This is a genomic window from Sulfitobacter sp. M05 (assembly GCF_029285175.1).
Taxonomy (GTDB): domain Bacteria; phylum Pseudomonadota; class Alphaproteobacteria; order Rhodobacterales; family Rhodobacteraceae; genus Sulfitobacter.
In genome coordinates this window covers 1478801-1591987 of record NZ_JABEDH010000001.1, presented here as the reverse complement: position 1 = coordinate 1591987, position 113187 = coordinate 1478801, and the positions used below count along the sequence as shown (strand labels likewise).

The 113187-nt window shown below is 58.5% G+C and carries 116 protein-coding genes and 1 other RNA gene (2 of these 117 only partly in view); 62 read left to right on the top strand and 55 right to left on the bottom strand.

Annotation, left to right across the window (positions count from 1 at the left end; genetic code table 11):
- The 3 genes from HKX44_RS07875 to HKX44_RS07865 form a co-directional block, all read right to left on the bottom strand.
- Positions 1-227: the 5' portion of an ABC transporter permease gene (locus HKX44_RS07875; RefSeq protein WP_276150718.1), read on the bottom strand. It extends 730 nt beyond the left edge of the window; only the first 227 of its 957 coding nucleotides appear in the window; its start codon is at positions 225-227; its stop codon lies off the left edge, out of view.
- A gap of 13 nt (positions 228-240) precedes the next feature.
- A complete protein-coding gene (locus tag HKX44_RS07870) occupies positions 241-1836 on the bottom strand; it encodes an ABC transporter substrate-binding protein (RefSeq protein WP_276150717.1) in 1596 nt (531 codons plus the stop codon).
- A gap of 120 nt (positions 1837-1956) precedes the next feature.
- A complete protein-coding gene (locus HKX44_RS07865) occupies positions 1957-3951 on the bottom strand; it encodes a CocE/NonD family hydrolase (protein ID WP_276150716.1) in 1995 nt (664 codons plus the stop codon).
- Positions 3952-4264: 313 nt separating this feature from the next.
- On the opposite strand from HKX44_RS07865, the gene HKX44_RS07860 reads away from it, so the two are divergent.
- The 4 genes from HKX44_RS07860 to HKX44_RS07845 all read left to right on the top strand — a co-directional run bounded on the left by HKX44_RS07860 (position 4265) and on the right by HKX44_RS07845 (position 12275).
- Positions 4265-7459 carry an Ig-like domain-containing protein gene (locus HKX44_RS07860; RefSeq protein WP_276150715.1) on the top strand — a complete coding sequence of 1065 codons (3195 nt, stop codon included), beginning with the start codon at positions 4265-4267 and terminating at the stop codon, positions 7457-7459.
- Between the two features lie 99 nt (positions 7460-7558).
- On the top strand, positions 7559-8863 hold the full coding sequence (locus HKX44_RS07855) for a TolC family protein (protein WP_276150714.1): 1305 nt from the start codon (positions 7559-7561) through the stop codon (positions 8861-8863).
- Positions 8860-11088 (top strand): ATP-binding cassette domain-containing protein, encoded by a 2229-nt coding sequence (locus HKX44_RS07850; RefSeq protein ID WP_276150713.1) that lies wholly within the window; start codon positions 8860-8862, stop codon positions 11086-11088. Before HKX44_RS07855 ends, HKX44_RS07850 begins: the two co-directional genes overlap by 4 nt.
- On the top strand, positions 11085-12275 hold the full coding sequence (locus tag HKX44_RS07845; protein ID WP_276150712.1) for an HlyD family type I secretion periplasmic adaptor subunit: 1191 nt from the start codon (positions 11085-11087) through the stop codon (positions 12273-12275). Before HKX44_RS07850 ends, HKX44_RS07845 begins: the two co-directional genes overlap by 4 nt.
- A gap of 240 nt (positions 12276-12515) precedes the next feature.
- Here the strand turns inward: HKX44_RS07845 and dtd are convergent, their stop codons facing one another.
- From dtd to HKX44_RS07795, 10 genes are all read right to left on the bottom strand, one after another.
- A complete protein-coding gene (dtd, locus tag HKX44_RS07840; RefSeq protein ID WP_276150711.1) occupies positions 12516-12959 on the bottom strand; it encodes a D-aminoacyl-tRNA deacylase in 444 nt (147 codons plus the stop codon).
- A gap of 100 nt (positions 12960-13059) precedes the next feature.
- Complete coding sequence (locus HKX44_RS07835; RefSeq protein ID WP_276150710.1) at positions 13060-13734, bottom strand: nitroreductase; 675 nt, start codon at positions 13732-13734, stop codon at positions 13060-13062.
- A complete protein-coding gene (locus HKX44_RS07830) occupies positions 13731-14840 on the bottom strand; it encodes a TFIIB-type zinc finger domain-containing protein (RefSeq protein WP_276150709.1) in 1110 nt (369 codons plus the stop codon). Before HKX44_RS07830 ends, HKX44_RS07835 begins: the two co-directional genes overlap by 4 nt.
- Before the next feature lie 180 nt (positions 14841-15020).
- On the bottom strand, positions 15021-16148 hold the full coding sequence (locus HKX44_RS07825) for an SPFH domain-containing protein (RefSeq protein ID WP_276150708.1): 1128 nt from the start codon (positions 16146-16148) through the stop codon (positions 15021-15023).
- 50 nt (positions 16149-16198) lie between these two features.
- Positions 16199-17134 carry a DUF2927 domain-containing protein gene (locus HKX44_RS07820; RefSeq protein WP_276150707.1) on the bottom strand — a complete coding sequence of 312 codons (936 nt, stop codon included), beginning with the start codon at positions 17132-17134 and terminating at the stop codon, positions 16199-16201.
- 27 nt (positions 17135-17161) lie between these two features.
- Positions 17162-18358: a toxic anion resistance protein gene (locus tag HKX44_RS07815; protein WP_276150706.1), complete on the bottom strand. Its 1197-nt coding sequence runs from the start codon at positions 18356-18358 to the stop codon at positions 17162-17164.
- A 31-nt stretch (positions 18359-18389) separates the two neighbouring features.
- On the bottom strand, positions 18390-19277 hold the full coding sequence (locus tag HKX44_RS07810; protein WP_276150705.1) for a 5-bromo-4-chloroindolyl phosphate hydrolysis family protein: 888 nt from the start codon (positions 19275-19277) through the stop codon (positions 18390-18392).
- Between the two features lie 3 nt (positions 19278-19280).
- Positions 19281-19511 carry a hypothetical protein gene (locus tag HKX44_RS07805; protein ID WP_276150704.1) on the bottom strand — a complete coding sequence of 77 codons (231 nt, stop codon included), beginning with the start codon at positions 19509-19511 and terminating at the stop codon, positions 19281-19283.
- Between the two features lie 43 nt (positions 19512-19554).
- A complete protein-coding gene (locus HKX44_RS07800; RefSeq protein WP_276150703.1) occupies positions 19555-20373 on the bottom strand; it encodes a TerC family protein in 819 nt (272 codons plus the stop codon).
- 137 nt (positions 20374-20510) lie between these two features.
- Positions 20511-21353 carry a pseudouridine synthase gene (locus HKX44_RS07795; protein WP_276150702.1) on the bottom strand — a complete coding sequence of 281 codons (843 nt, stop codon included), beginning with the start codon at positions 21351-21353 and terminating at the stop codon, positions 20511-20513.
- Positions 21354-21415: 62 nt separating this feature from the next.
- Between HKX44_RS07795 and HKX44_RS07790 the strand changes: the two genes are divergently transcribed.
- Positions 21416-21871 (top strand): nucleoside deaminase, encoded by a 456-nt coding sequence (locus HKX44_RS07790; RefSeq protein WP_276150701.1) that lies wholly within the window; start codon positions 21416-21418, stop codon positions 21869-21871.
- On the opposite strand, the gene HKX44_RS07785 is transcribed toward HKX44_RS07790, so the two are convergent.
- Positions 21868-22563 (bottom strand): metal-dependent hydrolase, encoded by a 696-nt coding sequence (locus HKX44_RS07785; protein ID WP_276150700.1) that lies wholly within the window; start codon positions 22561-22563, stop codon positions 21868-21870. The two genes, HKX44_RS07790 and HKX44_RS07785, sit on opposite strands and share 4 nt — an antisense overlap.
- A 123-nt stretch (positions 22564-22686) precedes the next feature.
- On the opposite strand from HKX44_RS07785, the gene gatC reads away from it, so the two are divergent.
- The 7 genes from gatC (at position 22687) to HKX44_RS07750 (ending at position 27367) form a co-directional block, all read left to right on the top strand.
- The gene (gatC, locus tag HKX44_RS07780) at positions 22687-22974 is read left to right on the top strand and encodes an Asp-tRNA(Asn)/Glu-tRNA(Gln) amidotransferase subunit GatC (protein WP_276150699.1); all 288 of its coding nucleotides are present in this window, start codon (positions 22687-22689) and stop codon (positions 22972-22974) included.
- The gene (gene gatA / locus HKX44_RS07775) at positions 22974-24461 is read left to right on the top strand and encodes an Asp-tRNA(Asn)/Glu-tRNA(Gln) amidotransferase subunit GatA (protein ID WP_276150698.1); all 1488 of its coding nucleotides are present in this window, start codon (positions 22974-22976) and stop codon (positions 24459-24461) included. Before gatC ends, gatA begins: the two co-directional genes overlap by 1 nt.
- Positions 24462-24502: 41 nt before the next feature.
- Positions 24503-25219 (top strand): hypothetical protein, encoded by a 717-nt coding sequence (locus HKX44_RS07770; RefSeq protein WP_276150697.1) that lies wholly within the window; start codon positions 24503-24505, stop codon positions 25217-25219.
- Between the two features lie 3 nt (positions 25220-25222).
- A complete protein-coding gene (locus HKX44_RS07765; protein WP_276150696.1) occupies positions 25223-25879 on the top strand; it encodes an N-acetylmuramoyl-L-alanine amidase in 657 nt (218 codons plus the stop codon).
- An 88-nt stretch (positions 25880-25967) separates the two neighbouring features.
- Positions 25968-26385: RNase P RNA component class A (gene rnpB / locus HKX44_RS07760), an RNA gene on the top strand.
- 192 nt (positions 26386-26577) lie between these two features.
- A complete protein-coding gene (rpmG, locus tag HKX44_RS07755; protein WP_013961079.1) occupies positions 26578-26745 on the top strand; it encodes a 50S ribosomal protein L33 in 168 nt (55 codons plus the stop codon).
- Between the two features lie 67 nt (positions 26746-26812).
- A complete protein-coding gene (locus HKX44_RS07750) occupies positions 26813-27367 on the top strand; it encodes an AAA family ATPase (protein ID WP_276153702.1) in 555 nt (184 codons plus the stop codon).
- Between the two features lie 112 nt (positions 27368-27479).
- On the opposite strand, the gene HKX44_RS07745 is transcribed toward HKX44_RS07750, so the two are convergent.
- The 3 genes from HKX44_RS07745 to HKX44_RS07735 form a co-directional block, all read right to left on the bottom strand.
- Positions 27480-27788 carry a DUF1272 domain-containing protein gene (locus HKX44_RS07745; RefSeq protein WP_276150694.1) on the bottom strand — a complete coding sequence of 103 codons (309 nt, stop codon included), beginning with the start codon at positions 27786-27788 and terminating at the stop codon, positions 27480-27482.
- 87 nt (positions 27789-27875) lie between these two features.
- Positions 27876-28652 carry a Bax inhibitor-1/YccA family protein gene (locus tag HKX44_RS07740; protein WP_276150693.1) on the bottom strand — a complete coding sequence of 259 codons (777 nt, stop codon included), beginning with the start codon at positions 28650-28652 and terminating at the stop codon, positions 27876-27878.
- 126 nt (positions 28653-28778) lie between these two features.
- Positions 28779-28997 (bottom strand): hypothetical protein, encoded by a 219-nt coding sequence (locus HKX44_RS07735; RefSeq protein ID WP_276150692.1) that lies wholly within the window; start codon positions 28995-28997, stop codon positions 28779-28781.
- Positions 28998-29119: 122 nt separating this feature from the next.
- On the opposite strand from HKX44_RS07735, the gene HKX44_RS07730 reads away from it, so the two are divergent.
- The 4 genes from HKX44_RS07730 to HKX44_RS07715 all read left to right on the top strand — a co-directional run bounded on the left by HKX44_RS07730 (position 29120) and on the right by HKX44_RS07715 (position 33074).
- Complete coding sequence (locus HKX44_RS07730; RefSeq protein ID WP_276150691.1) at positions 29120-29995, top strand: LysR family transcriptional regulator; 876 nt, start codon at positions 29120-29122, stop codon at positions 29993-29995.
- A gap of 428 nt (positions 29996-30423) precedes the next feature.
- Positions 30424-30798: a helix-turn-helix transcriptional regulator gene (locus HKX44_RS07725; RefSeq protein ID WP_276150690.1), complete on the top strand. Its 375-nt coding sequence runs from the start codon at positions 30424-30426 to the stop codon at positions 30796-30798.
- Positions 30799-30824: 26 nt separating this feature from the next.
- On the top strand, positions 30825-31625 hold the full coding sequence (gene hisN / locus HKX44_RS07720) for a histidinol-phosphatase (RefSeq protein WP_276150689.1): 801 nt from the start codon (positions 30825-30827) through the stop codon (positions 31623-31625).
- Positions 31626-31733: 108 nt separating this feature from the next.
- Positions 31734-33074: an 8-oxoguanine deaminase gene (locus tag HKX44_RS07715; RefSeq protein WP_276150688.1), complete on the top strand. Its 1341-nt coding sequence runs from the start codon at positions 31734-31736 to the stop codon at positions 33072-33074.
- Between the two features lie 12 nt (positions 33075-33086).
- On the opposite strand, the gene guaD is transcribed toward HKX44_RS07715, so the two are convergent.
- Positions 33087-34382, bottom strand: a complete 1296-nt coding sequence (gene guaD / locus HKX44_RS07710) for a guanine deaminase (RefSeq protein WP_276150687.1) — start codon at positions 34380-34382, stop codon at positions 33087-33089.
- Between the two features lie 113 nt (positions 34383-34495).
- Here guaD and mgtE point away from each other — a divergent pair, with 113 nt between their 5' ends.
- Together mgtE and HKX44_RS07700 are read left to right on the top strand one after the other, a co-directional pair.
- Positions 34496-35896, top strand: coding sequence for a magnesium transporter (gene mgtE, locus HKX44_RS07705; RefSeq protein ID WP_276150686.1), 1401 nt, complete (start codon positions 34496-34498; stop codon positions 35894-35896).
- A complete protein-coding gene (locus HKX44_RS07700; protein ID WP_276150685.1) occupies positions 35893-36453 on the top strand; it encodes a 5-formyltetrahydrofolate cyclo-ligase in 561 nt (186 codons plus the stop codon). Before mgtE ends, HKX44_RS07700 begins: the two co-directional genes overlap by 4 nt.
- Before the next feature lie 46 nt (positions 36454-36499).
- Here HKX44_RS07700 and HKX44_RS07695 read toward each other — a convergent pair whose 3' ends face one another.
- Together HKX44_RS07695 and HKX44_RS07690 are read right to left on the bottom strand one after the other, a co-directional pair.
- Entirely contained in the window at positions 36500-37030 is a 531-nt protein-coding gene (locus HKX44_RS07695; protein ID WP_276150684.1) for a DUF1775 domain-containing protein, read from the bottom strand.
- 98 nt (positions 37031-37128) lie between these two features.
- Positions 37129-37476, bottom strand: coding sequence for a hypothetical protein (locus tag HKX44_RS07690; RefSeq protein ID WP_276153200.1), 348 nt, complete (start codon positions 37474-37476; stop codon positions 37129-37131).
- 120 nt (positions 37477-37596) lie between these two features.
- On the opposite strand from HKX44_RS07690, the gene HKX44_RS07685 reads away from it, so the two are divergent.
- The 3 genes from HKX44_RS07685 to HKX44_RS07675 are packed head-to-tail and all read left to right on the top strand — an operon-like array spanning position 37597 to position 41138.
- Positions 37597-38409 (top strand): TIGR00282 family metallophosphoesterase, encoded by an 813-nt coding sequence (locus HKX44_RS07685; protein WP_276150682.1) that lies wholly within the window; start codon positions 37597-37599, stop codon positions 38407-38409.
- A gap of 7 nt (positions 38410-38416) precedes the next feature.
- A complete protein-coding gene (locus tag HKX44_RS07680; RefSeq protein ID WP_276150681.1) occupies positions 38417-39334 on the top strand; it encodes a DMT family transporter in 918 nt (305 codons plus the stop codon).
- A 31-nt stretch (positions 39335-39365) separates the two neighbouring features.
- Entirely contained in the window at positions 39366-41138 is a 1773-nt protein-coding gene (locus HKX44_RS07675) for an SLC13 family permease (RefSeq protein WP_276150680.1), read from the top strand.
- Between the two features lie 7 nt (positions 41139-41145).
- Here the strand turns inward: HKX44_RS07675 and HKX44_RS07670 are convergent, their stop codons facing one another.
- Both HKX44_RS07670 and HKX44_RS07665 read right to left on the bottom strand, forming a co-directional pair.
- Positions 41146-41577: a potassium channel family protein gene (locus HKX44_RS07670; protein ID WP_276150679.1), complete on the bottom strand. Its 432-nt coding sequence runs from the start codon at positions 41575-41577 to the stop codon at positions 41146-41148.
- 1 nt (position 41578) lies between these two features.
- Positions 41579-43351, bottom strand: coding sequence for an SLC13 family permease (locus tag HKX44_RS07665; protein WP_276150678.1), 1773 nt, complete (start codon positions 43349-43351; stop codon positions 41579-41581).
- A 115-nt stretch (positions 43352-43466) separates the two neighbouring features.
- On the opposite strand from HKX44_RS07665, the gene HKX44_RS07660 reads away from it, so the two are divergent.
- Positions 43467-44222, top strand: a complete 756-nt coding sequence (locus HKX44_RS07660) for a YebC/PmpR family DNA-binding transcriptional regulator (RefSeq protein ID WP_276150677.1) — start codon at positions 43467-43469, stop codon at positions 44220-44222.
- Positions 44223-44452: 230 nt separating this feature from the next.
- Here the strand turns inward: HKX44_RS07660 and HKX44_RS07655 are convergent, their stop codons facing one another.
- Together HKX44_RS07655 and HKX44_RS07650 are read right to left on the bottom strand one after the other, a co-directional pair.
- Complete coding sequence (locus tag HKX44_RS07655; protein ID WP_276150676.1) at positions 44453-44695, bottom strand: hypothetical protein; 243 nt, start codon at positions 44693-44695, stop codon at positions 44453-44455.
- Between the two features lie 97 nt (positions 44696-44792).
- On the bottom strand, positions 44793-45683 hold the full coding sequence (locus HKX44_RS07650) for a LysR family transcriptional regulator ArgP (RefSeq protein ID WP_276150675.1): 891 nt from the start codon (positions 45681-45683) through the stop codon (positions 44793-44795).
- A gap of 100 nt (positions 45684-45783) precedes the next feature.
- Here HKX44_RS07650 and HKX44_RS07645 point away from each other — a divergent pair, with 100 nt between their 5' ends.
- The 7 genes from HKX44_RS07645 to HKX44_RS07615 all read left to right on the top strand — a co-directional run bounded on the left by HKX44_RS07645 (position 45784) and on the right by HKX44_RS07615 (position 53648).
- Complete coding sequence (locus HKX44_RS07645) at positions 45784-46383, top strand: LysE/ArgO family amino acid transporter (RefSeq protein ID WP_276150674.1); 600 nt, start codon at positions 45784-45786, stop codon at positions 46381-46383.
- 37 nt (positions 46384-46420) lie between these two features.
- Positions 46421-47323: a DMT family transporter gene (locus tag HKX44_RS07640; protein ID WP_276150673.1), complete on the top strand. Its 903-nt coding sequence runs from the start codon at positions 46421-46423 to the stop codon at positions 47321-47323.
- A 76-nt stretch (positions 47324-47399) separates the two neighbouring features.
- Positions 47400-47975 (top strand): transcriptional regulator BetI, encoded by a 576-nt coding sequence (betI, locus tag HKX44_RS07635; RefSeq protein ID WP_276150672.1) that lies wholly within the window; start codon positions 47400-47402, stop codon positions 47973-47975.
- Positions 47972-49480: a choline-sulfatase gene (gene betC / locus HKX44_RS07630; RefSeq protein ID WP_276150671.1), complete on the top strand. Its 1509-nt coding sequence runs from the start codon at positions 47972-47974 to the stop codon at positions 49478-49480. The genes betI and betC overlap by 4 nt, the downstream gene beginning before the upstream one ends.
- 53 nt (positions 49481-49533) lie before the next feature.
- Positions 49534-50991, top strand: coding sequence for a betaine-aldehyde dehydrogenase (gene betB / locus HKX44_RS07625; protein ID WP_276150670.1), 1458 nt, complete (start codon positions 49534-49536; stop codon positions 50989-50991).
- A gap of 259 nt (positions 50992-51250) precedes the next feature.
- Positions 51251-52909: a choline dehydrogenase gene (gene betA, locus HKX44_RS07620; protein ID WP_276150669.1), complete on the top strand. Its 1659-nt coding sequence runs from the start codon at positions 51251-51253 to the stop codon at positions 52907-52909.
- Between the two features lie 88 nt (positions 52910-52997).
- The gene (locus tag HKX44_RS07615) at positions 52998-53648 is read left to right on the top strand and encodes a thermonuclease family protein (protein WP_276150668.1); all 651 of its coding nucleotides are present in this window, start codon (positions 52998-53000) and stop codon (positions 53646-53648) included.
- Between the two features lies 1 nt (position 53649).
- On the opposite strand, the gene HKX44_RS07610 is transcribed toward HKX44_RS07615, so the two are convergent.
- Positions 53650-55050 (bottom strand): helix-turn-helix transcriptional regulator, encoded by a 1401-nt coding sequence (locus tag HKX44_RS07610; protein WP_276150667.1) that lies wholly within the window; start codon positions 55048-55050, stop codon positions 53650-53652.
- A 49-nt stretch (positions 55051-55099) separates the two neighbouring features.
- Entirely contained in the window at positions 55100-56311 is a 1212-nt protein-coding gene (locus tag HKX44_RS07605; protein WP_276153701.1) for a multidrug effflux MFS transporter, read from the bottom strand.
- Between the two features lie 192 nt (positions 56312-56503).
- Here HKX44_RS07605 and HKX44_RS07600 point away from each other — a divergent pair, with 192 nt between their 5' ends.
- The 9 genes from HKX44_RS07600 (at position 56504) to HKX44_RS07560 (ending at position 63764) form a co-directional block, all read left to right on the top strand.
- Positions 56504-58036: an acyl-CoA carboxylase subunit beta gene (locus HKX44_RS07600; protein WP_276150665.1), complete on the top strand. Its 1533-nt coding sequence runs from the start codon at positions 56504-56506 to the stop codon at positions 58034-58036.
- 10 nt (positions 58037-58046) lie between these two features.
- The gene (locus HKX44_RS07595; protein ID WP_276150664.1) at positions 58047-58928 is read left to right on the top strand and encodes a hypothetical protein; all 882 of its coding nucleotides are present in this window, start codon (positions 58047-58049) and stop codon (positions 58926-58928) included.
- Positions 58925-59323, top strand: a complete 399-nt coding sequence (locus tag HKX44_RS07590; RefSeq protein ID WP_276150663.1) for a cupin domain-containing protein — start codon at positions 58925-58927, stop codon at positions 59321-59323. The genes HKX44_RS07595 and HKX44_RS07590 overlap by 4 nt, the downstream gene beginning before the upstream one ends.
- Complete coding sequence (locus HKX44_RS07585) at positions 59320-59700, top strand: DUF6497 family protein (protein WP_276150662.1); 381 nt, start codon at positions 59320-59322, stop codon at positions 59698-59700. Before HKX44_RS07590 ends, HKX44_RS07585 begins: the two co-directional genes overlap by 4 nt.
- Positions 59701-59914: 214 nt before the next feature.
- Positions 59915-60061 (top strand): hypothetical protein, encoded by a 147-nt coding sequence (locus HKX44_RS07580; RefSeq protein WP_169737475.1) that lies wholly within the window; start codon positions 59915-59917, stop codon positions 60059-60061.
- 99 nt (positions 60062-60160) lie between these two features.
- Complete coding sequence (locus HKX44_RS07575) at positions 60161-60508, top strand: hypothetical protein (RefSeq protein ID WP_276150838.1); 348 nt, start codon at positions 60161-60163, stop codon at positions 60506-60508.
- A gap of 340 nt (positions 60509-60848) precedes the next feature.
- Positions 60849-61064 (top strand): hypothetical protein, encoded by a 216-nt coding sequence (locus tag HKX44_RS07570; protein ID WP_276150661.1) that lies wholly within the window; start codon positions 60849-60851, stop codon positions 61062-61064.
- A gap of 108 nt (positions 61065-61172) precedes the next feature.
- The gene (locus HKX44_RS07565; protein WP_276150660.1) at positions 61173-63218 is read left to right on the top strand and encodes an acetyl/propionyl/methylcrotonyl-CoA carboxylase subunit alpha; all 2046 of its coding nucleotides are present in this window, start codon (positions 61173-61175) and stop codon (positions 63216-63218) included.
- Positions 63219-63764, top strand: a complete 546-nt coding sequence (locus HKX44_RS07560) for a hypothetical protein (protein WP_276150659.1) — start codon at positions 63219-63221, stop codon at positions 63762-63764.
- Between the two features lie 21 nt (positions 63765-63785).
- Here HKX44_RS07560 and HKX44_RS07555 read toward each other — a convergent pair whose 3' ends face one another.
- Positions 63786-64229 (bottom strand): DUF4174 domain-containing protein, encoded by a 444-nt coding sequence (locus HKX44_RS07555; RefSeq protein WP_276150658.1) that lies wholly within the window; start codon positions 64227-64229, stop codon positions 63786-63788.
- A gap of 99 nt (positions 64230-64328) precedes the next feature.
- Here HKX44_RS07555 and HKX44_RS07550 point away from each other — a divergent pair, with 99 nt between their 5' ends.
- From HKX44_RS07550 to HKX44_RS07520, 7 genes are all read left to right on the top strand, one after another.
- The gene (locus HKX44_RS07550; RefSeq protein WP_276150657.1) at positions 64329-65336 is read left to right on the top strand and encodes a hypothetical protein; all 1008 of its coding nucleotides are present in this window, start codon (positions 64329-64331) and stop codon (positions 65334-65336) included.
- Positions 65302-67437, top strand: coding sequence for a methylmalonyl-CoA mutase (gene scpA / locus HKX44_RS07545; RefSeq protein WP_276150656.1), 2136 nt, complete (start codon positions 65302-65304; stop codon positions 67435-67437). The genes HKX44_RS07550 and scpA overlap by 35 nt, the downstream gene beginning before the upstream one ends.
- Positions 67438-67480: 43 nt before the next feature.
- Positions 67481-68092, top strand: a complete 612-nt coding sequence (locus HKX44_RS07540) for a VOC family protein (protein ID WP_276150837.1) — start codon at positions 67481-67483, stop codon at positions 68090-68092.
- 247 nt (positions 68093-68339) lie between these two features.
- Positions 68340-69020, top strand: a complete 681-nt coding sequence (locus HKX44_RS07535) for a molecular chaperone DjiA (RefSeq protein WP_276150655.1) — start codon at positions 68340-68342, stop codon at positions 69018-69020.
- Positions 69020-70051, top strand: a complete 1032-nt coding sequence (locus HKX44_RS07530; RefSeq protein ID WP_276150836.1) for an endonuclease/exonuclease/phosphatase family protein — start codon at positions 69020-69022, stop codon at positions 70049-70051. Before HKX44_RS07535 ends, HKX44_RS07530 begins: the two co-directional genes overlap by 1 nt.
- 29 nt (positions 70052-70080) lie before the next feature.
- Positions 70081-70449 carry a hypothetical protein gene (locus tag HKX44_RS07525; RefSeq protein ID WP_276150654.1) on the top strand — a complete coding sequence of 123 codons (369 nt, stop codon included), beginning with the start codon at positions 70081-70083 and terminating at the stop codon, positions 70447-70449.
- Positions 70449-70841 carry a VOC family protein gene (locus HKX44_RS07520; RefSeq protein WP_276150653.1) on the top strand — a complete coding sequence of 131 codons (393 nt, stop codon included), beginning with the start codon at positions 70449-70451 and terminating at the stop codon, positions 70839-70841. The genes HKX44_RS07525 and HKX44_RS07520 overlap by 1 nt, the downstream gene beginning before the upstream one ends.
- Here HKX44_RS07520 and HKX44_RS07515 read toward each other — a convergent pair.
- The 4 genes from HKX44_RS07515 to HKX44_RS07500 form a co-directional block, all read right to left on the bottom strand.
- Positions 70826-72421 carry a Ppx/GppA family phosphatase gene (locus HKX44_RS07515; protein ID WP_276150652.1) on the bottom strand — a complete coding sequence of 532 codons (1596 nt, stop codon included), beginning with the start codon at positions 72419-72421 and terminating at the stop codon, positions 70826-70828. The two genes, HKX44_RS07520 and HKX44_RS07515, sit on opposite strands and share 16 nt — an antisense overlap.
- Positions 72422-72518: 97 nt before the next feature.
- Positions 72519-74693, bottom strand: a complete 2175-nt coding sequence (locus HKX44_RS07510; protein ID WP_276150651.1) for an RNA degradosome polyphosphate kinase — start codon at positions 74691-74693, stop codon at positions 72519-72521.
- 55 nt (positions 74694-74748) lie between these two features.
- Positions 74749-75429, bottom strand: coding sequence for a chromosomal replication initiator DnaA (locus tag HKX44_RS07505; protein WP_276150650.1), 681 nt, complete (start codon positions 75427-75429; stop codon positions 74749-74751).
- Position 75430: 1 nt separating this feature from the next.
- Positions 75431-76513 carry an AI-2E family transporter gene (locus tag HKX44_RS07500; protein WP_276150835.1) on the bottom strand — a complete coding sequence of 361 codons (1083 nt, stop codon included), beginning with the start codon at positions 76511-76513 and terminating at the stop codon, positions 75431-75433.
- 188 nt (positions 76514-76701) lie between these two features.
- Between HKX44_RS07500 and pepT the strand changes: the two genes are divergently transcribed.
- The 8 genes from pepT (at position 76702) to HKX44_RS07460 (ending at position 85377) form a co-directional block, all read left to right on the top strand.
- Positions 76702-77940 carry a peptidase T gene (pepT, locus tag HKX44_RS07495; protein ID WP_276150649.1) on the top strand — a complete coding sequence of 413 codons (1239 nt, stop codon included), beginning with the start codon at positions 76702-76704 and terminating at the stop codon, positions 77938-77940.
- A 174-nt stretch (positions 77941-78114) separates the two neighbouring features.
- Positions 78115-79455: a proline--tRNA ligase gene (gene proS, locus HKX44_RS07490; protein WP_276150648.1), complete on the top strand. Its 1341-nt coding sequence runs from the start codon at positions 78115-78117 to the stop codon at positions 79453-79455.
- A 31-nt stretch (positions 79456-79486) separates the two neighbouring features.
- The gene (locus HKX44_RS07485) at positions 79487-79984 is read left to right on the top strand and encodes a DUF2937 family protein (RefSeq protein ID WP_276150647.1); all 498 of its coding nucleotides are present in this window, start codon (positions 79487-79489) and stop codon (positions 79982-79984) included.
- A gap of 52 nt (positions 79985-80036) precedes the next feature.
- On the top strand, positions 80037-81320 hold the full coding sequence (locus tag HKX44_RS07480) for a lipoprotein-releasing ABC transporter permease subunit (RefSeq protein ID WP_276150646.1): 1284 nt from the start codon (positions 80037-80039) through the stop codon (positions 81318-81320).
- Positions 81313-81996 (top strand): ABC transporter ATP-binding protein, encoded by a 684-nt coding sequence (locus tag HKX44_RS07475; RefSeq protein WP_276150645.1) that lies wholly within the window; start codon positions 81313-81315, stop codon positions 81994-81996. The genes HKX44_RS07480 and HKX44_RS07475 overlap by 8 nt, the downstream gene beginning before the upstream one ends.
- A 74-nt stretch (positions 81997-82070) precedes the next feature.
- Positions 82071-83060, top strand: coding sequence for an Ldh family oxidoreductase (locus HKX44_RS07470; RefSeq protein ID WP_276150644.1), 990 nt, complete (start codon positions 82071-82073; stop codon positions 83058-83060).
- 306 nt (positions 83061-83366) lie between these two features.
- On the top strand, positions 83367-84557 hold the full coding sequence (locus tag HKX44_RS07465; RefSeq protein WP_276150643.1) for a cytochrome P450: 1191 nt from the start codon (positions 83367-83369) through the stop codon (positions 84555-84557).
- 499 nt (positions 84558-85056) lie between these two features.
- Positions 85057-85377 (top strand): ArsC/Spx/MgsR family protein, encoded by a 321-nt coding sequence (locus HKX44_RS07460; RefSeq protein WP_276150642.1) that lies wholly within the window; start codon positions 85057-85059, stop codon positions 85375-85377.
- Between the two features lie 28 nt (positions 85378-85405).
- Here HKX44_RS07460 and HKX44_RS07455 read toward each other — a convergent pair whose 3' ends face one another.
- The 5 genes from HKX44_RS07455 to thrS form a co-directional block, all read right to left on the bottom strand.
- On the bottom strand, positions 85406-85948 hold the full coding sequence (locus HKX44_RS07455; RefSeq protein ID WP_276150641.1) for a DoxX family protein: 543 nt from the start codon (positions 85946-85948) through the stop codon (positions 85406-85408).
- On the bottom strand, positions 85945-86703 hold the full coding sequence (locus HKX44_RS07450; RefSeq protein ID WP_276150640.1) for a DNA-binding domain-containing protein: 759 nt from the start codon (positions 86701-86703) through the stop codon (positions 85945-85947). Before HKX44_RS07450 ends, HKX44_RS07455 begins: the two co-directional genes overlap by 4 nt.
- Positions 86700-87548 (bottom strand): DUF692 domain-containing protein, encoded by an 849-nt coding sequence (locus tag HKX44_RS07445; protein ID WP_276150639.1) that lies wholly within the window; start codon positions 87546-87548, stop codon positions 86700-86702. The genes HKX44_RS07450 and HKX44_RS07445 overlap by 4 nt, the downstream gene beginning before the upstream one ends.
- Positions 87549-87610: 62 nt before the next feature.
- Positions 87611-87913: a DUF2282 domain-containing protein gene (locus HKX44_RS07440; protein WP_276150638.1), complete on the bottom strand. Its 303-nt coding sequence runs from the start codon at positions 87911-87913 to the stop codon at positions 87611-87613.
- Between the two features lie 226 nt (positions 87914-88139).
- On the bottom strand, positions 88140-90089 hold the full coding sequence (gene thrS / locus HKX44_RS07435; RefSeq protein WP_276150637.1) for a threonine--tRNA ligase: 1950 nt from the start codon (positions 90087-90089) through the stop codon (positions 88140-88142).
- Between the two features lie 190 nt (positions 90090-90279).
- Here thrS and HKX44_RS07430 point away from each other — a divergent pair, with 190 nt between their 5' ends.
- On the top strand, positions 90280-90525 hold the full coding sequence (locus HKX44_RS07430; protein ID WP_276150636.1) for a hypothetical protein: 246 nt from the start codon (positions 90280-90282) through the stop codon (positions 90523-90525).
- Here HKX44_RS07430 and HKX44_RS07425 read toward each other — a convergent pair.
- Together HKX44_RS07425 and HKX44_RS07420 are read right to left on the bottom strand one after the other, a co-directional pair.
- Positions 90522-90947, bottom strand: coding sequence for an MAPEG family protein (locus HKX44_RS07425; RefSeq protein WP_276150635.1), 426 nt, complete (start codon positions 90945-90947; stop codon positions 90522-90524). The two genes, HKX44_RS07430 and HKX44_RS07425, sit on opposite strands and share 4 nt — an antisense overlap.
- A gap of 11 nt (positions 90948-90958) precedes the next feature.
- On the bottom strand, positions 90959-91705 hold the full coding sequence (locus HKX44_RS07420; protein ID WP_276150634.1) for a metalloregulator ArsR/SmtB family transcription factor: 747 nt from the start codon (positions 91703-91705) through the stop codon (positions 90959-90961).
- 114 nt (positions 91706-91819) lie between these two features.
- Between HKX44_RS07420 and HKX44_RS07415 the strand changes: the two genes are divergently transcribed.
- From HKX44_RS07415 to HKX44_RS07400, 4 genes are all read left to right on the top strand, one after another.
- On the top strand, positions 91820-92572 hold the full coding sequence (locus tag HKX44_RS07415; RefSeq protein ID WP_276150633.1) for an alpha/beta hydrolase: 753 nt from the start codon (positions 91820-91822) through the stop codon (positions 92570-92572).
- 25 nt (positions 92573-92597) lie between these two features.
- Positions 92598-93026, top strand: coding sequence for a VOC family protein (locus HKX44_RS07410; RefSeq protein WP_276150632.1), 429 nt, complete (start codon positions 92598-92600; stop codon positions 93024-93026).
- A gap of 17 nt (positions 93027-93043) precedes the next feature.
- Positions 93044-93691 (top strand): hypothetical protein, encoded by a 648-nt coding sequence (locus HKX44_RS07405; protein WP_276150834.1) that lies wholly within the window; start codon positions 93044-93046, stop codon positions 93689-93691.
- 61 nt (positions 93692-93752) lie between these two features.
- Positions 93753-94466 (top strand): alpha/beta hydrolase, encoded by a 714-nt coding sequence (locus HKX44_RS07400; protein ID WP_276150833.1) that lies wholly within the window; start codon positions 93753-93755, stop codon positions 94464-94466.
- Positions 94467-94597: 131 nt separating this feature from the next.
- Here the strand turns inward: HKX44_RS07400 and HKX44_RS07395 are convergent, their stop codons facing one another.
- A complete protein-coding gene (locus tag HKX44_RS07395; protein ID WP_276150631.1) occupies positions 94598-95167 on the bottom strand; it encodes a DUF6151 family protein in 570 nt (189 codons plus the stop codon).
- A 9-nt stretch (positions 95168-95176) separates the two neighbouring features.
- A complete protein-coding gene (phaZ, locus tag HKX44_RS07390; RefSeq protein ID WP_276150630.1) occupies positions 95177-96469 on the bottom strand; it encodes a polyhydroxyalkanoate depolymerase in 1293 nt (430 codons plus the stop codon).
- Positions 96470-96573: 104 nt separating this feature from the next.
- On the opposite strand from phaZ, the gene phaC reads away from it, so the two are divergent.
- Together phaC and HKX44_RS07380 are read left to right on the top strand one after the other, a co-directional pair.
- Positions 96574-98379, top strand: a complete 1806-nt coding sequence (phaC, locus tag HKX44_RS07385) for a class I poly(R)-hydroxyalkanoic acid synthase (protein WP_276150629.1) — start codon at positions 96574-96576, stop codon at positions 98377-98379.
- Positions 98380-98531: 152 nt separating this feature from the next.
- Positions 98532-98975 carry a phasin family protein gene (locus tag HKX44_RS07380; RefSeq protein WP_276150832.1) on the top strand — a complete coding sequence of 148 codons (444 nt, stop codon included), beginning with the start codon at positions 98532-98534 and terminating at the stop codon, positions 98973-98975.
- Between the two features lie 100 nt (positions 98976-99075).
- Here HKX44_RS07380 and HKX44_RS07375 read toward each other — a convergent pair whose 3' ends face one another.
- Positions 99076-99972 carry a LysR family transcriptional regulator gene (locus tag HKX44_RS07375; protein WP_276150628.1) on the bottom strand — a complete coding sequence of 299 codons (897 nt, stop codon included), beginning with the start codon at positions 99970-99972 and terminating at the stop codon, positions 99076-99078.
- 101 nt (positions 99973-100073) lie between these two features.
- Between HKX44_RS07375 and HKX44_RS07370 the strand changes: the two genes are divergently transcribed.
- On the top strand, positions 100074-100985 hold the full coding sequence (locus HKX44_RS07370; protein ID WP_276150627.1) for an NAD(P)H-binding protein: 912 nt from the start codon (positions 100074-100076) through the stop codon (positions 100983-100985).
- A gap of 84 nt (positions 100986-101069) precedes the next feature.
- A complete protein-coding gene (gene phaR, locus HKX44_RS07365; RefSeq protein WP_276150626.1) occupies positions 101070-101654 on the top strand; it encodes a polyhydroxyalkanoate synthesis repressor PhaR in 585 nt (194 codons plus the stop codon).
- A gap of 108 nt (positions 101655-101762) precedes the next feature.
- Here phaR and HKX44_RS07360 read toward each other — a convergent pair whose 3' ends face one another.
- The 14 genes from HKX44_RS07360 to HKX44_RS07295 form a co-directional block, all read right to left on the bottom strand.
- Positions 101763-103067: an FAD-binding oxidoreductase gene (locus tag HKX44_RS07360; RefSeq protein ID WP_276150625.1), complete on the bottom strand. Its 1305-nt coding sequence runs from the start codon at positions 103065-103067 to the stop codon at positions 101763-101765.
- Positions 103068-103071: 4 nt separating this feature from the next.
- Complete coding sequence (locus tag HKX44_RS07355; RefSeq protein WP_276150624.1) at positions 103072-104430, bottom strand: glutamine synthetase family protein; 1359 nt, start codon at positions 104428-104430, stop codon at positions 103072-103074.
- On the bottom strand, positions 104430-105107 hold the full coding sequence (locus tag HKX44_RS07350; protein ID WP_276150623.1) for a type 1 glutamine amidotransferase: 678 nt from the start codon (positions 105105-105107) through the stop codon (positions 104430-104432). The genes HKX44_RS07355 and HKX44_RS07350 overlap by 1 nt, the downstream gene beginning before the upstream one ends.
- A gap of 9 nt (positions 105108-105116) precedes the next feature.
- The gene (locus HKX44_RS07345; RefSeq protein WP_276150622.1) at positions 105117-106451 is read right to left on the bottom strand and encodes a glutamine synthetase family protein; all 1335 of its coding nucleotides are present in this window, start codon (positions 106449-106451) and stop codon (positions 105117-105119) included.
- Positions 106452-106555: 104 nt separating this feature from the next.
- Entirely contained in the window at positions 106556-107362 is an 807-nt protein-coding gene (locus tag HKX44_RS07340; RefSeq protein WP_276150621.1) for an ABC transporter permease subunit, read from the bottom strand.
- A gap of 85 nt (positions 107363-107447) precedes the next feature.
- Positions 107448-108329 (bottom strand): ABC transporter permease subunit, encoded by an 882-nt coding sequence (locus tag HKX44_RS07335; protein WP_276150620.1) that lies wholly within the window; start codon positions 108327-108329, stop codon positions 107448-107450.
- 94 nt (positions 108330-108423) lie between these two features.
- Positions 108424-109161, bottom strand: a complete 738-nt coding sequence (locus HKX44_RS07330; RefSeq protein WP_276150619.1) for a transporter substrate-binding domain-containing protein — start codon at positions 109159-109161, stop codon at positions 108424-108426.
- A 29-nt stretch (positions 109162-109190) separates the two neighbouring features.
- A complete protein-coding gene (locus HKX44_RS07325) occupies positions 109191-109967 on the bottom strand; it encodes an amino acid ABC transporter ATP-binding protein (RefSeq protein WP_276150618.1) in 777 nt (258 codons plus the stop codon).
- A 103-nt stretch (positions 109968-110070) separates the two neighbouring features.
- Positions 110071-110511, bottom strand: coding sequence for a TerB family tellurite resistance protein (locus tag HKX44_RS07320; protein ID WP_276150617.1), 441 nt, complete (start codon positions 110509-110511; stop codon positions 110071-110073).
- A gap of 37 nt (positions 110512-110548) precedes the next feature.
- A complete protein-coding gene (locus tag HKX44_RS07315; protein WP_276150616.1) occupies positions 110549-110986 on the bottom strand; it encodes a TerB family tellurite resistance protein in 438 nt (145 codons plus the stop codon).
- A gap of 11 nt (positions 110987-110997) precedes the next feature.
- Positions 110998-111648: a hypothetical protein gene (locus HKX44_RS07310; RefSeq protein ID WP_276150615.1), complete on the bottom strand. Its 651-nt coding sequence runs from the start codon at positions 111646-111648 to the stop codon at positions 110998-111000.
- A gap of 326 nt (positions 111649-111974) precedes the next feature.
- Entirely contained in the window at positions 111975-112268 is a 294-nt protein-coding gene (locus HKX44_RS07305) for a DUF1330 domain-containing protein (RefSeq protein WP_276150614.1), read from the bottom strand.
- A gap of 12 nt (positions 112269-112280) precedes the next feature.
- On the bottom strand, positions 112281-113057 hold the full coding sequence (gene rlmJ / locus HKX44_RS07300) for a 23S rRNA (adenine(2030)-N(6))-methyltransferase RlmJ (protein ID WP_276150613.1): 777 nt from the start codon (positions 113055-113057) through the stop codon (positions 112281-112283).
- 69 nt (positions 113058-113126) lie between these two features.
- Positions 113127-113187, bottom strand: the end of a protein-coding gene (locus HKX44_RS07295) for a CTP synthase (protein WP_276150612.1). Its footprint extends 1586 nt past the window's final position; only the last 61 of its 1647 coding nucleotides appear in the window; its start codon lies off the right edge, out of view; it ends in the stop codon at positions 113127-113129.

Here is a 113187-nt window from a genome sequence, read left to right as displayed (position 1 = left end):
AAAAAGCCTCCGAGCCATTGGAAGTAGCGCGCGACAGGCGGGTCGTTCAGGCCCAGTTCGGCACGCATGTTGGCGAGGCTTTCGGGGGTTGCAGACTGGCCAAGGATTTGCTGGGCCACGTCGCCGGGCAGCAACATTGTGCCGCCGAAAATAAGGATGGATGCTGCGAAGAGGAGCATCAAGCCCAGCGCAACGCGCTGAGCTATCAGTTTCAAAATGGGGTGCATGATCAGGCCGCCCTTAAGCGTCCTTCAACCAGCATTTGAAATGCGACATGTTGTTCATCACCGGGCCGTTTGGATCGTTGACCCAGCCACCGATGTTGTTGGACACACCGTTCACAAAGTCGTTGAACATTGGCAGGATCAGACCACCTTCTTCGTTCAACATGCGGCCCATCTTGGAATAGAGTTCCTTGCGCTTGGCGTTGTCCAGCTCGGCCTTGGCCGCGTTGAGCATCGCGTCGAACTCTGGACGTTTCCAGCGGGTGTCGTTCCAGTCTGCGGTCGACAGATAGGCGGTCGAATACATCTGGTCCTGTACCGGACGGCCACCCCAGTAAGAGGCGCAGAAGGGCTGTACGTTCCAGACCTCGGACCAGTAACCGTCGTTTGGCTCGCGTTTGATTTCCAGCGGGATACCTGCCGCTTGGGCTGATTGCTGGAACAGGGCAGCGGCATCCACAGCACCGGGGAAGGCACCGTCGGCAACACGCAGAACAATCGGCGAGCCATCGTGGCCGGATTTCGCGTAATGCTCTTTGGCCTTTTCGATGGAATGCTCGCGCTGTGGGATGGTTTCGTCAAACAGCGGGTAGGCGGCGTTGATCGGCATGTCGTTGCCTTTGGTGCCATAGCCGCGCAGGATTTTGTCGACCATTTCGTCGCGGTTGATCGCGTATTTCAGCGCCAGCATCACATCGTTGTTGTCGAAAGGTGCGGTGTCCTTGTGTGCGATGAACACATAGTGGCCACGGCCAGCAACGGATTCAACGCGCAGGTTTGGCGCACGGTCGAGCAGGGCGGCAACCTTTGGGTCAACGCGGTTGATGATGTGGACCTGACCGGATTGCAGCGCGGCAGTACGGGCGGTGGCATCGTTCAGCACCAGCTGTTCGATTTCATCGGCAAAACCACGGTTGTCCGCATCCCAGTAATCATCGCGACGTTTGAAGGCATGGCGCACACCGGGTTCGTCGATTTCAAGGGTGTAAGCACCGGTGCCGATTGCGGCACCCGGATCATCCATGCCGCCGTTTGGCTGGATCATCAGGTGATAGTCGGCCATCAGGAACGGAAGGTCAGCGTTTGGTGTTTCGAGATTGACGATGAAGTTGTCGCCGTCGACCTTCATCTCGGAGATGCCTTTCATGATCCCCAGCGCGCCGGACTTGGAGTCCTCATTCGAGTGGCGCTGCATGGTTTTCAGGACGTCGTCCGGCGTCATGTCTTTGCCGTTCGAGAACGGGATGCCTTTGCGGATCTTGAAGACCCACTGCTTGGCATCGGCAGATGCTTCAACGCTTTCGGCCATGCGGTTTTCGATTTCGCCGTTGGCGTCGACTTCGACCAGCAATTCCCCCCACGAGCGGATGTTGTTCAATGGCGCTTCGGAAGCAACCAGTGCCGGGTCTTGGGTGTTTGTGGATTCACCGCCTGATGAACCGATTTTCATCATGCCGCCACGTTTGGGCGTGTCTGCGGCAGCGCTGCTGGCCAACATGGTGTTGGCAACCGCAGCGGTGACGCCAAGAGCGGCAGCGCGGCCAACAAATTCGCGGCGTGTCATCAGGCCCGAGGCAACCTTGCCCGTCAGATGCTTTAGTTCGTTATTCATAAGATATCTCCCGTGAGGTGTCTGCGCTTGGGCGCAAGTTTTTGTTGATTGATGAATCAACGTTAATCATTTCCGTTCATGTCGCAAGCGTTATTACGGTCGTCGGTTGTTGGGTTTCGGTTAAAGGTGTTCCCTATCAATGCTTTCTGAGACGTCGCGACTGTAGATGCAAGTGTCGTTTTCGAATGCTTCCACGCGGGCTGTCAGGTAAAATTTGCCGGCGTCGCAGGTCATTTCGCAGTGGGTTTCGGTGCGCAAATTGATGTCATCACGGGTCAGGCAGTCGGTCCAGTGGCAGCGCCCTGTGGCGGATAGCGGGTCGTCGGGATGGATAGACCAGTGTTCCCGCGCCACGGAACTCGTGATCAACCCGTGGTCTGAATCACGCGTGGCACCGAAATCATCCTCGATGATCAGGCTGACAATTCCCGTTACCGTATCGGTTTCCTGTCGGCGCACGTGGCTGTCGGCGCGTAGGGTTTCGACCTGCCAAGGCTCTGCCGCGGTAGGTGGTTCAAAGAGATGTTCATCGCCGCCACTGGTCGGGCGTTGCGGCAGGGTGATCTGGCCTGCGGTCAGCCGCAGCGAGGTTGCGGCAGGCGAGGGCCAGAGCAGGGGCCAATAGGCATCCGATATCGACAGGCGCAGGCTGTGGCCTTTGGGGATGCGGTAGGCGATGTGATCCAGTGCAAGGGTCACCTGTTGCGCGGTGCCTGCGGGCATCGGTTTGGGATCAGAGGCGCTGTTGCGGTGCGACAGGTTTAAAACGCCATAGGTGATGCGTGTCGCGGCCCCGTCGGGGTGGATGTGGTTCAGGCGCACGGCAATCTGTGCTTGGGGGTGATCGCTGGTTAGGGTCAGGGTGACCTGCGGTGCCCCGACGATATCCATGTCCTGGGTCAAGGGGGTGCTGTCAAAACACGTCGAAAGTGCATCATCGCCGCGTTGGTCGCCCGGGGTTTCCGGCCCCAGCCATATGGCGCAATATTCGCCGGCCTCGGCACCGCAATGGGCGTGGGAGGCGATGGTGCGTTCTAGCGGGGCGGCGGTGTCGGCAAGGGTCGCGCCGTTGAGGTGCAACGTCTTGCTGGGCAGGTGTGATGTCGCCCCGGTTGCTTCTGCGATCCAGCGCCCGGGGCGGGTTGCATAGGCCCGCGCGGGGCGCACACCGTCCATCAGATAGGCGCGGTAGTCGGGATCATCCTCAACGCCGGTATCTTTGTCCTTGAGCCAGCGGTCCCACCAGCGCAGTGCCTCTTGCAGGAAACCGATGCGCGGTTCGGGGACGGCGAAATGCGGGTATTTATGCACCCATGGCCCGACGATGCCCTTGGCCCCGGGCAGGGCCTCGACCAGCTGTGGAACAGCGTTTTTATAGGCATCGCCCCAGCCGCCAACGGCCAGCACCTTGGCCTTGATGGCGGGGTAGTTGTCGATCACGGAGCCATGGCGCCAATAGGCATCGCGGCTTTGGTGGCGCAGCCAGACCGCCGGCAAAAAGGGTTCCGCCTCTAGCCGGTCAAGCCACATCTCGCGCCAGTCGGAACGCAGGGCGGGATCAGGTGCGCGTGAGGAGTAGGACCACATGGTCGCCCCCCAGCCGAGGTTTTCGTTCAGCAGGCAGCCGCCTTTGTAGTGGATGTCATCGGCAAAGCGGTCGACGGTGGAACACAGGGTGATCACCGCCTTGAGGGGCGGCGGCGCAAGGGCCGCAACCTGAAGCCCGTTGAATCCGCCCCAGCTGATCCCCATCATCCCGACACGGCCATTGCACCACGGCTGTGCGGCCACCCAGTTGATGATCTCTACCGCGTCGGCCTGTTCCTGTGGGGCGTATTCATCTTCCATTAACCCGTGACTGTCGCCATTGCCGCGCATGTCGACGCGCAGGCAGGCATAGCCGCGTTCGGCAAACCAAGGGTGTGTGAGGGCGTCACGCGCGCAGGTGCCGTCGCGTTTGCGATAGGGCAGGTATTCAAGGATCACCGGGACCGGATCGTCACCGGCGTCTTTGGGCATCCAGACGCGGGCCGAAAGGCGGCATCCATCAGAAAGGGTGATCCCAAAGTCGGGATTTTCGGTGATTTCGCGCAGGGCGTTAGGGGCTGTTTTCATGTGGCGAGCGTTGGTGTTAACAGATTTTTTGTCAACTGTTGCTTTGCTGCACTGAAGGGGCTCGTGCAGGCAGAATTACTGGCTTTGGGGCGCATGGGGGTGCCGATTGCGGGGGTGTTTTTACCTAAGTATCCTCCCGCATAGCGAGCATTCTCGAATCGGTTCAAAAAAGCGTCTGGTCAAAATGGCCTTTTCAAGGTAATTATTTGTCCAAGAATAACAGCAGGCACGGGGCGCTTGAACGGCCCGGTCTGGAACATAAAAACGATAAGCTCCGCATAGAACGGGTGCTTTGAGGTAGAGTGGTGAAGCTATGAAGGCGATTGATTTCGTCGTCCGCGATAGTGCGGGCGGTTTGCAGCGTGGTACGGTTCCGGATGGTGCGCAGGCCCACGCAATTCAGGCTGGCGCAGGTCAGGAAATTTCTCTTAATCTGAGACAGGTCGATCTGGCATCACAAGTGCGTGAGGGCAGCGATCTGGTGATCACGCTGACCGACGGGCGTCAGATTACGATCGACAATTATTTCAACGGTTCCGGCACGCCGAACCGCTTGTTTATCTCGGCTGATGGCTACCTGAACGAGGTGGCCTTTGTGGATACGGGTGCAGGCGAGCTTTATGCGCAGTTTGGCCCGACCGAGCAGTGGGGCAAGTGGTCTCCTTCGGATGATCTGATCTATCTGGGGCGCACCGAGCTGGCAGCAGCCGGTTATGCCGATAATGAAGTGTCTATGTTCCCCGCGCCCCTGCTTGGGGCCGGTTTGCTGGGCGGCGGTTCCGGCGTTGCGGCGGCGGCTGTTGTTGGCGGCGCGGCGGTTGTCGGTGCTGGTGGCGGCGGTAAAGGCGGCGATGGCGGCGGTGGTAGCACCGGCGGTGGCGGCGGAGACCGTGATCTGGTTCAGGACCCTTATGTCAATGACCCTGACAGCGTTGGCCAGATCGGTGGCGATGGCGCCGAGCAGCAGATCGTCATCACAGGTGGCGGTGCGCCGGGCGACAAGGTTATCGTGAAGCTGGGCGATGTTCAGGTTGAAACTGTCATCGACACAGAAGGTCACTTTACCTGTAGTTTTGTCCCGCCGAATTTCCCACCGGATGGCACGTATGAGGCTGTCGTGACTGTTGTCACCGAGGGTGGCGAAGTGGTTCTGGACGGTCCGGGATATGTGATCGATTTGACGCCGCCGTTGGTGGATGTCTCGACCGGTACGGATTCAGTTGGTGATTTCTTTAACGCGGTCAGCTTTGCGGGCGGGGTGACCCTGTCCGGTACAGGTGAGCCGGGTGCCTCCATTCTGGTGACCATTGCCGGAATCGAGCAGACAACCACTGTTTCCGAAGGCGGCACATGGTCTGTCAACTGGGCGTCAGGCACGCTTGAGGGGGGGGAATACTCCACCGGGGTTACAATTGTCAGCGCAGATGCATTTGGCAATACAACAACCATTACCGACACTGTTGTCATCGACACAGTGTCCAATGTCACCATCGACACGGCAAATGTTGAAACAGACGGCATTGTGAACGCGGTAGAGCAGCAGGACGGTGTAACCCTGACCGGTACCGCACAGGCGGGATCAACCGTGGTTGTCAACTTTGGCACCGGATCGCACAGCGCGACAGTGGACGCCAATGGCAACTGGTCTGCGGATTTCGCCATGAGCGAAGTGCCAACCGGCGAATTGCAGGCGACAGTTACAGCGGTTGCAACCGATGCTTTGGGCAACTCAAGCACGGCCACAGGTCTGGTGGACATTGATACGCTGGTGCGTGACTTTGCCTTTACAGGTTCCACAGGTGGCACGGATGGCGTCATCAACAATGAAGAAGCGGCACAGGGCCTTGTCATGACAGGGACTACCGAGCCGGGGTCTTCGGTGATGGTGACCTTTGGCGGCAGTACGCAGGCGGCGACGGTTGCTGCGGATGGCAGCTGGACCGTGAACTTTGCATCCAATGTCATTCCGACAGGAGAACAGACCGCAGTGATGACTGCGGTGGCAACAGACATTGCCGGCAACGTCGACACCATCACCCGCAACGTCGAAATCGACCGTGACGGCGGTATTCTGACCATCAGCCCGGCACCGGTTGAAGGCGATGACATCATCAACCAGCTGGAAGCTTCTGATGGTGTGGTCCTGACCGGTACGTCCAACCCGAACGCGGTTGTCACTGTGACCATGGGTGGCGTGGCCAAGACCGTGAACGCCGATGCGGCGGGCAACTGGACGGCGCATTACTCTAACGCAGATGTGACGCCGGGCGTTTATACAGCCCAGATCACAGCGACCACGACGGATTCTGCCGGCAACACGCTGAATGCATCTGACAGTGTCGAGGTCGATACGCGGGTGGATAACCTTGGGGTGCAGGCCAATATCATCGAAGGCGACGGCACGATTAACGGTGCCGAGCGTGTAAACGGTGGCGGTGTGCAGGTTACTGGGACCACAGAAGTGGGGTCAACTGCGGTTGTGGTCACGCTGAACGGTGTGGCGGTCAATGCGCTTGTTGCACCGAACGGCACATGGACGGCAAACTATGCCGCCAGCCAGGTTGCCGAGGGCACCTATACGGCGACTGTTTCAGTGCAGGCGACGGACCGAGCGGGCAACACGGCCACGGTATCCAATGTTGTGAATGTAGACACCGAAGTTGTGCCGTTGAGCATCGACGGCGGGGTTGGCGGCGCTGACAACACAGTCAACATTGCCGAAGCGGCCACAGGCATTGATCTGGGTGGTGAAGTCGAGATCGGCAGCACCGTATCGGTCAACTTTGATGGCACGCCTTACGCGGCTGTTGTGGATTCAGCGGGCAACTGGAGTTTGACCATCCCGCCCTCCGCGATCCGCGACGGCAGCTATAACGCAAACATCGTGGTCACGGCCACGGATGCGGTTGGCAACGTCGACACGATCAACGACACGCTGGCGATTGATACATCGGCCCCTTCCGGTCCGGCAATCGAAAGTCTGAACGAAGGCCGGGTTGGCTTCCGTGGGATGTCGACTGATCTGACCGATGATGAACTGTCGGTGTATCAGGTGCAGGACAATGGCAGTGTGACCGAGGTGGCCTCGCAGAGCGGCGCCAGCATGACCCGTCCCGAAACCAACATCGAGTTCAACTCGGATGTGCCGGACGGCTCGCATCTGGTCATCACAGCGACTGATGATGCGCAGAACACCACTGGCACCTATGTGGTTCTAGACGACGGCGCGCCGAATTCAACGATTGCGATCAACAACCCGGCGCTTGGCACCTACAACATCGAAACAGTGGACATGACCTTTGCCGAAGAGGGCAATCTGACCATTGATGAAGCTGCCTTGCTTGCGCTGTCCAGCAATTCCAACCAGCTGATGATCTTGGGTGGTGCGGATGACACGGTTACGATGCTGGGCGCGACACGCGGGACCAGCAGCGGTGGTCAGACCACCTATTCACTGGGTACCGAGGGCACGATCATCGTTGACGACCAAATCGACGTGATCACCTAAACAAGCAGAAACGGAGAGGCGCGGGCGTCAAATGACCCGCGCCCCCGGTTAATATCGGCCGCAAGGCCGAGGCTTTGAGGGCATGATATGGGGCAAGGTGTGAACAGGGCAGTCGGCGTGTGCGCGGTTGCGTTTACCCTGACAGGATGCCTGTCAGACGCAGGCAGTGAGGCGGGTGACTTTGTGGCGCGGCTGCGGTCCCCTGATGCCAGCTCTGTTGCCCGGCCCAGCCATGCGGAAAAAGTAAATTCCGAAAGCGCGATCATTCAGGGATTGTCGGCCCGCCGTTCGGCTCTGCCCTCCGGCAGCAGCTATGAACAGGTTGCCACGTCGGTATTGGCGGCAAGTTCACGGGCCGCGGAATCCGATTTGCGCGCGGCGCGCTTGCGTTCCGAGGCGGCCTCGAAGAACTGGTTGCCCAAAATCGGACCGGACATCAGCCTGACCTCACTGGGGTCGTTGGTGGCAAATCTGGTGGTGGATCAGGTGCTGTTTGACAATGGCCGTCGCAAGGGGGAACGCGAGTTTGCCATTGCCGACGTTGAGGTTGCAGCGGTGAACCTGGCGAAAGATACAAACGACCGGGTACATACAGCACTTGCGCTTTATGTGGCGGCGGCGGAGGGGCGTGAAAAGGCGGCCCTGTCGGATGCCTCGCTGCGCGATATGGGGCGGTTCGAATATATCATGTCGGAACGTGTTAAGGGCGGGGTGTCGGACAGATCGGATTTGAACATCCTGCGTCAGAAGCTGTCGGAGATCCGTGCCGACCGCGCGGCCAATATCGAAGCTGCCAATACAGCGATTGCCGAATTGAACGCCATGTCCATCGACCCCTTAAGCGGGCTGCGCGGTGCGCCGTCCTTGCGGGTGTCTGCCGAGGCGGCACAGCCTCTGGACGTGGTGCTGGCCGAGGCCGAGAAGACCCGGGCCATCGCGGCGGCAAAGATTGACCGTGCGAACCAGTTGCCCGGTTTGTCCGCGGGCGGAACAATCGGCGAGAATTCCGATATCGGGTTGCGGGTCAGCTCGGATACCTTGCTGGGCTTTGGCACTGGCGCAACCCTGCGGGCCATCGAAGAGGCCAAGGAAGCGGCGGGGCGGCAGGTGGCGCAAGCCAATGAAGATGCCAACCGCAAGCTGCGCAAGCTGGAAGGGCAGATTGCCGCCAAGTCACGGCAGGCGGATGAGGCTGCCGGTCTGACCGCGCAGGCACAGCGCAATCTGGAGGTGTTTCAGGAACAATATGACGCCGGTCAGCGGCAGGTCATGGATGTTGTGAGTGTTTACGAGACCTTTGTGCGCCAGCAGCAGACAGAGGTGACGTTAAAGTATGAGGCTGCGCAGTTGCAGCTCGATCTGGCGCGCCTGTTGGGCGTGCTGGCTGATGGGGACGAGATTTGACCGAGAAGCGCGCGTTCACCCTTAAGATCAGCAATGGAAATCAGGGACGTCTGGCGGCGGCCAATGGGGACGGGCGTCCTGCTGATGTCTCGAAACCCTCTAGTTTTGAAGAACGTATTAACGTGCGTGCCCAGCTGGCCGTAACCTATGCGGGTTTGCTGGGGGTTGAGGCCGTCCGGCGCGATTTGTTCGAAGCCATTGGGGGGGCCACCCGTGAGGGGGCCAAGGACAAGGACGAGGCATCGGCCATTGCCCACGGGTTGCGCACGCTGGGATTGTTGGCGCAGGTGACCAAGGAAGGCCCTTTGACGGCGGATCTCTGGCCGGCGCTGGCCTATATGACATCCGGTCAGGTCTTGTTGGTGATGGGGCAGTCGCGTGGCGATCTGATCATTTTCGACACCAGCTGCCCTGACAACCGGGCATTTGTGCCGGTCAGCGATTTCAAGCCATTTTTTGCCGGCTTGCTGGTGCGGGCCGAAACCCCGCTGGCCAAGGTAGCCGAAACCCACAAGACCGAAAGTGCCGCGCCGCATTGGTTCTGGGGGCAGTTTGGCCGGTTCAAGCGCCAGATGGCCGAGGTTGCAATGGGGTCGTTTGTGGCGAACCTTTTGGCGGTGGCCGTGGCGCTGTTTTCCTTGCAGGTTTATGACCGGGTTATTCCGCACCAGTCCGAAGCCACCCTGTGGGTGCTGGCAATTGGTGCCGGGCTGGCCCTGTTGATGGAAGCCTTTATCAAGATTGCGCGGGCGCGTCTGATGGATGGGGCAGGGCGGCAGATCGAGATTTCCGTGCTTCAGGTTCTGATGGACCGGATTTTGGGGATGAAATCGGATGCCAAGGGGCAGGCCCCCAATCAGGTGTTTTCGGCGATGCGTGAATTCGGATCGGTGCGCGAGTTCTTTACCGCCTCGACCATTGGCACGATTGCGGATGTGCCGTTCATCTTTGTGTTTTTGTTTCTGGTGGCCAGCATTGCGGGGAATGTTGTTTGGGTACTGATACTTGGCGGTATCCTTATGGTGATCCCGGGGTTCTTTTTGCAGCGCAAGATGATCCGCCTGACCCAGGAAACCCAAGGGGCTTCTGCGAAATCCTCGCGCTTGTTGCATGAAACGATTTTTGAGCTTGATACGATCAAGACCCAGCGTGGTGAGGATCGTGTTGCGCGTCTGTGGCAAGAGCTGAACACGGTGCAGGCAGTGAAATCTTCAGAGCAGCGCAAGCTGGCTTCGACCCTGACATTCTGGTCGCAGGGTGTGCAGCAGGGCACCTATGTGGCGGCGGTGATCACCGGTACATATCTGGTGTTTGCGGGTCAGTTTACGGTGGGGTCGATCATTGCGGTTGGCATTCTGACCGGGCGCACCCTGTCGCCGCTGACACAGCTGGCGGGCACGATGGCGCGTTGGGGCAATGTGAAATCGGCGCTGGACGGATTGGAAATGATTGCCGGTGCCGAACAGGACGCAAGCGAAGACCGTACCTATCTGCGCCGCGAGAGCCTGAAGGGGCATTTCGAGCTGCGCGATGTGACCTTCCGCTATGAAGAGGACGGTGCGCCGACACTGAACATCAAAGGCATGGCGATCCTGCCAGGGCAGAAGGTTGCGGTGTTGGGGGCCAACGGGTCGGGCAAGTCGTCCTTGTTGAAGCTGCTCAGCGGTCTTTATTCGCCGGAAACCGGACGGGTGATGATTGACGGTACCGAGATGAGCCAGATTGAACCGCGCGATTTGCGCCGGTTGATTGGGTATCTGGGGCAGGATGTGCGCCTGTTTGCTGGCACCCTGCGCGATAACCTGAACCTGACGATGCTGGAACGCGATGACAAACGCTTGCAGGCGGCGCTGGATTTTGCTGGCTTGGGGCCGTTTGTGAAAGAACATCACAAGGGGCTGGACCTTGAGATCAAGGACAATGGCGCAGGGCTGAGCATTGGCCAGCGCCAGTCGATCGGCTGGGCCCGGTTGTGGTTGCAGGACCCCAAGGTATGCCTGCTGGATGAGCCGACGGCGGCGCTGGACCAGACGCTTGAGCGCACTTTGGTCAGCCGGTTGGAAACCTGGATGGAGGGGCGCACCGCGATTATCGCGACGCACCGTGCGCCGATTCTAGCGCTGACCGAGCGGACGCTGGTTTTGCAGGGCGGGCAGATGACAATTGACGGACCCAAGGACAAGGTGCTGAGCCATCTTGCGAGTACAAAAGGGCAGGCGGCATGACACTAGTGAACCCCACCACGATGGATGCGCAAATGGGGCGCCAGATGCGCGGCCCTTCTGCGGTGATCTGGCTGTGTGGCGGGGCGGTGCTGGTGTTTATGATCTGGGCGGCTTTTGCCTGGGTTGACGAAATTGTGCGGGCAGAAGGATCGATGATCTCATCCTCGCGGCCACAGATCATTCAGAACCTTGAGGGTGGTATCCTGGCCGAGCTGGCCGTGGGCGAAGGCGATATCGTGGAGCGCGGTGACGTGCTGGCGCGGCTGCATGGCACGCAGTTCCAATCGTCGGTGGATGATCTGCGCGACCAGATTTCAGCCTTCGAAATTCGCCGACTGCGGCTTGAGGCCGAGCTGGCCGGGCAGTTTGACTTTACCGTGCCCGATGAATGGGCCGCGCGCACACCTGATATTGTTGCCTCGGAGCGGTCGCTGTTGCGGGCACGCCAGTCTGATTTTGTATCCCGTTCGGACGGGGCGAAACGGGTGTTGATCGAGGCCGAGCGCGAAGCAAACCTGATGAACGATCTGTTGGAGCGCAATATCGTTTCCCTGATCGAAGCGACGCGGGCGCGCAAATCTTATGCGGATGCGCAGATTCGCCATGACGAGGTGACGACCCGGACCGAGCTGGAACGGGCACAGGAATACTCCGATGTGTTGAAAGAGCTGGCAACATTGCGCCAGAATTTGAAATCCAGCACCGACCAGTTGAACCGCACGGTTCTGGTCAGCCCGATGCGGGGGATTGTGAACAACCTGTCGGTCACGACCATTGGCGGTGTTGTGCGCCCGGGCGAAGAGATTTTGCAGATCATCCCTTTGGGTGAAGAGCTGTTTGTTGAGGCGCGGGTGAAGCCCGAGGATATCGCCGGCGTGCGTCCCGGGCAGGAGGCGACTGTGAAGCTTTCGGCCTATGACTATACAATTTTCGGGACGTTAAAGGGCAAGGTGACGTTGATTTCCGCCGATACGTTCAAAGACGAACGGGCACGTGAGGCGGATGGGAACCCGCATTATAAGGTGACCTTACAGGTGGATACCGAACATCTGACCGAGCGGCAGGCGTCCTTGCGGATCAGGCCGGGGATGCAGGCCAGTGTGGAATTGCACACAGGGTCGAAGACGGTTTTACAGTATCTGCTGAAGCCCTTGTATAAGAGCAAGGAAGCCTTCCGCGAGCCATAGGCGCGGGGCGGCGCGGCGATAGGGGCCGCAATGGTACAAGAGAGAAAAGAGGCTGCGGGCCCACCAAAACCAAGCGGTTTCAGAGCCGCCCTTGATTGATCTCTGTCTGACAAAAGCCACGCCACCCGCAAAGGAAAATCAACGTATCCCCAAAGGGGCCCCGCGTAGATTTGCCTTGGCAGCTGTCGCGTCTTATGTCCGCCTGTTCTCAAGCAAGGGCGGCTCCGAAACCAAGGTTGATCAGGTGTCGGTATCGAGCCAGATGGTGACCGGCCCGTCATTGGTGAGGGCGACGGACATATCCGCACCGAAGCGGCCGCGTTGGGTGGGGATGCCAAGGGCGGCGATGTCATCGGCAAACCCTTCATAGAGGGATTTGGCGAGGTCGGGTTTGGCGGCATAGGAAAAGCCCGGACGTGTGCCGCGGCGGGTGTCGGCGGCCAGGGTGAACTGGCTGACCACAAGGGCCGCGCCGCCGGTCTGGGGCAGGCTGAGGTTCATTTTACCGTCAGCGTCTTTGAACAGGCGCAGTTTGGCGACTTTGGCGGCCAGCGCCTTGGCGGTTGCCGGGGTGTCGTCGGGCATGGCGCAGACGAAGATCAGCAGGCCATGGGTGATTTCGGAGATGGTTGAGCCGTCCACGGTGACACTTGCCGCGGTGACACGTTGCAAAAGGGCGCGCATTTAGAAGGCCCCCGATGTTGCAGGCAGATCACGGGGCAGGGTGCCTATGCGCGGGGGGCAAGAGACGGGGCAATTTGCTGTTGAGGGGATCGGGAACATTTCACTCTTTCCAGTCGATGATGTCTGCGGCGGTGGCCCGGCTGGTGCGAAATCCGTTGGCGGGGTGATCGGGGTCGGCATAGCCGAAGGATATCGCGCAAAGCACCAAGCGGTCGTCTGCAATGCCAAGGTGGTCGCGGACCTGCGGGGCATAGGCGGCAATCGCGGCTTGGGGGATGGTGGCGACGCCAAGCGCTGTTGCAGCCAGAGTGAAGGCGGTGACAAAGCCGCCACTGTCCATGGCACCATAGGGGCCAAGTTCGCCGGGGGAATGGATGATGGCCACATGGGGGGCGTCAAACAGGGCATAGTTGCGCATCATTTGGGCTGTCCGGCCAGCGCGGTTGGATTTTTCGATGCCAACAGCATCATAAAGTTGAAAACCGCAGGTGCGGCGGCGGTCGGCATATGCGCCTGTATAGTCGCTGGGCCAGGCAAGGTCGGGGGCGGGCAGGGTGCCGTTGGCGGCCAGATCGCTGAGCATGGTGCGAAAGGCCTGCGTTGCGTTCCCTTTGGTGATCGTGACCTGCCAAGGCTGGGCATTGCACCAGGAGGGCACATGGCGGGCGGCCTCGACGATTTTGGTGATGGTGCTGTCGGGGACGGGATCGGGGCGGAAGGCGCGGCAGGAATAGCGCGATTTCAACGTGTCGTTCAGCGTGTCATATGCGGTCATTTTTGTGCTGCCAGATAGCCGATGACGCCTGCGGCTATCGCGCCGAGGATCACTGCGATGGTGATTTTGATGGCCGAGTAGGGGCGTTCGCCCTGTACCCGTCCGGTGCGTCCGTTGACGACAAAGCGATAGGTTTTGCCACGGTATTTATAGGCTGCCAGCCAGACCGGCAGAAGGATGTGCTTGAAGGTCAGGTTGCTGAGGTCTGTGTCGATGGAATGCACCCGCTGGCGGTCGCCACCGATGTCGAATTTCACATCCCGTTCAATCACCCGGTCCATATGGGCGCGGGCCTCGGCAAAGCCGTCCCTGAGCGGGACCGAATAGGCCTCGGCGTGGAACCCGGCGAGGTATTCCGGGGCGTAGGGTTCCAGCGCTGACAGATCCCAGGGTTCCAGCGCATCGGTGTATTTCTTGGGCAGGGAGTTTGAGGCCAGCACCAGAACATCATCAAAGAACCGCGCCACCCGCCCCGATGCCGCGCGCCAGCGGACCTTGGCGACCTGACGGGTGGTTCTTTTGCCATCGCGCACCACGGTTTCGCTGACGTAATAGACCGTGCCGCGTTGGCCGGAATAGCGGCTGCGGGTGTCGGCGTCATAGGTCCAGTAGGGCACATAGATGCCCTGCATCTGGCGTCCCTTGCGGGCGTATTCCTGTAGACCGTTTGGGGCGAACCAAAGGCTGCCTAGCCAGTCTTTCATGGCGTCGCGCGCCCCCTCTTGGGGCACGGCAAAGGGCAACACCGCGCGGGGTTTGATATGGCGGTTGGTGCCGGTGTCCACCACCACAGGGGTGGCGCAGAACGGGCATTCCGTGGCGTGTTTGGTTTCGCTGAATTCGACCTGTGCGGCACAGTTAGGGCATTGGGTGACCCGGGTCTCTTCCATCTGTTCGGCAGGAAGGTCCGCGTCCAGCCCGGCGTGCAGATCCTGTTCGGTGATCGGGCGCAGGCGAAAGCCGGCCCCTTCGATGGTTTCGCTATTGCCGCAATGGTCACAGACCAGTTGTCCCACATCCGGCGCAAAGCGCAGGTCGCTGCCGCAGGTGTCGCAGGGAAAGCGATGTTCGGATTGGGGGGCGTCTGGGATCAGTTGCTCGGTCATAGTTCAGACATAGCGCCCAAAGCAGCGCTCTGCCAGCGTGGTTTGCCCCGTTGGTGTGGCGGTTGGGGCGGCGGGCAGTGGGGCGCGGGGATAGGAGGCAAATTGGTGGAGGGTAAAGCAAGGGAACACTAATGTTTCCGGGCCCCCTTGCGATTGATTTATGCCATTGAAGCCGGGCGATTACGCCGCCGGCGGAGGCGGTGGCATCACGGTAAAGAGCTGCGCCAGTTCGGTCACGTCCTCGGCCCGCTGCCAGCCGTCCTGACCAGGGGTCCAGACATAGGTGTTGCGGGTCAGGGCACCTTCGGTCACTTTGCGTCCCATCGCAGCCTTGGAGAACGGGCCGGTTGTCTCGCCTGCGACAGCGATGTGCCAGACATGTTCCACCGGGGGCGGGGGCGGTGCCATCGGGGCTTGCGGTGCGGAGGCCTGTGGTGCTGCGGGTCTGGCCCCCCATGGGCCGGCAGTGGCGGCGGCGGCCTGACCGATCTGAATACCAAGGCCCGCGCCCAAGCCTGCCTGAATGGCACCTGCGCCCGCCCCGTCACGCCCCAGTGCCTCTGCGGCCTGAAACTGCATATACTCATTAAGGTTGCCGATAACGCCCATCGAGGAACGCTTGTCCATCACCGCCTCGACAGCAGGGGGAAGCGAAATATTCTCGATATAGAGTTCCGGCAGGGTCAGCCCATACTCCGCCAGCTGTGCGGCAATTTCGCGGCCCACCAACTGGCTGAGTTCGCGGGTATTGGCGGCCATGTCCAGCACTGGGATCTGGGCGCGGGCGATGGTGCGGGAGAATTCCTGTACGATGATGTTGCGGATCTGATAGCTGATCTCGTCCATGGTGAATTCGCCGTCGGTGCCGACGATTTCAGTCAGGAACCGCGCCGGATCACTGACCCTTACGGAATAGGTGCCATAGGCGCGCAAACGGACCGGGCCAAATTCGGGGTCACGTACGATGATCGGGTTTTTGGTGCCCCATTTCAGATCGTTGAACCGCGTGGTGTTGACGTAGTAGATTTCCGATTTAAACGGGCTTTTGAAGCCGTGGTCCCAATGTTGCAGCGTGGTCAGGATCGGCATGTTGTTGGTTTCCAGCATATACATGCCGGGGGTAAAGACATCGGCCAGCTGGCCCTCATGCACAAACACCGCCGCCTGTCCTTCGCGCACAGTCAGCTTGGCCCCGTATTTGATTTCATGGGCTTCACGTTCAAAGCGCCAGACCATGGTGTCGCGGGTGTCGTCGACCCAGTGGATGACGTCGATGAATTCGCCGGAGAGGAAATCGAAAATACCCATGTGATTGGTCCTTTACGTCAGTTTCTTAGCGCGGAAAACTCGGGAAGGGGTTACAATGGCCCACCCGTTAATTCACGTGCGATGATGCGGGTTAGGGGGGCTGCGTCTTTGGCGTTCATGCCGCTGTGCAGTCGGGGATCATAGAGCATTTTCAGCAGCAATTCGTCATGGTCGGTCAGCAAGGCGAATTCGTCGTCATCGTTAAAGATCGAGGGGCGCGCGGCGGGGCTGTCATTGGCCAGGCCCAGCCCTTGAGCCAGTTCCTCGTGGATGCAGGACAGGCGCAGCAGATCGGGGTTTTCTGCACGGATCACCGCCACAGCAGCCGTATAGGTGGTGTCATCCGCCCCGCCGGCAAAAGCGGCTACGGCGCAATAGGTGTCGCGGCGCATATTCTGGAACGCCACAAGCGAGCTGGTCGAAATGCCCGGCACGCTGGCGGCGGCCTGTGCCAGCGTCTCGGCCCGGTCATCTTCGGAGGCAATGATTACGATAAAGTTTGGCGCGCCCTTGGTTGCAACCGGATGGCCCGTGACCCGCGCCAGACGGCGGGCGTAGCTGTTGACCGCATTCCGATCGGATGTGCGTTGTGAGGGCGGCACCCCTTGGCCAAAGATCACTTTCATGCGCACCGGGGCGGACCAACGGCGCAGCGGGCTGGCCCCGCCACGGCCGGAAAAATTGCCGTCGTATTCGTTAAAGAAGGCAATCTGTTCAAAATTGCGCGCCAGCATGTCGGCGGTAAACGGTGTGTCGGAGCCACCACCATCGACGCGCAACAGGCCCTGACTGCGCTGAGCCCGTTCCACCTGATTGAAGTACTGCCGCAATCTCGCGCTTTCTTGCGAGGTTGGTTTGGCGACAACCGGGGGGGGGGCGACAACGGCGGGTCGCGCTTGCGGTTTTTTGACCGGCGTTACCGGCGGTTCAACCGCGCAAGAGGCAAGGAACGCGGCACAAGCTGCCACGCCCCAACGCCGGATCATATCAGGGGCCCGCCGCGTCATCTGTGCTTAGCCTGAAACGGAGCCGGCTGTGGTATCGCCAAGGCCGGTCTTTTTGGCTTTGGCAGCGGCCAGCGTGTCGCGCAGTTTGGCTTCCATTTCCTTCAGCTCGACTTCGGCGGCAGCACGGTTGGCTTTGCCTTCATCGGCGATTTGCAGCGATTCCTCGATGGTGCCGATCAGATCGGCATTTGCCTTTTTCACGGCTTCGATGTCGAACACACCACGTTCCATTTCCTGACGGATGATTTTGTTGCTGTCGCGCAGGTTTTTGGCATTCGAAGTCAGCAGCTCGTTGGTCAGATCATTGGCTTCGCGCACCGCAACTGCGGCCTCGGCAGAGCGCTGGATCGTAACGGCCTGTGCCAGTTGGGTTTCCCACAGAGGCACGGTGTTCACGAGGGTCGAATTAATTTTGGTGACCAGTGATTTGTCGTTTTCCTGTACCAGACGGATAGACGGCAGCGATTGCATGGTCACCTGACGCGTCAGTTTGAGGTCATGCACACGGCGTTCCAGGTCGTCACGCGCGGCGCGCATGTCCCGCAGTTCCTGTGCCACCATCACCGCGTCATTCTCGGGGGCGGCTTCGACTTCTTGCTCTTTGGCGGGGATGGCAGTTGCGTCCAGTTCGGCCAGCTTGGCCTCGCCAGCTGCGATATAGAGCGCCAGTTCATCATAGAACTGCAATGTCTTTTCATAGAGCATATCCAGCGACTTGATGTCCTTGAGCAGCGTATGTTCGTGGCTCAGCAGGTTGTCGGTGATGCGGTCGATCTGATCCTGAACTTCTTCGAATTTGGCGGTGAATTTCGCAAAGGGCGCGGCGCGGCCCAGCAGTTTTTCCCACCAGCTGCGGTCGCGGCGCACGTCCAGTTCCGACACAGAGAAACCGCGGATGGTGGTGACGATATTGCGCAGTGAGTCGCCGGCCGGCCCGACATCCTTGTTGCGTACATCGGCCAGCATGGACTGGCTGATTTCCTGCAACTCGGCCTGAGCGGCAGAGCCGAAAGAAACAATCGACTGGGTGTCGCCCATGTCAATCTCAGCCATGCGGCGCTTGATCTCATCGCCCAAGGGTTTGTCGGCCTTTTCAAGCGGGACAATCTCGTTTGCCTGCATCGGTTCGGGCAGGACAACGGCGGTCACCTCTTCAACCAGTGCGATGGATTGGGCGGCTTTTTCTCTTACGGTGTCAGACATGTATTCCGGTTCCTTAAAGTGATGGGAGGGGTCAGCGTTCCAGACGCACCCCTTCACGCGACAGCCGCTCGCGCAGCACGTCGATTTCAATGGTCAGGTCACTGCGGTCATCCAGCAGCGATTTCTGGGTGCGGGCGGCGAAATTCTGTTCCAGGTCATCCAGCAGCGCGATGTAGTCGTTGCGTGCATCGGTATCCTGGGTGCGGCTGTAGATATCGGCAAATTTGATCGAGGCATCGCGCGCCCCTTGCAGATAGACGCCAAGATATTTGCGGGCGGCTGTCAGGTCACGCGGGTCTTCTTCGACTGTGCGGATCAGGGTGCGGGCCGCGTCCTGAAAATCTTCCAGTTTGGCACGGGCCTGACGATCACCGGCACGCAGCAGTGCGTCTGTCATGGCGCTGAGGTGTTTTTCGGCCTCATCGACAACACGGGCCACGCGATCTTGCTGGAAGGTGTCGATGCCCTCCATGCCCTTGGATTTCAGCGGGTCGATGCCAAAGGCGGCCAAATGCAGCGCGGTGGTGCAGATGCCGAACAGCAGCGGGGAAAGGATGTCCGCGGTGTTCTGATGCGCCATGACGGCCAGCGCGGTGCCGAACCCGAAACCGACGGCTGCGAAAATCTTGCGGGGCAGGGCCGGGCGGCGGGCGACCTTGCGGTCCTCAAAGGCGGCATGTGCCATCAAGCCCTCGCGCAGCAGCCATGCCGACAGGGTCCACAGACCGGCACCGGCCAGCCCCAGTGTCATTGGCACGGCACCATCCCCCAAGGTCGTGGCGACCAGCGGAATGGCGGGGATAAACATGACGTTGCTGCGTCCGCCAGCCGGGTTGACCTGCACGCGCCGCCGCCGTTGCTCGGCGGGGGGGCTGTTGTCGCCGTCAGGGCTGTATTTGCCGCCAAAACGTTGCGCCATCGCTTAAAGCCCTCCGAGCCAGCCGGAAGCCGCGCCAAACAGGACAACGATCAACGCGATATAGGCGGCCTTTTGAATGCCGGATGATGCCATGACTTGTCCCTTTGTTATCCCCGATGCGGGGCTCAGCCTGTCGCGGCCTGCTTGTGTGATAGCGGTCCAGAGTGCGTGTAATATGACAACCAGTGCAACACAGGCTGCGACGGCAATCAAAATGAACAGCAAACGGGCCATGGTCCCTCTCTGGGGTTAACATAGGTGTTCCGGCGGACCGGCGCTAGTGACGTGTGCCGGTGCGCCGCTCTGCATTGAGTTTGCGGGTATAGCCCGACTGGATCACCTCGACGGCGACCAAAACGACAACCGAGAAGTAGAAGGTGGTTTTGGACATCGGCACCACTTCGTAGCCGAAGAAGCGCAGGGCCAGATCGGGATCGTGCATGGCGTGGGCTGCGGCCTGACCGGCCTCGCCCAGCAGGACAATGCCGACGATCAACAGGATGAACAGGCCCAAAACCTCGTACATGCGGTTGGATTCCAGAAACCGCGTAACACTGTCAGCAAGCACCAGCATGGCGATGCCCGACAGAATGATAGCGGTCGCCAGAACGATAAAGACATCCGTGATCGCAAGGGCGGAAAGCACTGAATCAAATGAGAAAATCAAGTTCATCATTACGATCAAAGCGACCACTTGGGTGGCGGACTTGCCTGATTTAGCTTCGACGTCGGTGTCCAGGTGTTCAATCGACAGCATATGTCCGATTTCCTTGACCGCGGTGTACATGATGAAGGCACCTCCGATGATGAAGACCAGCGTGGCAAAGTTGACGCCGCCGGTGATCACACCCTCCCAATTGAGGATAAAGAAGGGTTCCGACATCGCCTCAAGCAGACGGATGATGACAAACAACAGCACGATGCGCAGGGCGACGGCGATGATGATGCCCCAGCGGCGCACAGCGGCTTGTTGGGCAACCGGTGCGCGTTGGCTTTCGATCGAGATATAGAGCAGGTTATCAAAGCCCAGTACCGCCTGCAAAAAGCACAGCACCAGCAAATTGCCAAGGTTTTCAAGTGTCAGAAGATCGGTCATGGGGGCTCCGCATTTGTGTTGTCTGCGTGTTTACGGAGATTGCCAGGCGAAGGGAACGGGGAATTTTGCAAACGGCTTGCCAGCGGGGGCCGGAAATTGCGGGGGTTTCCGGCCTGTTTCCCTGACTGGCTGCGCTGTCAGCGGCGCGGTTTTCCGGGCCGCTTGCGCGATCCGTGCTGCACGGCTTTCGGCTTTTTCGTGGCGGTGCCGGTATTGTCCTCCAACACCAGCCCCAGCTGGTCGCGTACTACTTTGCGGCGCAGCTCTTCGACCTCGCCTTGTTTCAGCTCGCCCAGCTGGAAGGGGCCATAGCTGATGCGGATCAGCCGGTTCACCGACATGCCGACGGCATCCATGGCGCGGCGGATTTCGCGGTTCTTGCCTTCGCGCAGGCCAATTGTCAGCCATGCGTTTGCCCCTTGCTGGCGGTCCAGCGTCACGGCCATGGGCAGGAATTTCTCGCCTTCGATGGTGATTCCCTTGCGCAGAGGTTCCAGCGCTTCGTCCGAGGGGCGGCCGTTCACCCGCACGCGGTAGCGGCGCAGCCAGCCCGTGCTTGGCAGTTCCAACTGGCGTTTGATGCCGCCGTCGTTGGTCAGCAACAGCAAGCCTTCGGAGTTGAGATCAAGCCGTCCGACGCTCATCACCCGCGGCATGTCGGCGGGCAGATCATCATAGATTGTGGGGCGTCCCTTGTCGTCGCGGGTGGTGGTCACAAGGCCGGTTGGCTTGTGATAAAGCCACAGGCGCGGTGGTTCCGGTTCGGCCAGCGGTTTGCCGTCGACGCTGATCCGGTCCTTGTCGGTGACGTTCAGCGCTGGCGAGGAGATCTGTGTTCCGTTGACGCTGACGCGGCCGGCTTCGATCATCCGTTCGGCTTCGCGGCGCGAGGCAACGCCTGCGCGCGACAGAACCTTGGCGATGCGGTCGCCCTTGGGTGTGCCGGTATCGGGCTTGTCGGTATGGGGTGTGTCATTCATAAGCCTGCCTTAGCGCCTTTGACGGACTTGCGAAAGGGCGTGGTTTGCGGTCCGGTGGTGCAATGGTATTTCGATCTTACATGGATGTGGCCCTGCGCGAGGCGGAGGCAGCGGGCGGGCGCGGCGAGGTGCCGGTGGGCGCGGTTGTGGTCAATGCTGCGGGTTTGGTGGTGGCACAGGCTGGCAACCGGACCCGCGAGTTAAGTGATCCCACGGCCCATGCCGAGGTGCTGGCGATCCGTGCGGCCTGTGCGGCGCTTGGGTCGGAGCGCCTGATCGGGCATGACCTCTATGTGACGCTGGAACCTTGCGCGATGTGTGCCGCCGCGATTGCGGCCAGCCGGATCGGGCGGCTGTATTACGGGGCGGGTGATCCCAAATCCGGCGGCGTGGCGCAGGGGGCACGGGTGTTTGCCCATGCCCAGTGCCATCACGCGCCCGAAGTCTATGACGGGATAAATGCTGCCGCGTCCGAAAAAATGCTGAAGGCATTTTTTGCGGGGAAAAGAGGCGGTTAAACCTCGATGGCCTGCAAGACCTCCGGTTCGACGACATTGACCCCAGGCAGCCCGTCGGCCAGCACTTTCGCGGATTGTTCCAGAACGGGCATGGTGCGGTAGTGGCAGGGGATCACGGTCTTGAAGTCGAAATAGCGTTTCGCGGCATAGGCTGCCTCGGCCATGCCCATTGTATAATGCCCGCCCGCGGACAGGATGCCGACGTCGGGTTTGTAGAAATCTCCGATCCAGTCCATGTCGGCCATGATGCCTGTATCGCCCGAAATATAGAGGCTATGCCCCTCACCGCGCAGGATAAAACCGCTCTCATTGCCCATATAGCGGCGGGTGTTCGCCACATCGGCTGATGATGAATGCGAGGCGGGCACCATGCTGGCCGATACTTTGTCGCCAATTGCAATGGTGCCGCCCATGTTAAAGGCCTGACCTTCCACAGCGCCCTCTGCGGCCAGGAATTGTGCAAGCTCGTACATCCCCGATACCGGTGCGCCGGTCTGTTTTGAAATCGCGACGACATCCGTAATGTGGTCGAAATGCGCGTGGGTCACCAGAATATGCGTGGCCCCGGTGATGGCTGCGGCATGTTGGTCCTCTGTCATCATGGGATTGCCGTTGAGCCAAGGATCAAGCAGCACAACCTGATCCTCAATTTCAAAGCGGAACGAGCCGTGGCCAAGCCAGATGATTTTCATGTAAAACTCCCTAAGATTTGGCCCGATCTTAACGTCTTTGCCTTCAAGCACCAGCCTCCCCTTGCGAGGGGGCGCTAGGGGCGGTATTGGCAGGGAAAATGAGATCGCTGCAAGGGAAGCCCCATGTCCATTGATGAAAACACCGCCGCGCGTGTGGCAAAACTGGCCCGGATCAAGGTCGAGCCGGATGCACTTCCGGCTTTGGCGCAGGAGTTCAACGGAATTTTGGGGTTTATTGAGCAGCTGAGCGAAGTGGATGTCGAAGGTATTGAGCCGATGACATCTGTAACTCCCCAGCGGCTGAAGCGCCGTGTGGATGAGGTGACGGACGGGGATCAGCAGGAGAAGATCCTGAAGAATGCGCCCGATGCGCGTGAAGGTTTCTTTGCTGTACCGAAGGTGGTGGAATAATGACCGATCTGAACAAACTGGGCCTTGCCGAAGCCCGCGATGCACTGCGTGCTGGTGAAACCACGTCGAAAGAGCTGACCGAAGCCTGTCTGAAGGCGATTGACGGGGCAGGGGCGTTGAACGCTTTTGTCCACCACACCCCAGAGATTGCGCTGGAGCAGGCGGCCAAGGCCGATGCACGTCTGAAAGATGGCGATGCGCCCGCGATGTGTGGCTTGCCGATTGGCATCAAAGACCTGTTTTGCACCAAAGGTGTGCCGTCGCAGGCGGGTTCGCGCATTCTTGAAGGGTTCCTGCCCGAGTACGAAAGCACCGTCAGTCAGAACTTGTTTGATGCAGGGGCGGTGATGTTGGGCAAGCTGAACATGGATGAATTCGCCATGGGGTCGTCCAATGAAACATCCGTTTACGGCAATGCGGTCAACCCGTGGCGGCGTGGCAATGACGATGCGGCGCTGACACCGGGTGGATCATCAGGCGGCTCTGCGTCGGCTGTGGCGGCGGACCTGTGCCTTGCTGCAACCGGCACCGACACGGGCGGCTCCATCCGTCAGCCCGCTGCGTTTACTGGCACTACCGGGATCAAGCCTACCTATGGCCGATGCTCGCGTTGGGGTGTTGTGGCCTTTGCATCTTCCCTCGACCAAGCTGGCCCGATGACCAAATCCGTGCGGGATGCGGCGATCATGCTGGAAGCCATGTGCAGCTATGATGCCAAGGATTCGACCTCGGCTGATCTGCCTGTGCCGAATTTCGAAGCGGCCCTAACAGGGGATGTGCGTGGTAAGAAAATCGGGATTCCAAAAGAATACCGGATGGAGGGTATGCCCGAGGAGATCGAAACCCTTTGGCAGGACGGCATCGCGATGATGAAGGATGCAGGCGCCGAGATCGTCGACATTTCCCTGCCGCATACCAAATACGCGCTGCCGGCTTATTATGTGATTGCCCCTGCCGAGGCCTCCAGCAACCTCGCGCGCTATGACGGTGTGCGCTATGGCCACCGGGCGAAACTCGACCACGGCGACGGCATCACCGAGATGTACGAAAAAACCCGCGCCGAAGGATTCGGAGCAGAGGTGCAGCGCCGTGTGATGATCGGGACCTATGTGCTGTCGGCGGGTTTCTATGACGCCTATTACAACCGCGCCCGCAAGGTGCGCACCCTGATCAAGCGTGACTTTGAAAACGTCTTTGCACAGGGCATTGACAGCATTCTGACGCCGGCCACCCCGTCTGCCGCATTTGGACTGGGCGAAATGGCCGAGGCCGATCCGGTGCAGATGTATCTGAACGATGTTTTCACCGTCACTGTGAACCTTGCCGGTCTGCCCGGTATCGCGGTACCCACCGGGACGAATAACAAAGGCCTGCCCATGGCCTTGCAACTGATCGGACGGCCATGGGAAGAGGCCGATCTGCTGTCCTCCGCCTATGCGCTGGAACAGGCCGCAGGATTTGTAGCCAAGCCCGAGAAATGGTGGTAAACCCGCGGCAATAAGATCGTCAAAATGACAAAGCAGGACCCATGAACACACGTAGTTTCCTTGTTATCGCCGCTGGCGTGGCTCTTGCCGCCTGCCAGCCTACGATCCCTGAATCCGGTCGCGGTGTGGGTTTTGACAATCAGTTCAACGCTGAACGGGCACGCCGTGACGCGGCGCTGAGCGGCGTACCGGCACCGGCCTCTGTCACCGCGGCCCCGCTGGGATCAGCAGCAGCAACCGCAGCCGAAACCACACGTGTTCTTGATGCCACCCGCCCGAATGGTCTGGGCAATGATGCGGCTACCAATTCCGGTGTTGCCCCATTGAACGCCAGCCCGTCCAATCCGCCGCCGGTGCTGAATTCTGCGGGCATCTCGAACGAGAACAACTTTGACGCGGTTTCAGGCCAGCGCAGCATTGACGCAGATGCCGCCCGCCTTGCTGCCAACCGGTCACAATATCAGGTGATCCAACCCGAAGCCCTGCCCAGCCGGGAAGGGTCGGGGCCGAATGTGGTCGCTTATGCGCTGCAAACCTCGCACCCGCGCGGCACGGCGCGCTATCGCCGGTCCGGGTTCAACAAACAGGCGAAGTTTGAGCGCGCCTGCGCCGAATTCGCAACCGCTGACGAGGCGCAGCTGGAGTTCCTGTTGCGCGGGGGGCCGGAAAAGGACCGCAAAGGCATGGATCCGGATGGTGATGGCTATGCCTGCCGCTGGGATCCGGCACCCTATCGTCGGGCAACCCAGCAGGGATAAGCGGTGGCCACGCCACAGATCACCACGCGGCTGTCGCCCAATTGCGGGCCACGGCGTGACGGGCTGCGGCCCGCGCTGGTGGTGCTGCATTATACCGCGATGCACAGCGCAGAGGCCGCCATTACACGGCTGTGTGATCCGCAAGCAGAGGTGTCGGCGCATTATCTGATTTCCGTGGCGGGGGCGGTCACCCAATTGGTGCCGGAAGACAAACGCGCATGGCACGCTGGCGCGGGATCATGGCACGGACAGGATGACATCAATTCGCGCTCGATCGGGATTGAGCTGGATAACAGTGGCGGCCACCCCTTCCCGGAGCCACAAATGGCTGCTTTAGAAACACTGCTGTCCGGCATCATGCACCGCTGGAGCATCCCGCCGGCGGGTGTCATTGGTCATTCGGATATGGCACCGGGCCGCAAGATTGATCCCGGCCCGCATTTCGACTGGGCGCGGCTGGCGCGGCAGGGGCTCGCAGCAAGACCAGCGGCTCAGACCCCTGCAACCCTTGATGAACACAGCTTTGCAACCTGCGCCCATGCGGCGGGCTATCCCCAAGATACCCCATTTAAGACCTTGCTTGCCACCACCCGCTTGCGCACTGCACCTTGGCGGCGGGGCCCCTTGACGCTTGCGGATTACACACTGCCCTCGAACTGAGCCTCTCCTCTTTTTGGCCTTATATACTGTAGCGCGCCATTTGCTGCATTGACGACAGATATGTTCACGCGCTAGGCCCGCCCCACATGCGGAAGGCTGGATGACCGCGGTGACAGCAATGTTATCGAGGAAAGTCCGGACTCCAAAAAGCAACGGTGCCGGGTAACGCCCGGGCGGGGTAACCCGACGGACAGCGCCACAGAAAACAGACCGCCATGAACAGGTCGGGCAACCGAAACCATTCAGGGTAAGGGTGAAACGGTGGGGTAAGAGCCCACCACGTCTCTGGCAACAGCGACGGTGACGGCAAGCCCCACCAGGAGCAATGCCAAATAGGGACCGCGCGTCGGTTGACCTTCGGGTCGCGACAGGGCTGCTTTTGCCCCAGCAGGTTCGGGTTGGCAGCTGTAGCTGCAGTGGCAACACTGTGGTCAGAGGAATGGTCATCCAACTTCGGGTTTCGGCCCGGGGGGGGACAAAATCCGGCTTACAGGTCTTCCGCGTGTAATTATCGGGGGCGTTTTCTTTGAAAGAAAGCGATCAGGAAATTACAAAAATTTCCGTTCCCCACCGCGCGGGCGCAAAGCTTCAGGCAAGCGGGGCTTTTGCTGTTGACTCGGACCTGCATCCGGTTAAAAGCCAAAGCTCAGAATTCACGCATCCCCGAAAACTGTGGCGGTGCAGCAGGAGAGACTATCATGGCGAAGCCAACCACGATCAAAATCCGTCTGAACTCGTCCGCGGGCACAGGCCACTTCTATGTCACCAAGAAAAACGCACGCACAATGACTGAAAAAATGGTTATTCGTAAATACGATCCCGTTGCGCGCAAGCACGTTGAGTACAAAGAAGGCAAGATCAAGTAAGATCTGACTTTCGTTTTACGCAGGGCCGCGCAAATTGCGCGGCTTTTTGCGTTTTAGGGCTAGAGCTGTGATTCAATCTGAAAATTCAATGATGGCTGTCGCCTCCGCGAAGCGCGTAATGATCGTTGGCGGACCGGGTTCCGGCAAATCCACCTTGGCGCGTTTGCTGGGGCCGCGACTGGGATTGCCGGTTTTTCACATGGATAAAATCCATTGGCAGGAAAACTGGGTAGAGCGTCCGATGATCGAGAAACTGCCTATGGCACAGGCGGTGGAAGAACAGGACAGATGGGTGTTCGAGGGCGGCATGTCGGTGACCTATGGCAACCGGATGGAACGGGCGGATATGCTGATCTGGCTTGACCTGCCGGTGGGGCTCCGTTTGTGGCGGGTCACCAAGCGCCTGTTCCGCTATCTGGGCAAGGCGCGGCCTGATCTGCCACCGGGCTGTGTTGAACGGCTGCACCCGGAAACACTGACCTTCTACAGGTTCATCTGGCAGTCCCGCCATGACGCGCGGGAAAAGATTGTCAAATTGATCGCAGACGCCGGTGGCAGGCTGGTTGTGGTGCATCTGCGCAACCCGCGTGAGGTGCAGGCCTGGCTGGACCGGCTGCCCTGACCTCGCCGGGTTATCGCGCCCGACCTTAAACATGAATCCCCAATACCCTGCCACGCTGCGCGTTCTCGGGACAGCGGGGATACGAAATGCTTCAGGTTAAAGGTCGAACGCTTTAGCGCTGCTCTGGCGGAAGGTCTTTGGTCGCGGCAACCAATGCTTTGATATTATCCATATCGTGTTTCAGGCTGCGCCGCTTGTCACCTGGCGGGTGATGCAGGCGACTGGTGCTGGTGCGGCGCGCCATTGCCGGGCGGATCGGGCGCGGGACAAAGCCGCCGGCGCAGTTGGGGCAGACGTTCTGCAACACGGTGTCGACGCAGGTCGCACAAAAGGTGCATTCATAACTACAGATGCGGGCATTAGTGGCCTCTGGCGGCAGATCGCAATCGCACATCTCGCAGTTGGGGCGCAGTTCAAGCATCGCAGACCTTTCGAAAATGGGAGCGCTGAAATGAAAAAGGCCGGTCCACGGGGGACCGGCCTTTCGAGACGTTCTGGCGAAAGCCGCTTATTCGCGGTTGCCGAAGAGTTGCAGCAGCATCATGAACATGTTGATAAAGTTCAGGTACAGGCTTAGCGCGCCCATGATGGCCGCCTTGCCCAGCCACTCTGTGTCGCCGTGGTGCGCATGTGAGATATAGTCGGTCTTGATCCGCTGTGTGTCATAGGCGGTGAGGCCTGCAAAGATCAGCACACCAATGGCAGAGATGGCGAACATCAGGGCACCGGACTGCAGGAAGATATTGACGATAGACGCCACAATCAGGCCAATCACACCCATGATCAGGAAGCTGCCCCAACCGGAGATATCCTTTTTCGTGGTGTAGCCATAGAGCGACAGACCGGCAAAGGCGATTGAGGTCACCAAGAAGACCTGCGCGATGGAGTTGTTTGTGTAGACCAGAAAGATCGAGCTGATCGACACACCCATCACGGCAGCAAACAGATAGAAGACGGTTTGCGCCGTGGCCGCAGACATTTTGTTAATCGCGGCCCCAAAGCCGAAAACAAAGGCCAGCGGTGCAAACATCACAACCCATTTCAGCGGTGAAGCGTAAAGGGCATAGCCAAGGCCGGTCAGGTATTTGTCAGCGCTCAACTGCGCGGAGGCCGCGGCAGGATCTGTGGTGACCGCAAGGCCGGCAAGGGCCCATGCGGCAGCAAATGTAATCAGCATACCGATCGACATCGTGCTGTATACTTTGTTCATGTGGGCGCGCAGCCCCGCGTCGATGTCGGCGGCGCGGGTTCCGGCTGTGCTCCGGATTGTATTCACGTCAGCCATGAAAAACCTCCAATTGGCAAAAGGGTTTGGTTCCCACGCAGGGCGTGGGGTGTATTGCACCAAATATCGGAATTAGTTGCCAAGTTTACAAGGTATAACACGCCTTTATGGGGCCGAGATTGGAGATTATTTGATCCAATGCGCCGGAACGTCCCAGATCGGGCGATTTGCTTCGCTTTGTGCTGATGCCGCGCTGATGCCCAGATCGTCCAGCCGGTCTTGGTCCAGCTGTGCGAGGTGGCGGCGGCTGCGCATGACTGCAAATGCGGCGGCAACCCGTGCAAACAGGCCGGGGTTTTTGGCGCAACGGTCAACGGGGCGGGCAAGGACGGAGGAGGGGAACATGATGTGACCTTTCATTTCGCGTGATGTATTGATGATTTGTATTTCGATGCTTGATATATGCCGGATCACGGGCAATAATAAAAACGAATGTTTGTTATCCCTTTCATCACAAGGTCTGATATATGAGAAATCTCGACATTACGACGCTACGCTCTTTTGTGGCGGTGGCGGATTCCGGTGGCGTGACGCGTGCAGCGGGTTTTCTTCATCTGACCCAATCGGCGGTCTCGATGCAGCTGAAGCGGCTGGAGGAGATGTTGGGCCTGTCCCTGCTGGATCGCAGTGGGCGGACCATTGGACTGACGGCATCAGGAGAACAACTGCTGGTCTATGCCCGCCGGATGGTGGCCCTAAACGACGAGGTGATCGGGCGGCTGACTCATCAGGCCTATGAGGGCGAGATCAAGCTGGGCGTGCCGCATGATGTTGTCTATCCGGCGGTGCCGCAGGTGCTAAAACAATTCCACGCAGTGTTTCCGCGGGTCAAAGTGCAGCTGGAAGCCTCTTATACCAAAACCCTCAAGGAACAATACGCCAAGGGAGACTGCGATGTGATCGTGACCACCGAAACCGGCGTGGACCAGGGCGGGATGGTTGTGGCGCAGAAACCATTGGTTTGGGTCGGTGCCCCCGGCGGCACCGCTTGGCGGGCGCGTGCCCTGCCATTGGCGTTCTGCCGGCATTGTGTCTTCCGGGCGCAGGTAGCGGTTGCGTTGGATGCGGAAGGGATTGCCTGGGAAATGACGGTGGACACCGAAAGCGACCGCACCATTGAGGCTGCGACCAGTGCGGACCTTGCGGTATGTGCGATGATTGAAGGGACACAGCCGCCCTATCTGGAAGTGATTGATCATGGTGGGGCCTTGCCAGCCTTGCCGACCCAGCAAATTAACCTTTACAGTAGGGGGGAAGGCGGCGGTGAGGTGCATGATACGTTGGTGAGTCTGCTGGAACAGGCGTTTTCCGGCTCCACATCACAACGCTTGCGTGCGGTCTGAGGGGGCGTTTTCTGCACAGAGCGCCCGCATCGGCGGTATATAGCCGATATTTAGTACAGCGATTTTGCCACAGTTTTGGTGCAGTTGGGCGCCAAAACTGCAGGGGGGAGGGAATTGGATGTTCTACCTAGAGGTGCAATAAATTCTGTCAGAACAAGGCATAGCAGATGAGTGCATCGGAAACCTCTGTGCATATGCGCACAAGCGTGTCTCGAAAAAAGTAGGATAAATTCCACTAAATTTTGCTGAGCGGGCTCTAGACAGAAGTGTGCAAGTCGCCCATTGCGTAATTCTCCGGAATTTAATTTGCGCGCTTGAAACGGCGTAGTAAACTAGCCCGGAACGCCGGATAGAACAGGCGATTAAAGAAAGCTCGCTCTTGCTCGTGATGTCATGAGTGGGAGGGACGTATGAGAAGGTTGAAATGAATGCCCCATAAAGTTGATGTACATGTTGGTCAGAAGATCCGTCAGCGCAGATGGCTCACCGGAATGACCCAGCAGCGGCTTGCAGAGTTGGTAGGCATCAAGTTTCAGCAAATTCAGAAGTATGAAACCGGCGCAAACCGGGTCAGCGCGTCGCGGCTTTGGGACATTGCCGATGCGCTGGACGTGGATGTGTCGTTTTTCTTTGAAGGTATCAAATCCGAGGAAGAGCAAGCGCAGGAAGTGGTCGAGAATGTCCCCTCCGATCTGCTGGGCGACAAGGAAGCAATGGACCTGATCCGGTCCTATTATTCGATCCCCGAAGACCAGCGCCGCCGGTTGTTTGAACTGGCCCGTGTGCTGAGTGATGTGGCATAGTTCACCACAGAAACAGACCTGAACCCGTGACATCCCTTCCTTCCTTCGACGCTGATGTGCGGCGCGTTGCCCATTTAATGGCTGATGCTGCGCGGGCGGTGATTCTGCCGTATTTTCGCGGCAGTGAACTGGCCACGCAAAGCAAACTGGCCGACGGATATGATCCGGTGACCGTGGCCGATCGCGCCGCCGAAGAGGCCATGCGCGCAATTCTTGCGCAGCATCGTCCGGATGATGCGGTTCTGGGCGAAGAATTCGGCGCAAAAGCCGGCACTTCGGGGCTGACCTGGGTGCTTGATCCTATTGACGGGACCCGCGGGTTTGTCAGTGGCACCCCGACATGGGGCGTTTTGATCGCCCTGTCGGATGCAGATGGGCCGTTTTACGGGATCATTGACCAACCCTATATCGGTGAACGTTTCGAGGGGGCCCCGGACGGGGCGGCGATGACCGGTCCCTTGGGTCAGCGTGACCTGCGCACCCGTGCGGCCCGTGACCTGAGCGAAGCCATTGTGCTGACAACCTTTCCCGAGGTCGGCACCCAAACCGATCATGACGGATTTCATGCGGTGGCCACACAGGCACAGCTGACCCGCTACGGAATGGATTGTTACGCCTATGCGCTGCTGGCAGCGGGGCAGGTGGATCTGGTGATCGAGGCAGGATTGCAATCCTATGATATTCAGGCACCGATAGCGGTGATTGAAGCCGCGGGCGGCATCGTGACGGACTGGCGTGGCGGGCCGGCGCATGACGGCGGACGCGCCCTGGCGGCGGCAAACCGCGAAATTCATGCTCAGGCGTTGGATATTCTGCGAAATTATTGACCCGGATAAGCAACTTGTACTAGAATTCTCTTGCACAGTCTCTTTCCCGTTTTCCGTCTGTGCGCTTCGGTTAATTGAGATGGGCCATCATGTTTTCAGGTGTCCTATATGTCAGAAACCCTCATCCGTAATGCCGACGTTATCATCACAATGGACGACAGCCGTCGTGAGTTGAAAGCCGCCGATCTGCGTTTGCAAGAAGGGATCATCACGGAAATCGGTCAGGGGCTGCACAGTGAAGGCGCGGTGGTTGACGCCAGCGGTTGTGTGCTGACACCGGGGCTGGTTAACACCCATCATCACCTCTATCAAAGCATGACCCGCGCGGTGCCGGCGGGGCAGGATGCGCTGCTGTTCGGCTGGCTGAAAACGCTGTATCCGATCTGGGCGCAGATGACGCCGGAACATTTCCACGTATCAGCACAGGTTGGGCTGGCCGAGCTGGCTCTGTCCGGCTGCACCCTGAGTACCGATCACCTCTATCTTTATCCGAATGGCACCCGGTTGGAGGATACCATTCATGCGGCGGCAGAGCTGGGGATGCGCTTCCACCCCACGCGCGGCTCGATGAGCATAGGCGAAAGTGCCGGTGGCCTGCCGCCGGATGCTTTGGTCGAGAAAGAAGCGGATATTCTGGAAGATTGCATTCGGCTGGTTGATGCTTTTCACGACAGCGGGGAAGGGGCGATGTGCCGGGTGGGGCTGGCCCCTTGTTCGCCGTTTTCAGTCAGCCGTGATCTGATGCGCGAAACGGCTTTGCTGGCGCGTGACAAGGGCGTGATGTTGCACACCCATCTGGCGGAGAACGAAGAGGATATCGCCTATTCGTTGGAAACGTTTGGATGTCGCCCCGGTCAATATGCCGAAAGCCTTGGCTGGGTCGGAGAGGACGTTTGGCACGCCCATTGTGTCAAGCTGGATGCGGCTGAAATTGCGCTGTTTGCTCAGACGGGCACCGGCGTGGCGCATTGCCCTTGTTCGAACTGTCGCCTTGGATCAGGCATCGCGCCGGTGCGTGCCCTGCGGGATGCTGGCGTGCCGGTGGGATTGGGTGTCGACGGATCGGCCAGCAATGATGCCGGAAATCTGATCGCCGAGGCGCGTATGGCGATGTTGTTGCAGCGGGTGGCGCAAGGCGCGGATGCGATGAGTGCGCGCGAGGCCCTGTTGATTGCGACGCGCGGCGGGGCGGATATGCTGGGGCGTTCGGATGTTGGGCGGCTGGCGGTTGGCAAGCGGGCCGATATTGCGGTCTGGGATGTCAGCGGGATTGCCACGGCAGGATCATGGGACCCGGCCGCAGTGCTGCTGGCCGGCCCTACGACAGTGCGTGATCTGTTTGTTGAGGGCCGTCAGATCGTGCGCGATGGGCAGGTGACGACGCTTGATCTGGGGGCGGTGATTGCACGGCAGAACGCAATGGCACGCGGGCTGATGGACCGCGCATAGGCCCGCAACCGTTCAGGCCTGCCGCGCCCCCGCAATCCAGACGTCCGCAATGGCGCGGTCGTCGCCCATCATGATGGTTGCAAACAGGCTTTCCCAATGGCCCTTGGCCTGCGCATGACGCTGCGCAATGGCAGGAGTCGAGGACAGGTCTAGAACCGTCAGGTCTGCCTCGTATCCGGTTGATACGGAGCCAACTTTGTCCCCCATATGCAGGCTGTGGGCCGAACCCGATGTCGCCAGCCAGATCAACTGTGCCGCATGCAGCGGGGTACCGCGCAGCTGGCCGATTTCATAGGCCGCTGCCATGGTGCGCAACATTGAAAACGACGATCCGCCACCGGTGTCAGTGGCCAGGCCAATCGGGATCTGGCGCGCGGCGAGGCCGGCCATGTCAAACAGACCGGAGCCGATAAAGGTGTTGGAGGTCGGGCAATGCACCAGCGCCGCACCGGTCTCGGTGATCCGGTCCACTTCGCGCGGTTCCAGATAGATGGCGTGGCCATAGACCGCCCGCTCGCCTAGCAGGCCGTGTGCCTCGTAGGTGTCCAGATAGTCCCGTGCCTGCGGGAACAGTTCGCGCACCCATGCAATCTCGTCGGTTTGCTCGCTAAGATGGGTTTGCATCAGACAGTCGGGGTGTTCCCCCCAAAGTGCGCCAAGAGCGGCCAATTGGTCAGGGGTAGAGGTGGGCGAAAAGCGCGGCGTGATGGCATAGGTCGCGCGGCCCTTGCCGTGCCAGCGTTCGATCAGTGCTTTGCTGTCATCATAGGCGCTGGCCGCCGTGTCACGCAGCCCGTCGGGGGCGTTACGGTCCATGCAGGTCTTGCCTGCGACGATGCGCTGGTTGCGCTGGGCGGCCGCTTGAAACAGGGCGTCGACCGAATGCGGGTGGATCGTGCAATAGCTGGCAACCGTTGTGGTGCCATGGGCGCGGGTCAGGTCCAGATAGCGGGTCGCGACCTCATGGGCGAAACTGGCATCCGCCAGACGCATTTCCTCGGGGAAGGTATAGTCGTTCAGCCAGTCAATCAGCCGTTTGCCCCATGACGCAATGATACCGGTCTGCGGATAATGCACATGAGCATCGACAAAGCCGGGACAGATCAGGTGATCCGCACCATAGGCGACTTCGTTCAGCTGTGGATGGCGCTGGCGCAGCTCTGGCGCAGCGCCGACTGCGGTGATCACACCATCGGCAATCAGCACCGCGCCATCGGTTTCAATACGCACAACATCCTGCCATGGCTGGTGCATCGGGTTGCCATCAAAATACAGGGTCGGGCCGGTCAGTAAGGTCATATTTGTCATCCCCCGTTCATAGGCGCGCGTGCGGCAGGCGGCAATGGGAGGAGTGGTCTTTGTGGCATTGTCTCTGCACGGGCGCATGCCTATGGTCTGGAAAACTTTCGGAGGCAAATGCGATGTCGGACCAACTAGAAGAAACCGCAAACTCCGCTGAAGATGAGGAGGGCCAGAACTATCAGCTGGGTCCGAAAACTGTCGCATCTGTTCTATATGCCGTAGAGATAGACGACCGCGCGCGCTTGATCGAGCTGATGGATCCGCTGCATCCGGCTGATATCGCTGACCTTTTGGAACAGATCAACGTTTTCGACCGCAGTCGGCTGATCCGGCTTTATGACAAGGAATTTGACGGTGAAATCCTGTCGGAATTGGATGACGCGATCCGTGAGGATGTAATTGCGATTCTGACGCCGCAGGTGTTGTCACAGGCGGTGCGCGAGCTGGACAGCGACGATGTTGTCGACCTGATCGAAGACCTTGAGGATGCTCAGCAAGAGGCGATTCTGGACGTCTTGGAAACCGCTGACCGCGAGGCGGTGGAAAAGGCGTTGTCATGGCCGGATTACTCTGCTGGCCGTCTGATGCAGCGCGAGGTTGTGATGGCCCCGCAGCACTGGACTGTGGGACAGGCGATCGACAATCTGCGCAACACGCCAGAGGATGATCTGCCGGATCAGTTCTACCATATCGTGATGGTCGATCCGCGCGGGCATCCGGTGGGGCAGGTGACCCTGGGCAAGCTGATGCGCTCGAAACGAACAACTGCCTTGCGCGATTTGCTGGAAGAAACGTTTCAGATCATTCCCGCCATGCAGGACGAGGGCGACGTGGCCTATGCCTTCAACCAGTATCACCTGATTTCCGCACCTGTTGTCGACGACGAGGGGCGTCTTATCGGGATGATCACCATTGACGATGCAATGGCGGTTCTGGATGACGAACACGAAGAAGACATCCTGCGCCTTGCCGGTGTTGGGGAAAGTTCGCTGTCAGACCGGGTTGTCGAGACGACAAAACAACGGTTGCCCTGGTTGGCGGTCAATCTGGTAACGGCGATTGCCGCCTCGATGGTGATTTCGCAATTTGAGGGGGCAATTGCCCAGATTGTGGCGCTGGCCGTCTTGATGCCGATTGTGGCATCGATGGGGGGCAATGCCGGCACCCAAAGCCTGACCGTGGCGGTGCGTGCCATCGCGACCAAAGACCTTACCGGGTCAAACGTCTGGCGGGTGATCCGGCGCGAGGGGCTTGTCGGGCTGATTAACGGGGCGATCTTTGCAGTGGCAATGGGGATTGTCGGGGTGATCTGGTTTGGCTCTCCGGCCTTGGGTCTGGTGATTGCCGCCGCGATGGTAATCAATATGGTGGTGGCCGGGATTGCCGGAACCGGCATTCCGATCCTGTTGGAGCGGATCGGCATTGATCCGGCGCTTGCATCGGGGGCTTTTGTGACGACGGTGACAGATGTTGTGGGCTTTTTCGCCTTTCTAGGGTTGGCTGCGGGGTTCTTGCTATGAACAATTTAACAGAGATCAAGGCCGCAGCCCGCAAGGCCGCCTTTGTGCGGCGCAAGCCATTGTTTGAAAACGCCAATGCGGCGCAGTCCGGGTATTTGAGCGAGGTTCTTGCCGGGTATCGCGGGGTGCCGGTTTCAGGTTTTATGCCGATCCGGACCGAGATAGACCCAACCCCTGCAATGGCAGAAGCCGCAGCCCATGGTCGTGTCGGCGTGCCGGTGATCGAAGCTGCGGCGCAACCGTTGAAATTTGCCGAATGGGTGCCGGATACGCCGATGGTCAAAGGGGCGTTTGGCGCGCAAATTCCGGAAACGCCACGGTTCTTTGAACCGGAAATCCTGATTGTGCCGCTGTTGGCGTTTAACCGGGCGGGCGGGCGTTTGGGCTATGGCGGCGGGTTTTACGACCGCACGCTTGAACTGTTGCGCGGCAAACGGCCAACGCTGGCCATCGGTTTCGCCTTTGCGGGGCAGGAGGTAGATGATCTGCCGCTGGAGGCAACCGACCAACCGCTCAATCTGATTGTGACGGAAACCGGTGTGATCGAGGTAAAGTAGCCCCGCCCGCGGTCGCGCGGACGGAGCAATATTTGCAGGGCCAGCCTTAGTGGTGGGCGTGGCCAGCTTCGGTCAGGGCAAGACCGGGGGCAGGGCCGTCGATGTCATGCGGGTCTTGCCCGTCGAGCGGGATGTTGACCCATTCAGCTGTGCCATCCGCGCAGGTCTGGACCGTCGGGAAATAGATCGTTTCCCCTGCTGTCAGCTTGGTCGAGAGTTTGGCGCGAAACACAAATTCATCGTAATGTGCGTCGGACAATTCACCGCTCCATTGAATTTCGCGCACCCCTTCCGTCAGGGTTTTGCCGTAGTAATCATAGGTATCGCTATAGGCTCCAATGGTAGTTTCAAGAGTCCAGCCGGCCTTTGGCATCGGCTTGACCGAAATCACGCCTTCGGGGATTTTCACCGATACGTTCAATGTCGCCTGACCTTTGCAGCCATGGCCAATGCGCATTACACCTTTGTAGGTGCTGCCAACGGCGGCGCTTTGTACTTCGAGCGTGGCATGGGCCGTGGCACCGGTTGCGCCGGCAAAGGCGAGGATCAGGGCGGAAGTCATTGATTTCATGTTCATGTCGTTTTCCTTTGAACAAGTCATAGTGTTGCGCAACGTCAGCGCCGCCTGCGATGGCAGGGGATGGGCGTTGGCGGGTTTGGATTGTTGTTACAGGTTCAAAGGAAGGGGGGCGCGCGACAGGGGGGCGGCAGGCCAGCAGTTTGCGCAGCCCGCACGGTTTGCGTTTTTAAGGCGGTGGGGCATTCAATCTGGCGTGCCAGGCGGTGCCAATCGGGCAGGGTGGCCGGCCGCACCAGCGTGGCATGGGCCATCAGACAGGGCGCAGTTTGCGCATCGGTTTCACCAACCGGCGTGCCGCTTGCGTCAAGTGTAACGGTGCGGATCCCGTCGGGAGTACAGATCGTGATGGTGCTGCCATAGGTGGGCAGGATCAGGGCTAGTGCCGCCGAGGCCTTGGGCAACAGAATGCCAAGCGCCAGCAGCAGAGCTAAAAAGATTTTCATCACACGTCCCATGCTTTACTTTTTGCCGATCAGGGTTTTGTCGGCAAGGCCCAAAGCGCCTGCGACCGGTGATGACAATTCACTTGATGTAGCCGGGGCAAAGCCCTAGGTCTGACGGCCATGAAAATACTGTTTTTAGGCGATGTTATGGGCCGCGCCGGACGGCGGGCGATTACCGAAAATCTGGCGCGGCTGCGCACAGAGTGGAAGCTGGATTTCGTTGTGGTGAACGGCGAGAACGCAACCGGTGGCATGGGGCTTTCCGGGGCCCATGCCAAAGTCTTGCTGGATGCGGGGGCCGATTGCCTGACGCTGGGGGATCATGCTTTCGATCAGAAAGACATGCTGAGCTTTATCGAGCAGGAACCGCGCATTGTGCGGCCGCTGAATTTTTCCAAAAACGCACCGGGCAAGGGCGCGCGTCTGTTTACCGCCAAGAACGGGCGCAAGGTGTTGGTCACGCAAGCCTTGGGGCAGGTGTTTATGAAACGCCCGTTTGATGATCCGTTTTCCGCGCTTGATGGCGTGTTGAAAACCCATCCTTTGGGTGGCATGGCCTCGGCGATCATTGTTGACATGCATTGCGAGGCGACCTCGGAGAAAATGGCGACGGGGCATTGGTGCGACGGGCGGGCATCGCTGGTAGTGGGGACACATACCCATGTGCCTACGTCGGATGCGATGATCCTGTCCCGCGGCACGGCCTATCTGTCGGATGCCGGGATGTGTGGTGACTACCATTCAGTGATCGGCATGGAGAAAACCGAACCTCTGCGCCGGTTCATCACCGGCATGCCGAAAGAACGGTTCACCCCCGCCAATGGCGAGGCGACCCTGTCCGGCGTCTATATCGAGACCGATGATAAAACCGGCAAGGCCACCCGCATCGTGCCAATCCGCACCGGTGGCGCGTTACAAGCCAGCACGCCGTGATCCTCTGATGTCCCCCCGCGAAATTGCGTTTTACACCTGCTGCCTTGTGCTGATGGGCGCAGGCTGGGGGGCGACGCAACCGATGACCAAACTGGCGGTCAGCACCGGATACGGTGCTTTCGGTCTGCTGTTCTGGCAGACGGTGATCGGGGCTGTGCTGATGGGGGTGATCTGTGCGGTGCGCCGCAGGCCATTGCCGTTGAACACCGCTGCGCTGCGGCTCTATGTGATCCTTGCGCTGATCGGCGCGGTTTTGCCCAATTCTATCAGCTACCGCGCGGCGGTGCATCTGCCCTCGGGCATCATGTCGCTGCTGTTAAGTGTCATTCCGATGTTTGCCTTTGTCATCGCCCTTGCGCTGGGCAGCGAGACCTTTCGCTGGCGTCGGCTGATCGGCCTGTGGTTCGGGTTGCTGGGGGTGCTGATGATTGTCGCGCCTTCGGTCGAAATGGGGCAGGCGGTGCCGTCAGGCTGGGCGTTGATCTACCTGCTGACGGCGCTGTTTTATGCGTTCGAGGGCAATTTTATCGCCAAATGGGGCACGCAGGGGTTGGATGCGTTTCAGGTCATGCTGGGTGCGTCTTTGGCTGGGCTGATCATCGTGACTCCGGTTATGTTGTTCACCGGCCAGACGATCCTGCCGCAGGTGCCGCTGCCCTTGCCGCAGCTTGCACTGGTGGGGTCTTGTGTGATCCACGCCTTTGTTTACTCGGCATATGTCTGGCTGGCGGGCCGCGCGGGGGCGGTGTTTACGGTTCAGGTCAGCTATCTGGTGACAGGGTTTGGTCTGGTTTGGGCCCGGCTGATGCTGGGTGAAGCCTATGCTGCGACGATTTGGCTGGCCTTGGGGGCGATGTTTGTCGGTATGTACCTGGTGCAGCCACGCCCCAAGCTTGCAGAGCCCTTGCCGATGGGCGAAACTTAACCGGCGATAAGCCCGTGCTGAGGTGACTTTGATGGACTTTTTTTCCCTTTCCCAGACCGGCAGTGCGGTGCTTGCTCTGACGGTTGTCGCGGTGATGTTCATCCTGTTTCTGCGCGAGTATTTCCCCACAGAAGTTGTTGCCCTTGGCGGGGCGGCAGTGCTGCTGGCCAGTGGTGTGTTGCCCTATGAGGATGCGCGCATGGTGCTGTCCAACTCGGCACCCTGGACCATTGCTGCGATGTTTATTGTCATGGGGGCGCTGGTGCGCACAGGGGCGCTGGACGTGCTGACGCAACTGGCAGAGCGCTATGCCCGGACCCATCCCAAAGCGGCGGTGATCGGGGTGATCCTGTCGGTGATGGGGGCCAGTGCCATTATGAACAACACGCCGGTGGTTGTGGTGATGATCCCGGTGGTGGTGCAGCTGAGCAAGACATTGGGCACAAAAGCCTCCAAGTTGCTGATTCCGCTGAGCTATGCCGCGATCATGGGTGGGTCGTTGACGCTGATCGGAACCTCGACCAACCTGCTGGTTGATGGGGTGGCGCGATCACAGGGAATGGAACCTTTCGGGATTTTCGAAATCCTGCCGATTGGTCTGGTGGTTTGCGCATGGGGGCTGACCTATATGGCGATCTTTGGCCGCAAATTGTTGCCGGATCGGGACAGCATGGCAGCGATGTTGTCGAGCCGTTCCAAGATGAAGTTCTTTACCGAAGCTGTCATTCCGCCGGAATCGAACCTGATCGGGCGCGAAGTTCTGGATGTGAAACTGTTCAAACGCGAAGGCGTGCGGCTGGTTGACGTGGTGCGCGGTGATCAATCGCTGCGCCGTAACCTCAAGGATGTAACCTTGCAGATCGGTGATCGGGTGGTGCTGCGCACAGAAATGACCGAGCTGTTGAGCCTACAGGCAACCAAGGAATTGAAACGTGTCGATCAGCTGTCCGCGGTTGAGACCAGCACGGTTGAAGTGCTGATCACACCGGGGTGCCGCATGGTGGGGCGTGCGCTTGGCGCGATGCGGTTGCGGCGGCGCTACGGTGTTTATCCGCTGGCGGTGCATCGGCGCAACCAGAACATCGGGATGCAACTGGATGAATTAATTGTGAAAGTTGGTGATACCCTGCTGCTTGAAGGGGCGGCAGAAGACATTGCACGGCTGGCGGCGGATATGGATCTGGTGGATGTCAGCCACCCCTCTGCGCGGGCCTATCGGCGTGGCCACGCCCCCATCGCGATTGCAGCGCTTGTGGGGATTGTGGCTTTGGCGGCGCTGAATGTTGCCCCGATCCTGATGCTGGCGGTGATCGCGGTTGCGCTGGTGCTGGTCACCGGCTGTATCGACGCAGAGGAGGCGTTTTCCTTTGTGGAGGGGCGGTTACTGGCGCTGATTTTCTCGATGCTGGCGGTGGGGGCCGCCCTGCAGAACTCGGGCGCGATTACCATGCTGGTGGATGCGATTGCGCCGACCTTGGGCACCCTGCCGCTTACCGCTGTGATCTTCTGCGTGTTCCTTTTGACCACTGTGCTGACAGAAATTGTGTCGAATAATGCGGTGGCCGTGATCATGACGCCCATTGCCATCAGCCTTGCCGCTGCGCTGGGCATTGATCCGCGCCCTCTGGTGGTGGCGGTGATGATTGCCGCGTCCTGCGCCTTTGCCACGCCGATTGGCTATCAGACAAACACACTGGTCTATGGGCCGGGGGGATATAAATTCACCGACTTTATGCGTATCGGTGTGCCGCTGAACCTGAGCATGTCTTTGTTGGCAAGTGCGGTTATTCCGATGATCTTTTGACCACCGGTCAGGGCAGCTGGTCCGGTAGAACCCGGCCAATCACTGTCACCAGATAGGCGGTACTGACGCCAAAAATAAGCATCCCGTTGACAGAAGCAAAGGCCGCGAACACCCGAACATCATCGCTCAGGACCAGATCGCCGTATCCCAGTGTTGTGTAGGTCGACAGAGCAAAGTAAATCGCCGGCTCCAATCCTTCCAGCGCGCCCAGCCAGAGAAAGGACAGCGCCCATATCCAGACCTGCACCGTATGGCCAATGACCACAACCAGCAGTGCAACGGTGACGATGATCCCGGCGCGGTGATGGCGATAACGTTCTTTTTGTGCTTTGCCGATCAGCCGCAGCCAACCGTTGGTGCCAAGGATCAGCACGAGGTGAATCCCGCTGCACAGGGACAGGAAAGCGGTGCCATAGGCGATTTGTGTCGATAGCCCCATATTACAAGGGCCAGAAGACAAGGATTGCAGGGATTGAGACAGCAACCACGATGATCTCCAGCGGCAGGCCCATACGCCAGTAATCGCCAAAGCCATAGCCGCCGGGCCCGAGGATCAGCGTGTTGTTCTTATGGCCGATGGGGGTCAGGAAGGCGCTGGAGGCGGCCACAGCCACGGCCATCAGAAACGGATCGGGCGAGACATTGAGGGTCTGTGCCATCTGGATGCCAACCGGGGCGGCAACGATGGTGGTCGCGGTGTTGTTAAGCACATCCGACAAGGTCATGGTGACCACCATCAACACGGTCAGCACGATCCACGGGGCCATGCCATCGGTAAGGCCGATCAACGCGCCAGCGATCAACTCGGTGCCGCCAGAAGTTTCAAGCGCAGCCCCTAAAGGGATCATTGATCCTAATAAGACAACAACAGGCCATTCAATATGGGTATAAAGCTCAGATAGAGGTACGATTTTTGCAAGTACATAGGCGATCACCACAAGGCCCAGAGCCACCGGCAGGTAGATCAAACCAATGCTTGCGGCAACAACAGCAACGCCAAACAGCCCGATGGCCAGCCAGACCTTGGTATTTTCGGTGACGGCCAGACCACGATCTGCAAGCGGCAGCACGCCAAGCCAATCGGTGACATCTGATGCGGTGTCACGCGGCACCAGTAACAGCAGAATATCGCCTGCTTTCAATTCGGTACTGCGCAAACGTGATGTAATCTTGCGGCCCTGACGCGAGATGCCCATCAGAATTGTGCGCCGGCGCCATGCAAGCCCGACAGCCTGAGCGGTGCGGCCATTCAGCCGCGAGGTTTCCTGTACGACAACTTCAATAATTTCAACGCCTTCGCCGCCGGCTTTCAGGCGTTCTTCGCGATCGGAATCGGCCAGAGCCAGATCTAGCGTGCTGCGGAATTCATCCAGCGCGTCGGGTGTCGCTTCGAGGACCAGCGCATCGCCGGCTTGCAAAGCGACGGAGCGCGATTGGCCATAGCGGCGTTTGCCGTCGCGGATCAGGCCCAGGATTGCGACATCTGCGCCTTCTGCAATCGGGACCAGTTCCAATAGACGTTTGCCGATGTGTTTGCTGTCCTCTGGGACCACCAATTCTGCGATGTATTGCGACAGGTCATCGGTGCTGATCAGCGCGTCTTCGCGGGCCGGGATCAAGCGCCAGCCAATCAGGGCGACAAAAGTCAGGCCGGCAATTGCGGCAATCCCGCCAACCGGCGCGAAATCGAACATGCGGAAGGGTTCGCCCAGAGATTCCTGCCGGATCGAAGCAATGATGATATTGGGCGGGGTGCCGATCAGTGTGACCATGCCGCCCAGAATGGTGGCAAAGCTGAGCGGCATCAGGCTGAGGCCCGGCACGCGGCCAGCCTTGCGCGCGGTCTGGATGTCGACAGGCATCAACAGGGCAAGGGCGGCGACGTTATTCATGAAAGCGGACAGGATGCCGCCAATCGCCCCCATCAGCGTGATATGCGCCCCGAGCGAGCGCGAGGCATCAATCATTGTGCGGGTGATCAACAGGACCGCGCCCGACCGTACCAACCCCGCCGAGACCACCAGCACCAAGGCGACTACCAATGTGGCAGGATGGCCAAAGCCGGAAAACGCGTCCTTTGTAGGTACCACCCCCAGGACAACCCCGATCATCAGCGCGCTAAAGGCGACGATATCATAGCGAAACTTGCCCCACAGCAACATGCCAAAGACTGCACCGAAGAGGGTGAAAAGGATAATTTGATCTGTACTCATGCCCGCACCATCTTTGCTATCGTCAGTCAGAGCAAGCGGATATGTGGCATCCGCTTGTCGTACAAGCGGTGCTGGCCTATAGAGGCGCAAAGTATAAATTCAGACGAGGTATCTCATGGCCGGCCATTCCAAATGGGCAAACATCCAGCACCGCAAGGGGCGTCAGGACAAGATCCGCGCCAAGCTGTTTTCCAAGTTCAGCAAGGAAATCACCGTTGCGGCCAAAATGGGGGACCCCGATCCAGACAAAAACCCGCGTCTGCGTCTGGCGGTAAAAGAGGCCAAATCGGCCTCTATGCCCAAGGACAACATCGACCGCGCGATCAAGAAATCGGTTGCGGGCGAGGGCGAAGATTACAAGGAAATCCGCTATGAGGGGTATGGCCCGAATGGCGTTGCGGTGATCGTCGAGACGATGACCGATAATTTGAACCGGACGGCATCAACCGTGCGCTCGACCTTCTCCAAGAACGGCGGCAATCTGGGTGAAACCGGCAGCGTCGGGTTTATGTTCGACCGCAAGGGCCAGGTAACTTACGCGGCTGACGTGGGCGACAACGACACGGTGATGATGGCAGCAATCGAAGCCGGTGCCGAAGATGTCGAAAGTGCCGAAGATGGTCACGTGATCTGGTGTGCGGATACCGATCTGAACGATGTGGCAACGGCGCTGGAAGCGGAGCTGGGCGAGTCTGAATCAACCAAATTGGTCTGGAAACCCACAACGACCACCGAGATGGACCTTGAAGGTTTGCAAAAGCTGATGCGCTTGGTGGATGCTTTGGAAGATGACGATGATGTGCAGCGCGTCACCACGAATTTTGAAGCCTCGGATGAGGTGATGCAGCAGTTCGAAGAAGCGGACGGGTAAATCACGAGGGCCGCCGCGATATAGCGTTTCGAGAAAAACTGGCCCCCCTCGTTCGGGGCCTCTTTTCTTGGTCGCGCGCGAACAGAGGGGCGTGATGTCCCAAGTTAAACTCGTAGAGCTTTGCACTAGGCCGTCCATAATCCCCATAAACGACAAATGCCGCCTGTTCAGGGCGGCATTTTTGTATGTGGCGGCGGTGGTGGGTATGGCGTCAGGTGGTGTCGCGCGCCCTAGCCGGAAATGCGCGACAGGCCGCACCACGGAAACCCCATGCGTCCGGCGGGCTTCTGTTCAACCGGCTTTTGCTGTGCGAGACGCGCCAGCACCTGCTTGACTTCATTCAGCTGAGCTGCCGCCGCTGCGTCACCTGATCCGGCCTGTACGTTCAGGATCTTTGACTGCGTATGCAGGGCTGCCTCCATTACAGAGATTTCATGGGCGCTGACTTCGAGCGTCTGTTGTTTGTCGAACATCTTGTTTTCCTTTGGCTCTGAAAGGGCATGTAGGTGTGGCACCGGCCATTTACCAGAGCAGAAACTGATGGATCACTTTCAATTGTACACAGTGACATCATTTGCCGCAGGGCGGGCGCAGGTGGGTCTTTGCTGTTGCAAGAATGGCGGCGGTCAGAGGTGCGAGGGCAGGGGCCATAACGCGGGTGGTCTGCCAGTACAGCGGCACGTCCATCGGCAGGCCGGCGTCCAACGCAACCAGACGCCCGCTGTCTATATGCCCCCGCACCAGTGTTTCCGGGTTCATCCCCCACGCCATGCCCGCCAGAACCGCATCCACGAATGCGTGGGTCGAGGGCATTTGATGTGACGGCGGCGACGGGGAGGTACCGGTCTTGGCGGTGATCCAGCGTGCTTGTAACTGGTCCTTGGGTGTAAACGTGAGCATCGGCGCGCGGGCAAGGGTTTCCGCAGTCACACCGGCGGGGAAATGGCGCTTCATAAAGGCGGGGCTGGCGGTTGCGACATAGCGCAAGGCCCCCAGTGGATGCAGATCACAACCTGTCACCGCGCGGTTGTGCCCGGTGACGGCGGCGCTGACGCTGCCGCGCTTTAACCAGTCATCCGCCGTATCCTGATCATCGACCCGCAGATCAAACAGCATCCCGGGAACAGCGGCGAGGGCGGGCAGCAACCAGGTGGCGATACTGTCGGCGGGCACGGCAAGGGTCAGTCGGGCGGGCAGGGACCCATCCCGGCGAATGTCCCCCAGTGCTGCGGCCTCAAGCAGGGCGACGTCTTCGGCATGTTTGGCCAGCCGCGCGCCAAGCGGCGTGGCGGTGCAGGGGTGGCTGCGGTTGACGAGGGTCGCCCCCACCTGTTCCTCCAGCGCCTTTAGCCGCTGCGAGATGGCCGAAGGGGTGACATTAAGGTTGCTGGCTGCGGCATCGAAACTGCCAAGGCGCAGGATGGCAGACAAGGCCGCCAGTTGGGTGGGGTCGATTGCCATTAAGAAATTCTAATCCATGATTACCATCTTTAATTTGAGTAATCCACGGTCTTTGGCGTAGTCAAGGTTCTGCACGAGCTACATCCGACGGAGCCGCATCATGTTTTCCTCTTTTCTGCCCGGCTTCGCGCTGAGCCTGACATTGATTTTGGCCATCGGAGCACAGAATGCCTTTGTGCTACGTCAAGGGTTGCGGCGCGAGCATGTGTTCTGGGTCTGCCTGACCTGCGGGGCATCCGACGCTGTGTTGATTGCCGCAGGTGTGGCAGGGTTCGGGGCCTTGGCGACGGCGGTGCCATGGTTTGAAACCGCAATGCGTTATGGTGGGGCGGCGTTTTTGGTCTGGTATGGGGCGCAGAATGCCCTGTCCGCTTGGCGGGGCGGCGCAGCACTGGAGGCGGATGCCGGCGCCGCACAAAGCCTGCGCCAGACCATCCTGACCCTGCTGGCCCTGACCTTCCTGAACCCGCATGTCTATCTGGATACGGTGGTGCTGATCGGGTCGATCTCTGCGCAATATCCGGACAAGCTGGCCTTTGGCAGTGGCGCGGTACTGGCCAGCCTGACGTTCTTTTTCACCTTGGGCTATGGCGCGCGTCTGCTAAGCCCGCTGTTTGCCAAACCGGCAAGCTGGCAAGTGCTGGACGGGGTGATTGCCGTAACGATGTGGGCGATTGCCGCAAAACTTTTGTTTGGCTGATCTTGCCCTTTGCCGCCGACAGGATCAGTCTGGCGCAATGACAACAGCTCTTCCTCACCGCCCCTTAACGGGAATATTCTGGATGCTGGTGACAGGGGTGTTTTTCATCATGGTCACGGCATTGGTTAAATACATGGGGCCACGCCTGCCCGCAGCAGAGGCCGCCTTCCTGCGGTATGCCATAGGGCTGGTGTTCCTGATACCGGTACTGAACACGCTGCGCACAGCGGGATTGACACGCCGTCAGGTGTCGCTGTTTGGGTTGCGCGGATTTTGCCATGCTTTTGGGGTCATGTTGTGGTTTTTCGCGATGACCCGCATCCCGATCGCCGAAGTGACGGCGATGAATTACCTCGCGCCGATTTATGTGACCATCGGGGCGGCGGTGTTTCTGGGCGAGAAGCTGGCCGCACGTCGCATCATTGCGGTTGTGATGGGGCTGGCAGGGGCGGCGATTATCCTGCGCCCCGGCTTTCGCGAGGTCAGTGCCGGCCATATGGCTATGCTGGTGGCGGCAGTGGTCTTTGCGGGGTCTTACCTGATTGCCAAGCTGCTGGCAGACGAGGTGCGCCCGGCGGTTGTGGTGGCGATGCTGTCGGTGTTCGTGACATTGGGGCTGGCACCCTTTGCGGTGCCGGTGTGGATCACCCCCACCTTGACCGAGGTGCTGATTCTGGTCGCTGTCGCCTGTTTTGCGACGGCGGGGCATTACACCATGACCCTCGCATTTGCGGCGGCACCCGTCACAGTCACCCAGCCCGTTACCTTCCTGCAATTGGTTTGGGCCACGGCGTTGGGCGCGCTGGCATTTGCCGAACCGGTGGATATCTGGGTCGTGTTGGGCGGCTTTGTGATCCTTGGGTCGGTCACCTTTATCACGTGGCGCGAGGCGATGCTGAACCGGCAGATCACGCCGAACGCGAATGCGACCAAAATGTAAAATGGCGTTATTGATTGACTAGTCAATAAAGGGCGAATTACTTTAAGGGTGTAATCGTCAAGGACCCGAATCCAAAATGCCCAAGGTTGGAATGGAACCCATTCGCCGCTCTGCACTTGTGCAGGCGACAATTGCTGAAATCGGCGCAGCCCATTCGCTCGACGTGACTGTTGGGCAGATTGCCAAACGGGCAGGGATGTCGACCGCTTTGGCCCACCATTATTTCGGCGGTAAAGACCAGATTTTTCTTGCTGCGATGCGCCATATTTTGGCCGAATACGGTTCCGAAGTCCGCGCCCGCCTTGCCGAGGCCCGCGGCCCGCGTGACCGCGCCGCCGCCATCGTCATCGCCAGCTTTGATGAAACCTGCTTTGCGCCGGCGACGGTCAACGCATGGATGACCCTCTATGCGGCGGCTCCGACCAATAGCGGCACCCGCCGCCTGCTGCGTCTCTACCAGCGCCGCCTGCGTTCTAATCTGACCCACGCCCTGCGCCCGGTCAGTAAGACCCCCGAAACAGATGCCGAAACCATGGCGGCGTTGATCGACGGCTTGTATTTGCGCGCGGCCCTGTCGGCCAGCGGCACCGCCTCAGCAGCCCGTGCGCGGGCGCTGTCTATATTGCACCTTTTGCTGGATGCCTCCGAATGAGTAACCCGAATATCCTGATCCTGATGGTTGACCAGTTGAACGGCACCCTGTTTCCCGACGGGCCTGCCGATTGGCTACATGCGCCCAATCTCAAGAAACTTGCGGCGCGATCGACCCGTTTTGCAAATTGCTACACCGCGTCGCCTCTCTGTGCGCCGGGACGGGCGGCGTTCATGTCAGGCCAGCTGCCCTCTGCCACAGGCGTCTATGACAATGCGGCAGAATTTGCCTCGTCTATCCCAACCTACGCGCACCACCTGCGCCGTGCAGGATATCAGACCTGTCTGTCGGGCAAGATGCATTTTGTCGGCCCCGACCAGATGCACGGGTTCGAAGAACGGCTGACCACGGATATTTATCCGGCGGATTTCGGATGGACGCCGGACTATCGCAAACCAGGCGAGCGGATCGACTGGTGGTATCACAATATGGGCTCGGTGACCGGTGCCGGTGTGGCCGAGACCAGCAACCAGATGGAATACGACGATGAGGTCGCCTATAATGCGACCCGCAAATTGTATGACCTGTCGCGCGGGGCCGATGCACGGCCATGGTGCCTGACGGTCAGCTTTACCCATCCGCATGACCCCTATGTCGCCCGCAAGAAATACTGGGATCTCTACGAGGATTGTGACCACCTGCTGCCCACGGTCCCGATGATGGACTACAACGATCACGATCCGCACTCGCAGCGTATTCTCGACGCCAATGACCGTGGCAACTTTGACATTACCGAGGACGACATCACACGTTCTCGGCGCGCCTATTTTGCGAATATCAGCTACCTTGACGACAAAATCGGTGAAATTCTGCAAACCCTGGAGGACACCCGGCAAGAGGCGATTATCGTCTTTGTTTCGGATCACGGGGACATGCTGGGCGAACGCGGCCTGTGGTTCAAAATGTCGTTTTTTGAGGGTTCGGCCCGTGTGCCGATGATGATCAGCGCGCCACAGATGCAGACCGGTTTGCAAAAAACGCCGGTCAGCAATATCGACGTCTGCCCGACGCTCTGCGATCTGGCGGGGGTGTCCATGCAAGAGGTCATGCCCTGGACCACCGGCCAATCCCTTGTCCCGATGGGGCAGGGTGTGGAACGCAGCGAACCTGTTGCCATGGAATATGCCGCCGAAGGCTCTTATGCGCCAATGGTGTCGCTGCGCTATGGCAAATGGAAATACAACCGCTGCGCGCTGGACCCGGATCAACTGTTTGATCTTGACGCTGATCCGCATGAGCTGCGCAACCTTGCGGATCACCCGGAGTATCAGGGCACAGTGACCAGCCTGCGCGCCAAATCGAAAGCGCGCTGGGATCTTGACGCTTATGATGCACAGGTGCGCACCTCGCAGGCCCGCCGCTGGGTGGTGTACGAAGCCCTGCGAGAGGGCGGCTATTACCCTTGGGACTACCAGCCGCTGCGCAAGGCGTCAGAGCAATACATGCGCAATCACATGGACCTCAACGTGCTGGAAGAAAACAAGCGCTTCCCGCGCGGTGAATAACCCCTTCATCTTGCCCTTAAACCTCCCGCCGGAGGCATGAAAGTTCTTATCCGATGCCCTATGATACACAGCCCAAGGCCAGCCATTTCATCAACGGTGAATATGTCGAAGATACCGCTGGCACCCCGATCGACGTGATTTACCCGGCCACAGGTGAAAAAATCGCCACCGTTTATGCCGCGACACCGGAGATCGTGGAACGCGCGCTTGCCGCTGCAAAGGCGGCACAGGCGGCGTGGGCCGCGATGACCGGGACCGAGCGCGGACGTATCCTGCGCAGAGCCGCAGATCTGATGCGCGCGCGCAATCATGATCTGTCGGTGTTGGAAACTTATGACACGGGCAAACCTTATCAGGAAACCAGCGTTGCGGATGCGACCTCCGGGGCGGATGCGCTTGAGTATTTCGGCGGCATGGCGGCAACCCTGACCGGGGAGCACATCCAGCTGGGCGAAAACTGGGTCTATACCCGCCGCGAGGCGCTGGGCGTTTGTGTCGGCATTGGCGCGTGGAACTATCCGACACAGATTGCCTGCTGGAAAGGCGCACCAGCGCTGGCCTGCGGCAATGCAATGATCTTTAAACCCTCCGAAACCACACCGCTTTGCGCCTTGAAGGTGGCGGAAGTCTTGCATGAAGCGGGTTTGCCCGCAGGGCTCTACAACGTGGTGCAGGGCATGGGCGAGGTTGGCAATGCACTGGTTACAGATGCCCGTGTCGACAAGGTATCCCTGACCGGATCGGTGCCGACGGGGCGCAAGGTCTATGCTGCCGCAGCGGCCGGGATCAAACATGTTACAATGGAGCTGGGCGGGAAATCACCGCTGATCGTTTTCGAGGATGCGGATGTCGAAAACGCGGTCAGCGGTGCCATTCTGGGGAATTTCTACAGCTCTGGTCAGGTCTGTTCCAATGGCACCCGGGTGTTTGTGCATAAGGCAATCAAGGAGCAGTTTCTGACCCAACTTGCCGAGCGTCTGGGCAATGCGGTGATTGGTGATCCGATGGACCCCGAAACCAGCTTTGGTCCGATGGTATCACAGCGCCAGATGGATATCGTGCTGGGCTATATTGAGAAAGGGCAGGCCGAAGGTGCGCGTCTGGTCACCGGGGGCAAGAAACTGGAACGCGATGGGTATTACCTTGAGCCGACTGTTTTTGCGGATGTGACCGACAGCATGGTCATCGCCCGCGAGGAAATTTTCGGGCCGGTTATGGCGGTGCTGGATTTTGAGGAAGAAGACGAGGTTCTGGCCCGCGCCAATGACACGGAATTTGGTCTGGCCGCTGGTGTGTTTACCCGTGATCTGGCCCGCGCCCATAGGGTGGCTGCGCGGTTCGAGGCCGGCACCTGCTATATCAACACCTATAATGATGCGCCGGTCGAAGCGCCGTTTGGTGGATCAAAGAGTTCCGGTGTCGGGCGTGAAAACGCAAAGACCGCCATCGAACATTATACGCAGCTGAAGTCGGTGTTTGTGCGCATGGACGATGTCGAAGCGCCGTTTTGACCGGGCGTGATCCGAAGGTGTGCTGACGCACATTATATTCTTGGCGTGCCCCGGGATGTGCTGCCCCGGTTTTCTGATGGGATCGGTTGAGGTTAGGGCAGCGAGTTAAAGCTGCTGAGAGGTGCTTGAGGCCACATACTGTGGCTCAAGACACCTGTTCAATTTTTAGGTGCGATTCTGCGCAGCCTCAAGGACAAGCCGGGCAAAGCCCGGTCGCGTTGCGATCCTTGACCCCGCGCAGAATCACAGGAGTGGTGAGATGAAGGCTGAATTTGTAATTGTGGGTGCGGGCAGTGGGGGCTGTGCCATGGCGTATCGGCTTGCCATGGCGGGACGGCGCGTGATTGTCATCGAACATGGTGGCACCGATGCCGGGCCGTTTATTCAAATGCCGGCGGCCCTGTCTTACCCGATGAACATGAAACGCTATGATTGGGGCTATTCTTCCGAGCCAGAGCCACATCTGGGCGGGCGCAAGCTGGTTTGTCCGCGTGGCAAGGTGATTGGCGGCTCTTCGTCGATCAACGGCATGGTCTATGTGCGCGGTCATGCGCAGGATTATGACCATTGGGAAGAGGCCGGCGCGCAGGGCTGGGCCTATGCTGATGTGCTGCCCTATTTCAAGCGGATGGAGAATTGGCATTCTGGTGGGCATGGAGGTGATCCGGCCTGGCGTGGCACGGACGGGCCGTTACATGTCAGCCGGGGCAAGCGGGACAATCCGCTGTTTGAGGCCTTTGTGCGGGCGGGGGAGCAGGCCGGATATCAGGTGACGGATGATTACAACGGCAAGCAGCAAGAGGGTTTCGGCCCGATGGAGCAAACCGTGTGGAAAGGCCGGCGCTGGTCTGCTGCCAATGCTTATCTGCGGCCAGCGCAAAGGACCGGCAATGTCGAGCTGGTTCAGGCCCTTGCCCAGCGGGTGGTGATTTCTGACGGGCGGGCCACCGGGGTTGAAGTCTTGCGCGGCGGCAAGCGCGAGATAATTGAAGCAGAGCGTGAGGTGGTGCTGGCCGCCTCGTCAATCAATTCGCCGAAATTGTTGATGTTGTCGGGGGTTGGACCCGCGGCACATTTGGCGGAGCATGGTATCGAGGTGCTGGCCGACAGGCCCGGTGTCGGCGCAAACCTGCAAGACCACCTTGAAATGTACATCCAGATGGCGGCTTCGCAACCGATCACGCTCTATAAACATTGGAACCTTTTGTCCAAGGCCGTCATCGGGGCGCAATGGTTGTTCACCAAGACCGGCATGGGGGCATCGAACCAGTTCGAAAGCGCGGGGTTCATTCGGTCCAAAGCGGGGGTGCCCTATCCCGATATTCAGTTCCATTTTCTGCCGATTGCGGTGCGTTATGACGGGCAGGCGGCGGCGGAGGGGCATGGGTTTCAGGCCCACACTGGCCCGATGCGTTCACGGTCGCGCGGCAGTGTCACTTTGCGCTCGGGCAATCCGGCGGATGATCCGAAAATCCGCTTTAACTATATGTCCCATCCCGAAGATTGGGAGGAATTCCGCACCTGCATTCGCCTTACCCGCGAGATTTTTGCGCAGGAGGCGTTCAAGCCTTTTGTCAAACACGAGATTCAGCCCGGTGCGGCGCATCAGAGTGATGCAGAGCTGGACGCGGTGATCCGCGAACATGCCGAAAGCGCCTATCACCCATGTGGCACCTGCCGGATGGGGCGTGCAGATGATCCGGATGCCGTTGTGGACCCGCAGGCACGGGTGATCGGGGTGGACGGGCTGCGTGTGGCGGACAGCTCGATCTTTCCACGGATCACCAATGGCAACCTGAACGGGCCGTCGATCATGGTGGGTGAAAAAGTGTCCGATTTGCTGCTGGGGCTTGATCCGCTGGCCCGCGCCAACGATCAACCTTGGAATCACCCTGCATGGGAGACCAAGCAGCGTTAGTGGTTTGTGCCGCGGTGATTCACCATATGTTGTGATTGTTGTTGAATGTTAAGAAGGGCTGCTTCACTTTAACGATATGCTAAGACTCATGTCGTTTCTCGCCCTGATTGTAACCATTGCCCACGCCACCCAAGCGGCTGAGCTGCGTGGTAAACTGCGTGTTGTGGATGGCGATACGGTGGATGTCGGTGATGTGCGCGTACGTTTACACGGCATCGACGCCCCCGAGCGGAACCAGCCCTGCACGACGCTTGGCGGACAGAACTGGGGCTGCGGCGACTGGGTAACGCGACAGGTGCGCGACCGCTATCAGGGGGCGCAGGCACGATGCGAAGCCACCGATTGGGATCGGAAATACAACCGCGTTGTGGCGCGCTGTTTTGTGGCAGGCGAAGACATTGGCCGGCAGATGGTCGCGGACGGGTTGGCCTTTGCTTATCGGAAATATTCCAATGACTATGATCTGGAAGAAAAATCCGCATATGTCGCTGATTTGGGCATCCACGGATTCATCATCGAGGCCCCGGCGCGCTACCGGCTGACGCGGACCAAGGGGCGGGTTGCGCCAGATCCCGATTGCCGGATCAAGGGCAATATCAACGCCAAGGGCGCGCGTATATTCCATCTGCCGGGGCAGAAATATTATGACAGGACCGGCATTGATCTATCCAAGGGGGAACAGTGGTTCTGTTCCGAAGCACAGGCCCGTGCATCCGGTTGGCGCAGATCAAAAATATAGACTATTCAACGCGATAGGGCAGGACGTCGCGTAGGTTTTGATCCACCACCAAATGTCTTTCGAGGGGCGGCACAGCCCGTTGATGGCAGGCTTTGCGCTCGCATATCCGGCAGGAAATACCAATCGGCTCAAACGCCGCATCGCGGGTCATGTCCATGCCGTCCGCATAGACCAGTTGTTCCGCGTGGCGCATTTCACAGCCCAAAGCGATGGCAAAGCGGCGTACCGGTGCGCCGAACCGTCCTGCTGGCTTTGAGATGTCGCGTGCCAGCGAGATATAGCGCGCGCCATCGGGTGTTTCGGCCAGTTGCCGCAAAAACCGCCCCGGTGTTTCGAAGGCGCGATGCACGTTCCACAACGGACACGCGCCGCCAAAACGGGCGAATTGCAGGCGGGTGGCAGAATGGCGCTTGGTGATCGTCCCGGCCTGATCGACGCGGACGAAAAAGAACGGCACACCTTTGCTGCCCGGGCGTTGCAAGGTGGAAAGCCGATGGGCCACCTGTTCAATCGACGCCCCGAATTCACTGGACAGTAGTTCCAGATCATGGCGGTTGTTTTGTGCTGCTGCATGAAACCGGGCATAGGGCATCAACGCCGCACCGGCAAAGTAATTGGCCAGCCCGATCTTGGCGATGTCACGCGCCGCCGTTGTGGTGAAACGCGCCAGATCAAGCGTGGCTTCCAGCAGTGCGTCCTGCTTGGTAAAGGCGACCTGCAACAGCAGTTGGAAGGTCTGGGTTTCGGGGGCGGCCCGTGCCGAAATGCGCAGCGCTCCGGCCGCTTCATCAAACTGGCGCAGCACGTCCATATCCTCGAAGGACACGGTGATACCGGCATTGCCAAGGGCGGAAACGGCGGCAACGCGCATGTTGCGATGCCCACCTTCACGGCCAGCGAAATGTTCGGCGGCATGATCGACCGAGTCGATGTAATTATCGCAATAGTGAAAGAAGTCGCGCACCTCCTCCCAAGGGGACGGCGCACTTCTCGCGTCTTCGCGCCCCAGTGCTTCATCTAGGGATGCAAGGCGTTCATGGGTCTGTCGGTAGCTTTGGTGCAGGTCCAGAAAGGCACGTGCCAATCCCGGGGCATTCGATGCAGTAAGTCGGATATCTGCAAGGGCGGGCATCTTGCCCTGAAACACCGGATCGGCCATGGCTTCACGCATGTCACTGACCAGGCGTTCACTGTCACCGGCGCTTAACTCGGTGACATCAAGGCCGAACTCCGAGGCCAGCGCGAGGACAACCGTTGTGGAAATCGGCCGGTTGTTGTTCTCCATCTGGTTCAGATAGGGCAGGGATACGCCAAGGCGCGCGGCAAAGTCCTTTTGTGTCAGGCCCAGTTTGGTGCGCACTTCGCGCAGCTTGGCGCCAGCATAGAGTTTTTGAATGGCCATGTCGGGCCCTTTGCAGCTTTGCAGATCGCTTTAGCCTAGCTTTGCAAACTCAAGACTGCAATGCGAGTATTCTGGCGCGCCGGATCACCAGCAGGATCGAGATGATGCCCAGAAACGAGGAAATCAGCATGATCAGGATCAAGGGGTAGGCCCCGGATTGCGCCGTCAGCAAATGCCCCGCCAGCACCGCAAGCGCAGAGCCGCCGCCGATCATGATCGCCCCGCCTAGGCCGGATGCGGTGCCGGCCAGATGCGGGCGGACCGACAGCATGCCGGCGGTGGCGTTCGGGATGCACAACCCGTTGCCAAGACCGATCAGGGTCATCATGCCAAAGAAGGTTTCGGCGTTTCCGTGCCCGGTCAGAAAGATGATCAATGACAGGGTTGATCCCAGCGTGGCCGCGATACAGCCGAAAAGCACCAGTGCATTCACGCCAAAGCGGGTTGCGAACAGGCCGGTGATCCAATTGCCGCCGAAATACCCGATCGCAGGTGCGCCAAAGTAGATGCCAAGCCAGAAGGGATCGAGGCCGAAAACCGTGGTGCCGACAAAGGGTGCGCCCCCCAGGTATGCAAAGAAGGCACCCGAACAGAAGGCCGAGGCCAGCGCATACCCCCAGAATCGCGGCGCGCGCAGCAGTTCGGGGTATTCCCTGAACTGGCGCAGGATCGAAATGCTGGACGGCTCTGCGGTTTCCCCCATGTCCAGTATCACCAGGGCCAGAACGCCGGCGGCAATGACGAACATTAGCCAAAAGGTAAGGTGCCAGTCAGCGACCTGTTCGATGGCCCCGCCAATTGCCGGGGCCACCATCGGCACCAACGCCATGCCCATCGTCACATAGCCGATTTTTGATGCCGCTTGATCTTGGGTGTAGAGGTCGCGCAGCACCGCCCGGCTTAATACCATGGCGGTGGCGATGACGGCCTGTGCGATGCGGAATGCCAAGAAAACGCCGGTATTCGGGGCGAAGATACAGCCCAAAGTCGCCAACATGAACAAAACAAGGCCGGCAATCATAACCGGTCTACGGCCCAGATTGTCGGAAATCGGCCCGATGAACAGCTGGATCACCGCGCTGCACAGCAGGTAGAGCGGCACCGTCAGCTGCATCGTTGCGTAAGAGGTGTCAAAGTATTCGGCCATATGTGGCAGGCTTGGCAGAAAGATGTTCATGACCAAGGCACTGAGGCCGGCAAGCGTGATCAGTGTAAAAACGGCGGGCGGGGTGCTGCGATCCAGAAAGCGGATGTCGGGCATCGGGGGGGAAGCCTTATTCATGCAAATGGAACTATGCCTCTAATTGGGGCTTGTCCATGATGTCACTGAATATTTGCAATGTTGCAGTTTGCGGATATCACGCTGAATATACTTTGCAAATATGCACAATGGCCCTTTCCTCAGGGGTATCCCTTTCGGTAGTATCGCCGAAATATTAAGCAGAGGTTAGCGATGAAAGATATTCTTGAACAGCTGGAAGAGCGCCGCGAAACTGCCCGTCTTGGTGGCGGTCAGAACCGGATTGACGCGCAGCATGGGCGCGGCAAGCTGACAGCGCGGGAGCGGGTCGACCTGCTGCTGGACGAGGGCTCGTTCGAAGAATTCGATATGTTCGTGTCGCACCGCTGTACCGATTTTGGTATGGAAAATCAAAAGCCTGCAGGTGATGGCGTGGTTACGGGCTGGGGCACGATCAACGGACGTCTGGTCTATTTCTATTCTCAGGATTTCACCGTTCTGGGCGGCTCTGTGTCAGAAACCCACGCGAAAAAGATTTGCAAGATCATGGATATGGCGATGCAGAACGGCGCGCCGGTGATCGGGCTGAACGATTCAGGCGGCGCACGTATTCAGGAAGGTGTGGATTCGCTGGCCGGATACGCGGAAATCTTCCAGCGCAACATCATGGCGTCCGGTGTTATTCCGCAGATCAGCGTGATCATGGGGCCTTGTGCGGGGGGCGCTGTCTATTCGCCGGCGATGACCGATTTCATCTTTATGGTCAAAGACAGCTCTTACATGTTTGTCACCGGTCCAGAGGTGGTCAAGACCGTCACCAACGAGGTGGTTACCGCTGAAGAACTGGGCGGGGCAGGGACCCATACCAAGAAATCTTCCGTTGCCGATGCTGCGTTCGAAAATGACGTGGAAGCCTTGGCCGAAGTGCGCCGTTTGGTTGACTTGCTGCCGGCGAACAACCGTGAGGGGGCACCGGTACGCCCGTTCTTTGACGAGCCCGACCGCATTGAGGCGTCGCTTGACACGCTGGTGCCGAGCAATGCCAACACGCCCTATGACATGAAGGAACTGATCCTGAAGCTGGGCGATGAGGGCGATTTTTACGAGATTCAGCAAGACTTTGCCAAAAATATCATCACCGGCTTTATCCGCATCGAAGGTCGCACCGTGGGTGTCGTCGCCAACCAGCCGATGGTGCTGGCTGGTGTTCTGGACATCGACAGTTCGCGCAAGGCCGCGCGGTTTGTGCGCTTCTGCGACTGTTTCGAGATTCCAATCCTGACGCTGGTCGACGTCCCCGGCTTCCTGCCTGGCACCTCGCAGGAATACGGCGGCGTGATCAAACATGGTGCGAAACTGCTTTATGCTTACGGCGAGGCGACAGTGCCCATGGTCACATTGATCACGCGCAAAGCATACGGTGGAGCCTATGACGTGATGGCGTCCAAGCACCTGAAATCGGATTTCAACTATGCCTGGCCCACTGCCGAGGTTGCCGTGATGGGGGCCAAAGGCGCGTCCGAGATTATCCACCGTGCGGATAAGGATGATCCAGAGAAACTGGCCCAGCATACCGCGGATTACGAGGCCCGGTTCGCCAATCCCTTCGTGGCGGCAGAGCGCGGGTTCATCGACGAGGTGATCCAGCCACGCACCACGCGCAAACGCATTGCCCGGGCCTTTGCTTCCTTGCGGAACAAAAAGGTCGAAACCCCTTGGAAGAAGCACGGTAATATTCCGTTGTGAGGATTTGAGGGTGTCAGATTCTTTGAACTGGAGTTTGCTGGTCGATGCAGTGAGCGGTAACTTAAAAAGTGAATTTTTAGCAACTGTGTTAGGTGTAGTAGGGATGGTGGCTGTTGCTGGTTTCCTAGTTCCTCTTTACCTAAGGGCGCTCAAGAGTATCATCGAAAACAAGAATAGTCTCAAGTTGTTGGAAGATTCAGCGTCTCTAACATCAAGATATATTAGCGGGTTGCTTGGGGTAGTCTTAGATAGCCGTAGCAAAGAAGTAAGAAAAACAACCATAATTGAACTCGAAAAAGAACGAGACGACGCAAGATCGCTTCTGTCTTTGGCTAGAAGCGAATTGGATCGGCTCTCGGTTATAGCTTTAGATCGGTCTGATCCAGATAGTGGTGATAAGTGGAAAGATGCTTTTGCGACGAGCCAGATGCGGTTGCTCGCAGAAAGTGACAGGTTGAGGAACCGTTCGACCACAAACCTTGCATTTGGCTTGGGTTTCTCGATATTTTCTGTTGTTGCTCTTGGTGTTCTTCTTTTTTGGCTAACTCCAGTTCTCTCGACAAATACTTTTTCTGAGTTTGCTACTGTGTTTTTTCCGAGGCTCACTATCGTTTTGCTTGTCCAGTTAACAGCTTCGTTTTTCCTTCGCATGCATGCATCCAATGAATCTGATATTAAGCAAAATAAGAACGAGATTACTAATCTAGAACTTAGATATGCAGGTGCGTGCCTCAAGTCAGGCGGTACTGAATTTTCCAGTCTCGCCGAAAGCCTCATGAACGAAGAACGTAATTTCATTCTGAACAAGGATCAGAAAGTTGCGGGTGCGACTAGAGCGATATCTGTAGAAACCATACAGGGATTGTTAGAAAAGTTGGTTGAAAGAAAATGACCTCCCCCTTCAAAAACCAATCCTTCACCATAGCCCACGCAGACTCCGGCACGTTTAAAGGCGCGGGGCTGCGTCCGTTCTTTGAATACCGCGACCTTGGCATCAAGGACGCGACCAAAGGCACACACGGCGCGCATGTGATCCGCGCGGTGCCTGGTATGGAATCCCCCGGTACGTGGCACTCTCACGACCTCGATTTCCAGATGGTCTATGTCACCAAAGGCTGGGTGGTGTTTGAATATGAAGGCGAGGGGGAACACCTGCTACGCGAAGGTTCCTGTGTCCTCCAGCCCGCTGGCATCAAACACCGCGAACTGCGTCATTCCGACGATATGGAGCTAATCGAAATCATTTCGCCTGCCGATTTCCCCACGCAAGACGAGGAGGCCCCGTGAAAGCCATCCTCGCTGCCTTTCTCCTTGCCGCCAGCCCTGCGTTGGCCGCCGATGTCCCCTCGGGACAGCCGGTCACCCTGCATGAGGTGCTGGTGGATGCGGTGGAAAGCGAAACATGGCTGCGGTTTCGCTTTATCGCGCCGGACATTGCGCGCGCGGGCAGGGCGATGGCCTATGACGTTGCGGCGGAAGATATGATGCACCTTTGCACCGCATTGGCGCTGCCCTACTCCGACACCCATGCGCTGGCAGGGGATATGATCATCATCTCTCTGGCAGATCGTGTGACGGAATTCGGTGTGCCAGCCCCCGAAGCGACACAATTTTTCGAAGCTTTTCGTCCTGTGGATAACACCTGTATCTGGGAGAGCTTGTAATGCAACCACAACATCTTGCGGTTAACTTCTCATGTGGGCGGAATACTGAGGCTTTACCGTCACAGACCCGCCGATTGCGACAGGCTGGATATGTTTTCAGCGCAGACTACCTTATGGTGCGGACGAGGAATACCCAAGTATCCCTTACCTCAGAAACGGGGCGTGCGAGGCAGATTTACAAAGCACGCGCCACTTACATAGACAGGAGACAGAAATGTCAAAGAGCATCAAATTCCTGGCAGCCATTGGTTTCATCGCCACTGTTGCTGCCTGTACATCCGGCCAGACCGAAGAAGAATATGTTGTTGTCGAGCCCGAGCCCATCTCGGTCGAGCCAACATACACAGGTAAGTACAAGTAATCTTGCCTCGGGGCAGGCGGTTGCGCCTGTCCCGACACCCATGATGTCAACGCGCCAATCACGGCCCCAAAATCGGAGGGCCGTCTGATGCCAGCCTATATGTTGAAACATCGTGGATTTCCGGGCCGCTTGCCCAGTACCGATTTTCAATTCACCATCCGCCGCCCCAATCCAAAGGGGGTCACGCCGCTGAGCCAGCGCGAGCGCCGCTCTGACCGGCGTCCCGCAGACAGGCGGGCTGACGCCGGCTTTATGAAAGCGCTGTGGGAGCATTTCGGCCCGCACCCGTTTGAGCGGGGCAATCTGGATGCCGGGCGTCTGTCATGGCTGTTTGGCCGCGAAGTCTTGCCCGCTACCGATCCGTTTGACCCGGCCCATTACGAAAGCCTGCTGGTGATCGACGAGGCCGCAGCCCGTGCCGCATTCCCCGAAGCTTTTGAGGATTGATCGGCATGAACCTGCCCGCACGTCCTCTCAACCAGCGGCAGACAGCCGAAACGGCGCTGATTCGCGCCGCCTGCTTGGGCTTTGCGGCAGAGTGTTCCAACGTGGATTTTGCTGAAACCCGTGCCCTATCGGTACCGTTTTCAGGACAGCAGAACCACACCTCTTCCCCTTTGGGGCAGCAGGGCAAATTTGCCGCGCTGCTGCCCTCTTTTTTGGGAGGCGATTGTCCCCCTGCGGCGATTGTTCCGGGTGAAAAGACAAAACCGTCTGCACCCGGCATGGAACCCTGCACGGCGTTCCGCGTTGTCTGTGCAGATACGAGCAGACAAGGAACAGAAAAATGTCCATCAAACCCGCTCTTGCAGCGATCCTCTTGTGCGCCGGCCTTGCTGCCTGCGGTGACACGCTTGCCGAACAGGGCCTTGTTGGCACCGCTGTCGGCGCAGGTGCGGCGGCAGTCACCAGCGGCAGCGTTTTGCAAGGGGCGGCCATCGGCGCGGCTGGCAACATTGCCTATTGCCAACTCAATCCGGGCAAATGCAGATCCGTCAACTGACCTAACGTTCACGGCGCATTCCGCGCGCCGTACCCGATTTAATCACCCCGCACAGCAGCCGCTGTCGCGGGGTATTCGTGTTTCTCTCAAGACTCTAAAGGACACCCCATGTTCAAAAAAATCCTGATCGCCAACCGTGGCGAGATTGCCTGCCGTGTTATCAAAACCGCCAAGAAAATGGGGCTGACCTCTGTTGCGATTTATTCCGATGCGGATGCGCAGGCGCTGCATGTGCAGATGGCAGATGAGGCGATCCATATTGGCCCGCCCCCTGCCAACCAGTCCTATATCGTCATCGACAAGGTGATGGAGGCGATCAAGCAAAGCGGTGCCGAAGCGGTGCATCCGGGCTATGGCTTCCTCTCCGAAAACTCCAAATTTGCCGAGGCCCTAGAGGCGGCCGGCGTCGCCTTTGTTGGCCCGCCAGTAGGGGCCATCGAAAAGATGGGCGACAAGATCACCTCGAAGAAAATCGCGCAGGAGGCCGGGGTTTCCACGGTGCCCGGCTATATGGGCCTGATCGAAGACGCGGATGAAGCCGTGAAAATCTCTAATGAGATTGGCTATCCTGTGATGCTCAAGGCCTCTGCGGGCGGCGGCGGTAAGGGCATGCGTATCGCGTGGAACGACGAAGAGGCCCGCGAAGGCTTTCAGTCCTCCAAGAACGAAGCGGCCAACAGCTTTGGCGACGACCGGATTTTCATCGAGAAATTTGTGACCCAGCCACGTCACATTGAAATTCAGGTACTTTGCGACAGCCACGGCAACGGCATCTATCTGGGCGAGCGTGAATGTTCGATCCAGCGCCGTAACCAGAAAGTTGTTGAAGAGGCTCCAAGCCCATTCCTTGACGAAGCAACGCGTAAAGCGATGGGCGAACAGGCCGTCGCGCTGGCCCTTGCGGTGGATTACGCAAGTGCCGGTACGGTTGAATTCATCGTCGACGGGGACAAGAATTTCTACTTCCTTGAAATGAATACGCGTCTTCAGGTGGAACACCCTGTTACAGAACTGATCACCGGTGTTGATCTGGTGGAACAGATGATCCGCGTCGCCAATGGCGAAAAGCTGACGATCAAACAGTCGGACGTGAAATTAAACGGCTGGTCCATCGAGAACCGGCTTTATGCCGAAGATCCCTATCGCGGTTTCCTGCCCTCCATCGGGCGTCTGACCCGTTACCGCCCGCCACAAGAGGTTGCTGCCGGCCCATTGTCTGACAATGGCAAATGGGCGGATGATGCGCCCACCGGCACCTTTGCGGTGCGCAATGACACCGGCGTTTATGAGGGCGGCGAAATTTCGATGTATTACGATCCGATGATCGCGAAACTTTGCACATGGGCCCCAACCCGCGCCGAGGCGATTGAACAAATGCGGGTGGCGCTCGACAGCTTTGAGGTCGAGGGCATCGGCCACAACCTGCCGTTCCTGTCCGCCGTAATGGATCACCCAATCTTTATTTCTGGCGACATGACCACCGCCTTTATCGAAGAGCAGTATCCCGATGGTTTCGAAGGGGTTGAACTGGCCGAGGCAGAACTGCGCCGCATTGCCGCCGCGACAGCCGCGATGCATCGCCTTGCGGAAATCCGCCGCGCCCGCGTGTCTGGACGGATGGACAACCACGAACGCAAGGTCGGTACGGATTGGAATGTCACCCTGCAAGGGCAGTCCTTTGATCTGGTGATTGAGGCGGACAAGGATGGATCGACGGTGCGCTTTGAGGATGACAGCACATTGCGTGTGTCAGGCAACTGGACGCCGGGCGATCAGCTGGCCTCGATGACAATCAACGACGCGCCGCTGGTGATGAAAGTTGGCAAGATTTCGGGCGGGTTCCGCATCCGCACCCGTGGTGCCGACGTCAAGGTGCATGTACGTACCCCGCGTCAGGCTGAGCTGGCGCGCCTGATGCCTGAAAAGGTTGCCCCGGATACTTCCAAAATGCTGCTTTGCCCGATGCCGGGCCTGATCGTCAAACTGGATGTGGCCGTGGGCGACGAGGTGCAGGAAGGGCAGGCCCTGTGTACCATCGAGGCGATGAAGATGGAGAACATCCTGCGCGCAGAGAAAAAGGGCGTTGTCAGCAAGGTGAACGCAGAAGCCGGTGACAGCCTGGCGGTTGACGATGTGATCATGGAGTTTGAATAGGTGCCAGCCACCGCGTGGATAGGCCCGGCGATTATCGCAGCCCTGGTGACAGGGCTGTTGGGCCTTTTGCGCGACTGGCTTCAAAGCCGAAAATCCTCGCGTGAGGAACGCAAGCGCACGGCGTTGCGCGATGAGCGCAGACAAAAGGTTTCCGCCGCACTTCTGGCGGAAATCGCTGCATTTGAAGAAGCTTTCGTTGAACAGGACCTTCAGCGCAATTCGGAGGAAATTTCTGCACGCTTTGCCGGGGATCCGAATTTCAAACCGGTTCTCTTCCGTCAAAAGTGGGACTTCATCTATGAACAACTGGTGCCAGACCTTGGGCTTTTGGGGCCTGAACGTCTGGTGCCTGTTGTCCAGTTCTATGGTCAGCTCGCACGTGTCTCGACGATGATCGAAGATATGCGCAGTGACAGCTTTGGCCGAGATTTGTCGGTTGAGCGTAAACAGGCAATCTATGCCGATTACATTGGTATGGTTCTACGGGCGACACAGGATGCTTGCGCCGCACGCGAGGCTTTGAGTGATGTTATTGATAAAGGCTGAATCGTCGCGCCCTGATTGTCTTCAACCGCCTTTTGCATCGCGGATTTCGCGCTGTCGCATGGGCATTCTGTCGATGCTGCGGGTGATTTCGCGCACGCTCCACGGAAACGGTTTGCGCAGCTTGTTGCCGCCATCCTTGCCCATCAGTACCAACATAAATCCCCGGGGCCGCATTTGCAGCCGCAGCGGCGCGCGCGCCTTCGGGTCTGTGTCTGTCAAAACAATGACGTCGCGCTCAGCAAGCGCTTCCTTGCGGGCCTCCAGCAATTCCATCTGTTCGATAAACGCCGGATCATCTTCACTGTCCGCAAAGACCAGAACGGGCCGCTTTTTCCAGCGGAATTCGCTTAAATCGGCCATATCCGCCGGTGCAAACAGCATTGGATCATCGGCCTGCGTGACCTCCTGTGCAAGCGGCGCAGTGGCAATAAGTCCTGCAATAACAACAGCTGTAAGGCGTTTCATAGGTTCTCCTGTTGATCATGATATAAGCAGGATTTGTGCAAATGCGATGGCAAATGTGCAAACTGCCAGCATTAACGCCGATGCAAGGGGTTATACGCCATGACGGGGGCCATCCCCGCTGCATTGCCGAACGGGGCGGCATTCTGGCAAAGTTTGGGTCGATCCATCATGGATGTCATTCTGCATTTGGGGGCGCATCGCACGGCGACAACCACCTTCCAGCATTATATGCGGGATCACGCCGAAGCCCTTGCTGCGCAACAGACCGCCTATTGGAGCCCGGAACGCGCGCGCACCTCCGTTTTCCCGGGGCTGTTTCGCAACTCCACGGCACCCAAGGGCCGCAATCTGGCCCGCCGTGCCGAAGGGCGCATCCGGTTGTTTGCCGCGCAGGCCCGCGCCAGCGGCATTGCACAATTGCTGGTTAGTGATGAAAATCTGCTGGGCAATTGCAAACAGAACATCCGGGCGGAACAGTTGTATCCGGCTGCCGGCGAACGGATCGCGCGGGTGTCTGCGGCCTTCGGCGGGCGGGTACGCCGGATTGTGCTGTCGATCCGGTCACAGGATCTGTGGTGGGCCTCGGCCTGTGCCCTGACTGTTTCGCGCGGCCATCCGGTGCCAACCGATCAGCGGCTGGAGAATATTGCACAGAGCCGCCGCCGCTGGCGCGATGTGATCACCGATCTGGCTTGCGCGGCCCCCGGCGCGCAGATTGATGTGCTGACCTTCGAGGCGGTGAATGGACGGCCCGAGCGGCTGTTGCGCAGCGCCCTTGGAAAGACCCCGCCAACCGACACCCGCCGCCGCTGGCTGAACCGCTCGCCTGATGTGCAGACCCTGCGTGCCGCGCTGGCCGATCAGGGCAGTGACCCGGATTTGCTGCCCGACGGTCTGGGCCGTTGGCACCCCTTCACCCCCGAACAATCTGAAATGATGCGGGAAAATTACGCAGATGATCTGCACTGGCTGCTGGCCGGTGCGGATGGTCTGGCCACATTGACAGAGGATACGTGCCCCAACAGAGCAGAAACATACCTGCCATCCGGTGCATTCACAAAAGGACAAAGATATGACCAAGGACCAATCAAAGGCAACGTGGCGTAGCACTGCTGAAGCGGAATTGCGCGGACGCAGCGTTGATGACCTCACATGGAACACGCTGGAAGGTATTGATGTTCAGCCGGTATATACCGCTGCTGATCTCGACGGGGTTTCGCATCTTGGCTCGATGCCGGGCGAGGGGCCATTTACCCGCGGCGTAAAGGCCACAATGTATGCAGGGCGCCCTTGGACAATCCGCCAATACGCGGGCTTTTCCACCGCCGAAGAATCCAACGCCTTTTACCGGCGCAACCTTGCTGCGGGCCAGCAGGGGGTGTCGGTGGCCTTTGATCTGGCGACCCACCGCGGTTACGACAGCGACCACCCCCGTGTTGAAGGCGATGTCGGCAAGGCCGGCGTGGCAATTGACAGTGTCGAGGACATGAAAATTCTGTTCGACGGCATCCCGTTGGATAAGGTCAGTGTTTCGATGACAATGAACGGCGCGGTGATCCCGATCCTGGCCAGTTTCATCGTTGCAGGGGAAGAGCAGGGGCATGATAAATCCGTGCTGGCCGGCACCATTCAGAATGACATTCTGAAGGAATTTATGGTGCGCAACACCTACATCTATCCGCCGGAACCCTCGATGCGGATCATTGGCGATATCATCGAATATACCTCTGACAACATGCCGAAATTCAACTCGATCTCGATCTCCGGTTACCACATGCAAGAGGCCGGCGCGAACCTCGTGCAGGAACTGGCCTTTACCCTTGCGGATGGCCGTGAATATGTGCGCACCGCGATTGCTGCGGGTATGGACGTTGACCGCTTTGCCCCACGTCTGTCGTTCTTCTTTGCCATCGGCATGAACTTCTTTATGGAAGCCGCGAAACTGCGGGCCGCGCGTCTGCTGTGGCATCGGATCATGTCCGAGTTTGAGCCGAAGAATGCCAAGTCCTCGATGCTGCGTACCCATTGCCAGACTTCGGGCGTTTCTTTGGCCGAGCAAGACCCCTACAACAACGTGGTCCGCACCGCATTCGAGGCGATGTCGGCGGTTTTGGGGGGCACGCAATCGCTCCACACCAACTCGCTGGACGAGGCGATTGGCCTGCCAACCGAACACTCAGCCCGGATTGCGCGTAATACACAGTTGATTTTGCAGGAAGAAACCGGCGTAACCAATGTGGTCGATCCTCTGGCAGGCTCTTACTATGTTGAAAAGCTGACCCATGATCTGGCCGAAGCGGCTTGGAAAATGATCGAAGAAGTCGAAGAAATGGGCGGCATGACCAAGGCGGTTGCCTCCGGTATGCCCAAGCTGCGGATCGAGGAAGCTGCGGCGACCCGACAGGCCAACATTGACCGCGGCACCGAGGTGATCGTCGGGGTGAACAAATACCGCCGCGACAAGGAAGAGCCGATCGACATCCTTGATGTGGACAATGTCGCGGTGCGAGAAAGCCAGATTGCGCGGCTTAAGGAAATCCGCGCCAGCCGTGACGAGGTCGCCTGCACCAAAGCGCTGGACGCGCTGACACGCTGCGCTGGCGAAGGCGGAAATTTGTTGGAGGCGGCAGTCGAAGCGGCCCGCGCCCGGGCCACAGTTGGGGAAATCAGCATGGCGATGGAAGAAAAGTTCGGCCGCCACCGCGCGGAAGTGAAAACCTTGGCGGGCGTCTATGGCGCGGCCTATGAAGGCGACACCGGTTTCGCCAACATTCAGAAATCGGTGGAGAAATTTGCCGAAGACGAGGGCCGTCGCCCGCGTATGCTGGTGGTGAAGATGGGGCAGGATGGGCATGACCGCGGGGCCAAGGTTATTGCCACCGCCTTTGCGGATATCGGTTTTGACGTTGATGTCGGCCCCTTGTTCCAGACCCCTGCCGAAGCGGCGCAGGATGCGGTGGACAACGACGTGCATGTCATCGGTATTTCGTCGCAGGCCGCCGGTCATAAAACGCTGGCCCCGCAACTGGTTAAAGCGCTGAAAGACGCCGGTGCCGAAGATATTCTGGTGATCTGTGGCGGGGTCATTCCGCAGCAGGACTATGAATTCCTTTATGATGCGGGGGTAAAGGCGATCTTTGGTCCGGGGACAAATATTCCGGCTGCAGCCGAGGATATTCTGTCACTCATCCGTGCGGCGCGGGACTGAGAATTTGGACAGTATTTAAGGCCAAAAAGAGGAAAATATGGGTGTGATGGTATTTGACCATGTCGCCGTTGCGGGCGAGACTTTAGCGGCGGCGACGGGACATGCAGAGCAGGCCTTGGGGCTTGATTTGAGGAAGGGCGGCGAACATGCGGTCTTTCACACCCATAACGCCCTGCTTGGCCTTGAGGACGGGCTGTATCTTGAGGCGATTGCCATCAACCCGGATGCCCCCGTGCCCGACAGGCCGCGCTGGTTTGATCTGGACCGGTTTTGCGGGGCACCCCGGTTAACCAACTGGATTTGTCGCTGTGATGATCTGGACGCGACATTGGCGGCTTTGCCAGAAGGGTTTGGGCGGCCTGTGTCCTTGCAACGGGGGGATTTGTGCTGGCGGATGGCGGTGCCTGATGATGGGGTGCTGCCGTTCGACAATTATGCGCCCGCCCTGATCGAATGGGAGAATGACGCACATCCTTCTGCACTTTTGGGCAGTTCGGGGGCAAAGTTAACCTCGCTCACGGTCGCCCATCCCGAAGCGGATGCATTGGCGGCGCTATTGGCCCCATTTCTGAACGATGAGCGTATCAGGTTCGAAAACGGGCCGCGCCGTCTTGGGGCGGAATTTGAGGTCGGCGGGGAGGCCCGCAAGCTATAGTCGGGAACTCTTGGGACCAAAGGTCTCAGCGGTTTCGATGATGTTTTGCACGGCAAGTATTTCGACGGATGCATTAAAGCGTTCCGCCTTAAACATGACTCCCCAATACCCTGCCACGCTGCGGGTTCTCGGGACATCGGGGATACGAAATGTTTCAGGTGAAAGGCCGGACACTTTAACCTGAAATTGATGCGCAAACCTGCGCATTCGCCCTGACATCTTTTCCAGCAGAGGTTAGGGTCGCGTCATGTCTATCTGGCTCCGTATATCCGAAGCGCTCTCGGCGCTGACTTCCGGCGAAGGCTTGGGCGCGGTTTTTGACCGGCTGCGCAGCCCACCCGAACGTTCCGTCGCCTTTACCATCGCGGTGATCGCACTGGGGGCCAAGATGGCCAAGGCGGACGGGCTTGTGACCCGCGACGAGGTGATGGCCTTTCGCGAGGTGTTCCAGATTGCCGAGGGGGATACCGATGGGGCTGCGCGGGTTTTTAACCTTGCCCGTCAGGATGTTGCGGGTTTTGACGATTATGCGCGCCGCATAGCGAGCATGTTCAATGACCAGCCTGAAATGCTCTGTGATGTGATGGAGGGGCTGTTTCACATTGCCATGGCCGATGGCACCTACCACCCCAACGAAGACGCGTTTTTGGAAGATGTTGCGCGGATATTCGGCATGTCCGATGCCCGTTTTGCGGCGCTCAAGGCCCGGTTTGTGCCCGATACCTCGCCTTTGCCGCATAGTGTTCTGGGGATTGAACCGGATGCCACCACCGACCAGGCGCGCGCCGCATGGCGCCAGTTGGTCCGGGACAACCATCCCGATGCTCTGGTGGCGCGGGGATTGCCAGAGGAAGCGGTGCGCATGGCCGAAAAGCGCATGATCGACATCAATCGCGCATGGGAAACCCTGTCAGGCAAACGGGCCTGATGCGGATCGCGACCTATAACGTCGAGTGGTTTTCGGCGTTGTTTGATGACGCGGGTCGGTTGCATGATGATGGCGGGTGGTCGGCGCGCTATAATGTGACCCGCGCCCAGCAAACCGCCGCTTTGGGGCTGGTGTTTCAAGCGCTTGATGCGGATGCGGTTATGGTGATCGAAGCCCCGGATCAAAGCCGGAAGCGCTCGACCATCGCCGCCCTTACGGGGTTTGCCGCAGATTTCGGTTTGCGCGCCCGCGCTGCGATAATTGGCTTTTCCAATGACACGCAGCAAGAGATTGCATTGATGTATGACCCTGACGTCCTGCAGGTGCGCCATGACCCGCGCGGCGATGTGTCCGGCCCAAAGGGGGCGCAGGGCGCGCCACGCTTCGACGGGGTCTTGCGGATTGATCTGGATGTGGATGCAGATGAGGACCTTGTGGTGTTCTCCAAACCGCCGCTTGAACTGATGATTGAAACCATGTCGGGGTTTCAATTCCGGATGATCGGGGCGCATTTGAAATCCAAGGCCCCGCACGGGGCCCGCAACGAGGCCGAGGCCCTGACGATCAACATCGCCAACCGGCGCAAACAGCTGGCACAGGCGATCTGGTTGCGGGGGAGAATCGACGAACATCTGGCCGAAGCCACACCGCTGGTGGTTTTGGGGGATTTGAACGATGGCGTCGGTCTGGACAGTTTCGAAAACCTGTTTGGCCGGTCCTCCGTCGAGATCGTGATGGGCCACGGGCAGGCACAGCCCTTGTTTGATCCCCACGCGCGTCAGGCATTATCGCGAAAATTGGGGGCGATGCCGACTTCGGCGCGGTTCTGGATCCGGCAGGAAAAACGGTTTTTGCAGGCCCTGCTGGATTACATCATGGTCACAGATGGCATCCGTGCCAAGAGCGCAGGCTGGCGTATCTGGCACCCGCTGGATGATCCTGAATGCTGGAACACCCCGGCGCTGCGCGATGCTCTGGTGATGGCGTCGGATCATTTTCCGGTGACGCTTGATCTGGACGACACTTTGTAATCCCGCGCCGGTTGTCCTATATTGGGCGTATGAAACACGCTCTGGCTTTTGTTCTTGCTGTTACCCTTACGGCCCCGGCCGCCCAGGCAGAGGAGGACCCCGGTCCGTCTCTGATGGAGCGGGGCGCGCAGATGTTTCTGGAGGGTATCCTGAAAGAGATGGAGCCCACGATGGAGGAGCTGCAAGGCATTGCCGAGGAAATGGGGCCGGCCTTGCGGGAATTTGCCAGCGAGATGGGGCCGAAACTCACCGAACTGATGGCTGAGGTCGAGGACTGGAGCGTCTATCTGCCCCCTGAAATTCTGCCCAACGGCGACATCATCATCCGGCGCAAGCCCGAACACCCGATGACCCCGCCGGAAACGCCCACCGAACCCGCACCACAGATTGATCTGTGATGGCCTCCGCCTTTGATGCAATAACGGCAGTGGATTACACTGTGGTCATTACCCGCGATCTGGCGGCGATGCGGGACTTTTACGAGGGTGTGCTTGGGTTTGTGCTGGATCGTGCCCTGTCCGATGGCTGGTTTGAATACCGCGTCGGGGGCACTGTGCTTGCGCTTTGCCTCCCGGGGTTTACCGTATCTGACCAGCCGGTGCCGCAGGGCACTGCCGCGCTGCAACTGGCGTTTCGGGTGCCGGTCCCTATCGTTGATGCCTGCGCGGCAGAGTTGCGCGCCAAAGGCATCGCGATTTTATCGCCGCCCACAGATAGGGAATTCGGCCATCGCACCCTGTTTTTTCGCGACCCGGATGGCAATCTGATTGAGATTTACGCCGAAATTTGAGACGGCTTGCGGTCTCGGACCGTTTTGATCTCGACCTCCGCCCCCAAGGAGTCAGCAAGCGAATTGAGCCGCGCTTCGGCCACTTCACCAAACAGCGGTAACATATCGGATGTGAGCCGCAGTTGAAGCTGTTTCTTTTTGGAAAACCAACGGATTTCGCCCCGATCCTCATCGGGATCCATCCACAGCATCGCGCCAAACCGCATCGCCTTGCCCAAAACCTCGGCTTCGGCCCGCTGGGTTTCATCCAGCATTTCATAGAGGTCATTGAACCGCGCGTTCTCGCGTTTGTTGGAATAGCGGTACAGCAACGCCAGCCCTAAAAAGACCCGTTCAACATGTTTCAATCCGCCCAGATTGGCGCGGGTCGCATTGTCGAAACAAACTTCGGCACGATAATCAGGATGCGCCCGCCAACTGACGTCATGCAGCAGGCAGGCAGCCTTAATCAGTCGTTTGCGTGGGGCAGGGGCGGATTTATAAAGCGGCAGGATCAGGTTATACAGTGTTTTGCCAAATCCGGGCATTCGCGCATCTTTGGCTTCGGCGAAACGGCAGGCTTCGATCAGCGGATCGCGGTCACGCAGGCGTTGTGGCATTTGCTCGTACAACATGCCTTCGCGGATGCCATAGCTGGAAATTGCAATGTCTTTGGGGCGGAAGGTCTTGACCAACCGTGACAGCACTTCAGCGGCAAAAGGCACCAGTGCCATCCGGCTGCTTGATACCCCGGACGCCGCCCGAAGCACATCGGCAGGTGTCTCTTTGATATATCTTACGGTGGCGGAAACGGCCCGTGGTGTCATGCGGTATTCGTGCAGCACCTGAAGAGGGTACCCGCGGCGCAGCATGTCGATCCGCGCAATTGCCCGCCACGATCCACCCACCAGAAACAGGCGATCACGTTGCGCGCCCATGGTGTCCTTCAGCTTGTCCATAACCTCGCCGATATGGACCTTGCGTGCCCTTGCTCCGCCTTTGATGTCGCGCAGTTTCAGCGGCCCCAATTGCGATGTCACCCGCTTGCCAACACGGCCGCCGGAAATCTCGGCCAACTCCATCGAGGAACCACCAATGTCACAGACCAGCCCATAAGCCCCGGGCCACCCGAGCAAGACGCCCTGCGCGGACAGACGCGCCTCTTCCTTGCCGTCAATCACCCAGATGCGCAGACCGGTTTCGCGCAGCACCTCGTCGCAGAAATCGCGCCCGTCGCGGGCATCGCGCACGGCAGCAGTGGCCACCACTGACAGCTCCGACAGCCCCATGCCATCCGCCAGTTTTTTGAACCGCCGCATGGCCGATAGCGCCCGCACCCGGCCTTCGGGGGACAAATGCCCGCTTTCGGCCATACCGGCACCCAAAGCGCACATGATCTTTTCGTTGTAGAAATACGCAGGCGAACGTGCCGCCCCGTCAAACACCACCAAACGCACAGAGTTCGACCCGACATCCACCACGCCGACCCGCGCCAATGCCCGCGCCGAGGGGTCTTCAAACAGGGGTTTGCCAAACAGCCCGAGTTCAGCAATGCCGGTTTCGGGCACGGGCGAGGGCGGCCTTTCGGTCAGATCTACCATGCGGTCTCCTGCGGGTTTTGTTGGGCGCAGGATGGGTCAGCGCCGCCTTCGGGTCAATCGTTTACCCTCAGTAAATTTGCAAAGTCGGGCGCTGGCGTTAATCTTCTGTATGGGTCAGCTTTGGCACATCCGAGGCCCCGGCAGACCCGCGTCCCGACAGCGAGGGGTTCTCCATAAAGAACCTGTGGCAGTTGAAGGTGAACTGCCCTTCCTGAAAGGCGGGACGTTTGAAGCTGCCATCAGGAGCCATGATCCAGCTTTGCGCCACATCGGCCAGATTGGCGGCCATGATCTGGCTGACAATCTGCGCTTTGACCGTGGCGTTCTCGATCTCGATCAGTGTTTCCACACGCCGGTTCAGGTTGCGCCCCATCCAGTCCGCAGAAGAGATAAACACCCGCGCTTTCTTATGCGGCAAGCCTGCGCCATTGGCAAAACAGACAATGCGGGAATGCTCCAGAAAACGGCCAACGATGGATTTCACCCGAATGTTCTCTGACAGGCCCTTGATCCCGGGCCGCAGCCCGCAAATGCCCCGTATCACAAGGCTGATCTGCACCCCGGCCTGCGAGGCGGCATACAGCGCGTCAATCACCTCGTCATCAATCAGCGAATTCATTTTCGCCCAGATTGACGCCGGACGCCCGGCTTTGGCGTGGGCGGCTTCTGCAGCGATCATCTCGATCAGGCGCGGCTTGAGGGTGGTGGGCGAAATGGCAAGGTTATCAAGGCTGTCTGGCTGTGCGTACCCGGACAGATAGTTGAACACTTTCGTCGCATCGCGCCCCAGCTTCTGGTCACAGGTGAACAGCGACACGTCGGTATAAATCCGCGCGGTAATCGGGTGGTAATTGCCGGTGCCATAATGGGTGTAGGTCACCAGCTGATTGCCTTCACGGCGCACCACAGTAGAGATTTTTGCGTGTGTTTTCAGATCAATAAAGCCATAAACCACATGGGCACCAGCGCGCTCCAGACGGCGTGACTGGCGGATATTCGCGGCCTCGTCAAAGCGGGCCTTAAGTTCCACCAGCGCGGTGACTGATTTGCCATCCTCTGCCGCTTCGCACAGGGCCTCGACAATTGGGCTGTCGCGCGAGGTGCGGTAAAGCGTCTGTTTGATCGCCACCACATTGGGATCACGGGCCGCCTGCGCCAGAAAACGCACCACCATATCAAAGGTTTCATAGGGGTGATGCAACAGCATATCCTTGTGGCGGATTGCTTCGAACATATCACCGTCGTGGTCCTGAACCCGCTCGGGGACGCGTGGGCTGAACTGCGGCCAAAGCAGATCGGGACGCGCATCGGTGACCAGTTCGGACAGATCGTCAACGCCGATCATCCCGTCAATTTCAATCACATCACGGTCATGCACGCCCAGCTCGGCCATGATCACCGATTTCAGTTTCTCTGGTGCGCCGGCAGAATGGGTCAGGCGCACGACCTCGCCCCGGCGGCGGCGTTTCAAAGCAACCTCGAATTCCCGTACAAGGTCTTCGGCCTCGTCTTCGACTTCTAAATCACTGTCGCGCAGGACGCGGAATTCAAAATGCGACTTCAGCTTATAACCGGGAAACAGGTCGGGGATATGGATGACCAGAAGGTCTTCAAGCGGCAGATAACGCAGGGTGTCACCGTTGGCGGGCAGGGAGACAAACCGCTCGATCTGCGCCGGGATCGGCAGCAGGGCCTGTAACGGGCGTTTGTCACTGGTGCGTTCCAGTTGCAGTGCCAGCGCATAGCCGGTGTTGGGAATAAACGGGAACGGGTGTGCGGGGTCGATGGCCAAGGGGGACAAAACCGCAAACACCTGATTTAAAAAGACATTCTTGAGGTATTTCAGATCGTCTTTGGTCAGGTCGGCGATATGTTCCAGATAGATGTTCTGAGCATCCATTTCGGCCATCAGATCAACCAGCACCCGTTGCTGGGCTTGCATCAGATTGCGCGCGTCCTCGTTGATCAACACCAGCTGTTCGGCTGGGGTCAGCCCGTCAAAGGCGGGGGTTGTATTGCCCGCTTGCGCCAGCTCGCGCAGGCCCGCCACACGTACGGCATAAAATTCGTCCAGATTATGGGCCGAAATCGACAGAAACCGCAGCCGTTCCAGCAAGGGAACACGAGGGTTCTCGGCCTCTTCTAAAACACGCCAGTTAAAACCCAGCCAGCTGAGTTCGCGGTTGAAAAAGCGCCCCGGCCCGTTCAGGTCAAGGTCGGGCATATCTACAGCGGGCGGGAAAGCACCCGTCAAAAAATCGGTTTGAGTCATGGCTGCCTTATTGGGTAGAAATGTAATGAAATTATGACGGCAATCGACGCAGTTATCACGCGTCTGGGGTGTCCTTGTCCAGCACCGCCGCCGCAAGTTTAACAGTGATCGGTTTCTTACGTGCCAGGCTGGCAGCATCCAGGCGGGCCACCAGATCAATCGCCGCCGCAAAGGATCGGTCCATCCGGCCCAGAAGATAGCTGATCAATGCCGGTTTCGGCGTCAGCTGGCGGTCGGCCAGCAGCTTGACCAGCAGGGCAGAAAGCAATGCGTCATCCGGGGCTTCCAGCGCCGCCGCGGTGGTGCCTTGCAGCCGACTCATCAGGTCGGGCAGGCGCAATCCCCAGTGCGCCACGGCCGGTGTACCGGTCAGCAGCAGGGTATGTCCTTCCGCCAATGTCAGATTGTGCAGGTGGAACAGGGCGGTTTCAGCCCGCTCATTGCCGGCGATGGCGGGCACGTCTTCAACGGCGATATGGTTCTGGGCGAGGGCCGGAATATCCGCCTCCTCCAGATCGTGGGCGGCAATGATTGTCGCCTCCGCCACGGCGGCCCAGACATGGACCAAATGGGTTTTACCCGCCCCCTTCGGGCCGGTCAGCACCAGTTTGCCGCTTGCCCATGCCGGCCATGTGTCGATCATCGCCAAAGCCAGGGCATTTGACGGTGCGACGAAAAATGCATCGCGCCCCAGTGCGGTGCGGCTGGGCAGGTTCAGTCCAAGTTGCTCGGCCATATCAGCGTGATGCCGTGTCGTTCTGGCGCGCGTTTTCGGTGCCCTGATACAGCAGGCTTTGCCGGTATTGTGCGGTCGCAAAACGCGCAAGCACACCGATGGCAGCGGCCAGAGGCACGGCAATCAACATCCCAACAAAGCCGAACAGGGTGCCAAAAACCGACAGGGACAGGATGAGCCAAACCGGGTGCAGCCCGACGGAATCGCCAACCAGTTTCGGGGTCAGCACATTGCCCTCGATCACCTGACCCAGCATGAAAACACCAGCAACCAATCCGATCGACAGCCAGTCCCCCCAGAATTGGAACAGGGCAAGACCAATTGCCAATGCCCCGCCCAACAAGGCCCCGAGGTATGGAATAAAGGTCACCAGACCGGCGATAAAGCCGACGACAAGGCCAAATTGCAGCCCGACCAGCATCAGCGCAATGGCGTAATAGGTGCCAAGGATCAGGCAAACCGTCCCCATGCCGCGGATGAAAGAGGCCAGCGTCCGGTCAATTTCGCCCGCCAGTTTGCGCACGGTTGCTACGTGGTCGCGCGGCAACAGCCGGTCAATGGCTGCGACCATCCGATCCCAGTCCAGCAACAGATACACCGCAACGACAGGGACGATCACAAACAGGATCACAATGTTGATGATGGATGCGAAAGACGCCAGCGCCGTTTGCAAAAGCGCGCCACCGCGTTCCTGAATCGTCGCTCCGATAGAGGCCAGAGAGGTGCTGAGCGTAGAAGTATCATCCAGAAGTGCGGGAAAACGGGTGGTCAGAAAGGTGGTGAAATCCTGAAACAGCTGAGGGGCGGTCTGCACAAGGCTGAGGGCCTGCTTGATCAGGGTAGGCATGACCAAAAGCGCCATGGCGACAAAGATCACCACGCCAACCACGGTAATCAGCGCCGTCGCCAATGCCCGGCTCAGCCCCATCCGCTCCAGCCTGTCGGCAACCGGATCAAGGAAATAGGCAATCGCCCCCCCCAGTAGAAACGGCATCAGCACATCACCGATAAACCACAAAACAGCGAGAAACACCGCTGTCGCGATGCCCCAGTATTTCAGTTGTTCTCTGATCGGCAAGGCCATCCTGCTCTCCATCTGGTCCCCTCCTGACATTGCGCGAAAGGGGGTATCTTTCAAGGGCGGGCGGGTTGAAACATCATGGTTTTTCGCGAAATCCCGGTGCCCGTGGCGGCTTTCTGCGCGATTGTGATCAAGAGCCCGTCTTGACACGCCACCTGCAAGGCCACCACATCACCGCAAAGGAGATCCCGATGACACGCAGCGAATTTGATACTGAACTAGAGGCGCGTCTTCTGCGCTATGCGGCCATTGACAGCCAGAGTGATGCATCCTCTGCCAGCCAGCCAAGTACCGATATCCAGCTGGATATGTCGCGCCTCTTGCTGGCCGAGCTGAGCGAGATGGGCGCGCAGGATGTTGAACTGACCGACTATGGTGTGGTTCTGGCAACCATCCCCGCCACAGCCGAGGGGCCGGTCATGGGCTGGTGCGCCCATGTGGACACCGCCCCGCAGTTCAATGCAACAAGCGTGAAACCGGTGGTGCATCGCGGCTATAACGGTGGCGATATCACCTTTGCCGATGCGCCTGATCTGAAACTCTCGCCTGAGAATTCGCCCTATCTGGGGGAGAAACAGGGCGAGGACATCATCACCGCCAGCGGGCTGACCTTGCTTGGTGGGGACGACAAGGCCGGCGTGGCGATTGCCATGACCGCCGCGCGGCATTTGTTGCAGAACCCACAGATCAAACACGGGGCAATCCGGCTGGCCTTTACTCCGGACGAAGAGATCGGGCGCGGCGTTGATGCACGTCTGCCGGCCGACTTTGGCGTTGATTTTGCCTATACCTTTGATGGTGGCAAACCCGGCGAGATCGAGTTCGAGACCTTTTCGGCAGATGGGGCCGTGGTGCGGGTGACAGGGGTGTCGGCGCATCCGGGGTTCGCCAAGGACAAGATGGTGAATGCGCTACATCTGGCCAGCAAGATCGTGATGACCCTGCCGCATGTTACCATGACGCCTGAAACCACCCAAGGCACGGAAGGCTTCATCCATGTGTCCGAGATGACCGGCGGATCCAGCGAGGCGGAAATTGTGCTGATCATCCGTGATTTCGAACTGGAGGGACTGGCCGCCAAGGGGGATTTGCTGCGCCAGGTTTGCGCGGCGGTGGCCGCCGGAGAGCCGCGGGCGCAGATTGCCTGCGAGATCACGCCACAATACCGCAACATGCGCTACTGGCTGGAAAAAGACATGACGCCGGTGGATCTGGTGCGCGCAGCGGTGGCGGATGTCGGGCTTGACCCGGTGTCGGTCCCGATCCGCGGCGGTACGGACGGATCAAGGCTGACCGAGATGGGGGTGCCATGCCCGAACGTCTTTACCGGTATGCAGGAAATTCATGGCCCGCTCGAATGGATTTCGGTGCAGGATATGGCCTTGGCAACCAAAGTGGCGATTGCGTTGGCACAGCGGGCGGTGAGCTGAAGGAGCGGGCAAGCCCGCATTCGATTTTATGAATTTTCCTGAAGGAAAATTTGTTGAGGGCTCTGCCCTCAAACTCCCGCAGGATTTACGGCCAAAAAGAGAAGGGCAATTGTGTTGGCCGCTGCGTTCAATTAGGCAGCGGGGAAAGTAAATTGAGTTTCGAGGAGCGTCGCCATGCGTCTGAGCCGTTATTTTCTGCCTGTCCTAAAGGAAAACCCCAGCGAGGCGCAGATTGTCAGCCACCGGTTGATGTTGCGCGCCGGCTTGATCAAACAGTCCGCTGCGGGGATTTATTCCTGGCTGCCGATGGGGTTCAAGATTCTGCGCAAGCTGGAAAATATCGTGCATGAAGAGCAGGCGCGGGCCGGCCATCTGGCGATGTTGATGCCAACAATCCAGTCGGCCGATCTGTGGCATGAAAGCGGGCGCTATGATGCCTTTGGCGATGAAATGCTGCGGATCAAGGACCGGGGGGGGCGCGAGATGCTGTTCACCCCCACGGCGGAAGAGTTGATTACCGATATTTTCCGATCCCATGTCAGCAGCTACAAGGATTTGCCGCTGACCATGTATCAGATCCAGTGGAAATTCCGCGACGAGGTGCGTCCGCGTTTCGGCGTGATGCGGGGCCGCGAATTCCTGATGAAAGACGGGTATAACTTTGATCTGTCAAAAGAAGACGCGCTGCATTCCTATAACCGCCATCTGGTCAGCTATCTGCGGACCTACGAGCGGATGGGGTTGCAGGCGATCCCGATGCGGGCGGATTCCGGTGCTATGGGTGGGGATGACACGCATGAGTTTCTGGTACTGGCCGAAACCGGTGAATCCGAGGTGTTCTATGACAGCGCCGTCACCGATCTAAGCTTTGGCGACCGCGAGATCGACTATAACAGTGTTGCCGATTGCGCCGCTGTGATGCAGGAGTTCACCACGAAATACGCCCGCACCGACGAGACCCACGACGAGGCCCTGTTTAACGAGGTGCCCGAAGAGCGCCGGCGCACTGCGCGGGGTATTGAAGTTGGACAGATTTTCTATTTCGGCACCAAGTATTCCGAAGCCATGGGTGCGACAGTGCAGGGGCCTGATGGCAAGAACCAGCCGGTCCATATGGGCAGCCACGGCATTGGTGTCAGCCGCCTGTTGGGGGCGATCATTGAGGCCAGCCATGACGATAAGGGCATCATCTGGCCCGAAGGGGTGACACCGTTCCATGCCGGGATTGTGAACCTCAAACAGGGCGACGCCGAAGCGGATGCCGCTTGCGAGGCGCTCTATTCGGCCCTTACCCAGATCGGGCTGGAGCCGCTCTATGACGATCGCAACGAACGCGCGGGGGGCAAATTTGCCTCGATGGATCTGATCGGCCTGCCTTGGCGGATCACGGTCGGGCCACGTGGGTTGAAAAACGGCGTTGTTGAACTGACCTCACGCCGCACCGGTGAAAGTGAAGAGATGCCACCGGAAGCCGCTGTTCAGAAGCTTGCGCAAATCTATGCCGGAATTGCCTAGGGCTGGATAAACAAGAAGGAGCCGCCGTAAGATGATCCTGCGCAGTCTGACTTTGGCCGGCGGGATTGCCGGCGCGGCGGCGGTGTCGCAGTTTCCTGAGTTCTCCCAGCAATACGCCCAGCGGTTGGGCGGTGCGGTCGATGCCCTGGCCGAGGTGGTCGCGGATTTTGATGCCTCAGCCGCCGCCGTGGGGCTTGAGCGGGAGACTGCGCTTGCGCAAATGCAGGGCAGCGCGTTCCTTGAACGCCGTCAGGCCGACATGACCCGAACGTTTACACGTTTTGAGCGGTTGCGCGTCGATCTGGCGGCACTTGAGGGGCAGGGCCCGTTTATGCGCGCCTACCACCTGCCGCGGCTGCGCGATGCAGAGATTGCGCGGGCGGCATGGGTGGCTTACCAGCCTGCCGTGCCGTTGAATTTCGCAGGGGTCAGTTTTGCGCTGGTTGGCTTTTTGCTGGGGGCCGCGGCCTTGGGTGGCGTTCTTAAGCTGTTGTTCTGGCCGTTTCGCCGTCGTTCAAACCCGGCTTGACGGCCCCCAGCCAACCCGCCACCTTGCGCGACAAAAATCAGGAGCCTGACGCATGGCGCAGACCACCCCTTTTGCCCCTTTTGAATGGATGATTGCCTGGCGCTACCTGCGCGCGCGCCGCGCTGAGGGTGGGGTCAGTGTGATGACCTGGATCAGCTTGATCGGGATCACACTGGCGGTGTTTGCGCTGATTGCGACCCTCTCTGTGCGCTCGGGGTTTCGGGCCGAATTTGTCGATACGATCCTTGGCGCAAACGCCCATGTCACGGTCTATCAATTTGGCGAAGTTGCGGCCAACGGCCAGATCGACCGGACCATCTCCGATTATGAAACCCTTGCCGAGCGGTTGCGCGGAGTGCCGGGTGTCACACGGGTCGCCCCGCTGGTGCGCCAGCAGGTGATGGCCAACAAAGGGCAGTCGACCGCTGGTGTCGAGGTGTTTGGCATCGCTGCGCAAGACCTGAAAACCATCCCGCGCATCGCTGTTTCCGAACAGGCCATTGGTGACATTGACCGCTTCGACGAAGGCATCGCCATTGGCATCGGTGTGGCGCGCACCCTTGGGGTCAGCGTCGGAGACCGGATCAAACTTATTTCGCCCAACGGGGTGAAGACCGCCTTCGGGACCAGCCCACGGGTAAATGCCTATGAGGTGGTCTATGTCTTCTCTGCCGGACGCTATGACATTGACCGCACGCGGGTCTATCTGCCGCTTGTACAGGCGCAGTCTTTCTTCAACCGCGAAGGTGTGGCGGACGAACTTGAGGTTATGATCGAAGAACCGGAGCGGGTTGACGACATGGCTGTGCCGCTGTTGCAGGCGGCGGGCGCGCGCGGGCAGATCTGGACATGGCGGGACGCTTCTGGCTCATTCCTCAGTGCGCTTGATATCGAGGATCGCGTGATGTTCGTGATCCTGTCGGTACTGGTGTTGATTGCGGCGATGAACATTGTGTCGGGGCTGATCATGCTGGTGAAAAACAAGGGACGCGATATCGGTATCCTGCGTACAATGGGGCTGACCCAAGGGGCGATCATGCGGGTATTCTTTATCTGCGGGTCCTTCACCGGGATCATCGGCACGGTGATGGGGGTGATCCTTGGCTGCCTGTTTGCGCTCTATGTGGATCAGATTTTTGCTTTTGTGAATTATCTGTCGGGCGGCACGGCTTGGGATGCCTCGGTGCGGGGCATCTATTTCCTGCCGGCGAAATTGCAACTGGGCGATGTCTTGTCGGCAGTGGCCCTGTCCCTGGGCCTGTCCTTTATCGTTACAATCTTTCCAGCCCGCCGTGCGGCGGCAATGAACCCTGTTGAGGCGCTGCGTTATGAATGATCCGGTCCTTCAGCTTTCAGGCATCACCAAAGCCTATAACCCGGGCAAGCCGAATGTAGTCGAGGTGCTGCAAGGCATCGACCTGAGCCTTGCCGCAGGCGAGGTCGTGGCACTGGTTGCGCCCTCGGGGGCTGGCAAATCGACCTTACTGCATATCGCGGGCCTGCTCGATACACCGGACAGCGGCACAGTGCAGATCGCAGGCGAGGATATGACCGGCCAGCCTGACCGCCGCCGCACCCGTATGCGCCGCGCTGATGTTGGGTTTATCTATCAGTTCCACCATCTGCTGCCCGAGTTCTCCGCGCTTGAAAACATCGTATTGCCACAGCTGGCCAATGGGGTGGCGCGCGCCGACGCCAATGCGCGCGCGCGCGGATTGCTCGACACGGTGGGCATCGCGGCCCGCGCCGATCACCGACCTGCCGCCTTGTCGGGCGGCGAACAGCAACGGGTGGCCTTCTGCCGGGCGCTGGCCAATGGTCCGAAACTGCTGCTGGCGGACGAACCGACGGGCAACCTTGATCCGGCGACCTCGGATCAGGTATTTGCTGCTTTGCTGAAATTGGTGCGTGAAACCGGTTTGGCGGCGCTGATTGCCACACATAATCTTGAACTGGCAGCCCAGATGGACCGGCAAATTCGACTTGATGCGGGGCAGTTGGTGCCGCTCTGACACGTATCCTTGCTTGACGTCCCTGATGAGGTTTCGCAAAGTTAACGGCAGCGTTTCAAAAACAAGGGATGAAGATGGCAAAAATTTCTCTGGAACAAATCCACAAGACTGTGCAAAGCGCGTTGCTGGCCCATGGGGCCGAACCCTTTGCCGCGGCCGAAGTGGCCCGTGCAGTCGCCGCAGCGGAGTCTGTCGGGAATAAGATTTGTGGTTTGTACTATGTTGAAAGCTACTGTCTTCAACTGAAGTCTGGGCGTGTCAAAGGCGATGTCATTCCCACCGTGTCCACGCCGCGCAGTGCCGCTGTGCGGGTGGATGCGCATTTCGGGTTTGCCCAACCGGCCTTTGCCTATGGCTTGCCTGTTGCGCTCGACGCAGCACGTCAGGCGGGGATTGCGTCACTGGCCGTTGGCCACGCCCATACCTGTACCTCTCTGGGCTATTTCACCGAACAGATTGCCCGCGCTGGGTTTATTGGCATTGGTTTCACCAATGCCTCACCGATTGTCGCTGCACCGGGGGGCAAGACCCGCGTGATCGGCACCAATCCGATGGCCTTTTCCGTGCCCGACGGGGCGGGCGGCATCGCCATGCAATTCGACCAGTCCACCACCACGGTTGCACTGGGAAAAATCACCATGGCCAAAACCGCCGGCGAAAGCATTCCCGAAGGTTGGGCCGTGGATTCAGAAGGCAACCCGACCACGGACCCGACTGCGGCACTGGCCGGCTCGTTGGTGTCGATGGGGGGCTACAAAGGCTGGGGCTTGGGCCTGATGGTCGAGATACTGGCCGCTGGGATGGCTGGAGGGACCTTGTCGCGGGATGTCAAACCGCTGAAAGCCCCCGAAGGGGAGCCGCATGATCTGGGGCAATATTACATTGTAATCGACCCCTCCACGTCGTCGGATTTTGGGGCCAAAATCGCAGCGCTCAGCGCTTCGGCAAGTGAGGACGACGGCGCGCGGATGCCGGGGCAACACAAAGCGCCCATGGATCCGGTCGAAGTGGCAGATACGGTCTGGGCTCAGATGCTTGAGTTTGCCGGCACTGATGCGGGTTAGGGGCGCGGGCAGGCGCAGGTAGGATACCAGGCGGCGGTCCTCCTTGAAATGGCTGGTGGCTTCTTCTTGCCGCTTTGACCGGATGCGCGCCCCCGTTGCAATTGCACACCGGCAGCGCGTCCCGCACAAAGCGCCACGCTGCTTTACCGGACGTGACCCGGCTTCTGCGGATGGCGGGCGAAAAGAAGACTCCAGTCCGACGATTTTCTTCGAAAAATATGCACCGCTCGGTGTACGGGGGGTGCATCGGGGGTGTACGGCGGGTGCCCCCATTGACGGCACTCTGAAAACAACCAAACTCGCGCCATGTTTAACCTTGCCAATCCCCCCGCCGATTTTACCGAAAACCCCTTCCCGCATTATGATGACTGGCTGCAAAACAGCCCCGTCATGCCGCAGCCTGATGGCTCTTTTGTGATTGTAAAACATGCCGACCTGAATGCGATATATCGGGACACGGACACCTATATTTCAGATAAAAAACAGGCGTTTGAACCCAAGTTTGGGGCCGGTTCACCGCTGTTTGAACACCACACCACCAGCCTAGTCTTCAATGATCCGCCGCTGCACACTCGTGTGCGCCGGATCATGACATCGGCCCTGACACCGCGCGCTTTGGCGCGGATGGAGCCGGGGTTGATTGCAACCGTCGATACGTTGCTTGATGAAATGCCGCAGACCCCTGATCTGATTGAAGATTTTGCATCCACCATCCCGATTCAGATCATCGGAAATCTGTTGGACGTGCCGATGTCCGAGCGTGGCCCTCTGCGCGATTGGTCGCTGGCGATTCTGGGCGCTTTGGAGCCGACCCTGACTTCAGATCAACTTTCCCAAGGGCACGCGGCAGTGCGCGAATTCAAGGCCTATTTACAAGACCTTATCGCCCGTCGTCGGGCCCGTCCGGGGGATCCTGATACCGATGTGCTGACCCGTCTCATTGCAGGCGACAACAGTGGTCAGTTGACCGAAATCGAACTGATCCAGAATTGTATCTTCATCCTCAATGCTGGCCATGAAACCACCACCAATCTGATCGGTAATGGCCTTGCCTTGTTACACGATGATCCGGCGCAAAAGCAGATTGTTTTGAATGACTTCTCTGTCATTGACAGTGCAGTAGAGGAAATTCTCCGGCTGCGGTCTCCCAATCAGTTTGGCAACCGCGAGACCACCCGCGAGGTTATCATTGGCGGGCAGGCGATTCCGCCGCAAAGCAACTTGCATCTGTGTATCGGTGCCGCAAACCGTGACCCCGAGGTTTTTGACAATCCGACGGATTTTGATGTGACGCGACGGCCCAACCGTCACCTGGCCTTTGCTGGCGGACCCCATATCTGTGTTGGCCTGACGCTGGCGCGGATGGAGGGGCGAATAGCGATCGAACGGTTCTTGCGCCGCTACCCCGACTATGCCCTCACCCAGAACAGGGGGGCAGGCGGGCGCATCCGGTTTCATGGGTATTCTTCGCTACCAGCGCAGTTGGTGCGGGGGTAAAAAGGTACAGTTTATGGAGCAGACTATGCCAGCGCTTCCCTAACGGATGGAAGAACTCCGATCGACAGGCGCTTGCCTATGTGTGTTCAATCTGGTTCCTCTCTGCCCTTGGCATTTGTTCGGCCGTCTTGTCGCTGTTGCAAGTCACCGCGCAGCGCAAGGTCTTCCTTCTTCAAGGGGCCGATTTTCGGCCCGCTGGTTACCGATCAGCAGCACTCCCCGACGTTACCTGTTGTGGCATGCCAGGTTTGTCCCCGTCTAACGTCAAGGTGTCGTTCCCGCGTAAGAAGTCGCAACCATGGCACATGTGATACCGAAAATGGCGCGGCGAACCTGGATTGCGGACATCACGGGGGCGGTGATCTACTGGTGCTTGTGTACTATCTAAAGTGTACCCACCGTTTGGCTACGATAACGTTAATCTCCGATGATCCTGCTTTGCAGCGGATCAAAATCGTGTAGGTATCTGGGAACAGCGATAAGGGGCGAGGGACTGACTGTGTTACTATACGGGCTGAAGAACTGCGATACCTGCCGCAAGGCGATGAAGGCATTGCCGGAAGCACAGTTGCGGGACGTGCGGGGCGATGGCGTGCCGGAAAACGTATTGACCGCCGCGTTTGCGCAATTTGGCGATGCCCTTGTGAATACACGATCAACCACATGGCGCGGGCTGGATGAGGGGCAAAGGGCAGCGGATCCGGTTGAGCTTTTGAAATCCCATCCTGCCTTGATGAAACGGCCCCTTATTGATGTTGAAGGCGCGCTTTTTCTCGGCTGGAACAGTGCGGTAGAGGCCGAAGTTAAAGCTTTGCTTTAGTTTGAGTTCGGCCTCTGTCTTGACGGTGTTATCCCTTTTTCGGCGTCAGGGCGCGGTCAAAAGACAGCGGGCCGGCCCCTTTGATCACCAGCACCACTAAGAGGAATACCCAAAGGCTGCGCTGATCCAGGATGATAGCGTCAGGGAAGCGATCAAACCAGGCCCCCAATGCGTCCGTGGCGCTGTGACCGTAGATATCTGTCAGCGATTGAATGACAACAAAACCGATCATTCCCAAGGCGGCAAGCCGCGTCAACAGCCCCAGAACGATCAACACAGGCAAGATGAACTCCGCCCAAGTCCCTGCAACCACTACGAGTTTATGAAAAATCGACAGAGCGTCTGTGTCATAGCCGGCGGCCTCCAGAACGCGGGGAAAGATCTGTGCGTAGGCGCCAACTGATGGGGTCCAGAGGCCGGAAATACCGTCGCCCAGTTTGGTCAATCCAGAATTCAGGAAATAGACCAACAGAACCGCTGCAAACAACAGTCTTGCGAGGGTGGGAACCAGCCAATCGGCGCGTTCCAACCTGTCGACGAGCAGGGCGTAGATGGCAAAGATGGCACTCATATCAGGTCCTTATGATTCAAAACAGCAAATGCGCCAGTCGCCAGAGCGAGGCCAAGACTGGCACCTAGATCAAAGTCGGGAACGGCGGCGACTGCGGCGTCATGTGCGATGCCAAAGGGCGCGCCAGCCGCGAGTCTCTCCAGCCAGAGGCCTGCACCGGATGGAAGAAGATGGGGCGCAGGGTCAAACGCCTGCCGGGTGATCAGAACCTCCTGCGAGGCGCTGCGCGGCTTGCCCGCGCCAGAGTTTTGATTGTAGGCCCAGATGTCAAAAAGCGGCCAGTCTGAACGCAGGATAACGCTGGATGGCGCGAGGGTCAGCCTTGCATCAAGCAGGTCGTTGGGCGACAGGGTCTGAAAGCCGGCCGGATCAAAAGGCGGGGTGTCGGCAGCGTGATAGGAGCGGCGCATTGCCAGATCAAGGCGGGCGGCGTCTGGCAGATATCCGATATGCGCAAGTGGCTCGAATCGTTTGATAAAGTCAGGAAATTCAACACCATAATGCATCATCAATGGGGAGGCGGGCGGATGGCTGCGCACAAAGCTGCGGGCAAGTCGCGGAAAGTTCTTTTCGCCGATCAGCTGGGCGACCAAGGGGAATGCGGATGTCATCGCCTCGGTCAGAGAGACGGTGACGTTGTTGCGATAAACGTCATATCGTTTGCCGGCTTCCTGCGCATTGCCGTCCAGCAGGCCGGTCGGGGCCGCGACGGCAGGGTCCAGCAGGCCCGCGCGAAAGGTTGCTTGATCGCTCATAAGGTCAGCGCAAGTGCTGCGCGGGCGGCTTCTGCCTTCAACGTGGGCCAGTCTGGCACGTCGTTGTCCCATTCGACCAGCACCGGTGCGGGGCCGGTTTGAGCCAGTGTATAATCCAGCAAAGTCCAGACAGGATCGGTGACCGGCTTGCCATGGCTGTCGATCAGCAAAGGGGCCCCGTGATCATCGTGGTCTTCGTCATGTCCGCCAACATGAAGCTCGCCGACCTTGTCGGTTGGAAAGGCATCGATATAGCTCTGGGCATCTATCCCCAAATTGGTGGCTGAAATGAACACATTGTTGACATCCAACAAGAGCCCGCAGGTGGTTCTGTGGGTAAGTTCTGACAAAAAGTCGGTTTCAGACAAGTTTGATTCCGCAAAGGTCAGGTAGCTGGACGGGTTTTCGAGCAGCATCTGACGGCCCAACACGTCCTGTACCTGATTGATATGATCCGCGACCCGAGCCAAAGTCTCTGGTGTGTAGGGCAGGGGCAGTAAGTCATTCAGGAAGGCGCTGTCATGGGTAGACCAAGCGAGGTGCTCGGAGAAACTGGCCGGTTTGATCCAGTCACACAGTTTTTTCAGCCGGACCAGATGCGCCGTATCAAGCGGAGCCTCGCCGCCGATAGACAGGCCGACACCGTGTACCGAAATGGCGAATTCTTCGGATAGGGCAGCAAGCTGCGCAAGCGGGCGGCCACCGTCTCCCATGTAGTTTTCGGCGTGGATCTCAACCCAGTCCACAGGACCAGGATCGGCGCGCAACGCATTGAAATGTTGGGGTTTGTATCCAACGCCTACGGCATTTGGAAGGCGATCAAAGCGGGCGGAGGTGTCAAGCATGAACGTCTGATCCTCTTTGAACGGGGGGCCTTGGGCGGGCGATCCGCCCAAGGTGGAGGGGCTTATGCGGGCAGGTCGCGGTCCAATGCTTCAAGCGAGCCTGTCCGCTCGGTGCCGTCTTCCATTGCGGGCAGTTCGATTTCGGCGCAGGTGCCTGCGTCTACCAACGTCCATGCGTCGCCCTGATAATCCGTAACAGAGGTGCCTGCACAAGTGGTGCCGGGGCCGGCGGCGCAGTCATTGGCACCCGCCAGAGAAACACCGTAACACTTTTCTTTTGAAGCGGCATCTGCGGCAGTGGCATGAGCGGTCATTGCGGCAGCAACAGCACCGGCAATGGCAACTGATTTCATTACGTTTGACATGTGATCTTCCTTTTTGTTCATTCGGGTCACGTGGTGATGGGAACACTAAAGCACCCGCTGGATCATAAATCCATTCACGAGCCAGTGTGTCACGATCCTGTCAGGGATTTTGCCCGAATTATTGCTAATATTACGGGAATTTGCTGCAACTGTCACGTTTTGTTACAGTTTTTGGGGGCCGGCAAGGTTGTGGCTTGCCGGCCCCCGGAGGAATGTTACAGACTCGTTATGCCCGCAGATCGGGTGGGGTGGCTTCGACGGCCAGTTCTTGCGCAACGGCGCTCAAGGCCTGCACCGAAGTCTGTTTTTGCCCCAAACGACGCACGGAAACAGTCTTTTCCTCAACCTCGCGGCCACCTACGGCGAGGATCACCGGCACCTTGCCAACGGAATGTTCACGGACCTTGTAGTTGATCTTTTCATTGCGCATATCGGCTTCGGCGCGCACGCCTTCGGCTTTCAGGGTTTCGACAACTTCCAAGACGTACTCATCCGCTTCGGAGGTGATGGAGGCGACAACAACCTGACGCGGGGCGAGCCAGAAGGGCAGTTTGCCTGCGGAATTTTCGATCAACATGCCAATGAATCGCTCAAATGATCCAAGGCAGGCGCGGTGTAGCATGTAGGGGCGATGTTTGCTTCCATCTTCACCGATGTAGGATGCGCCAAGGCGTTCGGGCAGGTTTGGGTCTACCTGAAACGTGCCACATTGCCATTCGCGCCCAATCGCGTCGGTTAGTTTGAAGTCAAGTTTGGGGCCGTAAAACGCACCTTCACCCGCGTCGAGTGTATAAGGATGGCCCGCAGCTCTGATGGCGTTTTCCAGCGCATTTTCCACATGATCCCATGACTCCTCTGTCCCGACACGTTTTTCAGGGCGGGTGGCGAACATGATTTCGAATTTTTCAAATCCGAGATCTTTGTAGACCGATGCCAGATAGTCGATGAAGGCGGCGCATTCCGCTTCGATTTGGTCTTCGCGGCAAAAGATGTGTCCGTCGTCTTGGGTAAAACCGCGCACGCGCATGATTCCGTGCAGGGCGCCTGACGGCTCGTAACGGTTGCAGGAGCCGAATTCAGCCATGCGCAGGGGCAGGTCACGGTAGGACTTCATGCCTTGGTTGAAAATCTGGACGTGACAGGGGCAGTTCATCGGTTTCAGCGCGTTAACCGCTTTTTCCCGCGCATGATCTTCGTCGACCTCAACGATGAACATATGCTCTTGATACTTGTCCCAGTGGCCAGATGCTTCCCAGAGTTTGCGGTCCACGACCTGAGGCGTATTGACCTCAACATATCCGGCGGCACGTTGTTTGCGGCGCATGTAGTCTTGCAGTTCAGTATAGACGGTCCAGCCGTTCGGGTGCCAAAACACCTGACCGGGGGCTTCTTCCTGCATATGGAACAGGTCCATCTCGCGGCCAAGCTTGCGGTGGTCGCGCTTGGCGGCTTCTTCCAGCATGTTCAGATGCGCTTTGAGTTTTTCTTTGCCGGTGAAGGCCACGCCGTAGATGCGTTGCAGCATGGCGCGGTCACTGTCGCCGCGCCAGTAGGCACCGGCGATGGACATCAGTTTGAAGGCGTCGCCCGGTACCTGACCGGTGTGTTGCAGGTGTGGCCCCCGGCACAGGTCTTGCCAGTCACCGTGCCAATACATGCGCAACGGCTCGTCACCCGGAATGGCCTCGATCAATTCGACCTTATAAGGTTCGTCATTGTCTTGGTAATGTTTGATGGCACGGGCACGGTCCCAGACCTCGGTGCGGACCTCATCACGCTTGTTGATGATTTCCTTCATCTTTTTCTCGATGGTGGCAAGGTCTTCGGGGGTGAAGGACTCAGTGCGGTCGAAGTCGTAATACCAGCCGTCCTTGATCACCGGACCGATGGTCACCTTGGTATCGGGCCAGATTTCCTGAACCGCGCGGGCCATGATGTGGGCCAGATCGTGGCGCACCAGCTCGTTCGCCTGTTCTTCATCGGCCATGGTATGGATGGCAATGTCGGCATCTTCTTCAATCGGCCAGGCCAGATCAACATGTGCGCCGTTCACTGTCGCGGAAATCGCTTTTTTGCCCAGAGATTTGGAAATATCGGCCGCGACTTCGCCCGCAGTGATTCCTGCGTTGTACTGTCGTGCATTGCCATCGGGAAGGGTGAGTGAGATTTGAGCCATCTAAGGGCCTCCTCGTCAGTTTGGCGCCCACGAGACGCCCGGTTGCGGGTTATGTGTGGCGCTCTTTTGGCGCGGCTGGCCGGTCAGGTCAAGTAGGGGGCTGGTATGTGTTCGCTGCGACAGGTAAGAAGTTAATTGCGACGTAGGGGCTGGCATCTGCGCTGGTCTGTAGCGAAATGGGGATCTGCCGATGCAAGACTATAACCGCACTTTCGAGTTGACCATTAACGATGTTGAACTGATCGAAGAGGCGCTGCGCGCCCGCGGTCGCGAACTATGCAGAATGCGCCGTGCGTTAAGCGATGAAGACCTGGCCGGCATTGAGGCCATTCGCGTGCTTGAACAAGACCAACGCGATGGTGAGGAATTGCTGGGCCGGCTGCACGATCAAAAGATCTTTTACCGGCCCAAGACATCGACCTATATCAGCGGCTAAGCCATTGAGCTGGTAAAGACAGCGTAGCCAAGCAGGATGCAACAGGCCCAGCCAATGTTATAAAGCATTGGGCGCAGTGGCATTTTGGCTTTGCCTGTGATCATGCCAACAGCATGTGCAATCCGGACCCAGAAGAACACAATCGCGACCCAATAGGTCAAGGATGTGAAACCGTCGATCCGGTCAAGGATCAACACCAGCACCGCAAAGGGCACGAATTGCTCTAGCAGGTTGAGGTGCGCCCGGTGGGCACGATGGACCCATGCAGGCAGGTCGTTCAAGTCACCGGGGCGCAGGAAGGTATCCGGCGCATCCTCGGGCAGGGGATTGCGAACCACCCCTACAACATAGGGAATCCACATTGAGGCCGCGAAGAGGCTGAGGCAGGTCAGTATGCCCAGTTCAGTCGGAAAAGTTTCCATCAGTTCGCCCCCTACATCGCGAATTTCATTGCGGTGCCGGTCTCAAGCCATGACTTGAGCGAGGCCGCCAGTCGCGCCCAGCCTTCGGCGACACCGTCCTGACCTTCCGGGATATCATAGTGTTCTATGGTCAGCTTGCAGGCCTCGCCCTGTGGCTCAATGATGAAGGCCATCCGCGAGGCAGGGGCGTCGGGGCCAAAGAAATGCGGTTCAAAGGTGGCCTCGATCCGGGTCTTGGGCTCGATTTTGCTGGGGCGCTGGGTCAGCATCTTATTGCCGTCGGGCAAGACCCATGTCAGCGCACCGCCCTCGACGGCTTCGCCTTCGACGCGCTCGCACATGAAATGATAGGCCGCCATGCTGTCGGGGTCGCTTAGGGCGTCCCAAAGGGCATCTTGGGTGCAGCGGATAAATGTCTGCATTACAAAATCAGGTTTTGTCATCAGGTGGTTCCTTTCCAATGTCGTTTTCAGGTCAAGTACCGCTCGGGCCGCCGGTTTTGCGCGCATCGGCTCAATCCAGCGATCAATGGTTTCTTGCAGGGGCACGGCGTTCAGGTAGTGATATTTGAACCGGCCCTTTTTTCGGGTCACAACCAGCCCGGCATCCTCCAGCACGCCAAGGTGCTTCATCACGCCAAACCGAGTCATCTCAAGCAGCTCTGTTAACTCTTGCAGGCTTTGGCCGTCCTTTTGGCGCAGGGCGTCCAGCAGGGTGCGGCGGGCCGGATCGGCAAGTGCTTTAAAGACTGCATCCATGGAATCGCTTATAGGTGAATAATTAGTCACGTGACAAGATGGTCACTTGTAAAACCTGACTGTTGAACTTGCGCAGGCCGGGGCGCATTATTGCAAAAAACCAAGGAGACACCCGTGGCCGAACCATCATTTTTGTCAACAAAACAGGGCCGCAAGATTGCGTATCATCGCATCGAAGGGCAAGGGCCGTGGGTTGTGTTTCTGGGCGGGTTAAAATCCGACATGCAGGGCACCAAGGCGGTGTTTCTGGAGGAATGGGCCCGTGCCGAAGGGCGCGCATTCCTGCGTTTTGACTATTCCGGGCATGGCGAATCATCGGGCGAATTCACTGATGGGTGTATTGGCGACTGGGCCGAAGACACCGCCGAAGCGGTCGCCGCGCTGACCGACGGGGCGATCCTGCCTGTCGGGTCGTCCATGGGGGGCTGGCAGGCGTTATTGCTGGCGCGTTCCCAGCCCGAGCGGGTGGCGGGATTGGTCACCATCGCGGCTGCGCCTGATTTCACAGAAGATGGATATTGGGCCGGTTTTACCGATGCGCAAAAGCAGACGCTAAACACGGTCGGCCATGTCGAACTGCCTTCCGACTATATGGAACCTTACATCATCACCAAGCGGATGATCGAAGACGGGCGCGATCAGTTGGTGTTGCGCGCGCCGCTGGATTTGCCATTTCCTGTGCGGTTCCTGCAAGGCACGGCTGATACGGCGGTAAGTGTCACGACGGCGGTGCGCTTGCTTGAACATGCGGGCGGTCCGGACATGCAGCTGCGTTTGGTCAAGGATGCGGATCATCGGTTTTCCGACGGTCCCTGTCTGGGAATGATCACGCAGGCGCTGCACGAGGTTCTGGGTGCAGAGAATTGATTGGATTGGATAAGGGAGCGCTGGGATGCAACAGAGAGTTTCACTGATCACGCTTGGCGTGCGGGACATAGCGGTGATGTCTGCGTTCTACGATGCGCTTGGCTGGCACAGGGTGGATACGCAGGACGGTGTGATTGCCTATGATCTGATTGGCCAGACCCTGGGGCTCTATCCGGTTGAAAAGCTGGCCGAAGATATTGGCCTTGATGTGAACAAACTGGGCCAAGGGGCGTTGACCCTTGGCCATAACGTTGCTGAAAAAACTGAGGTGGCTGTGGTTCTGGAGGCGGCCAAGGCGGCAGGTGCGACCATACTGAAGCCGGCGGCGGATGTATTTTGGGGCGGGCATCACGGCTATTTCCAAGATCCCGAAGGGCACATTTGGGAGGTGGCGCATAATCCGTTTTCGCCATTGCGCGATGATGGTGCGTTTCGCTGGAACGGTTTCGGCTGATGCGCAAACCGGCCAGCATGTGGAGCCTTGAGACCTTTGGCCGGCAACGTCTGTCCCAGTATTTTTTCATGCGGGATTTCATGTTTTCCGAGATTTCGGCGTTCCATGGCATCCCGAACATTCCCGAAAACCCCGATCTGGTGCTGGAGAATGGCCGCGCCTTTTGCACCAGCTTGCTTGATCCGCTGGAAGAGACCTTTGGCCGCATCGCCCTGCGCTCGGGCTACCGATCGCCGGCGCTGAACCAATTCGGCAACGAGAACAAGTTGAACTGCGCACGTAATGACAACCCAATGGAATGCCATATCTGGGATTGGGGCACCGGCAAGCAGGCCGTTGCTGGTGCCACCATTGTGGTGCCGTGGTTTGCCGATCAATACCAACAGGGGCGGGACTGGCGGGACCTTGCATGGTGGCTCCATGATCATTTGCCCTATTCGGAAATGTGGTTTTTCCCCAAGCTTGCCGCGCTTAATCTGGTCTGGCGTCCCGATCCGCAGCGCACGATTTCCAGCTATATTGCGCCAAAGGGCATGTTGTTGCGACCCGGGGCAATAGCGGGCGAAACAGCTGAGCAGCGCCAGCAGCGATATGCGGATTTCCCGCCGTTTCGGGGGTTGAGGCCGCCGCTTGCCTCAGCGTATGCTGCGCCAAGTTCGCGGTAAACAGCGGGCGACGACCGATCTCTGCGGAGCCAATACCCAATGCATTTTCAACGAGCAGTACATGACGCCTGAACCCTTGGTCCTCTTGCCGGGCATGATGTGTGATGCACGTCTGTTCGGCCCGCAAATCGCTGAACTGTCTGCCGATATGGCAGTAATGGTGGCACCGGTGACACAGGGCGAACGCATCGAAGAGATTGCATCAGGGTTGCTGGATCTCTTGCCCAAACGCTTTGCCCTTGCCGGGTTAAGCATGGGCGGCATTGTGGCAATGGAACTTTTGCGCCGTGCGCCGGACCGGGTTTCGCGGATTGCCCTGTTGGACACCAACCCTTTGGCAGAAACGCCGGTTGTGGCGGCCAATCGTGAGCCGCAGATCGTCAAGGTCCGATCCGGGCGGATGCTTGAGGTGATACGCGATGAAATGGCTCCGAAATATCTGGCCCCCGGTCCTTACCGTGCCGAGGTGATGGATCTGGTGATGGATATGGCCGAGACACTGGGGCCGGAGGTGTTCATCCGCCAATCCCGTGCATTGCAGCGGCGGCGTGACCAGCAGGCGGTTCTGCGCAAATGCCGCACACCGGCGCTGGTTCTATGTGGGGAACATGACCAGCTGTGTCCGGTGAAGCGACATAGTTTCATGGCAGAGCTGATCCCATATGCGGAACTGGTGGTGATACCGGATGCGGGACACCTGCCGACGCTGGAAAAACCGGACGAAACAACTGCGGCCCTGCGCAACTGGATGCGCCAACCCTTGGTCTTGCAATAATCCTTTGCGCGTGGCTCTGGCGTTTTCGGAAACACCCTGTCTAAAGAGATGTCGCCGAGACGAAATGCTTCAGGTTAAAGGCGGGATATTTTAGGTTAATTTTCCTGCCGCAGGTGTTTCGAGAGCCCGCTTTACTGGGCGCTTTGCGCGATGAGTCTGTCGCGCTCACCTTTTGGTAAGACCTGCACATCGGTTACCGGCGCTGATGTGTCAGTGTTAAAGAACGGTGTCTGTTTCCAGCGCCCGTTTATGCGCCCGACCAACGCCCGCCATAACATGCCCAAAGCCATCTGACCGGCCCCCACGTGACGATGTTTGCCGCCTTGCATCGGGATAAAACCCCGTGAAGCAATAGGGCCCAACGCGCTGGTGTCAGCGATGCGATCGGTGCGTAGGGCCGCAAAGGGAATGCCGGGCGCGCGCAGGGTGTTGAACATCAGGGCACCGCAGCAGGATGCCTGCCAGCGCAGCAGGTTTTTGGGACCAAAGGAAAACACCTTCAGCTGGTCCTGACCTGATTGAAAACTGATTTTGTCCGGTGTGGTCTGGTACAGCGTGACCCCGTCGTCGCCGGGATCAACCGCGCCAGTATGGATGTCCGCCGCGCGACAGGAACGGCAGAAACAACGGGCGTGATTGCCCCATCCAATATCTGCCAAGGTCCCTTTCACGGTGCCGCAGCGACAGGAGAAAGGGACCATGACCATTTCCTAGGCCGACTTTTTGTTTTTGGACGCTTTGGTGTTCTTGTTAGAGGCGGGCGGCATCGCCTTTTCGCAATGGGCGTCAATGAAATCCAGCACCAGAGGGCGGATATTCTTGCGCCAGCTCTTGCCGGCAAAGATGCCATAGTGGCCAGCGCCGTCTTCCAGATGGCTGGCCTTCTTTTCGTCTGGCAGCCCCGTCAGCAGGTCAAGTGCCGCGACACATTGGCCGGGTGCCGAGATATCATCCTTGGAGCCTTCCACGGTCTTGACCGCAACGGTTGTGATCTTGCCGATGTCCACATGCCGACCCGCGACGGTGAATTGATTTTTGGCAATCTCGCCCTCTTTGAAAACCCGGTCGACTGTGGACAGATAGAATTCCGCCGGCATGTCCATCACTGCCAGATATTCATCATAGAACTTATTGTGCTTGTCATGCTCGTGCGCTTCGCCGCGCATCACATTGCCGATCTGGTCCTGAAACGCCTTCATATGGGTTTCAGCATTCATTGAAATAAAGGAGTTCAACTGCAACAGGCCGGGATAGACCATGCGGCCGACGCCCGCATATTTAAAGCCCACACGCTGGATCATCATTTCTTCCAGCTGGCCCATGGTGACGGAATGGCCGAAATCGGTCACATCCGTGGGCGCGGCGGAGGGGTCAATTGGCCCGCCGATCAAGGTCAGGGTGCGTGGCTGGGCTGCGGGGTCTTCTTCGGCCAGATAGGCGGTTGCAGCCAATGTCAGCGGGGCCGGTTGACACACGGCAATGACATGGGTGTCCGGGCCCAGTTCGCGCATGAAGTCGACGAGGTAAAGCGTGTAATCCTCGATATCGAACTTGCCGGCGCTGACCGGAATGTCGCGAGCATTGTGCCAGTCCGTAATATATAGGTCGCAATCAGGCAGCAGCGAAATTACCGTCGAGCGTAGCAATGTCGCGTAATGGCCGGACATCGGGGCGACCAGCAGAACCTTGCGTTTCGGTTCCGTGCGGCCCTGTACGCGGAAATGCAGCAGGTCGCCGAAATCTTTCTTCACGACAATTTCTTCGACAACGATACGGTCTTGACCATTTGCTCCTACGAAGGGCGGGATGTTCCAATCGGGTTTTGTCACCATGCGCGAGAAACTACGTTCCGTAACTTCGCCCCAGGCGGCCATCCATTCAAGCGCGGGGTTTGGAAACATAGCGAAAGCAGGGTATGATGCCATGGCTAGCGCTGAAGCACCCATCCATTGGTTCGTGTTCCGTACCGTTTCCATAAGGTCGTAAGTTGCCATGTAGCGCATGTGGGGGGTCTCCTTTTGGGCCCGTGAATGGGCATGCCATCGCTCCTGCCCCTGAAGAGGGCGATGTTATGCTGCAAGTGCGAAGATAGGAGAAAAAGGGTAAGATGACAACAAAAACCACGGATAACGCTGCATCACATGATGTTTCGGCCATTCGGTTGGCAGAAAATCTTAAAAAAGTTGAGGCTCTGAGCGAACGGCTCGGGCAGGTGATGAGCAACCGGCAGGGGCATCAGGCCGCCCTTGATGGACCGAATCAAGAGTTGTTTACCAAGGCCGGACAGGCCTATGCCGCCGAAGCCATCAACAATCCCGCCAAGTTGATGGAACACCAGATGGATTATTGGTCCAAAACGGTTACCCATTTTGTCGAGGCGCAGCAGGCGCTGGCCAAGGGCACGCTGGCCGCCCCCGAAGACAAGACCGGCACCGACCGGCGGTTTGCCAATCCGTTGTGGGAGACGCACCCCTATTTCAATTTTGTCAAACAGCAGTACCTGATTAATGCCACGGCCATGGAGCAGGCCGTCGAAGATGTCACCGACATGGAACCACGCGAGAAAGAGCGGCTGGCCTATTTCAGCCGCCAGATTGTCGACATGATGAGCCCGACGAATTTTCTGGCGACAAACCCCGATGCCTTGCAGCGCGCAATTGATACGGATGGTGAAAGCCTGATCAAGGGATTGGAAAACCTGATCAGCGATCTGGAATCCAACAATGGTGAGTTGATTGTGAAGCTCGCGGATGAAAACGCCTTTGAGCTGGGCCGCAACATTGCCACCTCACCGGGCAAGGTGGTGTTTCGCAACAAGATGTTCGAGCTGATCCAGTATACACCAACCACTGAAAAAGTTCATGCCACACCGATTTTGATTTTTCCGCCGTGGATCAACAAATTCTACATTCTGGACCTCAAAGCGCAGAACTCCTTGGTTAAATGGCTGGTTGATCAGGGTCACACCCTGTTCATGATCTCATGGGTGAACCCCGATGCGACCTATCGTGATGTCGGCATGGAGGACTATATCGAAGACGGTTATCTGGCCGCGATCCGCGAGGTGAAGGACATTACCGGCGAGAAAAAGGTCAATGCGGTGGGCTATTGCATCGCCGGCACAACCCTGTCGCTGACCCTAAGCTTGATGAAACAGAGGGGGGACAAATCGGTTAAATCCGCCACTTTGTTTACCGCGCTGACCGATTTCTCGGATCAGGGAGAATTCCGGCCATTTCTGACGGATGATTTTATTGACGGGATCGAGGCCGAAACGGCGGATAAGGGCATCCTGCCGTCGATCATCATGGCGCGGACGTTTTCCTCACTGCGGGCGAATGACCTTGTCTACGCCCCGGCGGTCAAAAGCTATATGATGGGAGAGACCCCGCCGGCCTTTGATTTGCTCTACTGGAACGGCGATGGGGCAAACCTGCCGGCGAAGATGGCAATGCAGTATCTTCGGGGCCTGTGTCAGCGAAACGAGCTGGCGGATGGCGGGTTTGATCTGATGGGCCATCATCTGGTCCTGGAGGAGGTGGATGTGCCGCTATGCGCCATTGCCTGCGAAACCGACCACATCGCCCCGTGGAAAGACAGCTACCGTGGTGTTCGGATGATGGGCACGAAGGACAAGACGTTTATCATGACCCAGTCGGGCCATATCGCGGGTATCGTCAATCCCCCCTCAAAAGGGAAGTATGGGCATTACACCAACGCGGATATGGGGCTGAACCACGAGGACTGGCTGGAGGGGGCCGAGTTCCACGAGGGATCCTGGTGGCCACGTTGGGGGAAATGGCTGGAAAAACACACGGGTAAGATGATTCCCGCACGTTTCCCGGGAGATAATGGCAGGAAAATTATCTCGGATGCCCCCGGAGAGTATGTGGCGAAGAAGGCAAGTCACTGAATTTACGTTAGATTTACCCTAGGTAAATAAAATATGCTGCACCGCAGAAAAACCTTGAAATGCTGCGGTGCGGCATGTATATCGTTTGCAGACGCAGAAACACGGGGCATCCCGGTTGGCGCCAAGTGAATACGCAAACAAAGGATAGACAAATGACAAAGACACCAGACATGACAGCGATGCTGAAAGACGTAATGGGTTCTTTCCCGGTCGATACATCTGCAATGGAAGGCGCGTTCAAAACTTCCGCGTCCCTGAACGAAAAACTGTCCGGCGTTGCGCTTAACGCTGTTGAGAAATCCACTGAGATTTCCACAAAATGGACAAAAGACACCGTTGCCAAGATGACTGAAATGGCAAAAGCAAAAGCCGAGCCAGCTGACTACGCAAAAGCAATGACAGATTTCGCATCTGCTTCTGCTGAATCCGCAGCCGAGCATATGGCCGCGTTCGCTGAAATCGCCAAGAAAGTCCAGATGGACACAGTTGAGTTGATGATGGCTGCTGGCAAAGACGCGCAGGAAGAAGCAACTGCTGCTGTTAAGAAAGCATCTGACGACGTTCAGGCTGCTGCGAAGAAAGCAACATCCAAGTAATAACCGTTTCGACGGTTATGATATCTCACGGATCCTGTTTCAGGAATGTGAGGTAAAGGCGGGCTTCCCTGAGCCCGCCTTTTTCTATGTCTTCCAGAGGCTATACCTGGCCGCTTGACAGTTTCCTGCCCAGCATTTCCCCAAGCGCATCATAAACTTTACGAATACGCGGGGTCTGGCGCAGCTCCGAATGCGCGGCCAGCCAGACCGGTAATTCTCCCACGGGGCTGGGCCCAGACACACAAACCAGATCCGCTTCGCTTTGGGCAATTAGGTTTTGGTTGAAACCGATGCCAAATCCGGCCCGCACCATTTGCCAGCACACAACCTGATCGTCACTGCGGAACTTGAAAGCGGCGCGGTCCACGTGCATCCCCATGGCGGCCATCCCGTCGATGATCATGGTGTTATTGTCATATCCGACCAGATCGTGCGCAAGGATGTTTTCCAGCGCCCCAAGCATACCACGCCGGGCGATGTAATCGCGACTTGCATAGGCCCCCATCTCCAGAGTGCCGATGTGCTTTGCGATGACGTCTTTTTGTGTCGGGCGATACATGCGCACGGCAATATCCGCCTCGCGCCGCAACAGGTTGTTGGTGTCATCTGACGCCACCAGCTCGATCTCGATGTTCGGATGACGCTGGTGCAGTTCCGTCAGCACAGGCGGCAGAATATAGGTCGCGACGATCTGGCTGGCGGTGATCCGCACGGTGCCTGTCATGGTGTTCTCGCCGCCTTCGGACAGGATCGAAAGCCGCGCCGCAGCATCGGCCATTTCACCGGCATGAACCATCAAAGCGTGCCCCTTGTCGGTCAGGGTGACGCCGGTCTTGGTCCGGTTGAACAATCGCGCGCTCAGGCTTTGTTCCAGCAACGCAATATGGCGGCTTAGGGTCGGTTGGCTGCTGTTATGCGCACGGGCAGCGGCAGAAAGGGATCCATGCTCTGCGACGGCGACAAAAGAATGCAGGTGAGACCAGTCGAGGTGTCGCATAAGGTATCCATATATGAATGAGTATAGGCAAATTTAGCGGAATGATATTCGATTATTGATGGAATAGCTATTGGTATGGCCAATCAGATAGGAGAAATGACATGGGCAAAGTAATCGTCTTAGGCGCGCGTGGGCGTTTTGGAAGCAACGCTGTAACCGCTTTTGCAGAGGCTGGGTGGCAGGTGACGGCGTTTGCGCGCCATTGGGACAGGGCCCCCGCTGGTGGTGTGACCACCAAGGCAGGGGATGCCATGAAACCGGATGCCCTGACGGAGGCCTGTGCTGGTTTTGATGTGATCGTGAACGGGCTTCACCCGCCATACGAGAACTGGGCGCGCGACCTGATGCCGATGACGCAGAAAGTGATCGCTGCGGCACAGGCCAGCGGTGCCACGGTCGTCCTTCCGGGCAATGTGTATAATTACGGTGCGGACGGGCCTGAGGTTTGGTCGGAAACCACGCCATGGCACCCCACGACGCGCAAAGGTAAACTGCGGGTGCAGATGGAAACCGCCTATCGCACCGCTGGCGTGCGTACGATTGTGCTGCGTGCTGGCGACTTTATCACCGGGGGGGAAACCAACATGTGGTTCGAAGCGCATATCGCCAAAGCTGCCCACAAAGGCCGCTCTATGTACCCCGGCCCTACAGACCGGGTACATGCATGGGCCTATTTGCCCGACCTTGCCCGCGCCGCTGTGATGTTGGCCGAGAAGCGGGATCAATTCGCAGCTTTCGAAGAATTCGGATTTGGGGGGTACAACCTGACCGGGGCAGAGCTGGTCGCCAAAATCGCAGAGGCGACAGGGCAGCCGCAGAAAATCTCCGGGTTTCCATGGCCTGTGTTGCACGTGCTTGGCTGGTTCAGCCGCGCGATGCGCGAGGTCCCCGAAATGCGGTATCTGTGGAACGTACCTCACCGTATGGATGGCGGAAAACTTGAAGCCGTTTTGCCAGAGTTCCGTCCCACACCGGTGAAACAGGCGCTGCAACAGGCGCTTGGCGTTACCTAATTCCGTCAGATCGTACAGTCATGCTTTCATTTTCCGAAATCTGTGCGTAAGCTGCAGTGCAGCACGCATCCTGGGAGGAACACCGTGGCGGATACACCCAAACCCCTGTTGATCAAGCGCTACGCATCGCGGCGGCTTTATAATACCGAAACAAGTGATTACGTGACCCTTGAGGACATTGGTGGTTTCATCAGGGATGGCCGCGAGGTTCAGATTATTGACCTGAAGTCGGGCGACGACCTGACGCGTCAATATCTATTGCAGATCATTGCAGAACACGAGAGCCGTGGTGAATCCGTGCTGCCGGTTGAGGTGCTGAATGATCTGGTACGCAGCTATATGTCCGGCAATGTCTCGGTGGTGCCGCAGTTCTTGCAAGCCTCCTTTGATATGCTGCGCGACGGGCAGAGCAAGATGGTCGAAAACATGAGTTCGATCAATCCCTTAGCCAATATGCCGGGCATGACTGGTATGCCGGGAATGGAGGCGATGCAAAAACAGCAGGAAGCCTTTATGAAGGCGATGACAGGTGGTTGGGCAGGTAGTGGCGGTTCCGCTGCTCCGACGCCCAAAGCGGCTGAAGCCCCGGTCGCTGAACCTGCCGAAGACCTTGAGGCGATTAAGAAGCAATTGGCCGACTTGCAGGACAAGCTGTCCAAGCTCAAGTAGGGACTACAGACCGGGGCCGGCCATGGGTGGCCCCGATCCGACGTTCTGGCAGAGGGGCAGTTGTTCCCGCCGATAGAATTTGGCGAAACTCGGACCATCTAACGCAGTCTAAAGCCCCAGCCGGTCCCGCATGGCGTACCAGCTCATCGCGAGGGCCAGCAATGGCGTGCGCAGTGCGGCCCCGCCAGGAAAGGCGGGTGTAGGGATCACCGACATGGTGTCGAACCCGTCGCCGTCGCCCTGAACCGCGCGCGCCATCAATGCGCCCGCATGGGTTGCCGTGCCCACCCCATGACCCGAATATCCCGAAGCCGAAAGGATGTTGCGCCCGACCCGTGCCATATAGGGCAGGCGCTTCATGGTGATGGCCAAGGTACCGCCCCATGCGTAATCTATTTTCACATCTTTTAGCTGTGGAAATACAACCGACATCGGTTTGCGCACCTTTGCGGCAATATCCGTGGGGAATTTATAGCCATAGCTTTCGCCGCCGCCAAACAAGAGCCGCCCGTCATGGCTGAGCCGGAAATAGTTCACCACAAACCGCCCGTCCGCCACCGCCACATCACGGGGCAATACGTCTTTGATGCGATCCCCCAAGGGTTCGGTTGCGGCGATGAAATTATTGATCGGCATAACCCGCGCTGCGACCTTGCGGTTGAGACCGCCCAGATAGCCATTGCAGCCCAAAATAAGGTGATCCGCCACAACATGGCCCCCATCGGTCTGTACCTTGATCTTGGGGCCTTCCTCGATGTGATGCACCGCGCTGCCCTCGTAAATCCGTACGCCAGCGTCTTGTGCCGCCCGCGCCAGCCCCAGCGCATAGTTCAACGGGTGCAGATGGGCTGCGCCCATATCAAGGATGCCCCCGCGGTAATCTGGCGAGGGGCAGACTGATTGCAGCGCTGCATGATCAAGGGTTTCGATCTGCTCATAGCCGTATGAGGTGTTCAGGAACTCAGCATATTTATGCAAATCGGTGACATCGCCGTCATTCGATGCGGTCCAGGCGACACCGGGTTTCAGGTGGCAGTCAATGTTATGGGTCTCGATCAACTGTTTGGCCAAGGCGACGGCCTCAAGCCCCATATCCCAAAGGGTCGCGGCGTGATCGGCACCGGCCATCGCCTTTAACGTATCTTGTGTAACACGTTGCCCGGTTCCCAACTGGCCACCATTGCGCCCCGATGCCCCAAAGCCGACGCGCTGCGCCTCAAGCAGGACAACATCACGCCCCGCCTGCGCGAGGTGCAGGGCGGCAACCAGCCCGGTATAGCCCCCACCAACCACGCAGACATCCGCCGTTATTGCCCCTTTCAGGGGGGCAAGCCGGTCATGAGGTGTGGCGGTCGCGGCATACCAGCTTTCAGGGTACTGACCGCGCCGGTCATTGGCATAAAGCAGGTTCATGGCGTTATACGTTCAACAGCAGGTGTTCGCGTTCCCAAGGCGAGATTACCTGTAAGAACTCGTCATATTCGGCACGTTTGACAATGGCGTAAACGCGGGCGAATTCTGGGCCGAGGACCTCATGCAGCGCGGTGGCTTCTTCAAAGATATCAAGTGCTTCACCCAGAACCCGGGGGATATCCCCGTCGCCGTCATAGGCATCGCCCTTGAACTGCTCTTGCGGGTCTTTGGCATCCATCAACCCCAGATAGCCACAGGCAAGAGAGGCAGCGATGGCCAGATAGGGGTTGCAATCCATCCCCGCCAAACGGTTTTCCACACGCCGTGCGGACGGGCCGGACAGGGGCACACGGATGCCGGTGGTGCGGTTGTCATATCCCCATTCCAGATTGATCGGGGCGGCGTGATCTTTCACATAGCGCCGGTAGCTGTTTACATAGGGCGCGATCACGGCCAGCGCGGAGGGCATGTGGTTTTGCAATCCGGCGATGAAATGCTTGAATTCCGGGGTCTCGCCGCCGTCTTTGTCGGAAAAGATATTCTCGCCGGTTGCCTTGTCCAGAATCGAATGGTGAATATGCATCGCCGATCCGGGTTCATCGGCAATCGGCTTCGCCATGAAAGTGGCGTAGCAATCGTGGCGCAATGCGGCCTCGCGGATCAGGCGTTTGAAATAGAATACCTCGTCCGCCAGCTTGACCGGATCACCGTGCAGCAGGTTAATCTCAAGCTGGCCGGCCCCGCCTTCCTGTGTGATGCCGTCAATCTCGAACCCCTGGGCCTCGGCGAAATCATAGATGTCGTCGATTACTGGGCCGAATTCGTCCACTGCCGTCATTGAATAGGCCTGACGCGCCGCAGCAGGACGGCCGGAACGCCCGATCATCGGCTTGATTTGATGCGCCGGATCAAGGTTGCGGGCAACAAGGAAGAACTCCATCTCGGGTGCCACAACCGGCTCCCAACCCTTGTCGTGATAAAGCTGCACGACCCGTTTCAATACGTTGCGCGGTGAGAATTCGACCGGCTTGTCGTGGCGGTCAAAGGCGTCGTGAATAACCTGTAAAGTCCAGTCACCGGTCCATGGTGCCGCCGTTGCGGTACTCATATCCGGCTTGAGGATCATGTCCTTTTCGGTAAACCCGTCTTCGCCTGCGGCCTCACCCCAGTCACCGGTGATGGTTTGATAGAAAATGCTGTCAGGCAGGTGAAAATACTGCTGGCGCGCAAATTTGGATGCGGGCACGGCTTTGCCTCGGGCGATGCCGGGCAGATCCGAGATGATGCATTCAACCTCATCCAGCCGCCGCCCCTCAAGATAAGCAGTAGCAGCTTCGGGCAATGTGTCTTTCCAATCGGCCATCAGGCCCTCTCTTTCATGAAAAATTCAGTCATCCTTGCGGCGACTTTTTCGCGGTCCAGTTTGGTGTCTAGTTTGCTTTTTGCGGCCTCGATTTGCGGGTCGGGCACAAGGCCTTTGCCGCGATATTCCAGCAGCCCATCAATAAAGGCGTGGTCGTATTCGGGGTGGGGTTGGATGGTCCAGAAGGTATCGCCATAGAGCAGCGCTGCATTGGCGCAGAAATCGGTAGCGCCAATAACCTCGGCCTCGGCGGGTTTGGTGACGACCTGATCCTGATGCCATGCGTTAATGGTGACGGTGTCGCCCTCCAGAGCATAATCAACCGCCCCTACAGACCAGCCACCGGCGAATTTCTCTACAGTGCCGCCCATGGCCTGCGCGATGATCTGGTGGCCGAAACAGACGCCGATCATCGGCACTTTTGCTGCGTAACAGTCACGGATGAACTGTTCCAGTGGCGGTATCCAGCTGTGGGTCTCATAGGCCCCATGGCGTGATCCGGTAATCAGCCAGCCGTCAGCGTCCTGCACGTTGTCAGGCATGTCGCCATCAACAAGGGACCACGCCTGATAGGTAAAATTTTGATCCCCCAGAAGCCGCTGGAAATAGGCATCATAGTGGCCATTGGCAGAGAGTTCTTCAGGCGGGTGGCCCGTGATGAGAATGCCGATTTTCATGGTGTTTCCTTACACGGTTTCGAGGTAAATTTCGACCTGCTCTTCACGGCTGAGATCGGCCATGTCCCGCAGTTCCTGCCGCTTTGTCATGACCAGATTGCGGATGAGGTCCGCCGGGAAGATCCGCGCGACTGCCGGATCTTTTTCGAACAGGTCGATTGCGGTTTGCCAGTCACCGGGAATCTGGGGCAGCTCAAGTGCATAGGCGTTGCCGGTGATCGGGGCCGGCGGTGTGGCCGCGTCTTCAATCCCGGCGATGGCCGCCCCCAGTACTGCACTTAGCATCAGGTAGGGGTTCACATCCCCTCCCGCGACGCGATGTTCAATACGGCGGGCCTTGTGGTTGCCCGAAGGGATGCGGATTGACGATGTGCGGTTTTCATAGGCCCAGCATACACTGGTGGGGGCATGGGCGTCCGGCAGGATACGGTCATAGCTGTTGGCATGTGGGGCAAAGATCAGACCGGACCCCGCCATCGCCTCAAGGCAGCCGGCCACCGCGTGGCGTAACATATCGGTGCCTTCGGGACCGCCGTTGTCAAAGACATTGTTGCCGTTTTCATCCAACACCGAAAAATGCATGTGCAAGCCAGAACCCGCATAATCGGGATAGGGTTTCGCCATAAAGCTGGCGGCAAACCCGTGTTTGCGGGCCAGACCTTTGACCAGCATTTTAAACAGCCACGCATCATCTGCCGCACGCAGGGCATCGTCACAATGCATAAGATTGATTTCGAACTGGCCCAGCCCGGCCTCGGAAATGGCGGTGTCTGCGGGAATGTCCATCGCTTCGCAGGCGTCGTAAAGTTCGGTAAAGAAGTTATCGAATTGGTCCAATGCGCGCATACTGAGGATGTCACCGGCCTGCCGGCGTTTGCCACTGCGTGGCGAGGGCGGCACTTGCAGTTTACGTCCGGAATCGTCGATCAGAAAGAACTCCAATTCGACAGCGCATACAGGTGTCAGGCCCTTCGCCTTGAATCGCTTTAACACTGCATCCAATGCATGGCGTGGGTCACCTGCAAAGGGGCGGCCATCGTCGTGGTACATCCAGATCGGCAACAGGGCCGTGGGTGTTTCCAACCAAGGCATCGGCATAAAGCCCCGCTCGGTTGCACGCAGAACGCCGTCCTTGTCGCCGCTTTCCATGACCAACGGGCTGTCTTCGATATCTTCGCCCCAGATATCAAGATTAAGAACCGAAAACGGAAACCTTGTGCCGTCCTCCAGCGCCTTATCGGCAAAGCGGGTCGGAATACGTTTGCCACGGGGCTGACCGTTCAGGTCAGCGGCAGCAACCCGCACAGAGCGGACAGCGGGATTTTTGCGAAGCCAATTGTTCATAGCACACCATTAGGGCTGTGGGCCATGCGGTCTGACGTGATCCGGTGGATCCGTCAAAAGCGTCCGTCGCCCACGCGTCGGATAATTTGATCAAATATTGGATACTACCGGATCAGATTAAGACGCAAGCGTATTTTTTTGTGCTGTTGTTGGGGCAAGTGGCGGTTCAGACGTTTGTTGATCATTCCGAAGACCCCGATAATGACCAGCGTCAGCAGGATGAAATAGCCGGCAAGGATCGGGTAAGGGATGAAGGGGTTAAACGTTTTGTCGGCGAAATAGCTGGCATAATACAGCGCATCACCGCGTTGCTGTTGTGCTGGAAAACCAGTGAAAAACACCAGCGTTGTGGCATGAAACAGAAAAATCGCCTCGTTGGTGTAGGCGGGCCACGCCAGCCGCAGCATCGTTGGCCAGATTACCCGTTTGAAGCGCGACCAGCCCGACAAACCGTAGGCGTCTGCGGCTTCGACATCGCCCTTGGGCACGGATTGCATCGCCCCGAAAAAGATTTCGCCGGTATAGGCCGCGGTGTTGAGAAACAGCACGACCAATGCCCCCAGCCAAGCCGCTGAAAAAGCACTGAATACCGGTGCCATCTGTTTTAATGACAGGAACAGAAAGTAGCCGAAAAAAAACTGGATAAACAGCGGCGAGCCGCGGAACAGAAAGATAAACCAGGCGGCAGGTTTGTGGAAAAGCGGGTTCTTGCTGGCCTTTGCGACCCCCAAAAGCGTGGCCAGCAGGAAGCCGAAGCCAAGGGCGAAGACCCCGAAATAGACGTTCCAGATCATGCCAGAGCCGATCAGGGTGACCTGTTCACATAGGGTAAACCCTTCGCGCGGCAGTAGGCGTTCGCCATAGCCCAATGAGCGCAGGCCATAGTCCTGAATGGTTTGCAGACAACTCATCTTTGCGGCTCCCTCAGGGCCGATACCGCCGGGACAGCCGGTGATAAGCGTGCGGATTTGATCCCGTTGTCGATCACAACGCAGCTCATGCGTTTTTCCTTTGGGCTTCGCCGCCGGTGGTTGCTTGTCCGCGTGTCAGTTTGCTCATCAGGCGGTCCAATACGATTTCGGACACACGTGTAAAGGCAAGGTAGAACACCAACAGCACCAGAAAATAATAGACCCGCCAGTCGCCATGAGGATACTCGGTAAAGCGCGGCGTCTTGGCGCTGCCCAAATCACGCGCCCAATAGACAATGTCTTCAACGCCCAGCAGGAACAACAGCGGTGTGGCTTTGATCAAAACCATCCAGAGGTTCGACAAACCGGGCAGGGCATAGACCCACATTTGCGGCACAGTGATACGCCAGAAGGTTTGACGGTGTGTCATGCCGTAAGCTTCGGCGGTTTCAATTTGGGCACGGGGGACGGCCCGCATCGCCCCGAAAAGCACGTTGGCAGCGAAAGCCCCGAAAACGATGGCGAATGTCACAACAGCCAGCGAAAACCCATAGACCTCGTGAATCCATTGCGGGGCGTTCCCCAGCGGCATCTTGGCCGCCTGACAGACAATAAAGTCGCTGCCTTGTCGCAGGGGCTCGTCCCAGTCAGGACATTTCACTTTGTGACGCAGGTATTCCAGACCCTGATCCAGCGCGATCACAAAAAACAGGAAGAACGCGATATCGGGCACACCGCGCACGACGGCGATATACCCTTTGCCAAACCAGCGCAGGGGCGCAAACCGTGCCCGCGCCGCAATAGCGCCGCCAAAACCAAAGGCCAGCGCGGTAGGGGCGGTGATGGCCAGCAGCAACAACACGGTTCCAAATGCAGAGTAGAACGCCAGATGTTTGCCGGTGGTGAGGTAACAGCTCAGCCATTTCAAGCCTTGAAGGCTTGATGGGTCAATACAATACTCAAACATTGCACAGGCCTTGCTGTACGCGCCGAGAGGGATGGCTGGGGATCAGATGCATAGGGAAAAGAGGGGCAGGCGCAGGGCCCGCCCCAAATATCGCTTAGTCGAAAACGCGGGCGTCAGGGCCGAACCATTTCACAATGGCCGCGTTGATGGTGCCGTCTTCTTTCATCGACGTGATGGCCACGTTGAACTTCTCTTTCAGCTCGGTGTCGCTTTCGCGCAGACCCAAGCCGATGCCGCCACCCAAGGGGACGTCGTCGCCTGCAAACATCAACTCGCCGCCGGATGCTTCGACGGTTGGGGCCAGGGCATCCTTGTCAGCAAACACCGCATCTGCTTCGCCGGACATGACAGCCGCGACCGTGTCGTCATACGTCGCGAACTCCAGCAGGGTTGCGCCAGATTCCGCAACAAAGCCGGCCTGAATCGTGCTGGTCTGCGCCGCGATTACGCCGCCTTTCAAGTCCGCATCCGCTGACTTCGCCATATAGGCAGAAGCGGCAGGTGGGAAATAGTTTTGTGTGAAATCAATGACTTCTTCGCGCTCGTCGGTAATCGACATGCCGGCGATGATGGTGTCGTAGTTGCCCGAGGTCAGGTTTGGAATGATGCTGTCCCACTCGTTTGTGACCCATTCGCAGGTCAACTCGGCACGTTTGCACATTTCATCGCCCAGTTCGCGCTCATAGCCGTCAACCTCGCCTGCGTCGTTGAGGAAGTTATAGGGAGGGTAGGCCCCCTCGGTTCCCATGCGGATGGTTTTGGCGTGGCCGTCTGCCAGCGCAACACTTGCGGTCAAGGCAAGTGCCGCAGTTGAAAGGATGATCTTTTTCATGAGGTATACTCCCGTTTTGATTTTATTGTTTACGTTGCAAGGGTCGCTGAAAGGAACCCGCGCAAGCGTTCTGATTTGGGTGCGCCAAACAATGTGTCCGGTGCCCCTTGTTCTTCAATCAGCCCCTGATGCAGAAAAATCACCTGATCGGATACATCTGCGGCCAGTTTCATGTCATGGGTCACAATGATCATGGTGCGCCCTTCGGCAGCCAAATCCTTGATAACTTTCACAACTTCCTGCTCCAGTTCGGGATCGAGTGCGGATGTCGGTTCATCGAACAACAGGGCTTCCGGCTCCATGCACAGGGCGCGTGCAATCGCCGCGCGCTGTTGCTGGCCACCAGAAAGCTGCGCTGGAAAGACATCGCATTTATCGCCGATGCCGACTTTTTCAAGATACCCGCGTGCGGCTTTCTCGACCTCGGCGCGGTCACGGTGCAACACGGTCAGAGGCGCTTCCATGACGTTTTGCAGGATGGTCATATGTGCCCACAGATTGAACTGCTGAAACACCATGGAAAGGTTGGTGCGGATACGCAAGACCTGAGCCGCATCAGCGGGGCGGCGCTCGTGGCCGGATCCCTTCCAAGTCAGGGGCTCGCCCTTGAACAAAATCTCGCCTTGCTGGCTGTCTTCCAGCAGATTGCAACAGCGCAGCAAAGTGGATTTGCCTGATCCGGAGGAGCCAATCAGCGAAATCACATGTCCGCGCGGGGCAGACAGGCTGACGCCTTTTAAGACTTCCAATGCACCATAGGCCTTATGAAGGCCGTCGATCTGGATCACGGGGGGCGGTGTGCTCACGCGGGGTACTCTTGCTGTTTACCACTTGGAATAAGGGGGTAAAACGCTTCGGATTGCAATGGATTCGGTAGCGTACGGAGAAAACTGCCCCAAAGTCAGCGGCTCAGCTGTTGCGTGCCACGCGTTGGCGGGCGGTATGGCTGTCGGTGTCAGTCACTCCCAGCAGGCTCGCCACAAGGCGCAACAGGGCGTTTTCCTCGTCTGAACGCGCGCCGTCTGTCAGAACCACCTGCCACAAGGCCTCGATTACGGCCAGACGATCCTCGTAGGCAACCGCATCTTTGATCGCACGGGTAAAGCGCACGGTGTCAGGGGCCTCGCGTTCCAGCGCCTCGCCCTGCGCGCGCAAATCCCGCGCCTGTCCGGCGTCCAGACCATAACGTGCGGCGGCAATTTCTTCGATCCTGCGGGCTTCCGCGTCGGCATAGTCGTTGTCAGACCGGGCGACACGCACCAAAAGCGCGGTAAGGGCTAGACGTGCATCACCATCTGCCAGCGGGGCGGGGTCAGGCTGTGTCAGCCGTTTTAGGAAATCACCAAACATAGAGGTTCATATAGGGGCGTCAGATCAAAAGGCCAAGTCAGAGCGTACGCATTGCTCTTTCGTGCAGGTCCTCAATATCTTGATCAGTCAGACCCAGCGCGGTCTCGATCGCCAGAAGCTGGATTTCTTCCTTTTCATGTCGGTGCCCGTCAGACAAGGCAACCGACCACATGGCCTCGCCCAATGCCAGCCGATGCGCATAGTCGACTTCTTCGCGCAGGATACGCGCAAATTCCGGCGTTTCGGGGGCGTCCCGTTCAAGCGCTTCGGCGGTGGCGCGCAGTTTTGCAGCCTCTATTGGGCCAATATCAAACGTGCGGGCCAGAATGCGGTCGATCTGGCCGATCTCGGTGGCGCGGTAGTTGCGATCTGCAAAAGCGACCCGCACCAGCAAGGCACCAAGCGCCAGTTGCGCGTTGGGCTGGGGCAGTGGTTTCGGCTCCGGCGCGCGGCGGGGGAAAAGACGATCAAACATAACAATAACTGTTAACTCATCTCGGGTGGTTTTCCAAAGCGTAAAGTGTCGATTGCCAACCCCTGCGGGTCAGTATTTGTGATGATAAGGCCGGCAATGTCCGCATGTCCGCCGCTGCGCAGAAAGGCCACGGCGAATTCGCCGGTGGGCTGGACGGGAACAGGGGTGATCAGGCTGCCATCGCGGCGGTAGAAATGCACCAGCGCCGTGCCGGCCTCGCCGCCGCGCAGATCAAAGGCGAGGGCAGACTGATCCTGATCAAACTGTACCGCTATGGCACCTTCGCCCTGTGCATCACGTTTCGGGAAACCAGCGCGGCCATAACCATTTAAGACATTGTTTCCCTGAAAGTTCACCAAGGATAGGTTTTGTCCCGCAAGTCCTGCCATCAGGGTCAAAGGCGCTAAGGCATGTCCCTTAACCTCGTCATGTGGGCCACGGGCAGCGATATGTTGGCCGGCGAAATGTTCACCGAACTTCGCCCCCTGTAAGGGTAGAACATCATCAATCTTGTGTCCCGGTCCACCGCCGGCGCGTTCGCCTTCAAACGTGATGACACGCGTCAGGCTCAGGCTGTCGGGATCAACAAGGCAGACAGGAGCGCCGCAAGCGGAGGCGGTGATGGGGGCAAAGGCCAGAAACAGGGCTGCCAAAGGTTTCATACCCCATCTTAGGGCCTTTGGACACTCATTGCATACCCTCAGTTTCAGTCGAATTTTCGTTCGCGCCGGCATTTGAGCGCAGGACTAACGGGTTAATTCAATCTCAAATAGCGAAGTGCGGGCGAAAATGCGCGAAACCGCACAGCGGCGCGGCAGATTTTGCCCTGCTCTTCAGTATTGGCACTTCGTATGCCGGCATGCCTTCGCGCGGAATACTTCGCACAAGGCAAAATCTGTCTCGCGCTGAGGGCATGCAGTGAATGTCCACAGATCCTAGCACAGTTCGTGCGGATTTTGGGGTTTTTCCTGAGACTGGGGGGCCTCGCCTAGTTTTCGTACCCTTCGACAATCACCATGTTATTGTCCGAAACAGGCAGCCGGATGTCCTTGGCGGCTTTGTAGCCTTCGCTTTCATAACAGGCGATGGCATCCGCATAGCTGTCGAATTCGATGACCACGGTGCGGCTCCGCCAGGTGCCTTCGGTCTGCACCTGTGTGCCGCCCCGCACCACAAACCGGGCACCGAAATCCGCCAGCGGTTTGGCATTGGCCGCGCGGTAGGTGTCGTAGACCTCGGCGTCTTTTACGTCCATCGTGGCGATCCAGTATCCTTTGGGCATGTCGGGCCTCCCTTAAAGCGTGTTGAATTTCTGACTGAGTTTGCCGGCTTCGACATCCATCCCATAGGGTGGGTTTATCACGAACATGCCTGATCCGACCATCCCATGACCGGGGCGCGCAGGCGGAAACCGGACCTCGTGGCGCAGGGCCTGTGGGTGGTCGATCATCAAAGCGTTAAGCATCGGCAAATGCGCCTTGTTGGTCAGGATCGGGTACCAGAGCGCAATAATACCGACATTCCATGCGCGGGAAAATTTGGCGATATGGCGCGGGATGGCAAGGTAGTCGTCTTTGATTTCATAGCTGGGATCAATCAGCATCATGCCGCGGCGCGGGGTTGGCGGAGTCAGCCCATGGGCCATGTCAAATCCGTCCCGCAGGTGGATTTTCGCGGGATAGGGGGACATGGCCAAGGTCAGGGCCGCATGTTCCTGCGGGTGTAACTCGGCCAGATGGATGCTGTCACTGGCGCGCAGCAGGCTGGCCGCAATCAACGGAGAGCCGGGATAGCTGTCCGGCCCATCGGATTGCGCGGTCTGTTGCAAAACGCGGGAAAACGGGTGCTGGGGACCGAACCAGTGACGGGTTTTCTGGATGCCTTGCGCGGCCTCGCCGGTCTTGCGCGCGGCCCCGTCGGCCAAATCGTAAATCGCCCGCCCGCCGTGGGTTTCAATATAGGTCAGCGGTTTGTCTTTGTGCGTGAGGTAGTCCAGCATCCACGCCAGCAGCCCGTGTTTATGGACATCTGCCAGATTTCCGGCGTGATAGATGTGTTGGTATGAAAGCATCTGTCACCTTTGCCGAAAAGTTCAGAACCCTTGCGGGTTCTGATGGGTACATTGAAACGGTTCGGGCCGTTACACCAGACGCGACATGTCTTTTGCCGCGCGTACGAAATCCTTGAACAGCGGGTGCGGA

Bases quoted from the DNA above. Each gene is read 5' to 3' on its own strand.
- HKX44_RS07860 (WP_276150715.1), top strand. From the start codon at position 4,265: ATGAAGGCGATTGATTTCGTCGTCCGCGATAGTGCGGGCGGTTTGCAG.
- HKX44_RS07380 (WP_276150832.1), top strand. From the start codon at position 98,532: ATGACAAAGACACCAGACATGACAGCGATGCTGAAAGACGTAATGGGT.
- HKX44_RS07590 (WP_276150663.1), top strand. From the start codon at position 58,925: ATGACCTCCCCCTTCAAAAACCAATCCTTCACCATAGCCCACGCAGAC.
- guaD (WP_276150687.1), bottom strand. From the start codon at position 34,382: ATGACAAATATGACCTTACTGACCGGCCCGACCCTGTATTTTGATGGC.
- HKX44_RS07665 (WP_276150678.1), bottom strand. From the start codon at position 43,351: ATGAGTACAGATCAAATTATCCTTTTCACCCTCTTCGGTGCAGTCTTT.
- HKX44_RS07425 (WP_276150635.1), bottom strand. From the start codon at position 90,947: ATGGAAACTTTTCCGACTGAACTGGGCATACTGACCTGCCTCAGCCTC.
- HKX44_RS07525 (WP_276150654.1), top strand. From the start codon at position 70,081: ATGAAACACGCTCTGGCTTTTGTTCTTGCTGTTACCCTTACGGCCCCG.
- HKX44_RS07340 (WP_276150621.1), bottom strand. From the start codon at position 107,362: ATGAGTTGTCTGCAAACCATTCAGGACTATGGCCTGCGCTCATTGGGC.
- HKX44_RS07675 (WP_276150680.1), top strand. From the start codon at position 39,366: ATGGACTTTTTTTCCCTTTCCCAGACCGGCAGTGCGGTGCTTGCTCTG.
- HKX44_RS07565 (WP_276150660.1), top strand. From the start codon at position 61,173: ATGTTCAAAAAAATCCTGATCGCCAACCGTGGCGAGATTGCCTGCCGT.
- HKX44_RS07400 (WP_276150833.1), top strand. From the start codon at position 93,753: ATGACGCCTGAACCCTTGGTCCTCTTGCCGGGCATGATGTGTGATGCA.
- HKX44_RS07805 (WP_276150704.1), bottom strand. From the start codon at position 19,511: ATGGCCCGTTTGCTGTTCATTTTGATTGCCGTCGCAGCCTGTGTTGCA.
- HKX44_RS07455 (WP_276150641.1), bottom strand. From the start codon at position 85,948: ATGAGTGCCATCTTTGCCATCTACGCCCTGCTCGTCGACAGGTTGGAA.
- HKX44_RS07830 (WP_276150709.1), bottom strand. From the start codon at position 14,840: ATGACCGAGCAACTGATCCCAGACGCCCCCCAATCCGAACATCGCTTT.
- HKX44_RS07870 (WP_276150717.1), bottom strand. From the start codon at position 1,836: ATGAATAACGAACTAAAGCATCTGACGGGCAAGGTTGCCTCGGGCCTG.
- pepT (WP_276150649.1), top strand. From the start codon at position 76,702: ATGACACGCAGCGAATTTGATACTGAACTAGAGGCGCGTCTTCTGCGC.
- HKX44_RS07785 (WP_276150700.1), bottom strand. From the start codon at position 22,563: ATGAAAATCATCTGGCTTGGCCACGGCTCGTTCCGCTTTGAAATTGAG.
- HKX44_RS07535 (WP_276150655.1), top strand. From the start codon at position 68,340: ATGTCTATCTGGCTCCGTATATCCGAAGCGCTCTCGGCGCTGACTTCC.
- betA (WP_276150669.1), top strand. From the start codon at position 51,251: ATGAAGGCTGAATTTGTAATTGTGGGTGCGGGCAGTGGGGGCTGTGCC.
- HKX44_RS07515 (WP_276150652.1), bottom strand. From the start codon at position 72,421: ATGGTAGATCTGACCGAAAGGCCGCCCTCGCCCGTGCCCGAAACCGGC.
- HKX44_RS07820 (WP_276150707.1), bottom strand. From the start codon at position 17,134: ATGATCCGGCGTTGGGGCGTGGCAGCTTGTGCCGCGTTCCTTGCCTCT.
- HKX44_RS07345 (WP_276150622.1), bottom strand. From the start codon at position 106,451: ATGAACAATTGGCTTCGCAAAAATCCCGCTGTCCGCTCTGTGCGGGTT.
- HKX44_RS07655 (WP_276150676.1), bottom strand. From the start codon at position 44,695: ATGTTCGACAAACAACAGACGCTCGAAGTCAGCGCCCATGAAATCTCT.
- HKX44_RS07510 (WP_276150651.1), bottom strand. From the start codon at position 74,693: ATGACTCAAACCGATTTTTTGACGGGTGCTTTCCCGCCCGCTGTAGAT.
- HKX44_RS07335 (WP_276150620.1), bottom strand. From the start codon at position 108,329: ATGTTTGAGTATTGTATTGACCCATCAAGCCTTCAAGGCTTGAAATGG.
- scpA (WP_276150656.1), top strand. From the start codon at position 65,302: ATGACCAAGGACCAATCAAAGGCAACGTGGCGTAGCACTGCTGAAGCG.
- HKX44_RS07690 (WP_276153200.1), bottom strand. From the start codon at position 37,476: ATGAAAATCTTTTTAGCTCTGCTGCTGGCGCTTGGCATTCTGTTGCCC.
- HKX44_RS07845 (WP_276150712.1), top strand. From the start codon at position 11,085: ATGACACTAGTGAACCCCACCACGATGGATGCGCAAATGGGGCGCCAG.
- gatC (WP_276150699.1), top strand. From the start codon at position 22,687: ATGTCCATTGATGAAAACACCGCCGCGCGTGTGGCAAAACTGGCCCGG.
- HKX44_RS07520 (WP_276150653.1), top strand. From the start codon at position 70,449: ATGGCCTCCGCCTTTGATGCAATAACGGCAGTGGATTACACTGTGGTC.
- HKX44_RS07310 (WP_276150615.1), bottom strand. From the start codon at position 111,648: ATGAAACCTTTGGCAGCCCTGTTTCTGGCCTTTGCCCCCATCACCGCC.
- HKX44_RS07350 (WP_276150623.1), bottom strand. From the start codon at position 105,107: ATGAAAATCGGCATTCTCATCACGGGCCACCCGCCTGAAGAACTCTCT.
- HKX44_RS07420 (WP_276150634.1), bottom strand. From the start codon at position 91,705: ATGGATGCAGTCTTTAAAGCACTTGCCGATCCGGCCCGCCGCACCCTG.
- HKX44_RS07355 (WP_276150624.1), bottom strand. From the start codon at position 104,430: ATGGCCGATTGGAAAGACACATTGCCCGAAGCTGCTACTGCTTATCTT.
- HKX44_RS07745 (WP_276150694.1), bottom strand. From the start codon at position 27,788: ATGCTTGAACTGCGCCCCAACTGCGAGATGTGCGATTGCGATCTGCCG.
- HKX44_RS07445 (WP_276150639.1), bottom strand. From the start codon at position 87,548: ATGCTTGACACCTCCGCCCGCTTTGATCGCCTTCCAAATGCCGTAGGC.
- HKX44_RS07410 (WP_276150632.1), top strand. From the start codon at position 92,598: ATGCAACAGAGAGTTTCACTGATCACGCTTGGCGTGCGGGACATAGCG.
- HKX44_RS07740 (WP_276150693.1), bottom strand. From the start codon at position 28,652: ATGGCTGACGTGAATACAATCCGGAGCACAGCCGGAACCCGCGCCGCC.
- HKX44_RS07660 (WP_276150677.1), top strand. From the start codon at position 43,467: ATGGCCGGCCATTCCAAATGGGCAAACATCCAGCACCGCAAGGGGCGT.
- HKX44_RS07475 (WP_276150645.1), top strand. From the start codon at position 81,313: ATGAATGATCCGGTCCTTCAGCTTTCAGGCATCACCAAAGCCTATAAC.
- HKX44_RS07315 (WP_276150616.1), bottom strand. From the start codon at position 110,986: ATGTTTGATCGTCTTTTCCCCCGCCGCGCGCCGGAGCCGAAACCACTG.
- HKX44_RS07730 (WP_276150691.1), top strand. From the start codon at position 29,120: ATGAGAAATCTCGACATTACGACGCTACGCTCTTTTGTGGCGGTGGCG.
- HKX44_RS07680 (WP_276150681.1), top strand. From the start codon at position 38,417: ATGTCCCCCCGCGAAATTGCGTTTTACACCTGCTGCCTTGTGCTGATG.
- proS (WP_276150648.1), top strand. From the start codon at position 78,115: ATGCGTCTGAGCCGTTATTTTCTGCCTGTCCTAAAGGAAAACCCCAGC.
- betI (WP_276150672.1), top strand. From the start codon at position 47,400: ATGCCCAAGGTTGGAATGGAACCCATTCGCCGCTCTGCACTTGTGCAG.
- HKX44_RS07685 (WP_276150682.1), top strand. From the start codon at position 37,597: ATGAAAATACTGTTTTTAGGCGATGTTATGGGCCGCGCCGGACGGCGG.
- HKX44_RS07770 (WP_276150697.1), top strand. From the start codon at position 24,503: ATGAACACACGTAGTTTCCTTGTTATCGCCGCTGGCGTGGCTCTTGCC.
- HKX44_RS07835 (WP_276150710.1), bottom strand. From the start codon at position 13,734: ATGACCGCATATGACACGCTGAACGACACGTTGAAATCGCGCTATTCC.
- HKX44_RS07600 (WP_276150665.1), top strand. From the start codon at position 56,504: ATGAAAGATATTCTTGAACAGCTGGAAGAGCGCCGCGAAACTGCCCGT.
- HKX44_RS07405 (WP_276150834.1), top strand. From the start codon at position 93,044: ATGTGGAGCCTTGAGACCTTTGGCCGGCAACGTCTGTCCCAGTATTTT.
- HKX44_RS07555 (WP_276150658.1), bottom strand. From the start codon at position 64,229: ATGAAACGCCTTACAGCTGTTGTTATTGCAGGACTTATTGCCACTGCG.
- mgtE (WP_276150686.1), top strand. From the start codon at position 34,496: ATGTCGGACCAACTAGAAGAAACCGCAAACTCCGCTGAAGATGAGGAG.
- HKX44_RS07575 (WP_276150838.1), top strand. From the start codon at position 60,161: ATGTTGAAACATCGTGGATTTCCGGGCCGCTTGCCCAGTACCGATTTT.
- HKX44_RS07815 (WP_276150706.1), bottom strand. From the start codon at position 18,358: ATGTCTGACACCGTAAGAGAAAAAGCCGCCCAATCCATCGCACTGGTT.
- HKX44_RS07795 (WP_276150702.1), bottom strand. From the start codon at position 21,353: ATGAATGACACACCCCATACCGACAAGCCCGATACCGGCACACCCAAG.
- HKX44_RS07330 (WP_276150619.1), bottom strand. From the start codon at position 109,161: ATGAAAAAGATCATCCTTTCAACTGCGGCACTTGCCTTGACCGCAAGT.
- HKX44_RS07695 (WP_276150684.1), bottom strand. From the start codon at position 37,030: ATGAACATGAAATCAATGACTTCCGCCCTGATCCTCGCCTTTGCCGGC.
- HKX44_RS07790 (WP_276150701.1), top strand. From the start codon at position 21,416: ATGGTATTTCGATCTTACATGGATGTGGCCCTGCGCGAGGCGGAGGCA.
- rpmG (WP_013961079.1), top strand. From the start codon at position 26,578: ATGGCGAAGCCAACCACGATCAAAATCCGTCTGAACTCGTCCGCGGGC.
- betC (WP_276150671.1), top strand. From the start codon at position 47,972: ATGAGTAACCCGAATATCCTGATCCTGATGGTTGACCAGTTGAACGGC.
- HKX44_RS07465 (WP_276150643.1), top strand. From the start codon at position 83,367: ATGTTTAACCTTGCCAATCCCCCCGCCGATTTTACCGAAAACCCCTTC.
- gatA (WP_276150698.1), top strand. From the start codon at position 22,974: ATGACCGATCTGAACAAACTGGGCCTTGCCGAAGCCCGCGATGCACTG.
- rlmJ (WP_276150613.1), bottom strand. From the start codon at position 113,057: ATGCTTTCATACCAACACATCTATCACGCCGGAAATCTGGCAGATGTC.
- HKX44_RS07395 (WP_276150631.1), bottom strand. From the start codon at position 95,167: ATGGTCCCTTTCTCCTGTCGCTGCGGCACCGTGAAAGGGACCTTGGCA.
- HKX44_RS07505 (WP_276150650.1), bottom strand. From the start codon at position 75,429: ATGGCCGAGCAACTTGGACTGAACCTGCCCAGCCGCACCGCACTGGGG.
- betB (WP_276150670.1), top strand. From the start codon at position 49,534: ATGCCCTATGATACACAGCCCAAGGCCAGCCATTTCATCAACGGTGAA.
- thrS (WP_276150637.1), bottom strand. From the start codon at position 90,089: ATGGCTCAAATCTCACTCACCCTTCCCGATGGCAATGCACGACAGTAC.
- HKX44_RS07360 (WP_276150625.1), bottom strand. From the start codon at position 103,067: ATGAACCTGCTTTATGCCAATGACCGGCGCGGTCAGTACCCTGAAAGC.
- HKX44_RS07670 (WP_276150679.1), bottom strand. From the start codon at position 41,577: ATGGGGCTATCGACACAAATCGCCTATGGCACCGCTTTCCTGTCCCTG.
- HKX44_RS07305 (WP_276150614.1), bottom strand. From the start codon at position 112,268: ATGCCCAAAGGATACTGGATCGCCACGATGGACGTAAAAGACGCCGAG.
- HKX44_RS07700 (WP_276150685.1), top strand. From the start codon at position 35,893: ATGAACAATTTAACAGAGATCAAGGCCGCAGCCCGCAAGGCCGCCTTT.
- HKX44_RS07615 (WP_276150668.1), top strand. From the start codon at position 52,998: ATGTCGTTTCTCGCCCTGATTGTAACCATTGCCCACGCCACCCAAGCG.
- phaC (WP_276150629.1), top strand. From the start codon at position 96,574: ATGACAACAAAAACCACGGATAACGCTGCATCACATGATGTTTCGGCC.
- HKX44_RS07570 (WP_276150661.1), top strand. From the start codon at position 60,849: ATGTCCATCAAACCCGCTCTTGCAGCGATCCTCTTGTGCGCCGGCCTT.
- phaZ (WP_276150630.1), bottom strand. From the start codon at position 96,469: ATGCGCTACATGGCAACTTACGACCTTATGGAAACGGTACGGAACACG.
- HKX44_RS07800 (WP_276150703.1), bottom strand. From the start codon at position 20,373: ATGACCGATCTTCTGACACTTGAAAACCTTGGCAATTTGCTGGTGCTG.
- HKX44_RS07640 (WP_276150673.1), top strand. From the start codon at position 46,421: ATGACAACAGCTCTTCCTCACCGCCCCTTAACGGGAATATTCTGGATG.
- HKX44_RS07530 (WP_276150836.1), top strand. From the start codon at position 69,020: ATGCGGATCGCGACCTATAACGTCGAGTGGTTTTCGGCGTTGTTTGAT.
- HKX44_RS07375 (WP_276150628.1), bottom strand. From the start codon at position 99,972: ATGCGACACCTCGACTGGTCTCACCTGCATTCTTTTGTCGCCGTCGCA.
- HKX44_RS07810 (WP_276150705.1), bottom strand. From the start codon at position 19,277: ATGGCGCAACGTTTTGGCGGCAAATACAGCCCTGACGGCGACAACAGC.
- HKX44_RS07430 (WP_276150636.1), top strand. From the start codon at position 90,280: ATGCAAGACTATAACCGCACTTTCGAGTTGACCATTAACGATGTTGAA.
- HKX44_RS07725 (WP_276150690.1), top strand. From the start codon at position 30,424: ATGCCCCATAAAGTTGATGTACATGTTGGTCAGAAGATCCGTCAGCGC.
- dtd (WP_276150711.1), bottom strand. From the start codon at position 12,959: ATGCGCGCCCTTTTGCAACGTGTCACCGCGGCAAGTGTCACCGTGGAC.
- HKX44_RS07825 (WP_276150708.1), bottom strand. From the start codon at position 16,148: ATGGGTATTTTCGATTTCCTCTCCGGCGAATTCATCGACGTCATCCAC.
- HKX44_RS07610 (WP_276150667.1), bottom strand. From the start codon at position 55,050: ATGGCCATTCAAAAACTCTATGCTGGCGCCAAGCTGCGCGAAGTGCGC.
- HKX44_RS07480 (WP_276150646.1), top strand. From the start codon at position 80,037: ATGGCGCAGACCACCCCTTTTGCCCCTTTTGAATGGATGATTGCCTGG.
- HKX44_RS07550 (WP_276150657.1), top strand. From the start codon at position 64,329: ATGACGGGGGCCATCCCCGCTGCATTGCCGAACGGGGCGGCATTCTGG.
- HKX44_RS07500 (WP_276150835.1), bottom strand. From the start codon at position 76,513: ATGGCCTTGCCGATCAGAGAACAACTGAAATACTGGGGCATCGCGACA.
- HKX44_RS07735 (WP_276150692.1), bottom strand. From the start codon at position 28,997: ATGTTCCCCTCCTCCGTCCTTGCCCGCCCCGTTGACCGTTGCGCCAAA.
- HKX44_RS07580 (WP_169737475.1), top strand. From the start codon at position 59,915: ATGTCAAAGAGCATCAAATTCCTGGCAGCCATTGGTTTCATCGCCACT.
- HKX44_RS07715 (WP_276150688.1), top strand. From the start codon at position 31,734: ATGTCAGAAACCCTCATCCGTAATGCCGACGTTATCATCACAATGGAC.
- HKX44_RS07440 (WP_276150638.1), bottom strand. From the start codon at position 87,913: ATGTCAAACGTAATGAAATCAGTTGCCATTGCCGGTGCTGTTGCTGCC.
- HKX44_RS07470 (WP_276150644.1), top strand. From the start codon at position 82,071: ATGGCAAAAATTTCTCTGGAACAAATCCACAAGACTGTGCAAAGCGCG.
- HKX44_RS07450 (WP_276150640.1), bottom strand. From the start codon at position 86,703: ATGAGCGATCAAGCAACCTTTCGCGCGGGCCTGCTGGACCCTGCCGTC.
- HKX44_RS07485 (WP_276150647.1), top strand. From the start codon at position 79,487: ATGATCCTGCGCAGTCTGACTTTGGCCGGCGGGATTGCCGGCGCGGCG.
- HKX44_RS07645 (WP_276150674.1), top strand. From the start codon at position 45,784: ATGTTTTCCTCTTTTCTGCCCGGCTTCGCGCTGAGCCTGACATTGATT.
- HKX44_RS07650 (WP_276150675.1), bottom strand. From the start codon at position 45,683: ATGGCAATCGACCCCACCCAACTGGCGGCCTTGTCTGCCATCCTGCGC.
- HKX44_RS07605 (WP_276153701.1), bottom strand. From the start codon at position 56,311: ATGCCCGACATCCGCTTTCTGGATCGCAGCACCCCGCCCGCCGTTTTT.
- HKX44_RS07865 (WP_276150716.1), bottom strand. From the start codon at position 3,951: ATGAAAACAGCCCCTAACGCCCTGCGCGAAATCACCGAAAATCCCGAC.
- HKX44_RS07370 (WP_276150627.1), top strand. From the start codon at position 100,074: ATGGGCAAAGTAATCGTCTTAGGCGCGCGTGGGCGTTTTGGAAGCAAC.
- HKX44_RS07320 (WP_276150617.1), bottom strand. From the start codon at position 110,511: ATGTTTGGTGATTTCCTAAAACGGCTGACACAGCCTGACCCCGCCCCG.